Below are 110,561 nucleotides of genomic sequence, written 5' to 3'. Positions count from 1 at the left end.
TGCGGTGTCGGCGGGGAGTTCCTCGCCCCAGCGCTCGAGCGGCCACATCGCGACGCCCCAGCCCTCGGCCCGGAGCGCCCGCGCCAGCCCGAGCGCGACGAACAGGTCGCCCTTGCCCTCGGCCGGGTCGGCGGTGGACACCGCGAAGCGGATCGTGCCGCGGGGGCCCTCGACGTGTTCGTCGGCCGCGAGGGCCGCGTAGTCCTCGCGGAGGGGGGAGGACATGGGGGTGCTCGGGATCACAGCGGTCACGCACGCCATTCTGCACGAATCCGCAGCGGCGACAGGGAGTCCCTGGGCGCGCCTTGTAGGGTGTCATCGGCCCGCGGTACCCCGCGGGCCGAGCCATCGACCCGCGCTCGCGCGCGGCAGCTGCTGGAGGAATTCCCGTGACAGAGCGCAAGCCGGGAGTCGTGTCCGTCATCCTCGTGAACTACAAGGGCACGGACGACACCCTGACGAGCATCGCGGAACTCCGCAAGCAGGACTGGCCGCAGGACAAGCTCGAGGTGATCGTCGTCGAGAACGGTTCGGGCCCCGAGCACCTCGGGCGCCTGAAGGCCTCGACCCTCGACTTCACGCTGATCGACGCGGGTGCGAACCTCGGGTTCACCGGCGGGTGCAACCTCGGCGTCGAGAAGTCCTCCGGCGAGGTCGTGGCGTTCCTCAACAACGACGCCCGTCCGGACACCGGCTGGGTGCGCGAGGCGATGGCCACCTTCGCCTCCGGCGCGGACATCGGTGCCGTCGCCTCGAAGGTCCTCGACTGGGAAGGCGTCAACGTCGACTTCACCGAGGCTGCGATGACCTGGTACGGCATGGGCTACAAGCCCTTCGCCGGGTCGCCGGACACCGGCCGGTGGGAGAGCGAGACCGACGTCCTGTTCGGGACCGGCGCCGCGATGTTCATCCGCGCCGAGCTCTTCGAGCAGCTCGACGGCTTCGACGACCGCTACTTCATGTTCTACGAGGACGTCGACCTCGGCTGGCGGCTCAACCTGCTCGGCTGGCGCTTCCGGTACCAGCCGAAGTCCGTCGCGTTCCACAAGCACCACGCGTCGATGAACAAGTTCGGCGACTTCCGCGAGACCTACCTGCTCGAGCGGAACGCGCTGTTCACGCTCTACAAGAACCTCGGCGACGAGCAGCTCGCCGCGGCGCTGCCGGGTTCCCTGGCACTCGCCGTCCGTCGTGCCGTGGGCCGCGGGGAGCTCGACTCCACCGAGCTCGACCTGCGCAACCCCGGCGACGACAGCGTCCCCACCATCCCGGTGCCGAAGACCAGCATGGCGGGCATCTACGGTGTCGACCAGTTCGTCGAGCAGCTGCCGTCGATGACCGAGTCCCGCCGCCAGATCCAGGCGACCCGTGTCCGGTCGGACCGTGAACTCCTCCGCCTGTTCGGCAACCGCGACGAGCCGGCGTACCCGATCGAGAACTACCTGGCCGGCTACGACAAGATCGTGCACTCCCTCGGCGTGCTCGAGGTCGGCACCCGCCGCCGCGTCCTGATCATCACGGGCGACTCGATCGGCGCGAAGATGGCCGGTCCGGCGATCCGTGCCACCCAGATGGCGAAGCAGCTGGCGTCCGAGCACGACGTGCGCGTGGTCAGCCTGACCCGCTCGTCGCCGATCGACCCGTCGTACGAGGTCGTGACGGTCCCGCACCGCCACCCGCGCCAGATGGTCGAGCACGAGGGCTGGGCCGACGTCATCATCGTGCAGGGCCACGCGCTCCGGCTGTTCCCCGTGCTCGAGTCGACCAGCAAGATCCTGGTCGTCGACGTCTACGACCCGCTGCACCTCGAGCAGCTCGAACAGGGCCGCAGCGACGACGTCGACAAGTGGAACCGCCAGATCCTCGACGCCTCGGACACGCTGAACCACCAGCTCGAGCTCGGCGACTACTTCATCTGCGCCTCGGAGCGTCAGCGCATGTTCTGGCTCGGGCAGCTCGCCGGCTCCGGCCGTGTGAACGCCCGCACGTACTCGCGCGATGCCGACCTGCGCTCGCTCATCGGCGTCGTGCCGTTCGGGCTGTCCTCGACGCCGCCGGTGCACGACCAGCAGCGGGTCAAGGGCGTCGTGCCGGGCATCGGCAAGAACGACAAGCTCGTCGTCTGGGGCGGCGGGATCTACGACTGGTTCGACCCGATCACCCTGGTCCGTTCGATCGCCCAGCTCGCCGAGCGCCGTCCGTCGGTCAAGCTCTTCTTCATGGGCGTGCAGCACCCGAACCCCGACGTCCCCGAGATGGACATCGTCGCGAAGGTGCGTGCCGAGGCCGACGCGCTCGGACTCAGCGGCAAGCACGTGTTCTTCAACGACCAGTGGATCCCGTACGAGGAGCGCGGCGCGTACCTGCTCGAGGCCGACGCCGGCGTCTCGACGCACTACGAGCACCTCGAGACGACCTTCTCGTTCCGCACCCGCATCCTCGACTACCTGTGGGCACGTCTGCCGATCGTCACGACGGCCGGCGACTCGTTCGGTGACCTCGTCGCGGAGGAGAAGCTCGGCATCGCGGTGCACGAGCAGGACGTCGACGGCCTGGCCGCCGCGCTCGAGACGGCGCTCTTCGACAAGAAGGCCCGCACCGAGTTCATCGGCAACGTCGACCGCGTGCGCGAGCAGTTCACGTGGGAGAACGTCCTGGCCCCGCTCGTCGAGTTCTGCCGGAACCCGATCCGCGCGGCGGACAAGACGGTGCGCGACACCACGTCGTCGATCGAGCCGCACAAGATGCGCGTCCGCGTCCCGGAGCGCAAGAAGCTCTCCGGCGTCCGCTACGACCTCGGCCGTGCCGTGCACTACCTGCGCACCGAGGGTCCCCGCAGCGTCGCCGGCAAGGTGAAGCGGCGCCTGAACCGGTGACCCCGGGGGAGACCACCGCCCTCGTCATCGTCCCGACGTACGACGAGGCCGAAAACATCCGTGCGATCACCGCCGCCGTGCTGGCGGCGGTGCCCGGTGCCCACGTACTCGTCGTCGACGACGGCAGCCCGGACGGCACCGGGGACATCGTGCGGTCGCTGGCGGCGGCAGACGACCGTGTGCACCTGCTGCAGCGCCCCGGCAAGGCCGGACTCGGTACGGCGTACGTCGCCGGGTTCCGGTGGGGCCTGGAGCGGGGGTACCCGCTGCTGGTCGAGATGGACGCCGACGGCTCGCACCCGGCCGACCGGTTGCCGGCTCTGCTCGATGCCGTGGCCGCGTCCGACGACGTCCTGCTCGCCATCGGTTCCCGCTGGGTCCCGGGCGGGTCGGTCGTCGACTGGCCGCTCCGGCGCCAGGCGCTCAGCCGCGGGGCGAACACCTACGCCCGCCTGGTGCTCGGGCTCGACGTTCGGGACATCACCGCCGGCTACCGCGTGTACCGCTCGTCGGCGATCGCGCGGATGGACCTCGGCTCGGTGGACTCGAAGGGGTACTGCTTCCAGGTGGACATGACGTTGCGGGTGGACGCCCTCGGCGGCCGCATCGTCGAGGTGCCCATCCGCTTCCGTGACCGCGTGCACGGGGTCTCCAAGATGAGCCGGTCCATCGTCCTCGAGGCGATGCTCCGCGTCACCCAGTGGGGTGTGCAGCGCCGTCTCGGTCGCCGCACGAGCCCGTAGCGCGCGCTCCGTAGCGCGCCCGCTCGCTTCGTGAGCAGGAATGGTCGGGTCGCGTCCGCAGGCGCGACCATTCCTGCTCACGATGCGCGGGCCCGGAACGTCCGGCGTGACGGCCTGGAGGCGCGGTGCGGGGCCGCAATGGGCCTCCCGTCCGTCGGTGGGTCGCGCCGCACCGCCACTACGCGAGCAGCAACGGTCGGGTCGCCTCCGCGGAGGCGACCATTCCTGCTCACGAAGCGCACGCGGCGCCCAGCGCCCGCGGCTACACGCGCGGCAGGTGTCGGCGCCACGAGCGCCGCCGCGCGGCGATCACGAGGACCGTGACGAAGAACATCAGCCCCGCACCGTGCAGCAGGTAGCTCTCCGCCGTGCTGGTCACGGCCAGCAGCACGAGCACGGCGGCCGGCCACACGTACGCCACTCCGGGGAACGTCGTCGCCGTCACCCAGGCGCGCGCGAACGCGAGCAGCGCCGTGATGCCGAGGATGAGCGTGCCCGCGAAGCCGATCTGCAGCCAGGCGTCCACGAAGGCGTTGAGTCCCGAGGTGAACCGGACACCGGCGGGGTCGATGAGCGTCACGTAGGGCACGACGGGTTCGGTCGGCCACGTGCCCACCCAGCCCCAGCCCTGGATCGGGTAGCGCTCCACCAGGACCCGGATCTGGGACCACAGGTCCGTCCGGGTGGCCGTGCCGCCGGCCGCCCCGATCTCGGCGAGCAGCCGGTGCCGGGCGACCACCCCGACGGCCAGCGTCAGCAGGACGACCGCGCCGAGGACGCCGTTGACCACCGGTCTGGTCGCCGGTCGCGCGTGCCGGAGTGACCAGAGCGCCAGCGCGGTGACGGCGAGCGCGATCATCGCGAGCCCGGTGATGGGGGACTGCACGAGCATCAGCGCGATGACGGCGAGCGACGTCGACGCGATCGCACGCCAGAGGGTGACCGACCGTGTGAGGAACTCGACCACGAAGGTGACCAGGGCCATCGCGGCGATGAAGCCCATGAAGTTGCGGGTGCCGCCGATGCCCTGGATCGGGCCGCCGTACGCGATGTCACCACGGATGCCGAACGCCGGGAACGGGACGTCGAGGACCAGGCCGGACAGGACCTCGAGCCCGAGGGCGGTCACGAGCAGGATCCGGAAGGCGTCGCCCGAGGCCCGGATCACCTGCACCAGGTCACGGCCGAGCGCCAGGTACAGCCCGAGGCCGATGAAGCACACGGTCTGCACCAGTCCGCGGAGCGCAACCCACGAGTACTCGCTCCAGAGCACGCTCAACGCGCAGTAGCCGACGAACGCCAGCAGCGAGAGGGGGAGGACCCCGTGCCACTCGATCCGGTACCGCTGGCCGAGCAGGCTCAGCCCCGCGAGCACGAACAGCGTCACGAGCACCGCCCAGGTCCCGGCCCGGCCGACCAGGGCCTCGACGGTGGGCTGCCCGAACCCGAACAGCACGATGACCGTCGCGAGCGCCTGGCTGAACCGTCCACCGGCCGAGAAGCCGATCCAGGCGGAGAGGTACCGGCGCCCGAGCACCTGTCTGCTCACCCGGCCGTCCGTCACGCGTCCATCTTGGCGCACGACCTTGTGACGAGCCCACCGCATCGCGGTGTGGCTGTATCGACGATGCGCGATGACCGAACTATCCTCACCGGATGGACCTCGCGCGCAGGGTCGCCGGCGTCCCCCTCGTCGCGGTCGTCGTCGGCCTGCTCGCGACCGCCCTGGCCTGGTACCGCCTCGGTCCGGTGCCGCGGAACACCGTCTGGGCCGAGGACGGCGGCGTGTTCCTGCGCGAACGGATCGCGATGGGTCCCGTCGACACCCTGCTGCACCCCTACGCGGGGTACGTGCACCTGCTGCCCCGCCTCATCGTCGACCTCGGGTACGCGCTGCCGCCCGAGCGGTACGCGCAGGTGGTGGCGCTGTCCTCGTGCACGGTCGTCGGCGCGGTCTGCGCACTGGTGTTCGTGCTGTCCCGCGACGTCGTCCGCCCGTGGCCGTTCCGGCTGGTGCTCGCCGCCGTCCCCGTCGTCCTGCCACTCGCTCCCCACGAGATCAGCGGGAACGCGGCGAACCTGCACTGGTACCTGCTCGTCCTGGTGCCGTGGGTCTTCGCGTGGCGCGCACGCTCGTGGTGGGCGTCCGGGGTGCTCGCCGTGGTCGCCGGTGCCGCCGTGCTCACCGAACCGCTCACGGCACTGTTCGCGCCCCTGTTGCTCCTCGCCTGGACGCCGCGTGGCCGTGCGCCCGGGCCGGCCGGCCGGTGGACCGCGCTGCCCGTCACGGTCGCCGTGGTCGTCGCCCTGGTGGTGCAGGGCGTGACGACCCTGACGAGCCCGCGGGCCCTCGCCGCGGGGTCGCCGGTGGTGCGCGACGTGCTCGCGGGGTACCTGCTGCGCCCCGCGGCGGGTGCCTGGGAACCGGACCTCGGCGCGGTCCTGACGGCGGTTGTCGAGCACGGGTGGGCGGTGGTCGTGGTGCCCGCCGCCCTGCTGCTCGTCGTCCTGGTGGCGGCCGTCGTGGTCGGGCCGGCGCGCACCCGGTGGATGGTCGCAGCACTCACCGTCGGGTCGCTCGCGGTCTGGTGGGCAGCCCTGCTCGCCAACGGCGGTGACGGCATCCGCTGGTCGGCGCCGATCGCTGCGATGGCCGCCGTGCCGCCGCAGCGCTACGCCGCGGCCGCCGGACTGCTGCTGGTGAGCGCCGCGGTGGTCGCCGCCGCCACGCTCGTGGACGCCCGCAGCTGGTCGCGGACGGCAGGACGGACGGGAGGCCCGGGTCGCCTGGTCGGCGCGCTGGCCGGCTGGTGCGTGGTCACCGCCGTCGTCGCGTCGGCCGTACTGCACGTCGCGCCGACGGACACGCGACGGAGCGACGGGCCGGTGTGGGCGGGGCAGCTGCCGGCGGCGGTGGAGGCGTGCGACGCGGACCCGACGCTCCAGGTCGCCCGGGTGAAGTCGAACCCGTGGTCGTCCCCGGTGTCGTGCTCGTGGTTCTCGCGCTGAGGGAGCGTCCGGGTCAGCGCGCGCCGGCCCAGCGGAACTCGCGCTTGGTGGGCGGCGTGCGCGGCCCGTCCCCGGTGGAGACCGGCTCTTCACCGGTCAGCACGATGCGCGTCTTGATCGCGAGCAGGGCGAAGAGCACCCAGTTCCCCTGGTAGAGCAGGCGGGACTCGGCGACCGACTGCACCAGCAGGGCGACGACGACCAGGAGCGGCAGGAGCGACACCGGGTCGAACGACCGCGGACGCAGCGCGGCGTCGTACCCGATGCGGGTCGCGCAGGCCCACGAGCGGGACAGGGTCGTGACCACGTAGATCGCGAACAGCACCAGGCCGATGATGCCGGTCTGCATCCAGACGTCCAGGTACGCGTCGTGGGCCTGCAGGTAGGTGACGCCCTTGCGCTGCGCCAGGTCCGCGAGCGTCGGGATGCCCGGCCACCAGTACCCGATCCAGCCCCAGCCGCCCACCGGGTGCTGGTCGATCAGGCCGAGGACCCTGCCCCAGATCTCGCCGCGCCCCGTGGCATCCGAGCCCTTGCCGAGCAGTTCGGACACCGGGCCGCGCAGCACGAACGCGACCACGGCGACGACGACCGCACCCACCGCGAGCAGCAGGTAGCGCGGGGTGCGGCGCTCGGTCGGCACACGGCGCATCCGGACGGCGACCAGGGCCACCGCGGCGACCACGACGGCGGCGGCGATGACCGTCGACGAGCGGGTGAGGACGAAGCCGAGCACGGCGACGAGGAGCCAGCCGATCGCCTGGTTCCGGCGAATCCGGCCCTCGGCGAACTGCACGGCGACCACGATCGCGACCAGCAGGGCCACCATCGCGAGCAGGTTGGCGTTGCCGGGCAGACCCTGGATCCGGCCCCCGGTGAAGAGCTCGGCGCGCGAGAAGTAGAACGCGTCGGGGACGTCGCGGTCGCCGTAGTCGGTCCAGATCGGCGCGATCGGGTGCCGGACGAACACCGCGACGACGGCCTCGAACACGAGCGAGAGCATGAGGACCCAGCGGAGCGCGAGGCTCATCGCGTCCAGGATCCGACGCCACGTCAGGGTCGACGCGATCGTGAACGCCACGGCTGCGCAGATCACCTGCACGGTCAGGCTCGAGATCGTCGCGAACCGCCAGTGCGACCAGATCAGGGTCACCAGGCACCAGCCGAGGAAGGCCCAGAGCGCCCAGGGGGTGCGGACGAGCGGCGGCTTCGCCCGGACCAGGATCGTGATGCCCCACGCCGCGACGAGGGCCCAGAGGACACCGGCCCCGACCCAGGTGAGGGTGTTCGGCACGGCATCGCCCGCGAACAGCACGAACAGGGTCGTCGCCCCGAAGGCGAACGCCTCGCGCTCCGGAACGGTCCCACGCGCCAGCGGCCAGGTGTTCGTCACGACGCCAGGCTACCGGCCGGTCGCCGTCAGCAGGACTCCCTCGGCGGCGCCGGTAGGCTCTGGCCCATGTTCCTCGGCATCACGAACACCCCCCGCGACTACGCCTGGGGCTCGGTCACCGCGATCCCGGAGCTCCTCGGCCGCACCGTCACGGGTGCCCCGCAGGCGGAGCTCTGGCTCGGCGCCCACGCCGGCAGCCCCAGTGTCGTCGTCAACCCGGCCATGGTCGGCGGTGCAGACACGCTCCGCGACTGGATCGCCGACGAGCCGGAGACCGCTCTCGGTCCGGACCGCACCGGCCTGCCCTTCCTGCTCAAGGTGCTCGCGGCGGCGGCACCGCTCTCGCTGCAGGCGCACCCGACCCCGGAGCAGGCAGAGGAGGGCTTCGCCCGCGAGGAGCGCGAGGGGATCCCGCTCGACGACCCGGCCCGCAACTACAAGGACCCGTTCCCGAAGCCCGAGCTCGTCGTCGCGCTGAGCGAGCGGTTCGAGGCGCTGAGCGGCTTCCGCCCCGTCGAGGAGACCCTGGCCGAGGTGCGCGTGCTCGACGCCGGCACCGGACGGCTCGGTCCGCTCGAGGTGCACCTGCTGCACGGGCTCGAGGACACCGTCCGCTGGCTCGAGACGGCCGACGAGTCCGCGCTCGCCGTGGTGCAGGCCGCGAGCGACCTGGCCGTCTCGCTCGACGACGACCTGCTCACCCCGAACACCGCGACCGTCCGCGACCTGGCGACCAGCTGGCCCGGCGACCCCGGCATCGTCGTCTCCCTCCTCATGCACCGGGTGACGCTCGCCGCGGGGCAGGCCATGTACCTGCCCGCCGGCAACATCCACGCCTACCTCGACGGACTCGGCATCGAGCTGATGGCGCCGTCGGACAACGTGCTCCGCGGCGGGCTCACCCCGAAGCACGTCGACGTGCCGGAGCTCCTGCGGGTGCTCGACTTCACCGCGTACCCGGCCCCGGTCCTCGAGCCCGAGCACATCGCACCGGGGGTCGACCGCTTCGCGCCGGACGGCGTCGGGTTCGCGCTGCTGCGGGTGGACGGCGACGGCCGCCCGGTGGGACTGAGCACCGGCGGGGTCGCCCCGCTCGTCGGCCCGTCGATCGCCGTGTGCACCGAGGGCGTCGTCACGCTCGTCGGCGCGCAGTCGGCGACCCTGCTCCGCAAGGGCGAGTCGTGCTTCATCACGCCGGACGAGGGCGACGTGACGGTCGAGGCGGACTCCTCCGACGGCATCACGTCGACCGTGTTCATCGCCACCGGCGCCTAGGGGCGCGGACCCGCACCGGGACCTGCGCGGGGCCGCACGCCGTGGCGTGGACCCGCACACCGCCACCGGGGCGTCGCCGACGTCCGCTAGCGTGGCGAGCATGAGTTGGCTGGTCACCGGCGGTGCCGGGTACATCGGGTCCCACGTCGTCCGAGCGCTGCGCTCGGCCGGCATCGACACGGTCGCGTTCGATGATCTGTCGAGCGGTTTCCGCGCGTTCGTCCCGGACGACGTGCCGTTCGTCGAGGGCACGATCCTCGACGGCGAGCTCGTCGCACGCACCCTGCGCGAGCACGAGGTCACCGGCGTGGTCCACGTCGCTGGGTTCAAGTACGCCGGCGTCTCGGTCGAGCGGCCGCTGCACACCTACGAGCAGAACGTCACCGGCATGGCGACCCTGCTCCGCGCGATGGCCGAGACCGGCGTCACCAAGGCGGTCTTCTCGTCGAGCGCGGCGGTCTACGGCACGCCGGACGTCGAGACCGTGGTCGAGTCCACCCCGAAGAACCCCGAGTCGCCGTACGGCGAGTCGAAGCTCATCGGCGAGTGGCTGCTGCGCGACATGGAGGTCGCCGCGGGCTTCACCACCACGTCGCTCCGGTACTTCAACGTCGTCGGTTCGGGGGAGCCCGACCTGTACGACGCCAGCCCGCACAACCTGTTCCCGCTGGTCTTCGACGCGCTGCTCGCCGGCCGGACCCCGCGGATCAACGGCGACGACTACGCCACCCCGGACGGCACCTGCGTGCGCGACTACGTGCACGTCGCCGACCTGGCGCACTCGCACGCGGTGGCCGCGCGGAAGCTCGAGGCGGGGGAGCCGCTCGAGCGTGCCTACAACCTCGGCAGCGGCGACGGTGTGAGCGTCCGGCAGATCATGGACGCCATGGCGGTGGGCACCGGGATCGCCTTCGACCCCGAGATCGCACCGCGGCGCCCCGGCGACCCGGCCCGCATCGTCGCGACCGGCGAAGCCGCCGCCCGTGACCTCGAGTGGGCCATGCGGCACTCGCTGGACGAGATGGTGTCGAGCGCCTGGGAGGCCCGGCGCAGCGCCTCCTGAGCGCCTGAGGACGAGTCAGTTGTCCCCCGGAAGGCCCACGCGAGCGGAGCGACACGCCCAAACGGGGGACATGACACGCTGGAGCGGTCAGTGCCTTCTATGATCCGCGACTTGACTCAGGCGAATGACACCGCTGTAATTACAGGCAACGGCCGCAAGAGTTGGGGTTCGTTGTCGAGGCGGCAGGGGTGATCAGGGTGAACGGTTCCGAGTTCCACGCCGGAGTTCCGGAGGACTGGCACGTCGACCCCGTGGCGCTCGGCGTCCCGGGAGTGCGACGGCCGGAGACGGACGACGAGGAGAACCCGCTCGCCTGGCAGGTCGACTCGCTCTGCGCGCAGACCGACCCCGAGGCGTTCTTCCCCGAGAAGGGCGGCTCGACGCGCGAGGCGAAGAAGATCTGCACGTCGTGCGAGGTCCGGGCGCAGTGCCTCGAGTACGCACTCGAGAACGACGAGCGCTTCGGCATCTGGGGTGGCCTGTCCGAGCGCGAACGCCGCAAGCTGCGGAAGCGCGCCTGAGCGTTCAGGGCGCGCCAGCGCCCTGCGAGGGCGCGCCTGAGGAGCCTGCGACGAAGGCGCCGGAACCCGCCATCCAGCGCTCCTCCTGCACCGCGCGGTGAACGCGCCCACAGGTTCACGGCGCGCCGCCGTCCGCAGCCGACACCGCGCCTCCAGACCGTAGAGTGACGCCCGTCATGCAGCCCAGAGTCACCGCGATCCTCGTCGCCGCCAACGGGGCGGACCACCTCGACCGGACCCTGGACGCGCTCGCCGCCCAGACCCGCCATCCCGAGAACCTCGTGGTCGTCGACGTCGGCACGACCGACGGATCGACCGCCGAACTGTCCTTCGGTGGGTCCGCGCAGCTCGTCCGGCTCCCCGCGGGCAGGGCGTTCGGCGACGCCGTCCGACAGGGCGAGCGCAGCGCGCCGCCCGCAGTGACCGACGAGCCGGTCGACGAGTGGCTGTGGATCCTCGGCCACGACAACGCGCCGGCACCCACCGCGCTCGCCGACCTGCTGTCCGCGGTCGAGATCGCACCGTCGGTCGTCGTCGCCGGTCCGAAGCTCGTCGCCGACGACGACCCCTCGCTCATCCGTGCCTTCGGTGAGAGCATGACCCACTTCGGCCGGTCGATCGTGCTGGTGCAGGACGAGCTCGACCAGGGCCAGCACGACCGCAACACCGACGTGCTCGCCGTCGCCGCCGGCGGCATGCTGGTGCGCCGCTCGGTCTGGAACGAACTCGGCGGATTCGACCCGGCGCTGCCGGACGTCGACGCGGCCCTCGACTTCTCGGTGCGGGTCCGCCTCGCCGGACACCGCGTCGCCCTCGTGCCGGAGGCCAAGGTCACCAGCGCCGGACCGATCGAGGAGTTCGGTCGCAAGCGCGTGTCCGAGGCGCGGCGCGTCCGGATGCACCGGCAGGCGCAGCTGCACCGCCGGATGACCTACGCGCCGGCCGCGCTCGTCTGGCTGCACTGGCTCACGCTCGTGCCGTTCGCGATCGGCCGCGCGCTCGGACACCTCCTCGCGAAGCACCCCGCCGCCGTGGTCCCCGAGCTCTCCGCAGCGTTCGCCGTCGCCTTCGGCGGCGGCACGGGGCGCGCGCGCAAGAACCTGGCCCGCACGAAGAAGCTCGGCTGGGCGGCCGTCGAGCCACTCCGCGTGAGCTGGCGTCGGGTGCACGAGCACCGCACCACCTCACGCGACGTCGAACTCGCCCGCGTCGAGGACGCCCCGATCGCCCGGGCGTCGTTCCTGAGCGACGGCGGCATCTGGGTGGTCCTCGCCGCCGCGGTCCTCAGCGTCGTCACGCTCTACCCGCTGCTCGGTTCGCCGGCCCTGACCGGCGGGGGACTCCTGCCGCTCTCCGCGACCCCGGGGCAGCTCTGGCAGAACGTCGGCTACGGCTTCCACTCGCTCGGCACGGGCTTCACCGGGCCGTCGGACCCCTTCGCCGCGGTGCTCGCCGTGCTCGGCTCGATCGTGTTCTGGTCGCCGTCCACCGCGGTCGTGCTGGTGATGCTCGTCGCGTTCCCGGTGTCCGCCCTGGGGGCGTGGTTCGCGGTCCGCAAGGTCACGACCCGCACCTGGGTGCCGGTGATCGGAGCGTCGCTCTACGCCATCGCCCCGTCGCTCGTCGGCGCGGTGACGACCGGACACCTCGGCGCGGTGATCGCGCACCTGCTCCTGCCGTGGTTGTTCGTCGCCGTGCTCGAGGCCCACCGCTCGTGGGCATGGGCCTCCGGTGCGTCGCTCCTGTTCGCGGTCGTCGCCGCCTCGGCGCCGTCGCTGCTGCCGGTCCTGCTGATCGGCTGGCTCGTGGCGCTCCTGGTCGGCTGGCGCCGGGCCCACCGTCGTGTGTTCATCCCGGTGCCGACCGCGGTGCTGTTCCTGCCGCTGATCCTGGCGCAAGCGGCACGCGGCAACCTGCTCGCCGTGTTCGCCGACCCCGGTGTGCCGTCCGCGACCCGGGCGCCGTCCGCGCTCCAGCTGGCCATCGGACAGCCCCTGCCCGACTGGAGCGGCTGGCTCCCCGCGACGTCCGGACTCGCGCTGGTCGCCACGGTCCTGCCGATCGTGATGGCCGTCCTCGCGCTCCCCGTGGCCGCCGCTGCGATCGGGGCGATGCTCGGACACCGCTGGGCGGTCGCCGGCTCCGCGCTCGTCATCGCGCTCCTCGGCTTCGCCACGGCCTTCGCCGCCACCCACGTCACCGTCACCGGTGTCGGCTCCACCACCACCATCGTCTGGCCCGGCAGTGGTCTGTCCGTCTACTGGCTCGCCCTCGTGGTCGCGGCCTGCATCGGCATCGACGTCCTGCCGAAGGCCGCCCCGGTCACCGGACTCGTCGCGACCGTGCTCGCCGGGGTCGCCGTGGCGCCGGCGTTCGCGGCGTTCTACCTCGGCACCGCCACGATCGAACCGACCACCGGCCGGGTGCTCAGCGCCTACGTGAACGCCGAGGCCCAGGCGAACCCCGACGTCGGCACGCTCGTGGTGGTCCCGCAGGACGACGGTTCGCTCGCCGTCACGCTCGAGCGCGGGCAGGGCTCCACCCTCGACGACCAGTCGACGCTCGACGCGACCGCACTCCGGCTGAGCGAGTCCGGCGCACGGCTGACCACACTCGCCGGCAACCTGGCGAGCCGCAGCGGGTACGACCCCCGGCCGGCGCTCCGCGAGCTCGGCGTGAGCTTCGTGCTCATCGACGACGCCGGCGACGACCCCGAGGCGCAGACGGTGCACGACCGCGCCGCTGGCGCGATCGGCCAGAACGCGCTCTTCACCAGCATCGGCGAGACCACGAACGGCCAGCTGTTCCACTACGAGGGCGAAGTCGACCGCACGCGCTCCGGCTCCGCGGCGACCCAGGCCACCCACGTGCTGTACCTCGTCGTGCTCGGCGTGGTCTTCGGTGCCGCAGCCCTGCTCGCGGTCCCGACCGCCCCGCGCCGCCGCCGTGCCACCTCGAACGTCATCGAGGCCGAAGAACCTGCCACCACCTTCGACGAGGAGCGCGACGAATGAGCACCACCCCCTCCTCGGTCCGGCGCTGGATCGTCCGCGGCACGGCCACGGCCGTCGCCGTCGTCGTCGCCGCGGGTGCCGTCACGGCGGCCCACGCGATCGGCACCGAGTCCGAACCGGGTCGACCCGCCGGGCGCACCGTGACGCCGGTCCCCGCCGCCGCCGAACGCGTCTGCGCCGGCAGTGCGCTGCGGTTGTCCGACGACGACGGCAACGACGCGACGCAGGCGAGCACCGTCGGCACCGCGACCGTCGCGACGGCGACGACCGGTTCGACCGTCGAGCGGTCCTCGCTCGACCCCTCGACCACCGGTGGCAGCGACCCCCGGCTCTTGACGGCGCCCGCGGGGGAGACGACCCCGCAGGTCGCGGGCAGCAGTTTCCAGAGCGTGTCCAGCGGCGACCTGGTGGGGGCGGGCGCTGCCTCGTGCGACGACCCGACCCAGTCCACGTGGCTGGTGGGCGGTTCGACGGAGACCGGGCGCACGAGCCTCGTGACGCTCTCGAACCCGACCGACGTGAACGCCACGGTCGACCTGGCGATCTTCGACGGCACGGGGACGGTCAGCGCCCCCGGGACCACCGGCATCGTCGTCGCGCCGAACACGCAGAAGGTCGTCCCGCTGTCGGGCTTCGTGTCCGACGCCGCCTCGACCGTCGTGCACGTCACGTCGTCCGGCGGGCAGATCGTCGCGCACATGCAGGAGACCGTCGTCCGCACGCTCACCCCGGGCGGCTACGACATCGTGTCCGGCGGCGCTGCGCCGTCCCGGTCACAGGTCATCCCCGCCGTCGCCCTCGCCGACGCGCAAGCTGCCCAGCGCGGCGACGACACGGCCGACGCGGCGCCGATCGTCCGGTTGTTCGTCCCCGGCACGAAGTCGGCCCGCGTCACCCTCGGCATCAGCACGGCCGACGGTGGCGGCACGACCGTCAACGCCACCGCGGAGCCCGGGGTCGTGACCGACGTCGCGCTCGACGACTTCCCGGACGGCCGGTACTCGTTCACCGTCACCTCGACCGAGCCGGTCGTCACCGGTGCACGCACCACGACGCCCACCGACGGTGCCGGCACCGATCTCGGGTGGTTCGCCTCGGCCGAGCCGCTGGGCGACGAGACGATCACCGCCATCGCGCCGGGCGAGGGCGTGCGGCTGAACTTCGTGAACCCCACCCGCCAGGACCGCTCGGTCACGGTGCGGTCGGGTGACGAGCGTCGCACCCTGAAGATCCTGTCCGGGGCGACGGTGACGCTCCCGGTGCAGACCGCGAAGCAGCTCACGTTGACGGGCACCGAGGGCATCGTCGCCGGGGTCACCTACCGCGGGGCCGACGGCATCGCCGGGTTCCCGGTGCGACCGGCCACCGACGTCTCCACCCCGGTCCGCGTCTACCCCTGACGCCCGGCGCGGTCGGCCCGGCTCACCAGTGTCGGTAGCGGTCCGGTGCCAGGTCCCAGGGGTCCTTGCCGATCAGTTCGCCGACGGCGCGGAACACCGCGGTCTCGACGATGATGCGGCGGTCCGAGTCGTCCTTCTCGGGGCTCCGGTTCACCCGCTCGACGGGGATCCGGAAGACGGTCACACGGCGCGCGTCGCGATCGATGCGCCAGCGCGGCATCTCGTCGGGCAGGGTCGTGTCGCTCGGCATGTCCGCCACCTGGAAGACCACGCCGGCCAGTTCGTCGGGCCAGAGACCGAGCAGGTAGTGCGCGCTGTCGCCGACGATCCGGTCGAAGGCCTCGGCGCGGGTGATGATCGGGGCGAGCTCGGGCCCGGTGACGCTCGAACGCCCGCCTCGGCCGTGCCGTGAGCGCCCCCGACCGCGGTCGACCGGGGTGACGAGGCGAGGCTTCCGACGCATCCCCTCATCGTACGCGGGGACGAGTGCGCGCCGGACGCTCCGCTAGGCTCCCTGTCGACATGGACGTGCGGATCTGCAGCAAGGTGGCGTGTGCCGCCAGCGCTTCGTCGACCCTGACGTACGACTACGGCGACTCCATGGTGGTCGTCGGTCCGCTGTCGACCCGGGTCGAGCCGCACGGCTACGACCTCTGCGCCCGGCACGCTGCCGCCCTGCGCGTCCCGCGCGGCTGGCAGGTGGTGCGGCGCGAGCCGCTCCCGCGCGACGCCGACTGACGGCTCACGTCCGCGGCGTGAGCGCGGGGGTCGATCTGGAGGCTCGGGGAGCGTGACCCGGATCGGCTGGTGATCCGCGCCTCCCGGCATGGAAGACTGATGGACATGCCCACCGAAACCCGCACCGCTGCTGCGTTCCGCGTCGCCGACCTGTCCCTCGCCGAGGCGGGCCGGCACCAGATCCGTCTCGCCGAGAACGAGATGCCGGGTCTGATGTCCCTGCGCGAGGAGTTCGCCGCGTCGCAGCCGCTCGCCGGCGCGCGCATCGCCGGGTCCCTGCACATGACGGTGCAGACCGCGGTCCTCATCGAGACGCTCGTCGCCCTGGGCGCGCAGGTGCGCTGGGCCAGCTGCAACATCTTCTCCACGCAGGACGAGGCCGCGGCCGCCGTCGCCGTCGGGCCCACCGGCACCCCGGACGCCCCCGCCGGCGTCCCGGTCTTCGCGTGGAAGGGTGAGACGCTCGAGGAGTACTGGTGGTGCACCAGCCGCGTCTTCGACTGGAGCGACGAGGCAGCCGTCGCCGGTGTCGACTGGACCGGACCGAACCTGATCCTCGACGACGGCGGCGACGCCACCATGCTCGTGCACACCGGAGCCGACGCCGAGGCGGCCGGAGCCGCTCCGGTCGCCGAGCCGGACGCCAGTGCCGAGTGGAAGATCGTGCTCGACACCGTCGCGCGGTCGCTCGAGACCTCGTCGGACCGCTGGACCCGCATCGCGGCCGACATCCAGGGCGTCACCGAGGAGACCACCACGGGCGTGCACCGCCTGTACGAGCTGTTCCGGAACGGCGAGCTGAAGTTCCCGGCGATCAACGTCAACGACTCGGTGACGAAGTCGAAGTTCGACAACAAGTACGGCATCCGGCACTCGCTGCCCGACGGCCTGAACCGTGCCACCGACGTGCTCATCGGCGGCAAGGTCGCCTTCGTGGTCGGCTACGGCGACGTCGGCAAGGGGGCGGCCGAGGCCCTCCGCGGGCAGGGCGCCCGCGTCATCGTCAGCGAGGTCGACCCGATCTGCGCGCTGCAGGCGGCGATGGACGGCTACCAGGTCGCGCGCCTGGCGGATGTCGTGGACACCGTCGACATGGTCATCACGTGCACCGGCAACCTGGGTGTCGTGGGTGTCGACGAGATGCTCGGGCTCAAGCACCTGGCGATCGTCGCGAACGTGGGGCACTTCGACAACGAGATCGACATGGCGGGGCTCGAGGCCCTGCCCGGCGTCTCGAAGGTCGAGATCAAGCCGCAGGTGCACGAGTGGCGGCTGCCCACCGGGCGGTCGATCCTGGTGCTCTCCGAGGGCCGGCTCATGAACCTCGGCAACGCGACCGGGCACCCGTCGTTCGTGATGAGCAACTCGTTCACCAACCAGGTGCTCGCACAGATCGAGCTGCACACCCGGCGCGACGAGTACCCGACCGGTGTGTACGTGCTGCCGAAGCACCTGGACGAGAAGGTCGCACGCCTGCACCTCGACGCCCTCGGGGTGCAGCTGACGTCACTGCGTCCGGAGCAGGCGGCGTACATCGGCGTGCCCGTCGAGGGCCCCTTCAAGCCCGACCACTACCGCTACTGAGTCCGGCGGGGCGGCCGCAAGACACCGGTGCTCGCACGTTGAACCCCCGCACGCGGGTGTTCTGAGCGCGAACACCGGTGTTTTGCGAGCAGCGCGCCGCCCGCCGCGGGCGGCGCCGCGCGTCAGCGCGGGAAGCCGGGCGGGGGCGCTGCCGCCGCCGCACCGGCTGCGGTGAGCAGCTCGGCGCGAGCACCCAGCGCCCGGACGTCCCGTCGACGCCGCAGCACGACGACCCCGGCCAGGAAGACCTCGGGCGGGACGGGCGGCACGGGGTGCGCGAACGCGGACACCTCGGCCGCCAGGGTCTGCGCCGCCGCCTCGCGCAGTTCGGGGCGCATCAGTGCAGCCCCGCGGAAGAAGGCACCGAGGCGGTTCTCCAACCGCTGTGGCAGCGCCGAGACGTCCGCGACGCCGGCCCACGCCGTCAGCTCCGGAGGCAGCAGCACCTCGGGGTCCCGCTGCTTCGGCAGGCGCTCGTGCTGCACGATCGTGCCCGCGAGCAGGTCGCCGAGGCGCCGGGGCCGACTGCCGAACAGCGCGACGAGCAGGGCGACCGAGCCGAACGTCATCCAGAGCTCGAACAGGCCGACGAGTGCCCGGGTGAAGGCGTGCCGGAACCCGATCGCGCCGCCGTCGAGCCGGACGACCCGGGTGCCGGTGGCGAACCGTCCGACGCTCCGCCCCTTCGTCACGGTCTCGACCGCCGCGGGCACCAGCACGAGCACGACGACGAGCAGCACGATGCCGAGCGCTGCGCCCCAGGCCGGTTCGAGGCCCCTGGGCCAGAGCCGCGAGACGCCGAACAGCGCGAGCACGAACAGCACGAGGACGCACAGACCGTCCAGCAGCGCGGCCGCGAGCCGCAGCACGAGTCCGGCGGGCTGGACGTCGAGCGCGACGCCCTCGCCCACCACCAGCTCGTCGGCGGTCTCGTCGAGGTCGCGCGAGAACCGGGCGTCGGCGAGGTCACGCGGCGTGCGGGGCTTCGGCATGGGATCATTCTGTCGGAGATCACGCGACCTGAGGGGGAACACGTGGACCTGGATGCCTACGCCGAGGTGCATCGTGACCGGTGGCAGGAGCTCGACCGTCTGGCGCGTGCCCGGCACCGGTCCGGTGCGGACGTCGACCGGCTCGTCGCCGGCTACCAGGAGGCCGCGACCGACCTCGCCCGCATCCGGGGCGCCGCACCGCGCACGGTGACGGGCGACCGGCTCTCGCTGACGCTGTTCCGCGCCCGCCTGCGCTTCACCGGCAACCCCGTCGACCCGTTGACCGCCCTCGCCCTGTTCTTCACACGGCAGCTGCCCGCGGCGCTCTACCGGATCCGCTGGGTGACCATCTGGGTCGCGCTCGCGACGGTGGCGATCGCGGCGATCGTCGCCGTCTGGATCACCACCACCCCCGGCGCGACGGCGACGTTCGGCAGCGACGAGGCCCTGCGCCGGTACGCCACGCAGGACTTCGTCGACTACTACTCCGACCGTGGCCTCGGGGCCTTCACCGCGCAGGTCTGGACGAACAACGCCTACATCGCCGCGACGATGGTGGCGTTCGGCATCACCGGCGTCTTCGTGCCGTTCTCGATCATGCAGAACGCCGTCAGCCTCGGGGTCTCCGCCGCGATCATGCACTCCCAGGGGCGCCTGGCCGACTTCTTCCTCTACATCTCCCCGCACGGGCAGCTCGAGCTCTACTCGGTGTTCCTCGCGGGCGGTGCGGGGCTGATGATCTTCTGGTCGTGGGTGGCACCGGGGCCCGGACGCACGCGCGCCCAGGCCCTCGCCGAGGACGGCCGTGCACTCATCACCATCGCGATCGGCCTGACCCTGACCCTGCTGCTGTCCGGCATCGTCGAGGGCGTGGTGACGCGGCAGGACTGGCCGTGGCCGATCAAGATCGGCATCGGCACCCTCGCCCTGGTCGCGGTGCTCGCCTACCAGTGGGTGCTCGGCGGCCGCGCGTACCGAGCAGGGGAGCGCGGCGACCTCGAGGAGTTCGAGCGCGGCTCCACCGCCCTGGTGGCCGGCTAGCGTCCGTCCCGGTTCAGAGCCGGCCGCTGGCCTTCGCCCGGATGTACGCGTCGGCGACGAGCGGCGGGACGTCCGCCGGTGCGCCGCGCACGACCTCGGCACCGGAACGCCGTGCGACGTCGGCCGCACCGTCCGCGTCGAGCAGGGTGCGTTCGGCGGCGGCGCGTCGGTAGACGTCACGCTCCGCGCCGGTCGGGAGGCCCGGCACCCGTCCGCCCCGCGCGGTGCGGATCGCCGTGGTCGGGTCCACCCCGCCGCGCGCCGTCCGCTGGACGGCCGGGTCCTCGATGCTCGTCACGACGACCGCGTGCCGTCGGGACAGCCGGGGGAGCACGGCGAGCAGGTCGCCCGAGGCACCGACGGAGTCGAGGCTCGAGGCGAGCACGACCAGGGCGCGCGAGGTCGTGATCGAGTCGACGAGCGCGGGGACGGATGCCCAGTCGGTCGCGGCGAGCCCCGGTTCGGCCATCGCGAGTGCCTTGCCGAAGCGCTGCACGACGTCGGTGCGGGTGGCGCCGTGCACGCGGTCGTGTGCCGTGTCGTCGAGGACCACCAGGTCGACGCGGTCACCGGCGGCAGCCGCGAGCGCGCCGAGGAGCAGCGCCGACTCGATGAACGTGTCGAGTCGGGGTTCGTCGGCGACCCGGCCGGCACCCGCCCGGCCCGCGTCGACCACGACGACGACGCGCCGGTCGCGTTCCGGCCGCCAGGTGCGGACGACGAGGTCCTGCCGCCGCGCGGTGGCGCGCCAGTCGATGGACCGCACGTCGTCGCCGCGCACGTAGTCGCGCAGCGAGTCGAACTCGGTGCCGTGCCCGCGGAGCTGCAGCGTGGTCTCGCCGTCGAGCTCGCGGAGCCGTGCCAACCGTGACGGCAGGTGCCGCCGGGAGCGGAACGGCGGCGTCACGACGAGTTCGCCCGGTGCCGCGACGACCCGCTGCCGTGCGGCGAGGCCCAGTGGACCGAAGGACCGCACGGCGACCCCGGCGGTGCGGCGTCGACCACGACGGAACGGTGTGAAGCGCATCCGGGCCGTCCGTCGCTCCCCGGCGGGGACCGCCATCCGGATCCGACGGGGACGGTGGCCGGCCGACGGCTCCCACATGTCGCGGACCACACCGCGGACCGTCCGGGAGCCGTCGTTGGCGAGCACGAGGGTGCCGTCCGCGGTGCTGTCGCGTCGAGCGAGCCGGGGCATCCGCCGCTCCACGCGGACCCGTCGCAGGTCGGCGGCGAGCACGACGTCGAGCGCCGCGGCGAGCAGCACCACCCCGACCCACGCCAGACCGGCCCACCCGCTGCCGAGCAGCACGGTGGGCACGAGGGCGACGGCGAGGAGCGCGACGAACCGGCCGGAGACCGCCACTAGATCGGCACCCGCACCTGCTCGAGCACCTGCTGGAGCACGCCGTCGGCGCCGACGCCCTCGAGCTCGGCGTCGGCGGCGACCCGCAGGCGGTGCCGCCAGACCGGCAGGACCATGGCCTGCACGTGGTCCGGGGTGATCGCGTCGTAGCCGGTGAGCCAGGCCCACGCCTTGGCGGCGGCGAGCAGTGCCGTCGCACCGCGGGGACTGACACCGACGCGGACGGACGGTGCCTGCCGGGTGGCCCGGGCGAGGTCGACGATGTACGCGAGCACGTCGTCGCGGGCGCCGACGGCGCGGACGGCACGCTGCGCACGGACCACCTCGTCGACGCCGACCACCGGGGTGATGCCGGCCGACCGGACGTCACGCGGCACGAACCCGTCGGCGTGGCGACGGAGCACCTGCCACTCGACGTCGCGCGGCGGGATGTCGAGGGTCAGCTTCATCAGGAACCGGTCGAGCTGCGCCTCGGGCAACGTGTAGGTGCCCTCGAACTCGATCGGGTTCATCGTCGCGGCGACGAAGAAGGGGTCGGGCAGCGCCCGGGCGTCGCCGTCCACGCTCACCTGGCGTTCCTCCATCGCCTCGAGCAGGGCCGACTGGGTCTTCGGCGGCGTGCGGTTGACCTCGTCGGCGAGCAGCACGTTGGTGAAGACGGGGCCCTCGCGGAACGGGAACGTGCCGGTCGAGGCGTCGTAGACGAGCGACCCGGTGACGTCGCCGGGCATCAGGTCGGGTGTGAACTGGATGCGCTTCGTGTCGAGCGTCATCGCGGCGGCGAGGCTTCGGACGAGCAGGGTCTTCGCGACACCGGGGACGCCCTCGAGCAGCACGTGCCCCTGCGCGAGGAGTCCGACGATCATGCCGGAGACCGCGCCCTCCTGGCCGACGACGGCCTTCGCGACCTCGGTGCGGACCCGGCCGAACGCGTCGCGCAGGTCGGAGCCGGCCGCGGTCGTGGGGTCGTGCTCCGGCGCGGTGTGCTCGGTGGTGGCAGGGGGCAGGTCGGTCACGGTCGTGCTCCTGGTCGGTCGGGGTCAGAGGTCGGTCGGTCGCCGGAGGTCGCCCGGCGCACGGCACGTTCGAGGTCGTCGAGTGCCGCGGTGCCGTCGACGAGCGCGCGGTCGTCGGCGGTGGTCCCACCGACGAGCACGGCACCGACACGGGTGTGGGGAATACCGGTGGCCTGGGCCGCGGCCCGGACGACCTCGTCGACGTGCGCCGATCGGGGGAGTCCGAGCATCCGGCCGATGCGGCGGACGGCGGCGACGCGCAGGGTGTCGAGGGCGTGGGTGCGGTCCCGGGTGCGGGCGTACATCCGGGCACGCCCCTCGGTGGTCTCGGCAGCACGGACGACGACGGGCAACCGCTCGACGACGAGCGGGCCGAGCCGTCGGCCCCGCCAGACGCCGGACGCGACGGCGACGAGGGCGAGCAGTGCGAGGGCGCTCGGGACCCACGGCGGGGCGAGCTCGCCGAGGGTCGGGGCGGCGTCGGGGGTGCCGACGGCCGGGGTGTACCAGACAAGTCGCTCGTCGGCGCCGAGCAGCCCGAGGGCGAGCGCGGCGTTCCCGGCGGTGGCGATCGTGTCGTTCCGGAACGCCGAGGTCGTGCCGAGCAGGGTGACGTCGCCGCCCGGCGTCGCGGTGCGCACGAGACCCCAGACGCGCGAGCCGCCGTCGCCCGTCGGCGCGCACCGTTCGGCGTCGTCGTCGTCCACGGTGTACCCGGAGCCGGCGGTGGTGACGCGGGCAGCCGAGGCCGCCGCCGGGATCCCGCACGAGGCCGTCGAGACGGTGGCGTCACCGTCGACCTGGACGGCCGGGTCGACCGGGAACCCGAGCAGCGCCTCGAGTCCGGCGCCGCTCGTGCCGACGACCACGACGTGCCGCGCCGTGCGGGCGATGCGTTCCGCGACGGCGGGGTCGAGCGCCCCGTCGGCGTCGTCGATGAACACCGTGCCGCCGTCGATCCCGTCGACGCCGTCGACGGTGTCGGTGACGGAGACCGCGGTGCCCCGCTGCTCGAGCACCCGGACCAGGGCGGCCGAACCGCTGGCCGTGGTCGAGGTCGGGTCGAGGGCGCGCGGTGCGTCCGGGTCGGTGCCCTGCACGAGGGCGGTCAGGGCGGCGAGCAGGACGCCGACCAGGACGATCGCGATCCAGAACCCGAGGCGGAACCGGCGTCCCTCGGCCGGAGCCGGAGCCTGCCCGGCGCTCGTCCGCGCGGCGGTGTCGGTCGTCATGCCGGCACCTCCGGTCCCTCGGCCCGCGCTGGGCGGGCCTGCCGGACGCTGCGCTCGGTGTCGAGCACGCGGAGGGCTGCGGTCTCGTCGGCCTCGGCGCCGAGATACCGGACCGCGTCGAAGGCGGTCGCTGCCGCGTCGAGTGCGCCGGCCGACGCAGGGAACGGCACGGCGCCCCGTGCGGCGATCGTCCGCGCGGTTGCTCCGGGCACGTCAGGTACCAGGTCGCGCTCGCCGAGGCCCCTGGCGATCGCGCGGAATCCCTCGAGCACCGCTGCTGACCAGTCGGCGCGACGGACCGCGGCCTGGGCCGCCTCGAGGAGTTCCCGGGCGGAGCGCAGGTCGTCGGCGTCGAACACCCCGCCGGTGTCACCGTCTCCGGCACGGGCGCGCCGGCGGGGGAGTCCGCGGGCGACGACGACGAGCACGACGACCGCGACGAGCACCACGATCGCGATCACCAGCGCCGTGCGGGCCGCAGCGGGGGAGTCGATGCCGTCGGCGCGGAGCGACCCGAGCCAGTCGAGGAAGGAGCGCGAGGCACGGTCCCACCACGTCGGCCGCGCACCGTCGTAGGCGGACCGGTCGAGTTCGCGCTCGAGCAGGCGACGCGCCTCGTCCGGGTCGACCGCCGTCACGCGGAGCCGTTCGGCGGCGCCTGGCCCGGACCCTGCTGCCACGGCTGCTGCTGTTGCTGCTGACCGGGTTGCCACGGTTGCTGCTGCTGGCCGGGCTGCCACGGCTGCTGCTGGGCGGGCTGCCACTGCTGCTGCCCCGGCCACGGTTGCTGCTGCGCCTGCCACTGCCGACCGGCCCACTGCTGCTGCGGTGGCCAGGGCGGGCGTGCAACGGGCTCGGACGGCGCGAACGGGTCGGTCGGCTGCCCCGAGTCGAGGTGCGACGCGATCCGCTGGTCGAGCGCCTCGGTGCGGATCCGCCGGTCGATGGCGAGGAACGTGGTGATCGAGGCGCTCAGCACGTCGGTGATGCACTGCACCGCGATCGCGAGCAGGCTGCCGACGACGATGGCGATGACCGCACCGGTGCCGGCTCCCGACGTGCCGCCCGTCTGCCCGAGCGGGTCGAACGTGCCCCCGACGAGCACGGCGCCGATGGTGAGCGGGATCGACGCGATGGACGCCGCGAACCCGAACATGAGCTGCACGAGCAGCAGGATGCCGAAGGTCCGCCAGAAGGCCCCGCGGGTCAGGCGCCACGACTGTGCGGCTGCGGCGAAGACCGGCCGGCCCTCGAGCGCGATCGTCGGGACGGTGAGCACGAAGCGCGTGGCGAGCCAGACGACGACGACACCGATGCCGAGCACGAACAGCACGAGCGCCAGCACGAACCACCCGGTGCCGGAGTCGGCGGCACCCATGGCCGCGAACACCCCGAAGAACACGAGCCCGGCCAGGATCGCGAGGACCACGCCGGCCCCGATCTGCACGAGCATCCACGCGACGACGGACCACCGGCGGCCGGCGAGCAGCGCCCACAGTCCCCGGAACGTGGCGCGACGGCCGAGCACCCGTTGCCCGGTGTCCGCGGCGACCGGCGCCACCAGGAACCCGCGACCGAGGTAGGCGAGGAACGGCAGCACGACCGAGAGCAGTGCCGTGAGCGTCAGCGTGCCCGCGACCACCGAGTCGGCACCGCTGCCGCCGTCGAGGGCCGAGAACATTCGCGACTGCAGCGCCTGCTGCCCGAACGTGCTGGCCAGCGTCGAGAGCAGGCCGAGCACACCGCTCAACAGCACGCTCCAGAGCAGCAGCACGCGGGCGTTCCGGCGGAACACCGTGAACGCGCCGGCCAGGACGTCACCGAGGCCGAGCGGGCGCAGCGGGATCACCGGACGCGAGCCACCGGACGGACCGCCGGGTCGCCCCGGACCCGGCCCCGGGGCGGGCTGCGGCGGCACGGAGAAGCGGGGCGGGCCTCCAGGCCGGGGTCCGGGTCCCTGCGCCGGTCCGGACGCCGGCGGCGTCGTCGCACCCTGCTGCCCACCGCCCGGTGTGTGCCAATCGGACATGACTCCAGCCCCCTCGTCGTGTCGGACCGAGCCAGCGGTGCACGGTCCACCCCCATCCTGGCGGAAAACCCGGCGCGGCGGGGCCTCGGCTATCGTGTGGGGACACGTGCCGACCACGGCACCCGCACGCCACCCGGAGTCCAGATCACATGACACCGCGCATCCTCGTCGTCGACGACGACCAGGCCCTCGCCGAGATGATCGGCATCGTGCTCCGCTCCGAGGGGTACGAACCCGAGTTCAGCGCCGACGGCAACGACGCCGTCGACGCGTTCCACGCCACCAAGCCGGACCTCGTCCTGCTCGACGTCATGCTGCCCGGCATCGACGGCATCGAGGTGTGCAAGCGCATCCGTGCCGAGAGCGGCACGCCGATCATCATGCTCACGGCGAAGAGCGACACCGCCGACGTCGTCCTCGGGCTCGAGAACGGTGCCGACGACTACGTCGTGAAACCCTTCAACCCGAAGGAGCTCGTCGCCCGCATCCGGACCCGCCTGCGGCCGAGCGCGTCCGACGCCACCGTGCTGCACGTCGGCGACGTCACGGTCGACGTCGCCGGGCACGAGGTGCGCCGCGGTGACACCGTGATCGCGCTCACGCCGCTCGAGTTCGACCTGCTCCGGGCGCTCGCCGAGAAGCCGAACCAGGTGTTCACCCGCGAGATGCTGCTCGAGCAGGTCTGGGGCTACCACTACAAGGCGGACACCCGCCTGGTGAACGTGCACGTGCAGCGGCTCCGCGCGAAGATCGAGCACGACCCGGACAACCCGAAGACCGTCACCACGGTCCGCGGCGTCGGGTACCGCGCCGGAGGAGCCTGAGCACCGTGCCGCCCTCGACGCGCCCGTCGGGCTCGGCACGCGGCTCGGGCCGGGCCGGCGGCGCCGGTGGGGCCGGCGGCGCCACCGTCTCGATCGGCGTCGTCGACCGCAGCCGTCGCCGGATGCGGCGCTGGCTCCGACGCGCCTGGCGTCCGATCGCCTACCTGTGGCGGCGCTCGCTCATGTTCCGCTCGGTCGCCATCACCGTGATGACGACGGGGCTCGCGGTCGCCATCATCGGCACCGCTGTCATGGTGAGCATCTCGACGAACGTCTACTCGCAGCGCCGTGACCAGATCGAGTCGGAGTCGGCACGGGCCACCATCGTCGCCCAGGGGATCTTCGACGCGGCCACCGCGGGCGAGGACAACAACCAGTCCGAGCTCGAGACGCTGCAGAACGAGGCACGGCAGGCGATCCTGTCGAACACGACGAGTCCCGGTGGCACGAGCATCGCGATCGAGCGGAGCCCGGACCAGTCCACCCCGCAGACGCTGCAGACCATCGCCAGCCAGGGCTTCCCGGACGCCGTGATCACCGATGCCCTGCGCAAGGAGGTCGCGCAGAACACCGGTCGCCTCAGCCTGCAGCCCGTCGAACTCGACGACGACGGGCGCCGGGTGCCGGGGCTCGCTGTCGGGTCCACCCTGCAGATCCCGAGCGCCGGCCAGTACGAGCTCTACCTGGTCTACGACCTCTCCGACGCGCAGCAGACCCTGGACTTCGTCTCCCAGACCCTCTCGATCGGCGGTGTGGCGCTCATGGTGCTCATCGCCCTGGTCACCTCGCTGGTCGTCCGGCTCGTCGTCGTGCCGATCCGCGGTGCCGCCGAGACGAGCCGGAAGATCGCAGCGGGGCGCCTCGACGAACGCATCCCCGTGCGCGGCCAGGACGACCTGGCGACCCTGGCGCGGAGCTTCAACGGGATGGCCGAGGCGGTCAGCCGCCAGATCACCCAGCTCGCCGAGCTCTCCCGCGTGCAGCAGCGGTTCGTCTCCGACGTCTCGCACGAGCTCCGCACCCCGCTCACCACGATCCGGCTCGCCGGCGACATGCTCTACGACTCCCGGCACGCGTTCGAACCGTCGGTCAGCCGGTCCGCCGAGCTCCTGCACGCCCAGGTGGAGCGTTTCGAGATGCTCCTCGCCGACCTGCTCGAGATCTCCCGGTACGACGCCCAGGCGGTGCAGCTCGACACCGCCCCCGTCGTCCCGGCGTCCCTCGCCGCGGACATCGTCGACGAGTTCCGTCCGCTCGCCGAACGTGCCGGTGTCGAGCTGCAGCTCGCGACCCCCGGCGGCCACACCACGATGCGCCTCGACGCCAAGCGCGTCCGCCGCATCCTCCGCAACCTCGTCGGCAACGCCGTCGAGCACGGTGACGCGAAGCCCGTGCAGGTCGTCGTCGACAGCGATGCGCGCACCGTCGCCATCGCCGTCCGCGACCAGGGCGTCGGCATGCCGCCGGAGGACACCGCCCGCGTCTTCGACCGCTTCTGGCGTGCCGACCCGAGCCGGAAGCGCACCATCGGGGGCACCGGCCTCGGACTCGCGATCAGCCTCGGCGACGCGAAGCTCCACGGCGGTCGCATCGACGTGTGGTCCCGACCGGGCGAGGGATCGACGTTCGTGCTCACCCTGCCCCGCAACGAGCAGGGCACCACCGCCACCTCGGCCATCCCGCTGCCCGAACTCGACGAGTCGTACGACGGCCCCCGCGCCGTGCGAGAGGAGTCCTGATGCGCCACCCGATCCGCCACGTCCTCGCCGTCGCGCTCGCCGCGGTCAGCCTGCTCGCGGTCACCGCCTGCGCCGCCATCCCGACCGACGGTGCCGTGCGTACCGGGCAGACGATCAAGGACGAGTCGCTCTCGGGCGTCGACTTCCGGCCGGACAAGCCGATCACCGGGTCCGACCAGACCGCGATCCTCCGCGGGTTCATCGCCGCCGCCACCGGAGCCCAGGACAACTACGCGATCGCCCGGCAGTTCCTGGCCGCCGACTTCGCCCAGCAGTGGAACCCGCGGCAGGGCGTCACGATCCGCGACGGCAGCGGCACCGTCGAGCGCGCCGACGACCGCGAGCTGACCTACACGATGACGGCCAGCGCCACGGTCGACTCCGAGGGGGAGTACACCCAGGCCGTCCGCCCGACCTCGTCGACGCTGACGTTCCAGTTCGTCCGCGAGGACGGCGAGTGGCGCATCGCCTACGCCCCGGACGGCGTCATCCTGTCGCCGGTCAGCTTCGAGTCGGTGTTCCAGCCGCACGCGCTGTACTTCTACGACCCGACCTACCGCTTCCTCGTGCCCGACCAGCGCTGGTTCCTCGCACGCTCCTCCACGAGCACGCGCATCGCCAGCGCCCTGCTCGCAGGCCCCGCCGACTGGCTGAAGGGCGCCGTCGTCTCGTCGTTCCCGGAGGGCACCCAGCTGTCCCTCAACGCGGTGACGATCGACAGCGGCACCGCCCTGGTCGACCTGTCGAGCGACGCCCTGCGCGCGAGCACCGTCGACAAGGTCCGGATGCGCGAACAGCTCAGCAAGTCCCTCGCCTCGGTCGCCACCATCTCGTCGGTCTCGATGACGATCGAGGGCGCGACGCTGTCGGTGCCGGACTCCGGGGGAGCGGACGCCCAGCTGAACCCCGACGTCGACCCCCGACCCCTGGTCGACGAGGACGGCGTCGTCGGCTACGCCGCCTCGGGCACCGGCAAGGTCGCCGAGCTCGGCAGCGGCGTCGGGGCCGCCATCGCCGGCCTCGACCCGACCTCGATCGCCCTGTCGGCGTCCGGCACCACCGCGGCCGTCGGCAACCGGAACGGCGTCGTCGTCGTGCGCGGCGAGGACCGCCTGCGCGTCGATGCCCGCGACGACCTCATCGCCCCCGCCGTCGACGACCTCGGCTTCGTCTGGGTGGGGCAGCAGTCCGACACCCGGCGCATCACCGCGTACGGCCTGGGTGGTGACCCCCACCAGGTGCGCACGACCCTGCCGCGCGGCGACCTCGTGTCGTTCCAGGTGTCCCGCGACTCGACCAGGGCCCTCGCACTCATCGAGACCGCGGACGGCCCCGGCCTGTACGTGATGGCGATCATCCGCGGTTCCGACCGGTCACCGACCTCGTTCGGCGCCCCGGTCCGGGTGCAGGCCGCCAGCGGCACCGCGGTCGACGCCACTTGGGTGAACGACACCGACGTCGCCTCGGTCGGGCAGACCCCCACCGGTCCGAACATCGTCCGCACCACCATCGGCGGCAAGTCGAGCACCCTGCCGAAGCCCGACGGGCGCGCCACCGCGATCAGCGGCGGCAGCGGCGGTGCCCTGCTGCTCCGGATGTCGAGCGGCGACGTCCTGCAGTCCACCGGGGGTGGCTGGGACACGACCGACGTCACCGCCGACGTGCTCGGCGTGCAGCGCTGACATGACGGGCGTCACCGCCGACGTGCTCGGCGTCCAGCGCTGACACGACGGTCCTCCACACCCCACCCGGCCTGGAGGCCCGTCCACCGTCCGGCACCCCTGCCCACCGCCGTCGTCCGGTCACCACCACAGTCGTGGGCATGCCCCCTGATGGCACCCCCACCCCGTGGCGCGACGCCCTGCTCGCCGTGCTCGGGCTCTTCCTGCCCGTCACCTGCCTGGGCTGCGGCCGCCCGGACCGCGCGCTCTGCCCACCGTGCCGCGCGGCGCTCGCAGCACGGCCCCGGCGGGTCCGGCTGGTCGCCGGCGTCCGGCTCGACGCGGCCTTCGAGTACGAGGGGGTGGTCCGCACCCTGGTCCTCGAACTCAAGCTCCGGGGGCGGGTCGACGTCGCCGGTCCGCTCGGCGTCCGCTTCGGCGCGCTCGTCCGTGCGGCGCTCGCCGCGTCCCCGGACGGCACCGTGGTGCTCCGGGTGCCGCCGTCCCGGGCGGGTGCCCGACGGCGTGGGTTCGACCCGGTGGTGCTGCTGCTCGCCCGCGGTGGTGTCCGGCACACGGGGCGCCTCGTCCGTACCCCTGCCGGACGCCGGCGATCCGGACCGGGGCAGAAGGAGCGGTCGGCGGTGGAACGCGTCGCCGCGACCGTCGGGACCCTGCGTGCGTCCGGCGTCGACGGCCGCGACGTCGTGCTCGTCGACGACGTCGTCACCACGGGTGTGACGATGGCCGAGGGCGTCCGTGCCGTGCGCGCTGCGGGCGGGCGGGTGGTGCGCTGCGTCGCCGTGGCGAGCGTCGACGACTGATGCTCGGTGAACACCCGGTGGCCGCTGTGTGTCCAGTGAGTGTCTGCCGGACTCGCCGCCTCCCCGTGACGCCGAGGGTGCGCCGGGTCTAGCCTCGCGACAAGGCGTTCGGGTCGCCGGACGGAGGCGACGCGCCGACACTGGATGGGAGCCGCCACATGGACGTGACGATCACGGGCCGGAACGTCGGGGTCACCGACCGTTTCCGCACCTACGTCGAACAGAAGTCCGAGAAGATCGACGTGCTCGCCGACCGCGCCCTCGCCTTCGAGGTGCGCATCAGCCGCCACCACGAGAAGTCGAGCGGCAGCCAGGGCGAGGACCGCGTGGAGCTCACGCTGATCGGACCGGGGCCGCTCGTGCGGGCCGAGTCCGCGGCCTCGGACAAGTACGCCGCCTTCGACCTCGCCTTCGCGCGGATCATGGAACGCCTCCGCCGGGCGCGTGACCGCCGCAAGGTGCACCACGGCCGGCACCGCCCCACCTCGGTCGCCGAGGCCTCCGGCAGCGGCTTCGACGGCATGGGTGTCGTCCCGGCCGACGGCAAGCTCATCGAGGACGTCGCGACCGGTGCCGTCCCGGTCGTCGACCAGGAGACCGCCGAGGACGAGAACGAGGTCTACAGCCCGGTCGTCATCCGGCACAAGGTCTTCGAGGCCGCCCCGATGACGGTCGACGACGCCCTGTACTACATGGAGCTCGTCGGGCACGACTTCTACCTGTTCCTCGACGCCGAGACCCGCCGTCCGAGTGTCGTGTACCGACGCAAGGGCTGGGACTACGGCGTGATCGGCATCGACGAGGTGCCCGCCGGTCAGGCGCCGGCCTCGGTCGACGCGGACACCGACGCGGAGCGCGCAGCCGCGATCGCCTGATCCGACGCGGGACCTCCGGTCCCGCACCGTGTGCGCGGTCCGTTCGCGGGCCGCGCACACCCGTGTCCGCGAGAGCCGCGCCGCTCACAGCGCCGTGCGTTCGCGGGTTGCTAGCATGACTGGTCGATCGGGCGCGCAGGTCGCGCGCGACGACCTCGTAAGGAGTTCACGTGGCAAACGTGCTGGAGAAGGTCCTCCGCATCGGCGAAGGACGAACCCTCCGTCGGCTGAAGGCGTACGCCTCGGCCATCAACGACCTCGAGGACGACTTCTCGAGCCTCACCGACGAGGAACTCCACGACGAGACCAAGGAGCTGCGCGAGCGGTACGCCAACGGCGAGACCCTCGACGACCTCCTGCCCGAGGCGTTCGCCGCCGTGCGTGAAGCCGCGAAGCGAACCCTGGGCATGCGGCACTTCGACGTGCAGCTCATGGGTGGCGCGGCACTGCACCTCGGCAACATCGCCGAGATGAAGACCGGTGAGGGCAAGACCCTCGTCGCGACGACCGCCGCGTACCTCAACGCGATCCCGTCGCGCGGCGTGCACGTCATCACCGTCAACGACTACCTGGCGTCGTACCAGTCCGAGATCATGGGCCGCGTCTTCCGCGCGCTCGGCATGACCACCGGCTGCATCATCGCCAACCAGAGCCCGGCCGAGCGCCGCGAGCAGTACGCCGCCGACATCACGTACGGCACGAACAACGAGTTCGGCTTCGACTACCTGCGCGACAACATGGCGTGGCAGGCCTCGGACATGGTGCAGCGCGGCCACTTCTTCGCCGTCGTGGACGAGGTCGACTCGATCCTCATCGACGAGGCCCGCACGCCGCTCATCATCTCCGGTCCGTCCTCGGGCGAGGCCAACCGCTGGTTCACCGAGTTCGCCTCGATCGCCAAGCGCCTCACCCCGGGCGAGGACTACGAGGTCGACGAGAAGAAGCGCACCGTCGGCGTCCTCGAGCCCGGCATCGAGAAGGTCGAGGACTACCTCGGCATCGACAACCTGTACGAGTCCGCGAACACCCCGCTCATCTCGTTCCTGAACAACTCCATCAAGGCCGTCGCCCTGTTCAAGAAGGACAAGGACTACGTCGTGATGAACGGCGAGGTGCTCATCGTCGACGAGCACACCGGCCGCATCCTGATGGGCCGCCGCTACAACGAGGGCATCCACCAGGCGATCGAGGCGAAGGAAGGCGTCGAGGTCAAGGCCGAGAACCAGACCCTCGCCACCGTCACGCTGCAGAACTACTTCCGCCTCTACCAGAAGCTCTCCGGCATGACCGGTACCGCCGAGACCGAGGCGGCCGAGTTCATGTCGACCTACAAGCTCGGCGTCGTCCCCATCCCGACGAACAAGCCGATGCAGCGCATCGACCAGACCGACCTCGTGTACAAGAACGAGAAGGCGAAGTTCGAGCAGGTCGCCGAGGACATCGCGGAGCGCCACGAGAAGGGCCAGCCCGTCCTCGTCGGCACCACGAGCGTCGAGAAGTCCGAGTACCTGTCGAAGCTCCTCGCCAAGCAGGGCGTGAAGCACGAGGTCCTCAACGCGAAGAACCACGCCCGTGAAGCCGCGATCGTCGCCCAGGCCGGTCGCTTCGGCGCCGTCACCGTCGCGACGAACATGGCCGGTCGTGGTACCGACATCATGCTCGGCGGCAACGCGGAGTTCCTCGCCGTGCAGGAGATGCACGCCAAGGGCCTGTCCCCGACCGACACCCCGGACGAGTACGAGGCCGAGTGGGACGACGTGTTCGCCCGTGTCAAGGCCGAGGTCGAGGAAGAGGGCGACAAGGTCCGCGCGGTCGGCGGTCTGTACGTGCTCGGTACCGAGCGCCACGAGTCGCGCCGCATCGACAACCAGCTGCGTGGTCGGTCCGGTCGCCAGGGTGACCCGGGCGAGAGCCGCTTCTACCTGTCGCTCACCGACGACCTGATGCGTCTGTTCAACTCCGGTGCCGCCGAGAGCCTGATGGGCCGCTCGAACGTGCCGGACGACCTGGCGATCGAGAACAAGCTCGTCGGCCGTGCGATCCGGTCCGCCCAGGCGCAGGTCGAGGGCCGGAACGCCGAGATCCGCAAGAACGTCCTGAAGTACGACGACGTCCTCAACCGCCAGCGCGAGGCGATCTACAGCGACCGCCGCCACATCCTCGAGGGCGACGACCTGCACGACCGCGCGCAGTCGTTCCTCAAGGCGGTCATCGACGACGTGATCGACAGCCACACCGGAGAAGGGTCCCCGGACGACTGGGACCTCGATGCCATGTGGACCGAGCTCGGCACGCTCTACCCGATCTCGATCTCCATCGACGAGGTCATCACCGAGGCCGGCTCGAAGGGCAAGGCGTCGCGTGACTTCCTGGCCCGCGAGATCCTCTCCGACGCCAAGCTGGCCTACCAGCAGCGCGAGGAGCTCCTCGGCGACGAGGCGATGCGCGAGCTCGAGCGTCGCGTGGTGCTCTCGGTGATCGACCGCCGCTGGCGCGACCACCTGTACGAGATGGACTACCTGAAGGACGGCATCGGTCTCCGCGCGATGGCGCAGCGCGACCCGCTGGTCGAGTACCAGCGCGAGGGCTACGCCCTGTTCCAGACGATGATGGGGCAGATCCGCGAAGAGTCCGTCGGCTACCTCTTCAACCTCGAGGTGCAGGTGCAGTCCGATGGCGAGAACGCGGTGATCGAGGCCAAGGGCCTCGGCGAGGACGAGGTCTCCGGCCTCGAGTACTCGGCACCGTCGATCGACGGCGAGGTCGAGGTCCGTGACGAGAAGGGTCGCCTCGAGCAGGCCGCGACCGCTCGTGCGCAGCGCGCCCAGGCCGAGGCCGAGGCGGCCGCCGAGCCCGAGCAGGGTTCCGCGTTCGGCAACGCGGCCACGGCCTCCGGCCAGGCCGCCGCGGCGAGCAACCGTGCCGAGCGTCGCCAGGCCGCGAAGAAGAACTAGCGTCCACAGCACGAGCGCATCGTGAGCAGGAATGGTCGGGTCCCGAGTCGGGACCCGACCATTCCTGCTCACCGAGCGTGACCGCCGACGGACCGGAGGCCCGTGGCGGCGCCGCCACGGGCCTCCCGTCCGTCCGCAACCCGGCTACAGGACCCCGATCGCGGTCGCCTGCCACCGTCCGTGTCGCTCTTCGAGCCGCATGGCGACCGCTCGCGCGTGACTGCGCGTGTGCACGACCACCGTCGCCTCGGCGACGCCCGCCGCGGGGCGGCAGACGAGCACGCTGCCGACCCGGAGCACCGGGCGTCCGCGTGCCCGCCGACCGGAGCCCCGGCCGTGCGCGGCCACCGCGGCCCGCTGCTGCAGGTGCCGCTGCACCTCGTCGCTGATCCACCGGGCGATGCTGTCGACCTCCCGCGCGCCGGTGAGCACCTCGGCGACGCAGAGCCCGAGCGCCCGTGCGGTCGTCGCCGGGTCCGGGGGACCGGCCACCGTGGCGGGCTCCGGTGCCGGTTCGACGATCCGCAGCGGCGGCGGGTGCGCCGTCGTCGTCTCGTGATCGATGCGGCGTGCCTGCTCTGCCACCCCTGCCCCTTCCGTCGTTGGAGCGAGCGTATGGGGCGTACGACATACGAAATACAAAGCGATCTACCCTGTGGAGAGCGCGACCTTCTCCACAAGGCGGCGGACCTAGACTGGCTGGGTGTCGACCCTCAGTGACCTCGTCCTCGCGCAAGGCCGTTCCTCGGAAGCAGACGTGGAGTGGCTCCACCTGCTCGTGGGGGACTGGCAGCTCCTCGCCGACCTGTCCTTCGCCGACATGGTGCTCTGGGTCCCGACCGCCGAGGACGGCTCGTTCGTGGCCGTCGCGCACGCCCGGCCGAGCTCCGCGGCGACGCTGTTCTACCGCGACATCGTCGGGCAGGAGATCCGCGAGGAGTGGCGCGGCCAGGTGACCGAGAGCTTCGCGGGGTCGAAGGTCGTCGACTCCGCCGAGCCGGACTGGTACGAGGACACCCCGACGCGCGTCCGGGCGATCCCGGTGCTCCGCCGCCTGAGCGCGAAGAGCGCCGAGACGACCGAGCGACCGATTGCCGTCGTGACCCGGCACTCCAACCAGGACGAGATGCGGACCCCGAGCCGCCAGGAGCTCAACTTCACCGCGAGCGCGAACGACCTGTTCGGCATGATCGCCACCGGTGACTTCCCCGACCTCGGTGCACCGGCGGGTCCCCGTCGTGGTGCACCCCGTGCCAGCGACGGCCTGCTGCGCCTCGACACCGCCGGCATCGTCACGTTCGCCAGCCCGAACGGCCTGAGCGCGTTCAACCGGATGGGCTTCGAGGGCGAACTCGAGCGGAAGTCCCTCGCCGAGGTCACCACCGAGCTCATCGGCGCCCAGCTCGACGTCGACGAGTCCCTGCCGCTCGTCGTCACCGGCCGCGCCCCGTGGCGGGCGGACATCGAGTCGAAGGGCGTCACCGTGTCGCTCCGCTCGATCCCGCTCCGCGACCACGGTGAGCGCATCGGCGCCATCGTCCTCTGCCGCGACGTCTCCGAGCTGCGGCACCAGGAGCGCGAGCTCATCACCAAGGACGCCACGATCCGCGAGATCCACCACCGCGTGAAGAACAACCTGCAGACGGTGGCGTCCCTGCTGCGGATCCAGGCACGTCGCACGCACTCCGACGAAGCGCGGACGTCACTGCAGAACGCCATGCGCCGGGTCGCCGCCATCGCCGTCGTGCACGACACCCTGTCGAGCGGCCTCAGCCAGACGGTCGACTTCGACGAGGTGTTCGACTCGGTGCTCAAGCTCGTGACCGAGGTCGCCGCGTCGCACAACACGACCGTGCACCCGAAGAAGACCGGCGAGTTCGGGGTGCTGCCCTCCGAGGCCGCGACGCCGCTCGCCCTCGGCCTCACCGAGCTCGTGACGAACGCCGTCGAGCACGGGCTGGACGGCCGTGACGGCGAGGTCGAGATCGTCGCCCGCCGCTTCGACGACCACCTGGAGATCGAGGTCCGCGACAACGGCGTGGGGCTCCCCGAGGGCAAGGTCGGCTCGGGCCTCGGCACGCAGATCGTCCGCACGCTCATCCAGGGCGAACTCGGCGGCACCATCGACTGGCACACCCTGACGGGCAGCGGCACCGAGGTGACCATCTCGATCCCGTTCCGCTGGCTGACCGCCCCCGCCTGACGCCCGATCCGCGCTCGCAAGACACCGGTGTTCGCCGGTCGAACACCCGCGTTCCGGTGTTCGATGCGTGAACACCGGTGTCTTGCAGGACCGGCCCCGCGCACGACGACGCCCGCCGTCCCCGAGGGGACGACGGGCGTCGTGCTGTCGGACGACCGGGGTCAGGAGGCGCGGCGGGCGCGGGCGGCGCGACGCTTCAGCGCACGACGCTCGTCCTCGCTGAGACCACCCCAGACACCCGAGTCCTGGTTGTTCTCGAGGGCGTACTGCAGGCACATCTCGGTGACCGTGCAACGCGCACAGACCGACTTGGCCTTCTCGATCTGGTCGACGGCGGGCCCGGTGTTCCCGACGGGGAAGAAGAGCTCGGGGTCTGCGGTGAGGCAGGCAGCCTTGTCACGCCAGTCCATGTGTGGTGCTCCTTGATGTCGATGCTCGAACGGCAGGCCGGGGCCGTGGTTCGGGGGATCGGACCGCTGACCATGCATGCGGCATGGAGGGGACAACTGTGGGGAGGAGTCCGCAGGAAGCGTGTCTGACGCCCGCGAGACGCTCGGGGGAGGAGCGATGAACCACGGGAGACGCACACCACATCGTGCCGTCCAAACGACCTCCAATATCGTTCCATACTGGTAGGGCCAAATCAAGGGTTCCGATGCTGGAGGATCACTGTGCACGACGACACCCCGAACGACACCGAGCCCTCCGCACCCGTCGCGCGCCGGTCGCCGGCGATGCTGGGGCTGCTCGTCGTGGTCGGTCTCGAGTTCCTCGCGCTGGTGGTCGTGACCGTCGTCCTGGTCGTCGAACTGCTCGTCGCACCGGCCACGAGCATCGCCTCCGGCATCGCCCTCACGGTCCTCGTCGCCATCGCTGCGCTCTGGCTCGGTGTGCTGCTGAACGGTCTGTGGCAGGGCCGGGCGTGGGTGCGCTCCGGCATCATCGTCTGGCAGGTCCTGCAGGGCGCCATCGCGATCGGGGCGTTCCAGGGGGTCTTCCGGGTCGCCGCGGTCGGCTGGGTGCTGCTCGTCCCGGCCCTGCTCGGCATCACGCTGGTGCTGTCGCGGTCGGTGACGGCCGCGCTCGCGCGCCCCGTGGAGTAGACGCGAACGACGAGCGGACAGGAGGCGCGGTGCCAGCTGGCACCGCGCCTCCCGTCCGCTCATGGACCGGTTCTCAGACCAGGCCGAGCTTCTTCCGCAGGCTCGCCACGTGACCGGTCGCCTTGACGTTGTAGAGCGGCAGCTGCACGGTGCCGTTCTCGTCGACCACGATCGTGGACCGGATCGTGCCGGTGACGATCTTGCCGTAGTTGTTCTTCTCGCCCCAGGCTGCGTATGCCTTGTGCACGGCGAGGTCGGGGTCGCTCAGCAGCGGGAAGGTCAGCGCCTGCTCGTGCTGGAACGTCTTGAGCTTCGCCTGCTCGTCCTTCGAGACGCCGAGGACCTCGTAGCCGGCGGCCTGCAGTGAGGACATGTTGTCGCGGAAGTCACAGGCTTCGGTCGTGCAGCCCGGGGTGGACGCCGCCGGGTAGAAGTACACGATGACCTTCTTGCCGCGCAGGGCAGCCAGGGAGTGATCGACGCCGTCCTGGTCGGGCAGCGTGAAGTCGGGGGCGGTGTCGCCGGGGACGAGACGGTCGGTCATGGTGCTCCTGTTCGCGTCGTGTGCCCACGAGTGGTCGTGGGCGCGCGAAACCCATGCTATTGTTGATTCCCGTTGCGGCACGGAAGCCGGAACATGCACCTCTAGCTCAATTGGCAGAGCAACTGACTCTTAATCAGTGGGTTCTCGGTTCGAGTCCGAGGGGGTGCACGGGTAAGGCCCGATCAGTGTATCCCCGCTAGCATCCGCGGGGTCCTGATCGGGCCTTTCGTGCATCCACTGATCGCCGGCAGGCGAGGAACACGCCCGAACTTCAGTCGGACGCCAACTTCGCCAGGACGGTCAGGCAGCCCTCGTCAGCCAGGCGCGAGTCGAGTTCTCGCTGCGGGTGACCACCTCGAGGTGCGCCGGGTTCACGCATGACGTGTTCCGGCACAGGTGGTCGAGGGTCAGGTCTTCGGCTACTGGTCCGTGGCTGGCCTCGTACGAGAACCGGTGCGCCAGGTGCTGCTCACCGCGGTACATGAGCCGTCCGTACCCCTTCGGGTCACGTGCTCCGCCCCACTCCCAGCAGCCTGCCTCTGTGACGCGCGTACGGGCCGCGACAACCTCGGTGGGTGACAGGTTCCGTAGTTGCTGTCGCTGCCCGCTCAGCGCCTTCTGGCGGGCAGCGTCGCGCTTGTAGTGCGGCTTGCACCAGCCCCGTGCGTAGTGCTTCCGCGAGCACCCGTCGGCCGTGCAGGTTCGATCGCTCATCCTTGGTCTCCCTTGTGTTGCGGTTCCGCTACACAAAAGAGTACGCTGAAGGTAGCGAAACAGCCACACATAGGAGGCCCGTACGATGACAACCGTGAGTCCGAAGCTCAGCAGCCCACCCACGCCCACCATGCGCCGCCGGCTCGTCGATGCTGGGGAAACAGCACGCAAGGCCGATGCCGAACTTCGAGCGAGCGTGATCGACGCCATCGGCGCTGGCGTCAGCGTTCGTGAAGTCGCGGCCCTGACCGACATCAGCACCAACACGGTGCAGCGGTGGAAGCGCGAGGCCCAGCGATGACCACCCCCACCCCGGAGCAGATGCGCGCGCTGTCGGATCTGCCAACGTCGAACCTTCCTCTGTACGAGGCTGAGGTACGGAGCGCGCTCCGCGCTGCTGCCGATCAGCTAGAGCGCTCTGCCTCTACGACCCGGTACCGGGCGCTGACCGACCTATGCGACGACTGCGACAGCACGCTCGCCGTCTGCTCTAGTGCGCCGGTTGCCTGCTGCCCCGATTGTCAGCACTACAAGCCGCGCACGGTAGCTCTCCGTGCAGCCGCCGACCAACTCGAAGCGGTGCAAGCGCTGGCCGACCGGCTAAGCGAAGGCCCGTTCTCGGAGTTCATCAAACGAGAGCTGCGGGCCATCCTCACCGCCGACACCGCACCCCACCAGCAGGACTGTCGATACTGGGGTGGGTACCCAAAACGAACATGCACGTGCGACAGTGCAGCAGGAGGATCGTAATGAGCAACAGTGACAGCAACGCCGAGCGGACGACGAAGCAGGAGCTGTGGGCGGCGCTGGGAATGAACTACACCCCTCCAACCCATGTCACCCATGTTGGGGACGGAGTGACGCCGCTGTCCGACCTTCCTGCGTTCACCGCCGACACCGCACCCCAGGAGGACTGATGATTCCCGCGAACCTGAACAACACGCCGAAGTTCGTCAACCGCATCTTCGCCCGCCACGAGGTTGAAGCTGTCGTGACGCAGGACGGCCACCATGACTGACCCGGTGGACACGGACGCGCTGCGGACGCCGTACGACCATTTTCCGGATTTGCGCCAGGCCTACTCGGAAGGCTTCGAGCGGGCGTACGCCGAGGTTGAACGCCTGCGTGCCGAGAGCCACGCGAAGGACGTTGTGCTCCTGGCGCGCGACCTGAAAGAGCAGGAGTTGCGTGCCGTGATCGAGAACGCACCACATGGGGAACTGTGCCGCTGGGATAGGACAGATGCCCTCGCGTACCGAGGGCAGGGAGCCAACTGCACCTGCTGGAAGGCGTACGCGTTGTGAGGGGCATCTGCGCGACATGCGGCCACACGAACGAGATGCACTCCGTCATCAACATCGGCGAGTGCACGGTGTGCTCATGCAATCGGTACGAGGCGTTCGGCAACCCGGGCGAGCCGATCAGATCCCGTTGGTGGTACACGTGGCGCTCGGGTTGGCGCAACGGATGGAACGAAGCAGTACGCGCCAAGCAGCGCCGCGAGGAAGCACGTGCACGGCTCGAACGATGGAAGGCGGAACACCGTGGCTAGCGTCACTCCCCTCCGCAACCGTGACGGCTCCGTATGGCTCTAGACGGGACGTAGCCTTCCGGGGGACACTGGACGGCGTGGGGTTCAAGGAATGGCTGGCAGGAGCCGACGAGCGGGCAGCGAAAGCGTCCGCCCGGCTCGACGAGATCAACCGCCGCCAGCGTCAGACCGGGAAGTTCGCCGGCGTGTACCTGACCGACGGGATGCTCGGCTGGACCGACCAGGGCCATGCACGCCGCGAACCCGTCACCGGCGCTCGGGCGGAAGTCGCTGTCGGCGCCGATGCGCAACGCCGTATCACCGCGACCCGGATCGTCCTCATTGGAGTGTTCGCGCTCGCGTTCCGGAAGCAGAAGGGCACCGGGTTCCTGACGATCGAGAACGACGCGTACTACCTGGGGGTGCCGTTCCCGATCAAGGATGAGCGGGACGCTCGAGCGTTCGCGGCGAAGGTGAACGCTGCAGCACGGAACAGCTTAACTTCCGCGGAATGAAGCCCACAGCTTCATGTCGGCGGCTGCTACGACACTGTCCGCATGCCGCAGTACCAGTGGTCGCCACCGCAGCACCCCGACCCAGCCGAGGATCAACCCGAAGGCATCGACGGTGTCGAGTGGTCCGATGCTGTCGACCACGCACCCGTCTGGGTCGACGTCGTCTTCTCCCGCACCGGACCGCAGCACCTACCCGGCTTCGTTGATGCTGACGCCGGCGACCGCGTGTACGTGCAGTTCGTGCACATGGGGTTTGCTCACCGCCTCTGGGTGCCACGCTCGAGCGTCACCACTCGGCGGCTGAAACCACGCCGCTGAACAACGAAAGCGCCCCCCACCATCGAACGAGGGGGGGCGGGCAGTAGCCAAGCGACGAATGACAGTGACCGAAGGATAGCCTGAGACCATGACGAACTTCATGCCGGTACCGAACCCGGCTGCCGTGACATGCCAAACCTGCTGGGTCCTCGTGAACTGGGACGCCAAAGAGCGCCATGCTGCGTGGCACTCGGCGGGGCTCGTCGTCGAGTCTCCCGGGGACCAGGCCGTCGAAACCATCGCCGAGCTCGAGCGGCGCGGACTGTGAGCGCGCGCAAGGTCGCAATCATCGGTTCCTGCGTCACGCGTGAAGCATTCATCACCGAGAACAACCCGCGGTACAAGACCTTCTACGAGATCGGCCCCGTCGGCTGGCAGACGAGCCTCGTCAGCTTCATGTCCGCCCCTATCCCCGAAGCGGCCGCGTCGCTGATTGAACCGTCCGAGTCGATGAATGCACACAACACAAAGACGATGCGCCGTGACATCACGAAGGCCGACCGCGACGAGATTCGTGCCTACCAGCCGGAAGTGCTCATATTCGACCTGTACTCGGACCTGCGCTACGGGTACATCGAGTACGCTGGCGCCTACCTCACGAACAACTCGAACAATCTCCGGAAGACCGACTTCTTCAAGGCTGGCGCGGGCTTCACAAAGAGTCACATGGTGTCCGCGCAGGCGGACTACTTGCCTGTCTTCAAAGAGAAGTTCGATGCGTTCGTGCAGTGGGCGCGGACAGAACTTCCGAACACGACTCTCGTGCTCAATGCATTCCGGTTCTCGTCACACTTCCGAATCGGTGGTATCGACTTCAACTTCGTCCGCTACGTCGGCGACACGAAGAACGACAAGAAGTGGCGCGCGATCCTCCGTGAAAACGACATCCTCGACGAGCTCTACCGCTGGATTGCAGAGAACTACTCGATCGACGTTATCGACCTCCGTGACCGCGCGTACTTCGCGGACGGGAACCACAAGTACGGGGTGACCCCGTGGCACTTCGGCCGACCGTTCTTCGAGGATTTCATAGCTTCCCTCAACGAACTGATGATGACGAAGCGGTCGGATGCGCCGACCGTGGCAGAGGTCTTTTACCGCTCGGACGGCACCGTACTGTAGCTCACACAACAACGAACGCCCCCGGGCGCCCTCCCGATGAGGGCGCCCGGGGGCGTTCGTTCATGCTGCGACGATGTTCGGTACTGGTGTCGTCGTCCCCGTGCCGCCGTCTGTCACCGGAACGGTGGAGAGCAGCGTGTTGGCCTGCATCTTAGTGCGACTGCCAGTCGAGCCGATAAGGATTCCCGCAGTGCCGGCAGCGGTCGCGCGGCTACGGTTTCCCATCAGTACCGTGTCCGACGCGTTCGTGCCGTAACCGGCTGGACCGACCGAATACGCTGCTGTCGTCTGCGCGGTCCCGAGGTTGTTCTGCACGCTTGTGTTCGAACACCCCCGGATGAGCACGCCCGTCGCGCCCGCATACAGGACGTTCCCCTGCACGAGTACCGCGTTCCCCTGGTCAACCTGGATCCCGATTCCACCGGCCGACATGCGGATGGTGTTGTCTTTGATCTGCCCGAGCACGGACGACGTAGCTAGGATTGCGGGTTCCGTGCTCTGCGTCGTGACTCGGTTGAGCGCGATCGTGAGGCCGTCGTTCGTGTCACCGCCCGTGGCCGGTGCGTTCAAGATCGCCGTGGACGACAGGCCGTCGAAGATGTTGCCCACGACCTCCGAGTTGTTTGCTCCGACAATGTTGATCAGCGCGGACCCCGCAAGGACCGGCGCGTTTCGGAAGTTCTTGAACTTGTTGTACGAGACGTCGATGTTCTGCGGATTTAGTGGTGGACTCACCGCGGCGGTTGCGGGGCTCGTGCTCGCTGCATCCGCGAAGGTGTAGGCCGAAGTTGTCGACAAAATCGAGATAACGGTCGGGTATCCCGACAGGCTAGGAGGACCGGTGTACTCGAAGGTGTTGTTCTTGATCGTCGCGTTCCGCAGGCTGCGGAAGTGGAGCCAACCAAAGGCCGTACCCGACGTCGGCGTGTTGAAGCCGACGACGCGGTTGTTCACGAACCGGATGTCCTCGTAGTAGGCAGTGTCATCGCCACCGAACGAACCGTGCGATCCCATCGGGTTCGGCATTCCGTAGGTCGTGCCATTTTTGGTCAGGGTCGTGAACGTGCACCCGTCGACCAAAACGCCACGTGTGGGAAGTCCGTCATAGGAGTTGGTCGGCCAGGCCTTCCAAGAGGATCCGATGTACGAGCTCGAGTCGATCTGGATCGCCTCGACGTACTCGCGGCCAGCCACGGTCTTCAGCCCGGCGAAGGTGCAGCCGATGAACTTAACATTCCGACACCCGCCGAGGTCGACGGCGTGTGCGTTCTGCTGCAGTTCGACAAACTCGACGTTCAGGAAGTTGAGGTTATCGACATGGTTCCACCCAGTCGAACCGTCGAGAACGCCGGGGGCGTCATAGTTGCCCTTGATGCGGAGGTCGCGGAAGGTGATGTCCTGCGCTCCCGAACCGTACCCAACTGCGCCGGGCGCGACATGGTTCACGAATGACGTCGAAGTGCCGCCAAAGAGCTTCTGGATCGTGGCATTGTTACCATCCAGCAGCGTCCGGGAACCTAGGATCACGGTGCCGAGCAGGCCGTAGCTCTTCCCGCAGGAGAACGAAAGAACGCCTCCACCTCGCGCTCTGATGTAATCGGCACCGGCCTGGATCGCCGCGGTGTCGTCTGTCACACCGTCTGCCACGGCACCGAACTGCTCTGGGTACACGCGGCTCCCGAAGCGCTTGTCGAGGGCGCTGAGAACCTGGGGTGCGAACAGACCAGTCTCCGGGTCAAACGAAGCGATCGGCTGCCCAGACGAAGGCTGGTACGTGCGCGATGCGCTGTCGTAGGCGAGCGACGCGGCGGACGCCTCGGTCGTGACCTGCGCCAGCGCGTCGCCTTCAACGGTGCTCGCATCGCGCAGATTCGCCGCCTGCGCAGCCCGTATCGGCTCAGGGAACTGCCCGCCCTCGTCCACAGACGGGATGGCAGGACCGTACGTTGGCTTGTACGTCTCTGATTCGGTGTCGAATGGGATACCTGCTGAAGCGCCCGCCACTGCAGCGCCCTCTGGTGTCGCGACGTCGGCGAGGTTCGCAGCAATCCGCTGCCGCACCGCATCGGGCAGTTGCGAAGTACCGGCTTCGACCGACGGGATGCTGTCCGCGGTGCCGGCGGAGAACAAGCCGGTCCCCGGGTTGAACGTCAACCCGGACGACGACGCCGGGAGGTCCCTCCACATCGTGTACCCGTCGCCGATTTTTGCTACCCGGTTCGTCTCGTCGTACCCCCACTCACCGGAAGCGAGCGGACGCTGACTGTTCTCCCACGCGTCCGCGTTGCCGCGCCGCACCACGATCGTGGCGTAATCCGTTGCCATGCTGGCCTTCCTTCAAATGGTCACGGCCATGCGGCCTGGAACTGGTGTCACGCCTCGTTGCGGTGCGACTTGATGTCCGTCACCACAGACCGCGGGTACGTGAGCTCGAGGATTTCCTGCTGCGCCTGCAACAGCTCATCCCGCTTCTCGTCGATCTGCTTCTGCAGCTGCTCCTGCTCCTGCTGCAATCGGTCACGTTCCTGCGTGATCGCAGTGATGATGTCCTGCTGCGACTCCGCCGACCGCTGCAACGTGTCGATCGTGTCCGTCAACCGGCCCACCGTGGACTGCAGACTCACAACCTGCGCCTGCGAGATGTCGAGCAGCTTCTGCACCGTCTGCACCGCGGACTCCTTCGCGGACCGTTCCTCCGCAGCTGCTTCCTTGTACCGGGCGACGATGTCGTTGCTCTCGTCAGCAGTGTTCTTTCGCTCCTGGATGCGAGCGTTCCGCCGGTTGTTCAGCCACGCCACGAGGGCGGAGATCGCAGCAGCGAGGACAGTGGCGGAGATCAGCACGGATGCGATCTGCCCCACCGGAACCACCGACGCAGGATCCACTGCTGGTCCAGGGGTCGGGGACGGGCGTGTAGCAATCCAGTGCAGCACCACACCCCACCGCGCGGTCACTCGGCGCGCTCCGAAGGCAACGGTGTCTCCTTCGCCTCAGCGACACGGCGCGACAGCACCCGGTACCGCTTCCACAGCCAGAACGCCGGCCACAGCCCGAGCATCACCAGGTGAGACCGCTGCGTTGTCCCCGTCAGGGACAGATCCACGACGGTCTGCACAAGCTGGAAGACGGCGTACCCGACAGGCTGCACGACCATCAGAGACACCCCCAACCGTTCGAGGGTGAGGTGATCGTTCCGAAGCATCCCAGCGATCGCCAACGACGCCCCAGCAACACCGAGGCACGCGACGAGGATCACCGTACCCCGGTAGAACAGCGACGAGAGCGGGTCGGGGGTGAAGACAACGAACCAGGTGGTCCACGCCGCACCCCACGCGTACACGACGAGGTAGTCCCGGTTCTCCGGGACCATCTGTCTCAGGATCCGCAGCATGCGGCCCCCTTTCCTGAAGCCCGCCTGTCAGACGGTGGGGTCGCCCTGCTCGTCGCGGAGGTCCGTGGTCGATGGTTCGAACTGCGCCGGCTGCAGCTCCTGCGTCGCCGGGTTGATCGCGTTCTTCGGCAGGAACGCTGCCAGGAACCCGACCACGAACCCGGTCACCACAGCGCCAGCCGCGGCGCCGACCTTCGCCGTGTCGACCTTCCCGTCTGCCCAGAACCCCGTCACCGAGATCCCACCGATCGCGAGAGCCGCACCAGCGACACCCGCCGACCATGCCTTCTTCGCTCGAGCGCCGAGGTTCGCCAGGAACCCCGACAGCCAGGAACCGGAGGCCGCTTCGTGCTTGCCGTTGTCGCTCACGCTGCGTCCTCCTCAGCCAGAGCCGCCTTCACGGCCGACTCGAACTTCGCTGAGATCGCGACTCCCAGGGAGTCGCGACGGTCCCGGCAGTCCTGGATTAGACCGGACACCTGCGCTGAGGTGAGCGTCTGGAACAGGCTGGTCTCACCGGGGACGGCGTGGGAGTAGGTGATGGCGCGGGAGCTCGACACGGGGGTGAACGTCAGCTCACCGATCGCGTACTGCTTCTTCGTCTTCTCGGACGTGACGTAGAGCATGTCTGCCTCAACTTTCGGAGTGGGTGGCTTGACGGGTGCGGCGGGCTTCGCCGGCACAGTGGTGGATGCGGCTGGCTTCGCGGCCAGCCGAGCTCGAGCGTCCGGGTACGGGGGAACGGCTTCGGTGCGGGTCGCGTACTCGTGATGCCACGGCTCAGGGGCGGTCTTCGCCCAGTCCGGCCACGTCCCGCCGCGGCCCTCGACGATCTGATGCAGCCGAGCGAACTCGTCGTCGTACAGGGCCCGGTTCGACCCGTCCGGCATCGTGATGCCGAAGTCGATCGCGTTGCCGTGCAGCACCTCGTCGTGCCGGGACGTGAACGGGGGGGCGACGACGACACCGAGCGCGGCCCGGTTGTTCCACAGGTACGACTGCCGTGGCCTCGAGCGCATGCCCTCGTTGACCGAGAGAGTGCCCGACCGGCCCTTCGACCGCAGGTACGCGTTGAAGTCGATGATCGTGGACAGCACCTGCAGAGCGATCCGCTCCGACATGACGTACTGCTCCACGCCGCGGAGATCCCCAAACGAGGACTTCCGCACGCTGAACTTGGCGACCATGACGGCCCCCTTCCATGACGAAAGCCGCCCACACAGGGGCGGCTTAGGGTCTTTTTGCTGCTTTTGGGTGCTTTATCCCGCGTTCAGAACGACACGACGCCGATCTGCACACCGCTCGCCCGGATCGTGTCCGAGTCCTTATCAGCGTCGAGGAACACACGCAGCACGTTCGCGCCGCCCTTCGTGCGGGCGATGCCTGTCACCGAGAAGAAGATCCCCGCCCCACCCCGGATCCGGGACAGACGAGTCGACGACGGGTGGAGGACGTTCTCGTCGTTCAGGACCACTGACAGCAGTCCCGACGCGTTCTCCTGATGAGCGCCCACCGCAGTCCCCGTCACGGTGATGAGCACCGTCCGGTCACCGTCCGTGTAGAACGACTCACCAGCGATCCGCACCCGACCAGCGGCCGGCGTCACGTCCGTGTCGACGTTGTCGTCCGCGGACGGCAGCGCGTCGATCGACTGCGCCCGACGCCACTGCGGCGACGACGCCGTCCCCGACGACCGGTACGCGAAGTCCACGTCCACGCAGTACGCCTCCGTCCCACGAAGGAACAGCAGCGGACTCATCTCCATCAGCGCAGCCTTTGAGTCCACCTGGATCGACGGACGGATCGACGGCAGCGGCGAGAACAGCGTCGACGCCGCAAGCGTCTGACCGGCGCCACGGCTGAACTGGTGCAGCGTCAGGAACTCCTGCCCCGTGTCGAGAGGCACCTCGGAACCCTTCAGCACCACCAGCTTCACCGGCTGCGCAGCGTTCGACGGGGAGTACAGCAACCCCACGTAGTAACGGGTCGGCGACGACACCGCCGGCACCGGCAGGGTCACGTTCGCGTCGATCTGATGACCGAACCCGTTCACCACCGCCCGTGCATACCCAGACACCGACGAACGCTTGATCGTCACCGTGTCGTTCGTGTTCACCACGATCGCATACGGGGAACCCCAGTCGTCGAGGATGCCGTTCCCGACAGCCCCCACCGTCTGCGCCCACGCACCATCCGTCAACTTCTGATCGACGATCGGGAACGAGGTCTCCGTCATGTTGGTCTCCTTCTAGATCGCCTGCAGCAGCCGGACGCTCTTCAACGCCTTCGCCACACGAGTGTTCGTCTTCGTCGTCCACGCCGACGAGTCCCTGGACCCGACCACCGCGGACACGGTCTCCGTCGGAGACCCCTCCTGCGCCTGCACCGTTGTCGTCACCTCGCGGACCAGGTTCGTCAGGTCGAGACCGTCGATGAAGACACCGACCTTGTCTCCGACGAACCAGTCACGCCGGTACTGCACGTCCGGGGAGTCCGTGATCGTGAACGACACCGACACGGGGTTCGACCCGTCCGACAGGGCATCATCGCCAGCATCGGTGAGTTCAGAGACGACAGTCGTCTGTCGCTGGTCGATGAGCGCCTCGATGCGGGAACCCCAGATGGATTCGGCCGCTGCGGACACGCGTTCGACGAACAGCCGGTTCGCACCTTGCCCGCCACCAGCGACGATCGCCGCTGTCACGGTTGGGCGGGTCAGCGTGTAGGACCAGTCCTCGCCGATGATCCCGCCGGTGAAGTCCCGCACGGCTCCGAACCGGACGTTCGCGGTGCGGTCCGTGATCGGCCGGACGGTGAAGTCGAGGTACGGTGCGTCGTCTTCCCGCTGCAGGATGTCCATGTGGAGCTTCCCGGACTCTGCTACGTCCGCGGCTACTGCACCGAGGAGGTCCAGGCGCCCCTTGATGGACACCGACCGGCCGCGGCCCTGAGTTGCGGGGAGGCGGAGCCGAGGCACTTGCCTGTACGAGAGCGCCGCGTCACCGGCGTTGAACCTCACGTAGCTGAGAAGCACCGACTCGGCAGGGCCCGACCGAGTGTCGTATGCGGTGGGCTGATTTGTGATGTCCTTCGTCGGGTCGGGGAACAAGATGCGGTCGTCCAGCACGTCGAGGTCCGAGACGCCCGAGATGGTCGACACTGTGCCGCCGCGTTGGATGCTGGTGATCGGCCCCGACATGACGAGCTTGTCGCCGCGGGTGAGGAGCACCCCGTTCCCCGGCGTCAGCAGCCCCGTCAGACCCTCGTTCCGTGCGGTGACGGACCAGGTGCCCGGGTCGGTGCCGGTGACGTTGTGCCGCTCCACGACGGTCAGCGACGACCAGAACTTCACTGGGTCGTAGGAGCGGCGGAGGTTCTTGTCCCGCGGCTGGATCATCCACTGTGGCATACGATCTCCTGGTCCGGAAACGACGAGAGCCCAGTCAAATGACTGGGCTCTCATTTACCTTCTTAAGTTTTCAGTTAAGCGGTCCCCGGCGCTTTCGCATCGGCGCAGACATCACAGAAAGTGATCACACCAACTTCTCCGTCGACACCGAACTCGCTGAGCGATGCAACGCGTACGACCATCTTGGGGCGCGTGTGCCGCTCGCACCGCTCATCGGAAAGGTCGACCGTTCCCGGCCAGAGTAAGTCGCGCATAGTCACTGTTCTCGAACGTCTAATGCATCCCAGAACGCGTCACGCTGCCATTGATCAGCGAAGTAGAGCACCAACCGGGGGCCATCCGTCGCGAGAGCTTGAAGATCGGAGACATCCACAATTCGACGCGACGTACTCGACCCGGCCTGCAACAGCGCGAGTACGGCGTCCGTAGCGCGTTCGAGGTCAATGGGCTGGTCTGCCGGTGACTCGTAAAAGCGCGCGCCGTCGATTGCCTCCGCGATCTGCTCGCGCGTCAGCACGGAGGCGACTGGGACATTTGGCTCGATGGGGTTCATCGCTGGTTCTCCATGGCTGCAGCGGATATTGCTACGTGCTTGCCGTTACCGCGCTGCGCAGCTTCTGCGGCTGCGAGATCCCGCTTGCGGGCATCCGGATCGAGGTACACCCCAGTAACGACGGCAAACCATCGCCAGTAGGCTACGAACTCTTTAGCCTGGTACCCCAGGTGTGAATGGCGTGCCCCATGCGGCTTTGCCTCGGTATCGATCTTCGATGTTCCGGTAGACTGGTCCACAGCCCCTCCTTGGTTACTCAAGCGTTGGGTTAGGCCCCGCGGTTGAGTGCTTCCAACACTCCCCGGGGCCGTCTACATTCTACCCCGGGCAACCGACAAATGGGCTACGCATGCTCACCCAAACGCGCTCAGCCACTTCTCCAACCATCGGACGGTCATCGACGTGTCCGCCCCAGCCGAACCCAGCTGCACGTTCACGCTGTTCATCCCCGGCCTGAGCGGAGCGAACGTCGACGTGGGGGAGATGTACGGCCACGCCACCTGCCCGCCCAGACGAGCAGACCGGCGCCGAGGGTCAGTGACGAGGACCAGTTCCTGGCCATCAGCGACCGCCGACGTCATCACCATCTTCGTGCCCGGGAAGCTGAGCTCCGCGATCGTCGCGGGACCATCGACGAGGACTTCCACCCACGCCGGCACATCCCCCTGCACCGCCATCTGCATGCCGTTGCCGATCGTCACCGAAGCGGAAATCGACCGCGGCCACACGTTGTCGTCAGTGGACGACAGGAACACTTCCCCGTCGGCGATGCCGTACGTGAACGACGTGTACTCGCGGGCGTGGAAGAACGGATCCACCGCGAGGAGCGTCAGCCCGAAGTTCTCGAACCGGGCCCCACCAGCAGACCCGCCATGCTCACCCGTCCACCCGTCCTTGTAGGTGACGTCGAGGAGACGTTCCCCGTTCACCGACGACACACCGAGACGGAACGTACCCGTGTCCCCGATGTCGACGAGATCCCACATCGGTGCGATCAGCCCGCGGAGCTCCGTCAGCTTCCCCATGAACTCCACATGCGAGGTGTCCGACGCGAACTTCAACGGCAGGAACACTTCCCGCTCGCCGACGTTCACCTCCTGCAACGACGACCCCGGCATGCCCGGCGTCTTGATCGTCACCACGTCCAGCGGGGGCAACTGCAGACCAGTCGCCCCCGCCTTCAGGATCCGGTCCACGTCAACGTTCAACGGGACCACGAGGGAACCGTCCATCGACTCAAGCCAGATCCGGCGTGTGTCTTCCCGGACGATGACCGGAGGTGTCGTCGGGAAGTCGGGCCCGGTGGGGCCGTTCCCGTCGAGGGTGTCGACGAACTCGTCCGCCGGCCCACCACCATCGATCGTGTCGGTGATGGTGAGCGACGGTGAACCGCCCGCGATCAGTGTCGCCACAAGATGCCTCCGATCAACGGCCGCCGGCCATGACTTCCTTCTTGTGCACCCACGACTCGAACTCGCGGACAGCACCACGGTCCGGGTTGTGGAACACCGGTGCGTACGTGGTCGAGCCGCCACCTTCGGACGAGACGATCTCCCGCAGCGTCTGCATCGGCAGCGCCACCTCCGGGTCGCGGAGGTTGTTCTGCACCAGAGACAACCCCTGGGGGAGCACCCCGCCCTTGTCGTACAAGGTGGGCGTCAACCCGCCGACGATGCCGCCAGCAGCCATACCGCCGCCAGCCTTGCCGCCCTTGTACTCGAAGTGCCACGGCTCACGCTGCGCGAACGACAGGCCAGTCGGGTACCACCCGAACCGGGGCCCGTTCGCACGCATCCACGCCTGCGACCCGCCACCAACGTCAGCAGCGAGACCGTACCCGTGAACCGACGTGCCCGGAGTCGCCGCGAGGTTCCCACGGCCAGCCCGGTACGCGGAGTACCGCATCTGCTGGTTCGCGAGATCCCGGTAACCCTCCGTCAACGACAGGCCACCACCGAACGCCCGCTGCATCGCCTCCCACGCGACCGCAGCAGCCTTCCGGAGATACCCGCCGATCGGACCGACACCAGGACCACCGGTGAACCCGGACACCTTCGACAGCGCCGACTTCGGCAGCTGCCCGTTCGCGCCAGACCCACCAAAGTTCCCGACGTCGCCGGCACCGCCCATCGCCTTCAGCGCGGACACTGCCCCGTCGAGGAGCTTCGTGCCCATGCCACCAGCGACGTCGACCATGCGGCCGGCACCGGGGATGTTCCCGATCACGGACTTCACGAGCTTCCCGAGCGTCCCCATCGGATCGGAGACGACCTGCGAGGCGGTTTCCGCGGCGTTCTTCGTCCAGTCCCACGCGGTGCCAGCAGCACCCTTCGTCCACGCCCAGGCAGCCTTCGCGCCGGACAAGAGCCCGTTGCCGTTGCCGCCATCGGAGCCGGAGCTCTTCTTGACGACGCCGCCCTTCGCGTACCCGGTCATCTTCCGCACCGCCGAAGCGCCACCGGAGTTGCCGGCAGCGTTCAACGCGTGCACAGTGGACGGGCCGAGACCACGAACCACCTCGGGGACGAGGACACCCTCACCGCGACGCATCGGCGTCATCACGTCGTCACGCTTCGCGGCCTGGTAGCCAGGAATGACGCCACCTCGAGCGAACCCTGATGGCAAGTCAATCGGGTCAATTCGCTTCTTGACGCCGAACGCCTTCGCAACGTTGTTGAACGGCTTGATGAGCGAGTCATTCACAACCGTGTTGACGACGAACTTGATCGGCGCCTTGGCAGCCGTCTTGACGGCCTCCCAGGCCCGCTTGATGCCATCCTTCATCACGCTGAACGCTGCTGGGATGGTCGTCTTGGCGACCGTCGTCAGCTTGTCGAAGACGGGCTTCAGCCAGTCCCAGACGGTCTTGATCGCGGTCTTGATGCCATCCCAAGCAGGCTTGATCGCGTTGCGGTACAGCCACATGAACGCTGCACCGAGGGTGCCGCGGATGAATGAGACCGCCGTGTTGAAGATCAGGCTTGTCGTCGCCCACCAGAGCCGAATTGCGCCAGTGATCCAGCTGATGACCGGCCGCACCACAGACATCCAGAGCCAAGTGAAGGCGACACCGAGCACGTTCCGGATGAACCCGACCGCGACGTTGAACACCGCAGACGTGACCGCCCAGAACCAACGCGCCCCAGCCACGATGCCCGCCCACGCCACTCGTGCGACACCCACAAGGAACGTGAACACCGGAGCGAGAGCGAACTTCACCATCGCGATGACGAGTTCGAAGATCGCGGAGATCGTGTTCCCGAACCAACCAGCGACTGCAGCGATGCCGCGGAACACGGGCATGGTGACGTTCTGCCACCACCACGTGAACACGGCGCCGACAGCTCGGACCACCGTCCTGATGCCCGAGAAGACGGGCTTCAGGACCGTGTTCCACGTCCACATCGCTGCGGCGGCGATGCCGTGCCACGCAGGCACGAACACCGTCTGCCAGAGCCACACGGCCGCAGCGCCGACAGCCTTCGCTCCGACCTGGATCCCGGACCAGATGGCGTCGACACCTGTTTTGAACCAACCCAGGTTCTTGTACGCCCAGATCACACCGGCAATCAGCAGACCGATCGCGGTGATGATCAGCCCGATCGGGTTGGCCCGCAGAGCGAAGTTGAACGCCTTCTGCGCACCGACCGCGAGCCACGTCGCGAACGTCCACGCCTTCTGCGCCGCAGCGACGATCCGGATCTGCGAAGCCCACGCCGCGAAACCGCCAGCAGCGACGATCTTCTGCTGCAGGATCCATGCCTTGTACGCGAGGACCAGTCCGCCAATCGCACCCGCCAAGGCGATCACTGCAACCTTGTTGTTCCGCATGAAACTGGTGACAGCGACGAGTCCCGGACCGATGAACCGGAGGACCGCAGCTGCGGCACGGAACGCGAGGAGGAACGCACCCCCGATGATCGCGGCGACAGGACCGATCGCGACCAGAAGGTTCTTGAACGACGGCACGAGAGCCGTGGTCACGAACGTCCGGACGTCGTTCAACGCGTCAACGACGATCTGCCGCGCCGCGAGGATCGACTTCACCTCGGGGGAGTCCGGAACGAAGTTCGTCGTTGCCGTCAGCCCTAACGACACCTTCCCGGTGAACGCCAGCTTCCCAAGCCCGCCCATCAGGTCAAGGAAGTTGGTGACCTTGCTGCCAGCCCCGTCGAGGCCCTTGGCAGCACCGTTCGCGATGCCCTCGAGCGCAGGGGTGACGGTCTGGTAGATGCCGAGAGCGACGTCTTCAAGCTGCGACTGCAGCTTGTCCATCGCACCGCCGAGACCCTTCATCTTCGACTGCGCAACAGCAGCAGCGCCGCCCTGACGGGTCACAGCGCCAGCCATGCTGTCGAAGTTCGTGGCACCCGTCTTCGCGAGCGCAGCGACCGCAGCAAGCGGCTCACGTCCGAACGCGAGGACCGCCTGGGACGCGAAGTCCTCCTGCGTCATCACCTTCCGCGCTTCGGACAGCTGCTCGATGACCGTGCGGAGGCCGACGAATCGGCCTTCCTGGTCGAAGACCGACAGGTTCAGCGAGTCGACAGCCTTCTGAGCCTGCTTCGAGGGCCGGGCCAGGGACGCGAGCATCCCGCGGAGGGCAGTACCAGCCGTGTCACCCTTCAGGCCGTTGTTCGCGAGAATGCCGATCGCCGACGCCGTGTCCGAGATGCTGATGCCAAGCGTGTTCGCGACGGGGCCGACGTACTTCATCGACAGGGCGATGTCGTCGACACCACCAGCCGCAGCGTTCGCGGTGTTCGCGAGAACATCGGCGACCATCGCAGCGTCCTTCGCCGCGAGCCCGAACTGGTTGAGAGAGTTCGCCTGAATCTCCGCAGCACGCCCACCGGACACCTGAGCTGCAGCAGCGAGCTGAATGGTGCCCTTCGCGGCTTCCATCGCGTCGGCAGCCGACAGGCCACCCTTCGCCAGCTCGAGCATGATCGCCGCAGCGTCCTTGCCGGACGTCGCGGGAAGGGTGAGATCAGAGCCCAGCTGACGGGCAGTAGCCCCAACGAGCACCATCTGCTTGTTCGTCAGGTTCGCGACGGCCTGCAGCTCGTTCATCGTCGCCGTGTACTCGTTGCCGAGCTTGATGACCTGGCTCACGCCGATGATGGCGCCGAACCCGGCAGCCATCCCCGCGAGAGGCTTCAGCGTTGCCAGAGCGCCGGCCGCGACGTTCTTTGCACCCTGAGCGACCTTCCCCAACCCAGACGACAGGGGAGCGCCGGCGGCGGCGAGCTTCGAGAACCGTCCCGTCATCAACGCCGACTGCTTCGACGCCTGACCCTGCGCCGCAGACAACTGCCCAGTGACAGCCTTCTGCTCGTTGAACGCAGCCTTCAGCTGGTCCTCAACAGCGACGACCTTCATCCCCGCGAGCTGCTGCTTACCGCGCGCCGACGTGAGCTGCTGCTCCGCCTTCAACGCCTGCGACGACGCGCCGGAGTACTTCTTCCGCTGCTCAGCCAGGCGAGCCTCAGCCGCCTGCACACCAACAGCGGCAGCCTTCTCCTCCGACCGCGCCTTCGCGATCGCAACCTTCTCCGCCTGAACGACCTTCGCCGCACGCTTCGACGCGACCTCGAGCTCCTGCACGAGCGTCTTCGCCGCCGACGTGGAACCGCCAGCCGCGACACCAGCCGAGAACTGACGGCCAGCAGACAGGCCCGCAGCTTTCGCCGCGGTGCCTGCCTGCTTCGACATCGTCGACGCGAACTTCGCCATTGAGGGGAGGACGTCGAGCCATACAGCGGAACCGGCCAACGGTGCACTCCAATGTCTAGTTGTTCGCGAACCAGCCGTCAGCGACTTGCTGCATCTCGGCTTGCTGCTGCGCCAAGTACTCGGCGTCCGCTTCGTCCTCTTCGGACGGCGCGACGACCGGTGCCGGCAACAGGTCCGGCTTCGGCACCGGCGACTTCGACAGCGCCGACTGCACCGTGTAGAGCAGGACCCGAAGGATCGAGTTCGAATCCCGGTTGATCCAGTCGGAATCCCGCCAGTCCGTGTCCCGATGGGCACGGTGAAACGCTGAATCGGTGGGTAAACCTTCGACGAGGACCCGCAGCTGCCGGGTGCTGATGCGCCCCTGCAGGTACTCCGCCAGCGGATCCCGCGGCGCGTACGTGGACTGCAGTGCAGCATCCCCGGGGCCCTGGTGGTCTCCGAGGAGCTGCAGCATCGCCTCAGCGCGGACCTGCACGGCGACGGGGTGCGTCGCTGGCAGGTCCGCGAGCTCGAGGTCGAACTCGTCGAGGTCTACCCCCGTCAGTTTCCCTGCGAGTCCTTCAGGTCCTGACCGACAGCGATCATGACGAAGTTGATGCCCTCATCAGTGCCGCCAGCGGCGACGTACCGGTCGTACTGCTCGCCGAGAAGGATCCGGCTCTGCGCGGAATCGTCGTCCTCATCGCTCTTCTCGGACTCCTCGGCCGCCGCCTTCAGAGCCTTCTTCGTGGCCTTGTCGTAGAAGTAGGGGTGCGGGATGTAGAACGGGTCGCCGCCCTCTTCGACGAAGATCTCGATGCGGTCACCGCCGACGGACTCCTCGACCTTCTTGCGGGCCTGAGCGATCGTGTACGACGTGCGACGGTTCTTGTCAGCCTGGCTGGTCATGCTGGTCTCCTAGTGAGCTTGGTGAGCTCGTGAGCAGGGGTAACAGGTGGCGGCGGCGCAGCTCACCAAACGACGCCGCCACCTGGTCTTGGGGGAGGGTCAGCCGCCGGAGACGACGACGCCCGCCGCTGCGGTCTGCGCCTCCGTGTACGACTTCCCGATCACCGGGTCGCGGTAGATCGTGAACGTCCGGTTCACTTCCTCGACGTCGGACTTGTTGATGGCTCGGTCGTCCATGTCGGTGACCTTGATCCGGTACGCCGCCTCGATGCGGTACACGGCGCTGGGGCCGACACCGTCCTGCGCGAGCGTGAGGGCCCGGTAGTACGAGTCACCCGAGTCGGGGTCCTCGTCGTAGATCCACGCCGCGTTCTTGTCCGACGGCCACTCCGACACCGGCTTGCCGTACGCGAGGCCCTTCGTCCACCCGTTCGTCTCACCGAACGCCACCTGGAAGGTGTGACCGCGGCTGGTGACGTCGGACCGGACCGGCTCCTGGTCCTGCAGCATCTCGGTGTCGTCGTTGGACACGTCGTACGAGTGGCTGATGCCATCCGTAGTGATGTAGCCCATGTTCTTGTACCCGGCGGGCAGCGCGATCGGCAGCCCGTCCGTCCCGAAGAAGGCTTCCGGCACCTCGGTGCCGTAGTCGGCGAGGGCGAGGATGACCCTGCGCCACTTGTGGACGTTGCGGTTGTCGTTGACCATCTGGTCGACCACGTCAGGCATGCGTTCTCCTTGAACGACAAAGCCGCCCGACGTGCGGACGGCTGAATGGATGATGAGTGTTGGTGAGCGGCTACTGGGGGCGCGCGTCGAGCTCGTACGTGCCGACAGCTCGACGCAGCGCCGTGTTCGAGTACGCGACGTTCCCGAACGAGTCCGACTCGCGGACCTCGTCGAAGAGGTTGCAGCGGACCATCGCGACTTCGACCTTCTGGACGAGGTCCCACACGGCGCCGCGGGACTTCGCGAACACCGTCAGATCGACGTGGAACGTCTTCTCGTAGTCGCGGCCGAACCCACCAGGGATCCGCTCCACGACGATGCACGGGACGACGGTCTCGAGGTTCGAAGGGGTCTCCGTATACGTCGCAGCACCCGTCTCCTGCTTCAAGTAGGCGAGGAGCACCTTCTCGACGTTGGGCCATACCCCGTACACGTTCATGCGCCCATCGCTCTCCGCAGGATCGCCTGCTTCGACACACCCACGTCGCCGTGCTCAACCTGGGTCGCATCAGCAGACGTCGCGATCACCCGAGCGAACGGACGCTTGTACCCGCCGTTCGCTTTCGTGCCAGGACGGGTGCCCTCCTCCACGCGGAGCGAATCACCGAACTGCTTCGCACCAGCCGAGTACGCCAGCCGCTGAGCTCGGGGCAAGATCCGGTCCGCCTTGTCCCGCATCGCCTTCCGCACCGCAGGATTCCGGACCGCCTGATCGATGATCCCCCGGCCGATGACGACCTTCGGCATCAGCCGACCGGCGGTGCCGCGTACTCGAAGTCCGCGATGACCGCCAGCTTCTCCGGCTTCGTCTTCGCCCCCGACAGGTCGATGCCATGAGCGTCAGCCCACGCCTCGATCTCCGCGACCGTCCACGACTCCGAAGGAACCGTGTCCACCGCAGGAGTGTGCTTCGGCTCCACCAGCCCCAGACGCACCGCGTCCTCGAGCCGGTACTCGTTGCCGTTCACGCTGATCTTGTCCGACATCCGTCAGCCCTTCGTCTCGGTGATCACGAACTCCGTGTGCGGGAGCACGTTCCAGTACGTCTGCGGCCGGCCATCGACGTAGTACGTCGCGCCGCGCCAGATGACCGTGTCCGCGGCCTGGATCCAGTCCTGCGGTTCACGGGTCGACACCATCCACCGTGAGGTGACGATGTCGTTCTGCCCGAGGGATTCCTTCGTTCCGACCGGCTGCACGTTGCAGCCCCCGATGACCTCGTCGACGACAGCCTCCGTGGGGACACCGTCCTCGTCCGGTACACCCTCGGTGGTGCGCTGCACCGTCAACGTGTCCCGGTGCAGCATGTTCGAGAGGATCACCAGTGGTCACCGCCGATGCGGTACCGGGCGACCGCACGAGCCCACTGCGACGTCGTGCCGACCGTCGCAGCGGCAGCCATCGCGACCTGCTCCTGACCCGACGTGAACTGCGACAGCCACGGCGACGCCTCGGAGATCGACGCCGCCTGGTCCAAGACCACTTCCTGCACATCACCCGGGATCACATCGAAACCGTGCGTGTACACGACCTCGATCGACCGCCACACGTCGGGGAACCGGGACGGGAGGCGGAGCAGCCCAGCCTCAGACCACTCAGGGTCGAGGACTGTCTGCCCCGCCACCGTCAGACTCGTGACTGAACGGACAGGCCACACTGGGAGCCGAAGCACCCGGGCCCCAGCCCCGTCGAGGACGATCGTGTCGTCCTCGACGAGGCTGATGGGGTTGCGGGTCTGACCGCGGAACCGTTCCGACGCCATCTGCAGCGCCAGAGCGATCCCACGGTCACTCTCCGGTTTGCCGAGCCTTGCCCCGAGGTCGGCTGGATCGGCCAGCGGGGGCAGCGTCGTCTCCTGCAGAGTCACGTCCTGCCTCCTCCACACCGCGTGCCTTGTTGTGCACCAGACCGAGACGGTTCGCGTCCTCGATCCGGTACCTGATCCCGTTGATGACGACCATCCCGTCCGTCATCAGCCGGCCGCCACCGTGCCGAGCTCGACGAGGGCGAGGTGCGCCGGCTTGTAGATGACCTGCGCAGCACGCAGCTCCGCACGCACGTACACGAGGTTGCGTCGTGCGTAGTCGGCGTGCTGGTTGAACGCGACCACGGACAGCGCCTCACGCTCGAGGACGTTGATCGTCGACAGGTCACCGACGAGAGCGGTGCCCTCCGGGATCGCCTGCGCGGTCACGTACGGACGGCCCCACAGAGTGCGGGGACCAGCACCGAACGGACCGTTGCCGTAGAAGCGCTGGTTCCCGTCCTGCATGAGATCCAGCACCTCAGCGTCGGCCGGGTTGAGGACGATGCCGGTGACCTGTGCTCCGACCTCGTCGAGGGCGGTGAGCGCCTTGCGGATCGACACGGGGATCTTGACCGGGTCGGTGCCAGCAGCGGCGATCTGCTGGATGCCGGTGGTGTTCAGGATGCCCGTGGGCTGGCCTGCAGCGCCCGTCCCGTTGAGGAGGTAGTTCTCGATCACAGCCCGGATGTTGTACGCGAGCTGCCCGTTCAGGTACGACGCGAACGCTCCCGCGTCGGCGAGGAGCTCGTTCGTGACGGTGTAGCCGTCGGCGTAGGTGAACACCTTGCCGGTGGCGATCGCCGTCGACAGGTCGGACAGAGGCTTCAGAGCAGACGCGGGGTCCGTCGGCAGGATCTCATCCTTGACGATGCCCGCGTTGCGGAGCACCGACGTGATCTGCACGTAGTCGAAGCTGTTGCCGGTGATCGACCCAGTCGAGATCAGGTCGAGCAGCGTCAAGGGACGCTGGTACGTCAGGTCGACCTGCGGCAGACGAGTCGGCTGCAGGCGCCCCACGGAGACGGACAGCGGGTTCGGGTCGGCCTTCAGCCCGCGACCCTTCGCGCCGACGGTGACCTTGGGCAGCTGGATCAGTGACCCCTCGCCAAACCCGCCCGGGTTCGACTTGATGAGCTGCTGGTACGGCGCCGACTCCGTGTACGCCTCACCGAACGACTTGAAGCCATCGGGCTGCTCGTCGGCCGGCTCCGGCTCGTCGTCGGACTTCGCCGGCGACGTCGACGCGAGGAGCGTCTTCATGTTCGACTGCGCGTCGTCCGCGGCCTTCACCTGGACGGTGAGCTCGTCGGCCTGCGACTTCAGCTCACCGATCTTGGTGATCTCGTCCGCCGTGAACTCACGGTCCTCGGACTTCGCCAGGTCGGCGATGCTCTTCGCTTCGGCCAGGACGGCCGCGAGCTTCTCTCGGAGCGTCTTCATCGTTCCTCCATCAGGATCAGTTCTGCTGCGGTCGCCCAGGCCGCCACTTGGGCATGAGTAAGGCCCGCCGATTTCGACGGGCCTGACGGTTCCCCATCCTGGGGAGGTGAGCTTTCCGGCGGGGCGCCGGAAGATTCAGTCGGGTCGGGCGGAACCTCGACGTTCGGCGTCGGCTCCACCTCCCGAGGGTCGGCAGCGAGTTCCTCACGCACGATGCGGCGGATGTCCTCGTCGGACTTCGTGCCGAGCAGCTGCGTGTCCGGGTTCATGCCCTTCAGCGTGGGCCCGAACTCGATCAGGTTCAGCTTCCGGAGCTCGAAGAACTCGTCCTCATCCTGGGTGACGTAGCCACCATCGACGACGTCGTACCCGAAGGAGAACTCCTTCACCCGACGCTGCTTCAGCAGCTTGTACGTCTGCAGCGCCGTCGGGTTCTCGAGGTCCAGCTGCGCAGTCACGAGGAGCCCGTCCGCGGTCTCAGCGGCCGACAGGCTCCACCCGATGTGCGCGAACGGATCCGACCACTGATGCGACCAGATCGCGGGGATCGCGTCACCAGAAGCCGCCCAGTCGCGCAGCGACTCGGCGAACGCGCCAGGGACGATGACGTCGCCGCCGTGGTCCTTGTTGCCGAACACCGCGACGAGTGCCGTGAACTGACCGTCGCCGAGACCATCAGCCGTGCCGACGGCTTTCACGTTGGCGTTGAAGCTCTTCGTCTTCATGCGCTTGCCTCCAACTGCCCAGTCGCCCAGAGCACTTCCATCGCCTGCTTCGGGTCCAGCCCCTTACTGCGCAGCAGGTCGTACGCCTTCGCAACCTCCGGCGTCGCATCCCCAGGGGACGCCTGCGGGCCACCACCACGCACCACGTTCAGCGGCGTGATGATGTCGTCGCCACCGTCGATCGCGGGCCGGTTGTCCATCGCCCGTGCCTCGTTGATCGTCAGCCACGGACCACCAGTCGCGGTCGACATGATCGCCGCGGACTCCTCAAACGACCCACGCAGCTTCGCGCCCAGGTCGAACTCGACGTACAACGACTCGTCGCCGCCGTTGAGGAGAGGAGTGATGTGCGCGTTGAACGCCTGCTCGAACTGCACGAAGTGCGGGCCCAGAGCGTCGCGGTACAGCGACTGCCGGAACGCCTCCATGTTGGAGTAGTTCCCCTGCCGCGAACCGATCATCTCCGGAGGGATGTGGTACGCCGAAGCAACCTCGATGTCGGTGAGGGTGCGCCCCTCGACTTCCTGCATGTCCTTCGGCGAGAAGATGTCGACCTTCTTGACGTCCGCACCGATCGGCAGGACAGGCATCTTGCCCTCACTGCCGCCACCGTCGGACCAGTTCGACATCTCCGCCTCGAGGCGACGCATCGCCGAACCGTCGAGGGATTCGACACCGTCGACAGGCTGCTGGGTCACGACAGCCGGGAACCGCGCGCCCTTCTTCCAGATCGACCGCCGGTACTTCACCGACTCCGTGTACTCGTCGAGGATGTGCCGCAGCGTTTCGATCGGGGGAGTGCCGTTCCCGGACCCGTACCCGCGGTCGAAGAACAGACCGTCGAGGTTGATGTGCTTCGGCTTGCCCTCACCGACGTACAGGTCGACCCCGTCCACCAGCGACGTCCCCGTGAACGTGAACCGCCACGACTGCGCCGGCCAGTGCTGCAGCACAACCCCAGCCCGCGAATCCGCGGACGGCACCAGCTGCGCCATGAACCGGTCGTAGACCAGGAAGTCGCACAGCAGCGTGTGCCAGAACCGGTACTGCGTCAGGTGCTTCTGCGGCTCCCGGATCAGCTCCGCAAGCGGACCGTCCGTGACCCGCTTCCGGTCAGTGTCTCCATCACGGCGGTACACCTTCATCGGAGTCGATGCGATCTTCGTCGCGATGAAGTCGACGACCTTCCGCACTGATGGCTGCGACTGCCATATCGAGTACGCCGACTGCGCGTAATCCGTCAGCGGCAAACCGGGGTCAGCGACGATCGACCGGCCGTCGTACCGCCACGGCGTCGACAGTGACGGGAACTCCGCGAGGATCTGCCCGTTCGACTGGTCCGACGAGCTCTTGAAGAACAGGCTCACGTCATCCTCCAAGCGATCAGCAGCAGGGCCACACCGGCAACGACGAGCGCCGCCGGCCAGTACACGGCCGCGACACCGGCGGTGACGAGCAGAACCCCGAGGATCTCGAGGAGGATCACGACAGCTGCACGAGTCATCACGCCACCTCCGAGGTGCCGAACACGCTCGCGTCCGGATCGTTGTACGGGTTCTTCTTCTTCGGCTTCGTGACCAACGCCTCCGACAGGGCGTTCACCGTCGCAGCGACACCATCGATCTTGTCCATCGAGTGCGCCTTGTTCGGCTTCACGTTCCCGTTCGCGTCGATGTCCACCGACAGGTTGTCGACGTTCCACCGCAGCACCGGGTTCCCACCCGTCCGGAACAGCGGCTTCTCCTCGCTGCCAGTCAGCAGCAGACGCTGCAGCTCCTTCAACGGAGGCGACAGGCGCCGGAAGTCCTGATACACGCGCACCAAGTTCTTCACGCCGGAGTCCTGCAAGCTGTTGACCATCTGCGTCGAGTTCCACGGGTCGAACCCGATCGACACGACATCGAACCGGTCCAGGTCCGCTTGGATCTGCGCCTGCACGAACGCGTAGTCGGTGACATTCCCTGGGGTGGTCCGCAGATGACCCTCCCGAACCCACGCCGAAGCATTGCCTGCGGTGCGCTTGTTCAACGCATCCAGGGCCCCCTCGGGGATCCAGAACCGGGCGAGGACGTCGTACCCATTCCCATCCGGGAACAGCAGCACCCACGCGGTGAGGTCCGAAGCGGACGCGAGGTCCCAACCGCCGAACGCCTTCCGCCCAGCAAGCGTCGCCTCGTCCACCGTGCCGGCGTTCCGATCCCACGAGTCGAGGGTGAGGAAGCGGGCCTCCTGCTTGGTCCGGATCCCGAGGTGCAGCCGCAGGTAGTCGCCGAGCTCCGCGGGGGAGTTCTTCGCCTTCAGCGCCGCCGCATCGAGGTACTTCCGCGACGGGCTGATCCCGTACCCCGGGTTCGCCTTCCGCTGCGTCTCCGAAGCGAACGGATCATCCGCCTCGTCGGCACCCCAGATGGCGCCGTACCAGGAGTGATCCTTGATCGTCCCCGCAGCCAGCTTCTCGACGTACAGCCGCGTCTCGTCGTAGATCGTCCCCGACTTCGACGCGTCCGGCGTCGTGATCCGGATGCCCAACGGCTGCGTACGCGAACCACGACCAGTCTCGAGCGTCCGCACCAGGTCCGGCGTCTTGTGAACGTGGAGCTCATCGACGATGAAACAGTGCAGGTTCGCACCGTGCTGCGCATCAGCCGCAGACGAGATGACCTCGATGTACGACCCCGACTTCGGGTGCACGATCCGCTTCTGATGCGCCTTGAACCGACCAGCAAGCGCCGGCGTCTTCTCCACCAGCTGCTTGATCGGCCCGAACACAAACCCCGCCTGACGCTCCGTCGAAGCGGCCGTCACAACCTGCCCACCAGACTCACCGTCGGCGCCAGTCATGTACACGGCGATACCACCCGCAAGAGTCGACTTCCCGTTCTTGCGGGGAACATCGACCATCACGTCACGGATGATCCGAACCATCGCGAGAGCATCCTCATCCCACTGCACCCACCCGAACACCGGAGCGATCACGTACGCGATCTGCCACGGGTCAGGGTCCAGCGGCTTCCCCGCCCACTTCCCCTGCGTGTGCCGCAGCAAGTGGAACGTCTTCAGCACCCGATCAACCCGCTCCGGGTCGAACTGGGCACCCTCAACTTCACGCGGTTCCGGGGTCTTGAACTTCGGCGGGATCTCCGGCAGCGGGTAGCCACGATCCCGCAAGTACCAGGCGACCTCCGGAGACAGCTTCAACCGCTCAAGGTCTGCCTCGGCCAGGACGTCAGAACGGGTTGTCGTCTTCCCCATCGTCGGACTCCTTCGCCAAGCTCTGCTCCGAGCTCGGCGTCAGTCCAAACTCCCGTGCCAGCAGCTGCAGCCGATGCCCCGCGCTCCGCCGGATCGCAACCGCCGGATGCGGGATCTCACCCTGCTTCGCCTCGATCGTCAACGACCCGTGCTCCTGCAGAGCGAGCGTCGCCTCCTTGAACTCCGACCACGTCTCGCAGTACGTCGCCAGAACCGCCCGATCCTCCGCCTTCACGATGTCCAACCGCGTGAGCTCCGGAACCACACGGTTCCACTCAGCGACCGCCTCATCCGACAACCACTCAGGAGCCGACGGAGGCACACGCTTGAACGCCGGAGCATCCACCACCTTCCGGCCACCACTGTCACGACCGTTCCCGCGGCCCTCAACGAGCCTGAGAGCAGCCGGCTTCGCAGCACGAGGCATCAGGACCCCCTAGTAGCCGTAGTGAGACGCGAAACACGAGGCCACCGGCGGGCGCTCTTATCCGCGGATTCGCTGTGATGTTGACGCCCCTACCCCCGGGTAGACACCTCGCTCACCGTCTCTCGGTCACTCCGTCGTCTGGACTGCGCGTGTTGTAGCTCACTGTCAGGTGGCTGCGCCCGCTACGGCAGTTGGTTCCAGAGTTGGGAGGCGAGGGTTTCGGTGTTGCGGTTCTGGTGTCTCAGGGTGGTGAGGCGTTGGGCTCGTTTGAGGGCTGCTTGTCGTGTCTTGTGGTCGTGGTGTGGGTTGCAGAGGGGCTGCCAGTTGCTGTGGCCCCACATGGCTCCGCCGTCAGCAAGCTCGAGGATGTGGTCAACCACAGTGGCTGGTCCGTCGCACACTCGGCACCGTGGGTTGGTGCGGAGGTACTGGGTGGACTCTGTCCGCCATCGTGCGGTGTTGCGTCCGTCGCCTGGGATGACGCGGTGTGCGCCGCTCTTGCGCTTGCGTTGGTGTTCGGCACAGCGCCCACGGTTGGTGGCGAGTTCGTCGCAGTCGAGGGCTGAGCAGCGCATGGGTGCGCGGGTGGGCATCAGTCCCTGTCCTCTACGACGTCGTCCATCGCGTCATTGATCTCGGCGACTGTCTGCGGGTGCGGGGTGAGCGGCACGGGCCACCGGTTACTGCGCACCCGGTGGCTGCTGATGTCGTCAGGTGGCTGACTCGCGGATCGCATGGCGTGCTTCGTGTCGTTCGCGGCGGCGGGTCATCCGCTTGATGCTGGACCGTGCGCCTGCTCGTTGGAGGTAGCAGAGGTACTTGCGTCCCCAGCGGCTGTACGCGTCCCATTCGGCGCCGGTCTTGCGCTGTCGACGTCCCATACTCACGATGTACCCCATTTCGGAGCGTTGGTTTGGTGTCAGCGGCTGGATCCGAGTAGATCCGTACCCCGTCAGTCGACGGTGATGCCGAGGTCGCGGATGGTTTCCACAACTTCGTCGCCGTACATGCGGAGGCCGCGTGCTTCCCAGGCGTTGGCGACTTCCTCTTCGCTGAGGTGCACGTCCGCGTGGGCGGTGTTCTGGGCGATGAGGGTCAGCTGTTTCTCGATGCCGGCGAGGAGGTTGAGCTTCGCGGACCGGTACTCGCCGAGGCTGAGGTCGCCCGCGGTCACGCCTTCACCGGTTCCGGGTCGCCGTACGTGGTGGTCTTGACCACCGTGGCGAGGGTCACGTCGGGTTCAAGCATCGCGGCCCGCATGTTCGACTCGATGCGGTGGAGTTCGTTGACCGCTTCGGCCTGGTCGACGACGTACGAGCTGATCGCCTTCCCGCCGCGAGCGACGGTGAAGACGGTCTCCTTGATGGGCTCAGGCACGTTCGCCTCCTCGGTGGTGGTTGGCCGACCCGTCCGGGTTCCGCATGCCAGCGCGGGTTGCCTCGGGGGTCTCGGCCTAAGGGGTCCTCGTGACTCGACGCAGCGCGATGGCGATCATTGATCTGCGGGTGACGAGGAAGTGTTAGTGGCGAGTGCGGAAGGAGCCGGCTGACCGACCGGCAAAGGCGCGCGCCCACGAATGGGCACGATGTGTAGTCCGCTCAACGACGCTCGCCGCGCCGTCGGTCACAGCCCGGATCCGTAGGCGTCTTGTTGTCGCGGATGTGTCCCCGCGGGTGGACTACCACCATCGTCGGAGCCAACCCGAAGTGGCTCCGACAGCCCCATCCCAGGAGCGATCATGGGAGAAGCCCCGACCGGTGACCATCGGGGCTTCTCTGGACACACTGGTCCGACGTACTTGCAATTATGCCACAAAACATGTCCGTTCGGACGTGTTTCAGGGCATGGTTCTGCCCGCGTGTCGTCCAGTTTCTACGGGGTGAGCTGTTCGGCTTTCTCGATGATCTCGTCGCCGAGTTCCGCGACCGCTTCGAACCCGACCCACTCCGTCGCGGATCCGATGATCTCCGGGCAGGCCCTGCAGGTTGCCCTGGGCCTGATGGGTTGGTCGTCGACCTTGCGGTACTCGACGATGATCGGCCACCTGAAGGTCTCGCCCTGCTGGTCGGTCCAGAACTCGGACAGGCAGACGGGGCATCGGGTGCGGATCTCGAGCCGTTTCGGTGGTTCGAGTTGGCTGCGGATGCTCCGCACCCACCGGCGGAGTTCGTCGTGGTACCAGGTGATGACGTCGGGGTCGTTGTTGCGGCCGTTGAACGCCACGTACCACCTTCGGAGGGAACCGGACACGTCGTCCTTCACCCACGCCCCGCCGAGGACGTCACACCAGCCTCGGACCGCCGCAGAGATGCGTTGCCACTCGGCCAACGCTTCGGACTTCACCATGTTCCGTTCCCGTGCGGCGACGGACTTCGACCCGCCGTCGTTGCCTGCGGACGGGGTGATCGACGCGTACAGCTGATCCAGCAGGCTGGGGTGCTGCACGGAGTGGATGCCGACGTACGTGCCGTCATCCGCTGTCTGCGTGATGTGCTCGGTAGACGGCTTCGTGAGGACGTCCACCACATCGAGGAGATCAGTCACTTGGTGTCTCCGTAGTGCAAGCCGCGAGACATGATCTCGGGGATGGCCACGTCGACTACTGAGCCGTTGGTCACGCTGAAGTAGCGGGGGTCGGTCCTCAGGAACGCCATGACCTTCCTCGCGATGCGACGGCTCGGCTGCCCGAATCCGTCGTCTTCCATGTGCGCAACCTCGTCTGGGATGTCGACCTTGATCTCGATGGTCACCTGCATCAGAACGGCGTTTCGTCGTTGTAGCCGTCGGACGGGGCGGACCAGACGTCGTTCGACTGCTGCGAGCTCTGCTGCTGCCCCCCCTGCTGACCCGTCTTCGACCGGCGGTCGTCGATCCCGATGCTCGGGTTCCGGAGGACCACCGTCGCGCCGGCCCCGTTCTTGCCCTCGTACAGCTGCACCTCCGGGTCGCCGGTGATGGTCACGTACGTGCCCTTCTGCACCCGGCGGGCGTAGTACTCGGCGTCCTGGTCCCAGAACGTCGCTTCCGCCCACGTCACCTGGCCGACGTTCTCGTACCCGCCGGTCTCGAGCTTCTTCGACCAGGAGTGCGCCACCCGGATCGACAGGACCTTCTTCCCGGTCTGGGTCTGGTTCTGGCGGGGCTCAACAGCCCAACCCTCAACGGTCATCGTTGCCTTGCTCATGCTGCGAACTCCTCGGTGTTGATGTGCTTCGCGAGGAGGGCCGGCTGAAAGCCGCCCCACACCTCATCTCCGAAGCCGGACGGGCTGGTCGGGTCGGGGGTCTGCACGACGACGATCGGCGCCGCTGCGATGCCCAGCTCACGGGCTGCAGCGATCACCCCTTCGTCTTCCGCGGAGTCGTGGATGTACGGCACCTTGTGGTCCGTCAGCCACTTGTCGGTCAGCCGGCACTGCACGCAGGCGGGCTTCGAGTAGACACGGACGGTCTGCTGAGTGGTCATGGATGGTTCCTTTCGGGTGGGTTCTGGTTGTTGGTCATGAGGCCCACTCCACGGCTCGGGAGAAGGTGCCTTCCCACGACAGGCGGACGTCACCGGTCGTGCCGTGGCGGTTCTTCGCGACGTCGATGACGAGCTCTTCGCTGACACCGTCGCCGCCCTCGCGGCGGAGGAGCATGACGACGTCTGCGTCCTGCTCGATGGCGCCGGACTCGCGGAGGTCGGACAGCTTCGGGATGTTGTCGGCGCGGGATTCCGACTGTCGGTTCAGCTGCGACAAGGCGATGACTGGGACGTGCATGTCTTTCGCGAGGATCTTCAACTGGCGGGAGAACTCCGCTACCTGCAGGTGCCGGTCCTGCTTCGACCGAGACGTCATCAGCTGCAGGTAGTCGACGACGACCGCGGCGAGCTTCCCGTGCCGTGACACTGAACGGGCGTGCGCTCGGACGTCGGCTGCGGAGATGTTCGACCGGTCGTCGATCGCGATGTTCAGTTCGTCGAGGCGTGCCCGGTTCGCGGTGAGCTTCTCCCACTCGTCGGGACGCATCTTGTTGTTCTTGATGTGCCCCACGTGGATGGCGAGCCGTTCGCTGATGAGCCTGGCGACGAGTTCGTCTTCGGACATCTCGAGCGAGGAGAACGCGACCATGCCCTGCTCGGCGAGTTGAGCGGCGATCTGCGCGGCGATGACGGTCTTCCCCATGCCCGGCCGTGCGGCGACGACGTACACGGCGCCGGGACGGAACCCGCCGATCGCCTTGTCGAGTGTCGGCCAAGGCGACGGAACGAACGTGGTCGTCTCGTTCATCCGTGCGATGACGCCGGGAAGGATGTCCCGAACGAACCGCACCCGTGACCCTTCCGTGCCGGCGACCTCGTCGATGATCTGCCGCGCACGGTCCGCCATGTCCGACGCGCTCATGTCCACCAGACCGATGCCGCGGATGGCATCAGTGGCGGACAGCAGCCGACGCTGCATGCCGTGCACGGCGACGATCTCCGCGTACGACTGCACCGCTGCTGCGAACGGCGTGTGGTCCGACAGGGTCAGCAGGAACACGTCATCGTTGGGCAGCGCCTGCAGCAGGGTCACCGTGTCGATGTGCTGACCGTTCGCGTGCATCGTCCGCATCGTGTCGAAGACCCGCGCGTACTGGACCTGGCTGAAGTCGGTGCCCTGCAGGCCGATGTCGTCCAGCGCCCGGCCTCCCGTCGCGACCACAGCGCCGAGCACTGCGAGTTCCGCGAAGTCGACCGTCTCATTCGTCGTCGTCATTGAACGTCCTCCGGTTTTTCGTCTCAGATGGCTTCCATCCGCGCTCCTCGGCGCGCTGCTGGTCGGACAGCAGCCAGTTCTTCCACGCCTTGACCCAGTCGAGCTTTGTGGCGGTGCGCCCCGAAGCTGCCTGCCAGTGGTTCACGAACATGTCCGTCGCACGGCGTCCGTCGACTGCAGGTGCGTGCTCGAGAGCCCACGCGACCATGTCCTGGTTCACGGTGAAGTCATCAGGGATCCGGGTGCCGCGCTTGCGCGGACTCTCCTCGTTAGAGGAGTAGGTAGAGGTAGAGGTGTCGGAAGGGTTTCCGGAAGGGTTCGTTGAAGGGTTCGCTTTACCCTCAACCGAAGGGCTAACCGAAGGGTCATCTGATGGGATGGCCGATGGGTAATCGGATGCCTTCTTCACGTTGATCTGAGGGGTTCCGAGCAGTGTCCGCATCCCGGGCAGCTCCCACACGTTCACACCCGTGCCGACCTTGCTGAAACCGTCCGGGTTCTCCCGCTGCAGCCGGTTCAGCTCGTGGGAGATGACCCCACGAAGCCGCCCGGATGCGATACCGGCGAACTGCCGGATCGCCCCCTTCATCGGGTTCGGCTGCAGCAGGATTCCGTCGTGTCGGAAGAACGAGCGGATGAGCGCTTCTTCCGTTTCTCGGTCCACGACCATGAAGTGCGCGGACTCTAGCTCAACAGCCCATTCCTCCACGAGCGCCGGTGTGACGTCAGAACTCATCGCTGCGATGCGCACCGTCCGCCAGTCGGCCACACCACACGCGTTGAGCGTGGGGGTCGTCAGGATGTGCTGGTACAGCCATTGCGCCCCGTGGGTGAGTTCTCTCCATGACGAATCGCCCCAGAGGTCTGTTCGCAGGTTGGCGCGATCACGTGGCATGGTTACTCACCTCCTTCTCTGCCATCGCGACGCCGTCTGCGATGGCTTGCTTGATGTCCTCTTCGGGGAGTCGGTGCTCACGTGCGAGGACCACGAACCGGTGCACGTCCCGGCCGACCATGTGCAGGTGCGTGACCGCGGCCTGCTGCCTGCCGTTCATGCCCATCTCGCTTCCCAGTCGACGACTGCGAACCTGTCGGCTTGTGCTTGCCCGCCGAGCTCGTCGAGGTTCACCCAGCCGGCACGGTGGTGAAGGATCGGGACTGCTGCGGGGTCGGTTCCTTGCGGCATGAGCAGCCCGAGCCGGAACGCGTCCCGTCGGTGCGCTTCGGTCCAGCCGTGGCACCCGGCCGTCCCTGTGCCGCAGAGGGTGACAGCGTTCGCGGCGAGGTTCGCGGACACGGCGGACGTGCCACCCATGCCCCGCGGGCGGCGGTGGTGGATGCTGTACGCCCCGGTGAGGATCGATCGGCCGCACCGGAAGCACTGGTACCGGTCACGTTCGAGGACTGTCTCCCGCACGTTGCGGGTGAGACCTGCTGGCCGGCGGCTCACGAGTCGTCTCCCATCGGGATCCACGTGGCGCGGAGGTACTGCTTCGTCGTGTTGGTGGTCTTCCCGTCGCAGCGGACGGTGACGCCCCCGTCGTCGGTGACAGCGAGGACCTCGAGGTACGCGCCGGGGGTGGTCTTCGACTCCATCCACGTGCCCGGTTCGATGCTGCTCATGCGTCCGTCTCCTTCACGAGAGGCTGACCGCCGACAGCGCGTGCGGCGGGGATGCCCATGCGTGCGCGGCGCGCTCCGATGGCTCCACGTGACTGCCCGAGTTCGCGTGCGATCTCCCCGTCGGTTGCGCCTTCACTGTTGCGGCGGCGGATGAGTGCGTCGCGTTCCTCGCGGGTCACCTGGACGGTTGCAACAGCGGGCGCTTCCGGGATCACCTTGATGACGAGAGCCCGGATGAGGGTCGACACTTCGGCGCCCTGCTTGGTGGCTTCCCGGTTGAGGGTCTTGAAGCGTTGGCGGGGGATGTGGACGAGGACTGGGACGTCGAAGTCGCTCATCGGGCACCTCCCGCGGTGAAGACGTCGATCTCGGTGCGGGGGTTGTCGGCGTCGTGGTGCTTGCTGATGATGAGCGAGACGATCTGGGAGTCGTCAGCCCAGGCGAGGCCGTTGAGGGCGTCGAGACACAGCTTCCCGAGGTTGTCAGCGTCGACTCGTCGGTTGTCGTTGCGGAAGAACCGCAGACGGACGTTGAGCTTCCCGGCGACGGGGGTCTCGATGGTGTGGCGGACCCCGAAGGTGCGGTGGAACTCCGCAGCAATCGCGGATTCCGCGGACACGGTGCGCGAGTCGGTGAAGGTGCGGCCCCTGCCGAAGCGGGGCCTGCCCTTCGGGATGGGTTGGCCGGGGATCGTGAGCTTCAGGATCCGGTACGTGCCAGAGTTGTCGAACACGCTGGTCTCTCTTCCTGGGATGGAGGGGTTGCGAGGGTGGAGGGGCGGCGGATGTTGGCGCATCTGCCGCCCCGGTTCAGGTCAAGCGTCGCGGTACGCGGAGCGGATGACGGTGAGGACGTTGTCGGACGCGTGTGCGGCTTTCGCTGCAGCGCCGAGGGCTGCGATCGCGTCCTTGTTTCCCTGCGCGTCGTTGAGCTCGGCGAGCCAGTCGCGGCCGGACTCGTCGGGTTCCTGCGTCTCCTCCACGACGGGGGTGGCGTAGGCGGATCGGCCTGTCTCGACGTCGGCGAGGCCGAGGGCCCGCCAGAACGCGTCCATCGTGAAGTTCGGCCAGTCCTTCGGCTCGTTGAGCTGCAGACGGACTGAACGCACCTTCGAGAGGGTGTACTGGCCGCGGACGGGCATGTGCACGACGGCGTCAACGTCGTAGGGGAGGCCCTTCTCGGCCTTCACCTTCCACACCTTGTCGCCGGTGGGCTTGCCCTTGACGATCTCGGCGACTTCCTCGTACCGGGCGGTGATGATGACGGGTCCGTCGTGGAGGCGGAGGGTGTCGATGATGTCCCGCCAGTGGGTCTTGTGCTTGTTCCAGATGTCGACCCCGATCGTGGCGTCACCGCCCCGGTTGCCCTTGCGTGCTGCGCGCTGGTTCGCGTCGACCTGCGCGTTCTCGCTGATCGTTTCCCACACCTTCGTGCCGGAGTCGACAACGATCAGGGTCGGCTTGTCGCCCTTCGGTTCGGCTGCGGCTTCGTGGATGATCTTCCGCAGGCCGGTGATGGTTCCGTCGTACTCGACGATGTCGAAGTCGGCGCCGGGGATGAGCGCGTACTCGTCTGGATCTTGCTCACCGTGTCCGACCCAGAGGGTGCGTCCGACGAGCTCGGATGCGGATGCCTGGGCGGCTAGGAACGACTTCCCTGCGCCTTCCCCGCCGGCGGCGAGGAGCAACGGCCATGATGGCTTACCGGTGGGCTTCCTGGTTGCGAGCGTCATGCGTCCACCCGTCGGAGCGAGACCGACGCCCCATGCTCACGCAGGACACGGATTGCGTCACGAGCCCGGTTCTGGTCGATGCCGCGGAGAACGATGCTCGGGGCCGTGTCAGCAACTGCCTTAGCTTCCCCAAGCCCCATGCTGGTGACGCTCCGGATTGCCTTGATCGACTGGATCTTCTTTTCGTTCACGCTGTCGAGCCAGACCTCGTAGGTAGTTCCATCTGCCAGCACCGCAGCGATGTTGATGTACCCCTTGGCGATGAGCACATCCGTGGTCAGGTCGATGATTCGTCCTCGGGCTTCGATCACTTCAGCTGGGGTGTAGAGCTTCTTGGCGGTCATGCGATGGCTCCTTCTTGGAACATCAGCCACGTGGGCGGCTGCAGCGGGTCGGGGTTGATGGGGTAGCCGGGGAACTCGTCAGAGGCGACGCAGGCGGCGTACGTCTCGAGTGCGCGCCTGCCCTTCGCTGCGGCGATCTCCGCGAACTCGGGGGCGAGGGAGTACACGCCGACGAGGTACGGCGGTTCGACTTCCGCGACGACGAACTTCATCGGGAGGGTGAAGTCACCGGTGACGAGTCCGTACTGGTGCAGGTACCACCACTCCTGGACGTGGTAGCCGAAGTTCGCGACTGTGCGGGCGAAGTCCTCGGGGGATGCGCCCTTCGCGGATGACTTCAGGTCGACGGCGGTGGGGGACGGTGCGGTGAAGTCGGGAAGGAAGTCGAAACGGGCCCTCATGGCGACACCGGTCTCCGGGTCGGTGGCGAAGACGGACGCTTCCGCGTTGCCCGGCTGCTCGAACAGGGCTCGGGCGATCGGGTGTGCGAGGACCGATTCGGTCATGTCATCGACCTGCTGCGCGACCGCCGCCTTCACCGGGGTGCGGCCGGCGGTTCGTTGTTCCTCGATCCACTCCTTCGCAGCCTTGGTGGATGCGGCGCCGTTCGACGCGAGGAGGTCTTCGGGGATCGCGACGGTCGGAGCACCGGTGCCGAGGACCTTGGAGTGGACGGCGGTGCCGAGGTCGAACTCTTTCTTCGGCGGTTGCGGGTGGTCGCGGTCCCACTTGTAGCGGGCGGGAGAGTCGAGGAGCTTCCGTGCTTGGGTGGAGGACAGCTCGGGCCGGGAGTGGTAGGCGGACTCTTCGAGGTCCAGCAGGATCTGGTTCACCATGCGCGGAGCTCCTTCCGGAGGCGGCGGATGAGGAGCCACCGGGTGATGGGGCCGGGGAGGACAGCCCACTCGGCGGGGTCGCTGCCGTTCCAGCCGACGGGGATCATGCGGACACCTCACGTGTGATGGCGATGATGTGTTCGATCGCGACCCACTTCGGGACGCTGCCGGTCGCGCCTTCCACCTGGTAGCCAGTGAGCTCTCCAGTGGCACGAGACGTCGTCGTCGTGAACTCGGTGCAGGTGAACTCGAGGACCGGGCCGGTGTCGAGGAAGATCCGCATGGAGAGGCGTTCGGCGGCGCTCATCGCTGCACCCCGAGCTGTTCGGTGAGGTCGCCGGCGGTCTTCGCCCACCAGACGTCGTGTTCGTGCGTGCCGACGGGGTGGGGGTTCTTCAGCAGGTCGCCGTTGTACGCGGCGATCCGGTTCGCGGTGCGCTGTGCTTCCAGCTGCGCGAGGGCGATGTGCGCGGATGCGACTGCGGCGACGGCCTGCGGGTCACATGCGTAGTTGGCGCTGTACTCCTGCCAGGCTTCGCCTTCGAGAGCTTCGCGGCGAACGAGGCCGAGGAGGCGTCGTGCTTCGGCGGTGTGCTCTTCGGCCGTCTGGGGCCTTCTCGTGATGGTGGTCATGGTGTGTCTCCCTGGGATGGGTGCGACCTAGTCGCAGGTGGAAACGTGATCGTGTTCGGCCGCGCGGGATTCTGCTTTCGCGTCGGCTTCGGCGTCGTACTCGTATTGCGCGCGGTCGATGACGGCGAGAGCGGCGACCGTGTACTTGGCGTCGGCCAGGTACTCGTCGCGGCCCATGTCGCCGATCTCGTCCCATGTGGGGTGTTGGACACCGTTGATGACGGGGCCGTACTGTGCGGCGTCTCGCTTTTGCAGTGCACGGGCCAAGAGCTCGGTGCGGGACGGGCGGCTCATGCGCTCATCCGTTCGTCGGCGGCGATGATCGCGGCGGCGATGCGCTCGGCTCGGACTCGGAACGTGCCCGGCGTGTAGCGCTCTGCCGCTTCGAGCAACCCGTCGATCGCGTCGAGCAGTTCCGGGTTGCCCGCGGTACCGACGATCAGGCGGTCCTCGGAGTACCAGCCGTTGCGGTAGCCCTTTTCGACCTCTCCGGCGCGGAGCGCATCCGCCACCTCTTCATGGTTCATAAAAGGATAGGCATCGCGCCACTTCGCGAGCACGTCGCGGGCCTGCTGGATGTCGGTCATGCGTGCACCTCTTCCCCGAAGAGGGCGCCGAGGACATCGGCAGGATCGCCGGGGCACGTGCTGAGAACGAGCCGGCGTGCGGCCTGCTTCTCCGCATGGGTGAGAACGAACTCGGGTCGCGGGTCAACTGAGGACAGGTCCGTGGGGCCGGTGAAGCCGGTCATGGTGGGGCTCATCGGTTCACCCCCGGACGATTCACGACGGCGTGGACTCGGAGGATGGCGGCGACGAACAGGACCACGACAGCCCACACGAGGACCGGCCACAGCATCGACGTGGCGCTGACACCGGACGCGAACAGTGCGGCGGCGAACGACAGGTACAAGAGGACGGCAGCGGTCTTCACAGCGCACCCCCGCAAGCGAGGCCGACGGCTGCGATGGCGAGCACCAAGCCGACGAGGGTGAGGAAGGCGCCGATGATGCGGTTCTCGAACCGTTCCCGACGGTTCACGACTGCGGCTCCTCGTTCGGGAGCGTCAGCAGCCAACGGACCGCCTCGTCACGGAGGATGACTGCGTGCTTCGTCGGGTACGACGGGGTGAGGTCGCCACGGTTGATGGCGTTGTACAGCTCGGTCTTGCTGATGTCGGTGATCTCAGCGAGCCTTCGCACCGAGTACGACAGCTTCCCGTCGTCGATCAACGCGATGACCTTGTTGATTGCCGGCGTGATGTGCTGCGCGACGAGCTCGGCGATGTGCGCGCCGAACGCATCGGTTGGGTGGTCCTGGAGAGTCATGCTGCAGCTCCGATGAGAGTGTCGGGGGCGACATGCAGGAAGCCACCGACACGGACGAGTTCGAGAACCTTGAACGGCCTCCTGGCGTGGAGGGAGTCGTCGAGGTCCGCGTGGTCCATGTCGGTGGCTTCAGCGACAGTCGCGGGGGTGACACCGGCCTGAGTGATCGCAGAGCTAACGCGCTTCGCGGTCCTGGCGGTGATGGCTTGTGCGTCCATACGGACAGCCTATGTGTCCGTTCGGACGTGTGCAAGCCCCCGCGGACACAAAACCGCGCCAAGTGGACGTTTTTTGCCCTACGGTGGACGTATGTCGAAAGCTGTCGCCCACCTCCAGCGCGCCCTCGCGGACGAAGTCCGAGGCGCTTCACGGCGCGAGGGCTTCTCCCAAGCCCGCGTCGCCGAACTGACCGGTCTGTCGCTCACCACCATCCAGCGACTGTTCGCCGGCAAGCGAGAGATGGACACCACCCAGCTCACCCTGATCGCGCAAGCGATCGGTGAACAACCCGACGCTCTCCTCCGCGCCGCGATGAGCCGTGCTGAGCGAATGTCAGAGGCTGCCCCGGACAATGTGACCCAGCTGCAGCCCCGGAAGCGCGTCGAAGACATGACCGTCGAAGAGATCGAGCAGCTGGACCATGCGGCCACCGTCGACCCTGAGATGGATGAGCCGGAACAGTTCGACTAACCACCGACTGGGGGGACCTTGTACGACCCGTACCAACACGCAGCAGAGCTCGGCATCACCGTCCTGCACCGGCCGCTGCGAACAGCGCACGAGATGTGGCTACCCGACCACAACATCATCGTCGTGAAGGACCGCCTCCGCGCCGTCCACGACCGGTCAGCGCTCGCCCACGGAATCGCACACGCGGCGCTTGGTCATCCTGATGATCGTCCGAAGCATGAGGTGCAGGCGGACCGGTACGCAGCTGAGCGCCTGATCGATGAGGACCAGGCGCTCGAGCTGTGCAGGTGGACGCAGGACCCAGCTCGGATCGCTGCGGAGTTGGGCGTGTCAGGACGACTGTGGCGGGTCTGGTTCAACACCAGGCAGGGACGCGCCGCCTAGCGGTACTCGTCGTGGGTGTGGTCGTGACCGACGGGGCACCAGCAGGGAATCGTCTTACCCTGCAGAACGTGCGTCTCGTCTGCTTCGCCCGTGGGGTCAGTGCACGTGTGTTCGATCGGTCCGTCAGTCATGAGTGGTCCTTGATGTGGAGAAGCTTGCGCATCGCGCGGGTCAGCGCGTTCCAGGTCCGTTCGAAGATCGGTCCGACGATGGGGATGCGCGCCGGGTCCAGTCCAGCGTCGGCCAGGATCCACCCCGCCACTCCGATGTTGAGCGTCAGCACGGCCACCCAGGCCAACGCGTACAGGTCTGCCTCGCTCATGCTGCTTCTCCTTGCCGAACCTTCTGCAAGACGTGTTCCGCTGAGACCACGACCTCGATGTTCTCGAGCGGGTGTGAGAACTCAGGGTCGCGCCAGTCCACCTCTGCACCATCGATCCGGCGTGCTCGGATGGGGTTGTGGAGAGTCTCCATCACCGCGACTTCCACGTCCCATTCAGTGAGCTCAGGGACGAGCCGCTCTTGGACCAGACCGATGAGCAGGTCATGATGCTGCTCTGAGACGCGTTCGGCGTCGTCAGCGGGCAGGTTGTCCCACGCCCAGTCAATCATCAGGTCTCCGTCGGAGAACCCCCACTTGCTGAGCAGGCTTCCACCGTCCAAGCGGAGCGGTGCTGGCGTCGTCATGCTGCTTCTCCTTCGTCCTTGGCTTCGATCGTACGGTCCGGTCTCGTCAACGGCAGGTACGCCCGCTGCAGTGCGTCCCGGAGGACGTCACGGTTCTGCCGGGACCGGTAGTGGCGCGCCATCGCCACGGTCGAGTGGCCGACGATGTCGATGATCGTCATCTCATCCACCCCCGCCGCGTACAGCAGATCCACCGTCGTGTTCCGCGCAGTGCGGAGCTGCGCATCCTGCACGCCAGCACGGTTCAGGACGTCATGCCAGTACGCGTTGTCGGTGGACGGGTCGATCGGGGAACCGTCGAGCTCAACACCGCCCGGCGCGCGTTTCGGTTCCGACGTCCACAACAGTCCGTGAGGGTTCGGTTCCAACCGGGCTGCTTCCACCCGCCGTTCGATGATGGACCGCAGCGGGTCGACGAGGGGGATGATCCGCCACCCCGACTCCGACTTCGGCCGCGACAACCACAACCCACCAGTCAGGTGCCGGTACTCCCGATCCTCGGGGGCGTTCAGGTGCCGTTCCGGGCATTCCGCACCACGCTTCGCCCCACAGTGCGGTTCCCACGGCTTCGACGGGTTACAGCCATGCGACCACGAGAACCGCTTCAACTGCCACGACAGGTCCAGCTCATCGGTGACACGGTCCAGTTCGATGCCGAGCACCTCCCCCTGCCGGGCCCCAGCGAGGAGCGCGGTCGCAACACGTGAGCCGAGACGTTCGTGGGCGACGGCCTCGAGGACCCGGATGCCGCCGTTCACGTCGAGGCGGGGGAGCTCCACCTTCTTCTTCTTCGGCTGGTCCACGAGCGTGGCGACGTTCCGGGAGACACGTCCTTCCCGGACGGCGTCGCGGAGGGCGAGGCGGAGGACCGCGTGCGCCTGCTGCGCCGTCGACCCGCCCAGCCCCTTGTCGCGGATCGCTTCCTCTACCTTCCGCACGTGCTGCGGGGTGAGCTTGTCGAGTCGGGTCTTCCCGACCGCCGGCACGATGTACTGCTCAATGCTGGTCCGGTACGACGCAATCGTCTTCGGGGCGATCTTCTTCGAGTGGATGTGCGCGAACCAGAACCGGATCCACGACTCCAACGTCTGCGACGCGGTCGGCATGTCACCGATGTCCGCGAGGTCTTTCTGCAGCCGCTTCAACTCCGCGACCACGGTCGCCTTGTTCTTGTTGCGGACGAACTTCCGGCGCCGCTTCCCCGACGATGACGGCAGTTCGATGACGGCCTGCCAGTACTTCAACGGCAGCGACGTGTCCTTCGGCACACGGAATAAGGCACCCTCACCAGCACCACGCTGAATCGCACCCATCAGGTCTCCTTGGGTGGCTGCACGTCGCGGATCGTGGACTGGTCGACTTCCGCGTACACGTAGTTGAAGTCCTCTACGATCACGTACGGTCCGTGGTCTCGCGTGAACCGGAGCGGCCGACCGGGATACCTCGTCAACTCCGCAGTGAACGTCGTACCCGGCACCATGTCGGCAACGCTCGGCGGGGCGACCATGTCACAGTTGCACGCACCGTCGCCCGGCTGGTTCGACAGGCAGTGCGGGCGGTGCCCGTTGACAGGCCGATGCAACTCCGCGAGGCGCGCGGTCAGGCCGGGCTCGGCGGTCGGGGTCGGCTGCGAGAACAGAGCAATGTCGCGGTCGTACTCCGTGAACAGGTTCTGCCATCGCTGCCACACCTCGTTGACGGGCCACTCGCCGCTGTTCCGCAGTCGCTCGATGAGCCTGTTCGCAATCTGCTCACGGGTTGGCACCTGCACGGACGGCTCAGCCACGGTCGGCTCCGTTCTGGATCAGGGCGAGGACGGCGTCGGTGACCTTGTTGCGGAGAGGGCCGATGTCGGCACCGAGGATGTGCGGCACGGCAGGGCGCGGGTAGTTCGACGCGTTGAACAGCACCGAACCCACCGCTGAGTTGATCTGCTCGCGCGTCGGCGGGTGCAGGGAGGACTGGACGGCACGAGCACGCTGCGCCTCGGCCTGGAACACGTCCATCGGCTCGTCGGTGGTCGGCACCGGGCGCTCGATTCGGACCGGAACAATCCGTCGGTTGTTTTCGCCGTACGTGACCCGGTCGCCTGCGCGGGTGTCTAACGCGCTTACCTCGTCGCCCTTGTCTCGGTCCGCGATGACGCGGTACTGCTGCTCGGTCACTGGTACTCCTCGGCGTAGTAGTCGTCGGTCTGGTACTCGGTGTTGATCTGCCGAGCCTGATCGCGGGCAGCCTGTTCGGTCGTCCAGTACGAGTGCACGTACCCGTTCTTCTTGACGAGCCACGCTGTCGGTGCGCTCACGTCGTCCTCCTTCTCGGGCCGTGGCCCACTGCTGTCCTCCTGTCGTGTGCTACCCAGATGCGGCAGGTGGGTCTCCTACGTCGGTGGTTGGGGGTACTGTCCACTTCTGTTCCCTTCGGTGCTTACTTCACTGGTGGGGGCGGGGCTGATCCGTGAGCGCGGGTCAGCCCCGTTCTGCAATTCGCATTCCGCGTTCCTGCCCACCGAGCTGGATGCCGTCGAGGATGGCTTCCAGCGGGTAGCCGAGAGCGAAAGCGAGGTGTGCGGCTTCGTAGACCGTCACGGACCGCTTGCCGTTCTCGACGGCCGAGACGACATTGAGGGTGCAAGGCATCCCGTTGTCGATTACGCGTTGAGCCAGTTCGGTCTGAGACCAGCCGAGCTTGGTGCGGCGGTCGAGGACCATACGTCCGAGACGCCAGTCGTCCTTGCGTTGGCCTTGGTGGCGCGGAACACGGACGTTCCCGTTGTTCGGGACCTCTCGGGCATCAACAGCTGCTCGGCTGCGCACTGGCATGTGGTCCTCCTGTGGTGGTGCAAGTCGTTCTCTTTCTGGTGGTTCGACGCGTCAGCTTCGGGTGAAGACGCGGCGTGTGCGCTGGGGTGCTGGCGGCAGTTTCGTGCCGCTGCGGTCTCCTGCGGGCGTATTTGGGGTGCATCCGCCTCGTGTATCCATCGGTGCGTGTCCGTACGGGTTCGAGCGGTCACATTGGACACGGTACACGTCCGAATGGACGTGCGCAACGTCCGAATGGACATCTTCCAACTGACTCTTAATCAGTGGGTTCTCGGTTCAAGTCCGAGGGGGTGCACCGCAGGACGAACGCCCCGGCTCATCGAGTCGGGGCGTTCGTGCGTTCCGGCGACGTTCCCGCGCCGACGCGGAGACACGCCCGAGGTGCCTCGCAGCGTGGAAATCAGTCCGCGGGGACGTCGACGATCCGCTCGTCACCGATGACGGGTTCGAGCGAGCCGGCCGATGCGGCGGCGAGGTCGGCGGTCAGCGCCCCGAGCGCCTCGTGGGGGACCCATACCTCGAAGGTGGCCGCCTGCCCGTACTCGGTCGGGCCGAGCGTCGCGTGGTGGTGCCGGACCCAGTCGCGCAGCACGTTGTCGAGCCGTCCGGCGTCGGCGTGGTCGACGTCGAAGCGCACTTGCGTCAGGGCCTCGCGACGGACGAGGACCGCCGTGTCGAGCGCCTCGGACACCGAGGTCGAGTAGGCACGGACCAGTCCGCCGGCCCCGAGCTTCACCCCACCGAAGTACCGCGTGACGACCGCGACGACGTCGGTCAGGTCGCGGCGTCGCAGGACCTCGAGCATCGGGACGCCCGCGGTGCCGGAGGGCTCGCCGTCGTCCGAGGAACGGGCCTGGTCCCCGAGCACCCCGGTGACCATGGCCGTGCAGTTGTGCCGGGCGTCCCAGTACCGCCGCCGGACCTCGGCGGTCACGCGGTCCGCGTCCTCGACACCCGAGACGGGCGCCACGGTCGTGATGAACCGCGACTTCGTGATGACGATCTCGTGCTCGACCGGTGCCGCGACGGTGGCGGGGAAGCGGCGGGGCATGCCCACGAGGGTAGCGGCGCGGGTGTCGGGCGCCCGCGCTACCATGGCGTCCACGCGCCGGACCCACAGGTCGCGCGGACACGGCTGGGGAGGAGTCCGAGATGGACACGGGTGATCTGAAGGGCGGGGCGCTCGACGCCGCCGAGCTCGCGCGCCGCCTCAACCTGCTCCTCGACTTCGAGGAATCGCAGCGTGGCGCCCCGGTGCCGTTCTCCTCGATCGAGGAGTACGTCGCGGCCCACGGCGGGTCGCTGTCGCGGGCGAAGTGGACGTACATGCTCTCCGGCGACGGCCGCCGCAACCGCGACAGCGAGCTCCTGCGCCTGCTGGCCGGGTACTTCGAGGTCGACGAACGCTTCCTGCTCGAGGACAGCGAGGTACCGGAACGGATCGGTGCCCAGCTCGCCCTCGTCCGCTCCCTGCGCTCCGCCCGCGTGAGCGGCTTCGCGGCCCGGACGTTCCCCGGTGAACTCTCACCCGATGCGCTGCGGCGCATCGCCGAGGTGCTCGAGGAGGAATCGCAGCGGGGGAGCGTCGCATGACCGACGCCCTCGTCGAGTCGTTCTGGGCTCGTGGCGCCGTCGAGGAGTGGTCGGACGTCGACCAGGCCGTCGCCGCCGCCGCTGACGTCGTCGGCAAGCCGATCGTCGTGCGCGAGGAGTCGTTCCTGGCCGCCGAGCCCGTGTGCGGTTTCGTGGCCACGCTCGAGCACGCGCACCTCGTGATGATCTCGCCGACGGCCTCGCCGACGTTCCGGTCGTTCGTCATCGGGCACGAGCTCGGGCACGTCCTGCACCGGCACCAGGAGCACGCCGCGCAGAGCGCCTACATCCGCGACGTCATCCCGGACCTGCCCGAGTACAAGGTCGAGCGAGCGCTGGCCCGGGGGATGTTCTCGAACGGGTACGAGCACGAGGCCGAGGTCTTCGCCGACCGCCTGGCCGCCGTGATCCGCCAGCACCGCGGCCGCCCGAGCGCCTTCCGCGGGGTCTTCGGGTGATCATCGCCGTCGTCCAGGCGATGCTGCTCATCGTCGGGACGATCGTGCTGTTCGTCCTGCAACGCGGACAGGACCGCACCCTGGCGTTCACGTTCCTGCTGTTCGCCGCCACCATCGTCACGAACGTCGATCCGCTGTACCGGTGGCTCGACCCACTGCTCGGCGGGTACAACGTCGTGACCGTCATCAGCGACTGCCTCATGGTGGCCGGCACGAGCACGCTGCTGTGGGGCGTGGCCAAGGCGGTCGGCGCGGCGCGGCCCTGGCTCCGGAACGCGGTCGTGTTGTCCTTCGTGGTGGTGGTCGTGGTGGTCGTCGTCGCGTTCGCCGTGCTCGACAAGCCCGCGACCACGACGACCTTCATGCTGGACGCCGGCTCGCACCCGGCGGCCACCGTCTACTCGACCGCGCAGACCGTCTACCTCGGTGTGGCCCTCGGCGCGACGGGGTTCATCTGCGTGCTCCGACTGCGCGAGGCCCGGACGACCACGGACCTGGTGGGGCTGTGGGTGCTGGTCCTCGGTGGGGCGCTCGGGGTCGTCCGCATGGTCGTGGTCGTCGTGATGGACGTCGCCCACGTCACCGGCGACCTGGACGTCACGCACGCGCTCTCGCTGCCCTACGACGTCGCCACGCCCGGCGCGGTGCTCTGTGTGGCGTCCGGCATGCTCCTGCTCGTCGTCGGGCACCGGATCTCCCGTCGACGCCGGGTCCGCCGGGTGGAGGACGCGCTGCGTCGTCTGGCACCGCTGCACGACCGGATCGGGGTGGACAACGCCTACCCGCCGACCGACGACCCCGCGACCCGGCTCAGCCGCCGCATCGTCGAGATCAACGACGGGGTCCGAGGCACACGGTCGTCGCTGACCGACACGGAGCGTGCCGCCCTCGCCGACGCCGAGGCCGCGCTCGAGACCGCCGAGTCCCTCGACGCTGTCGAACACGCCGTGTACAGTCTGTAGCAGGTGCTACAGATCCTGTGGCCTGCCGGGTCGGGACTCGGCCGCGTTGGGGGCGGCCGAGCACCACCCGCCCGGCAATGCCGTACCAGCATCGTCGAGCCCGGCGTTCACTAGGATCGTCCCGTGCTCGTCTTCGCCGCAGTCGTCCTGTTCCTCGGTGCCGTCTTCAACGTCGTCACCTGGCCGCGCTTCTTCCAGCGTGTGGCGAAGGACACCCGTGCCCGCGACGCCGCCGGCAAGCCGACGACGTTCTACACGGTGCACCTCGTGCTCCTGCTGATCGCGCTCGCGATCGCCGTCGCCTCCGTGATCGCAGGGATCCTGCTGCTGGTCTGAGCTGTCCCGCCCAGGCGCGGCTCTGGTCCGGACCACCGCCGGACCGGAGGCCCGTGGCGGCGCCGCCACGGGCCTCCCGTCCGCCCCCCGGTCACCATCGCGAGCCGCGATCGCCGGCCGCTTCAGCCCTGCTTCAGCGGGGCACGGCAGGATCGACCCCATGCGTGTGCTGGTGGTCGACGACGAGGTCCGGCTCGCCGACGGCGTGCGCCGCGGCCTCGAGGCCGAGGGGTGGGCGGTCGACGTCGCGAACGACGGCGTGGACGGGCTGTGGCACGCGCGCGAGTTCCGCTACGACGCGATCGTGCTCGACCTGATGATGCCCGGCCTGAGCGGCTGGGCCGTGTGCGCGCAGCTCCGCGCCGACGGCGACTGGACACCCGTGCTCATGCTGACCGCCAAGGACGGCGAGTGGGACCAGGTCGAGGCACTCGACGCGGGTGCCGATGACTACGTCACGAAGCCGTTCTCGCACCCGGTGCTCGTCGCACGGCTCCGGGCGCTCGTCCGCCGCGGTGCCCGTGAGCGCCCCACGGTGCTGACGCTCGGCGACCTGGTGGTCGATCCTGCGGCGCGCACCGTGGCCCGCGGGGAGACCCCGGTCGAGCTGACCAGCCGCGAGTTCGCCGTGCTCGAGTACCTCGCACGGCACCCGGGACAGGTCCGGTCGAAGCGCGACGTCATCGAGAACGTCTGGGACGTCGACTTCGAGGGCGACCCGAACATCGTCGAGGTGTACGTCGGACACCTCCGCCGGAAGCTCGACCGGCCGTTCGGGCGTGCCGCGATCGAGACGGTCCGTGGCGCCGGGTACCGCTTGGCGGCGGACGGTGGCTGAGCGACCGAGCCCCCGCTCGGGGACCACCGCGCCGACCCGCTCACGGCGTCCCCGGTCGGTCCGGGCCCGCACCACCCTCGGCGCCGGGGCCGTGGTCCTCGCGGCCCTGGTCGTCGGTGCCGTCGCCTTCGTCGTCGTGCTGCGGCTCGTGCTGCTCGACGGCGTGCGCACCTCGGCCGAGGCCGGCCTCGAGCAGGTGTCCTCCCGGGTGGAGGCGGACGGCGTGGCCGCGGTGACCGGCTACGAGGACGTCCTGGTCCAGGTCGTCGGCGACGGCGGGGCGGTCCTGGCGCACGGCGAGGACGCCGACGGCGCTGCCCTGCCCGCCGCAGACGAGTCCCGGTGGACCCACGACGGCGAACGCTGGCTGCTCGTCGCGGACGACGTCGACCTGCCCGGCGGCGGCGAGGCGGCGCTCGTCTACGGCGCCACGCTCGACCAGGCCGACACCGCGGTCCGCACCGCCGTCGTGCTCCTCGCCGTCGGCGTGCCCGTGCTGGTGCTGCTGCTGGTCGCGGTCACGTGGGCCGTCACCGGGCGGTCGCTGCGACCCGTCGAGCGCATGCGCACCGAGGTCGAGACGATCCGTGCGGCCCGTCCGGACGCCCGTGTCGAGGTACCGGACACCGGCGACGAGGTCGCCCGGCTCGCCAGCACCATGAACGCCATGCTCGACCGCCTCGAACGGTCCGCCGAGAGCCAGCGGCGCTTCGTGTCCGACGCCTCCCACGAACTCCGGTCGCCGATCGCGTCGATCCGGCAGCACGCCGAGGTCGCCGTCGCGCACCCGGAGCGGACCGAGGTGGCCGACCTCGCCGACGTCGTCCGGTCCGAGGCGGTGCGCCTGCAGGACCTGGTCACCGGGCTGCTCGAGCTCTCCCGCCTCGACGAGGGCGGGATCCGGACCCGTCGCCCCGTCGATCTCGACGACCTGGCACTCGATGCCGTGGCCCGCGCACGGGCACGTGCTGCCGCCACGCCGCCGTCGGACGTCGACCTGCCAGCGGTCCGGGTGGACGGCTCGGCGATCTCTGCGGCGCGGGTCCTCGGCGACGAGCGGGTGCTGACCGGGGTGGTCCGGAACCTCGTCGACAACGCCGTCCGGCACGCGAGCGCACGCGTCGCCGTCTCGCTCACCGAGCACGACGGGTCCGCGGTGCTCACGGTGGACGACGACGGCGCCGGCGTCCCCGAGGACGAGCGGGCCCGCGTCTTCGAGCGGTTCGTCCGCCTCGACGAGGCCCGCAGCCGGGACGCCGGCGGCGCGGGGCTCGGCCTCGCCATCGTCCGCGACGCCGTGCGGGCTCACGGCGGCGACACGACCGTGGTCACGTCCCCGCTCGGCGGCGCGCGCTTCGTCGTCCGCATCGCACTCGGCGGCTGAACAGGCGGCTTCAGGGCTGCTTCAGCACCCCGACGCGATGCTCGTCCACATGAACCTCCGTACCCAGCACCAGAAGCCCTCCGCCCGCCGCATCGCCGCGTTCGCCGCCCTGCCGATCGTCGCGGCGCTCGCACTCACCGGTTGCGCCAGCGACGACTCGGACGACGACACCGGCTCGGCCGGCTCCGGCTCGGTCGGCTCGTCGGCGACGGACTCGTCGGGCTCCGCTTCGTCCTCGTCCGGGACCGGCGCGGCGTCCGCGGGCTCGAACAAGGCCCTGCTCGCAGCGGTCGCCACCGCACGCGGCGAGGTCGGCTCGGGCACCGTCATCTCGGTCGAGCAGGAGCAGGGCGCATCCGCGTACGAGGTCCTGGTCGTCACGAAGGACGGCACCGAGCACGAGGTGCACACGAACGACGACGGCACCGCCGTCGCCGGCACCCCGCAGACCGAGGCCGCCGACGCGGATGACAAGGCCGAGCACGAGCGCTTCGTCGCCGCTGCCGACCTGAGCGTCAAGCAGGCCCTCGACGCGTTCCAGGACCTGCACGCGGGGACCGTGACCGAACTCGGTCTCGACGACCACGTCGGCACGGTCGTCTGGGAGGGCGACGTGCTCGACTCGTCCGGCACGAAGCACAGCGTGCGCATCGATGCCGGCTCCGGTGACGTCGTCACCGACCGCGTCGACACCGACGACTGACCCGCGTCCTCAGGACTGCAGTGGCGGCCCGAGGACCTTCCGGATCGCCAGCGACGCGAGCTGCTCGTCCGGGGTGTCGAGCAGCACCCGGTAGGTCTCCCGCTCGGCGACGAACTCGACGCAGACCGCGTCCTCGTCGCACGGGCCGAGGCGCCACCCCTGCACGGCGTCCATCGGCACCAGGGTGCGGTTCTCACGCTGGTAGTCGGTCTCGGCTTCGAGCCGATCCGCGAACACCCGGAGGCGTCCGTAGGCACCGCGCCAGCTGAGCTGCAGGTCGAGGGTGGGAGAAGCAGAACGGTCCGGCACCCGCTGATGGTAGCGACGGTTGCCGGACCGTTCGTGCTCCCGCTGTGGGGGCTTGCGTTCCGGGGACAGCCGGAGGGCTACGCGCCGTCGCCGTTCTGGTCGCCGTCGCGGCGGACCTGGGCTGCCGGGTCGCGGACACCGATCGGGTACGGACCCGTGACGCCTTCGCGCAGGGCGGCGATGCGCAGGATGCGGTCACGCTGCAGGAACCACCCGACGATGAGCAGCGGGATCACGATGACGAGCGACGCGATCGTGTACGTGCCGACGGGGTAGTCGATCGCCATCAGCACGATGACCGAGGCGAGGAACGCCAGGGTGAGCCAGGCAGTGACGGGCGCACCCGGTAGCCGGAAGGTGGGCTCCTTCGCGAGTCCCTGCTTCGCCCACTGCCGCAGCCGCATCTGGCAGAGGATGATCGTGCCCCACGCGGTGATGATGCCCAGGCTCGCGATGTTCAGTGCGATCTCGAACGCCTGGCTCGGCACGAAGTAGTTCAGCACCACACCGGCGACGGTGAAGGCCGCGGTGAGCAGGATGCCCGCGTACGGCACGCCGCCCTTCGACATCTTCGTGGTCCACTTCGGCGCCGAACCGTTCATGCCCATCGAGTGCAGGGCGCGGCCGGTGGAGTACAGGCCGGCGTTCAGCGAGGACAGCGCCGCGGTGAGCACGACGAAGTTCATGATCCCGCCGACGATCGAGCCGACCTGCGGGTTGCCGAGCGACGAGAAGAAGGTCACGAAGGGGCTCTCGCCCTCCTTGTAGGCCGTGTACGGCAGCAGCAGGGAGAGCAGGATGATCGAGCCGACGTAGAACACCGCGATCCGGAACACGACGGAGTTGATCGCGCGTGGGATGACCTTCTCGGTGTTCTGCGTCTCGCCCGACGCGGTGCCGACGAGCTCGATCGCCGCGTACGCGAACACGACGCCCTGGATGACGATGACCGCGGGGAGCAGCCCGTTCGGGAACAGCCCACCGTTGTCGCCCCAGATCGAGAACCCGGTGCGCACGGCCTCGCCGCCGGCCTCGACCGGGAACGCGAAGACGAGCCAGATGATCGCCACGACCAGGAACGACACGAGCGCGGCGACCTTGATGAGCGCGAACCAGAACTCGAGCTCACCGAACACCTTGACCGCGACCATGTTCGCGGCGAGCACGACGACGAGGGCGATCAGTGCGAGCAGCCACTGCGGGGCCGCGGTGAAGGCCGACCAGTACTGCAGGTAGATCGCGACGGCCGTGGTGTCGACGATGGACGTCATCGCCCAGTTCAGGAAGTACATCCAGCCGGCGGCGTACGCGAACTTCTCACCGTAGAACTCGCGGGCGTACGAGATGAACGACCCCGAAGACGGGCGGTGCAGTACGAGCTCGCCCAGGGCGCGCAGGATGAAGAACGCGAAGACCCCGGCGACCAGGTAGGTCAGCGCGAGCGCGGGGCCCGCCGTGTGGAGTCGTCCACCGGCACCGAGGAAGAGGCCGGTGCCGATCGCGCCGCCGATCGCGATCATCTGCAACTGCCGGGGCTTCAGTCCGTGCTGGTAGCCCTCCTGCTCGTGCGAGAAGTCGTTCGCCGGCGCTCGGCTGCCACCCGTGTCGTTCTGCGCTGTCATGCGCGACAACCTACATGCGCACCGGACCGGGCCGTCACGCAAACCCCGGTTCGATCGAACCGCAGCTGCTGAACGTCCGCACAGCCGACGGCGGCCCGATCCTGAACGACGACCGTCGTCCGTTGCTTGCATGGAGGGATGGACATCCTCCTCCGACTCCTCGTCGCGATCGGGTCCGCCCTGCTCGTCACCGCCGTCGTTGCCCTCGTCCTGCACCTGGTCCTCCGGGCGATCGCACGGCGGGAACGCTGGGCCGGCGTGCTCTCGCGCCGGACGAGGCACCCCTTCCGCACCGTGCTGCTGGTGGTGCTGCTCTGGATCGCGTTCACGTCGAGCATCCCGCGGAACGCCGACGCCTACCCGTGGCGCGACGAGGTGGTGCACGCCTTCCTCATCGTCACGATCGCGACCGGTTGCTGGCTCGCGTGCCAGGTCGCCATCTTCCTCGAGGACCTCGGGCTGCACCGCTTCCGCATCGACGTGCCCGACAACCGGCAGGCGCGCCGCATCCGGACCCAGGTGCTCATCATCCGGCGCCTCACCGTCGCGGTGCTCGTCATCATCGCCGTCGGGGCGATCCTGCTGACCTTCGACGGGGTCGAGGCGGCGGGTGCGAGCGTGCTCGCCAGCGCCGGCCTCATCTCCGTGGTCGCGGGCCTCGCGGCCCAGTCCACGCTCGGCAACGTGTTCGCGGGCATGCAGCTGGCGTTCTCCGGGTCGATCCGGGTCGACGACGTCGTCGTGGTCGAGCAGCAGTGGGGACGGATCGAGGAGATCACCCTGACCTACGTCGTGGTGCACCTGTGGGACGACCGCCGGTTCGTGTTGCCGTCGACGTACTTCACGAGCACGCCGTTCGAGAACTGGACGCGGACCGGCAGCGAACTGCTCGGCGCCGTCGAGTTCGACCTCGACTGGCGGGTGAGCCCGACCGACATGCGGGCGGAGCTCGACCGGATCCTGGACACCTCGACGATTTGGGACCGCCGCGTCAAGGTGCTGCAGGTCACCGATGCCGTCGGGGGACTGGTCCGGGTCCGCATCCTCGTGACCGCGCCCGACGCCGGCGGCCTGTTCGACCTCCGCTGCTACGTGCGTGAGGAGATGGTCGAGTGGATCCAGCGCACCCACCCGGACGCCCTGCCGGTCCAGCGCGTGCAGCTCTCCGAGCCGACCGCGCCGGCGCCGCGCCGCCGCGGACGAACCGCAGAGGGGGACTCACAGCTGTTCGGCGACGACGAGCGCGGCGCGCTCTTCACCGGACCGATCCAGACCTCCGGCATCCCGGAGTCCGAACGCTGACCCGGTGACGGGAGCGGCGTGCCCTGCACCGCCAGGACGACGAACGGGAGGCACGGTGCCAGCTGGCACCGTGCCTCCCGTACGTCAGGCCGGTCGCGTCGACGACCGCCTGCCGCGTCTCGACCTACTGACGCGCCTTGACGGCGCGGTCGTCCTCGACGACCGTGCCGATGGCCACGATCGTCGTGGCGATCCACGCGACCCAGGTCAGCGCGAGCCGCCAGTCACGCGGTCCTTGGCGGGTGGTCTGCAGCACGCTGTAGCCGCTGATGAGCGAACTCCACACCGCACCGTTGAACATGAACTTGCGCACAGAGGCCTCCTGTCGTCGTGCTGACAACGCTACCGGCCCGTACATTGGAGCGCCGCCGGTCACCCTGCCGCGGCACCGGGTAGAGGAGCGTTCGTGCGTCAGGCGGTCATCGGAGCGGCTCTGCTCGTGGTCGGCGCGGTCTGCGTCGTGTTCGGGCTGCTGCCCCTCCACGACCTCGCCGTGCTCGCCGACCGGGTCCTGCCGGTCCTCGGGTTCGTGCTCGGGCTGACGGTCGTCGCCGAGCTGGCCGCGGACGCCGGGGTGTTCGACCGCCTCGCCGACGTCGCCGCCCGGGTCGGCGGCGGACGCACGATCGGCCTGTGGGGCGCGGTCGTCGTGCTCGCCGTGCTCTGCACCGTCTTCCTGTCGATCGACACCACCGCGGTGCTCCTCACGCCCATCGTGATCTCGCTCGCACGGCGCGTGGGTCTGCCCCCGATGCCGTTCGCCCTGACGACGGTCTGGCTCGCGAACACCGCCTCGCTGCTGCTGCCGGTGTCGAACCTGACGAACCTGCTCGCCGTCGACCGGATGGGGCTCGGCGGCCCGCTGCCGTTCGCCGGGCTGATGGCCTGGCCCGCGGTCGCCGGGGTGGTCGTGCCGTGCGTCGTCCTGCTCGTGGTGTTCCGCGGCAAGCTGTTCGGCCGCTACTCGCCGGTGTCCGTCCGCACGCCGAAGGACCCGGTGTTCTTCTGGGCGGCCTCCGCGGTGCTCGTCGCGCTCGTCGTCGCCCTGACGGCCGGGGTGACCGTGTGGATCGCTGCGGTCCTGGCCGCCGTCGTGCTCGTCGTGGTCGCGGCGTTCCGGTCACCGTCCGAACTCCGGGTGTCCCGCGTGCCGTGGTCCACGCTGCTGTTCGCCGCCGGCCTCTTCGTGGTGGTCGAAGCGCTGCACACGACCGGCATCACCGACCCGATCGTGCACGCGCTGCAGGGCGGCACCGGGACGGGGTCGTTGCTGCTGCTCGGCGGTGCGGGCGCGGTGGCGGCGAACGGCATCGACAACCTGCCGGCGTACCTGGTGCTCGAACCGACCGCCGGGCACGAGGCCCTGCGGTACGCGGCGCTGCTCATCGGCGTGAACGCCGGTTGCCTCATCACCCCGTGGGCCTCGCTCGCGACGCTCCTCTGGCACGCGCGGCTGTCGGCCGAGGGGGTGCACCTGTCGTGGGGGCGGTACATGGCGCTCGGGTGCATCGTCGCGCCGCTCACCGTGGTCGCCGGGGTCCTCGCGCTCGCGCTCTGACGTCGGCGGGGCCTCGGACCGTTCGGGTGCCGGAACCCTGCGCGGTCAGAGCCAGTCGCGGGTCTTGAAGACGTGGTAGAGCACGAGCGACGACGCGGTGATGATCGCGAGCGACGCCCAGAGACCGCTCCAGGCGCCCTCGCCCGGGAACTCGACGTTCTGCCCGAAGAAGCTCGTCACACCGGTCGGGATCGCGATGATCGCCGCCCAGCTCGTGACCTTCTTCATGACCGTGTTCTGTCGGTTCGACGCGAGGTTCAAGGTCGTGTCCAGCACGCTCGACACGGCGTCGCGGAGCTGTTCGACCGAGTCGGCGATCGAGACGAGGTGGTCCTCGACGTCGCGGAAGTACGGCCGGATCCCGTTCGAGATCGTCTCCGCGTCGCCGTGCAGCAACGAGGCGACGCTGTCCCGCGTCGGCACGACCAGGCGTCGGAGCACCCCGAGGGTCTTGCGGAGCCGGAACGACCGCCGCTGGATCTGCTGCTCACGGGGGTCGCCCGGCTCGAACAGGTCGTCCTCCAGGGAATCGATCTGCCGCTCCAGGCCCTCGACGGTGTCGGTGGCCCGATCGACGACGGCGTCGAGCAGTGCCCACACCAGCCACGGCACACCGTGTTCGGCCATGTCGGAGTTCGCGGTGAGGCGGTGTTCCATCGGGGTGGTGTCGACGTCGGAGCCGTGGATCGTGACGAGGGCCCGTCCGGTGACGAAGGCCTTGACCTCGTGCGTGATCAGGTCACCCTCGTCATCCGTGCCGCCCACGTCGTAGACGACCAGGAACAGACTGTCCCGGTACCGGTCGAGCTTCGGGCGCTGGCCGTGCTCGACGGCGTCCTCGACCGCGAGCGCGTGGATGCCGAGCTCCTCCTCGATCTGCTCGAGGTCGGCCGACGTGGGGTCGGTGTAGTCGATCCAGACGAAGGTGTCCGGGTCGGCGACGAGGTCGGAGATCCGGTCGACGGGGAAGTCCCGCTCGACCGTGTCGCCCTTGCACCACGCCCGTGTCCTGACCATGCTCGTCAGCCTACTGAGACGGCCGACCCGGAAGATGCCGGGTCGGCCGTCGTGGAGCTGTGGAGCCGCTCAGTAGGCGGAGACGAGCTTGCCGTCCTCCACCTTCAGGTACTGGTTCACACTGAACGAGTCCTCGCCGCGCTTCTCGTCACCGAGGTACGAGGTGTAGTCGTACGAGACGCTCCCGTCCTTCGTGCTCGTCACCATCACGGTGCCGGCGCGGGACGCCTCGACCTGCAGCTCGGGCATCGACGTGACGTCGTACTGCACGCCGCCGTCGGCGTCGTAGGGCCCGTACCAGGGGCAGCCGCTCAGAGCCCGGAGCTCCGTCTTCTCGGCGCAGTCGTCGATCAGGTCGGACACGTACTGCTCGGCGTCCTGTTCGAGTGCCTTGGTGCCCTTCGGTGCGAAGTCGACGTACCCGGACGAGACCGCACCCACGGTGACCTTCTCGGTGCCGCCGGTGAAGTACTTCGTCCCGCCGACCGAGACCTGGTAGCTGCCCGGGTAGGCGAGGGACGTGAACCTGCCGTCGCTGATCTTCCCGATCTCCTTGCCACCGACGGTCACCGGTGCGCCCTCGAGCACGTCGGATGCCGTCAGGGTCACCTGCTGGGCCAGCGGCTGCGTGACACGCCACTCGTCCTTCACCAGGAACGAGGTGCCGGTGCGGCGCAACGACACCTGGCCGGAGCGGTTCTTGCCGTCCTGGGTGTAGCTCAGGGTGGCGATGGCGGTGTCCCCGGTCCGGGCGACACGGCCGACGCGGATGTCCGACGGGCGGTCCGTCGCGCTCCCGAGCACCTTGGAGTCGAGCATCGCGGCGTCGTCGGGGACCTCGCTCAGGTCGGCGGCGGTGTTGGCGTCACCGCTCGCGATGGCCTGCACGTAGGACTTCACGGTCGGGGCCGGACCCCAGACGTTGGCGCGGAGGACGCTCGTCGTGACCGCACCGGCGATGACGACGACGATCACGGCGCCACCGGCGATGAGCGAACGCACCAGGATCTTCTTGGCCCGTGGGGACATCGGTGCCGGAGCGGGGGCACCACCGCCGATGAACGGCTGCGACCCGTATGCCGGTTGTGCGCCGTACGTCGGCTGTGCGCCGTAGGGCGGCTGCGACCCGGACACCGGCTGCGCGCCGGAGATCGACTGCACGCCGTACGCGGGCTCCTGGGCAGGCCCGGCCGGCGGGTACGGCGCGTGCTGGTCAGCGGCCGGGGGAGTGTTCCACGCGGCGGCAGCCGGCGCGTCGGCGGTGACCGGCGCGCCGGGCGCAACGGGAGCGCCGGGCGCACCGGGCGCGGGCGGGTCGACGGTCGCGGTGGGCGCGACGGGAGCACCCGGGCCGGCAGCGGGCCCGGCCGGGAACGCCGGCGGCGCGACGGGGCGGGGGTCCGCACCGACCAGACGCGACGTCCGCAGCACGACGGCACGACCGAGGCGGGGCAGGAGCACCGGAGCGAGGTACCGGGCGACGACCTCGATCGCGCCACCCCACAGGGCGAAGACGATCGGCGTCCACGGCGCGATGCCGATCGACCCCGACCCGTCCACGGAGCTCGTGCTGCTCACCTGGTACGAGGCGACACCGGTGCCGAGGACGAAGAACAGCAGACCGAGTGCGAACCAGACCAGCGGCGTGACGACCCAATCGAGCGTGGTGCGGACCCGGTCGTTGCGGCGGACGGCGAGTGCGAGGCCGGCCGCGACCGAGGTGACGACGACGAACAGCACGACGAGCCAGGTCCAGCCGCCGGCGCCGCCGAACACCGAGGCGGTGTCGCTGGCAGATCCGAAGCCGGACGTGCCGACGCCACCGAAGAACCCGAGCGCGGTCAGCCCGACCGCGACGTTGCCGAGCAGCAGCGGCAACGCGGAGCCGTAGGACGGCTGGGCGATGACGGCGACGACGAGGACGACGAGGGCGACCAGCACGACGAGGACCGTGAGCTGCGACGCGGCGACGCGCAGTGTGCCGAGCAGCCGGGCGGCGAAGACGTTGCCACCAGCGAGGACGGAGGGCCGGGCGAGGAGCGCCGCCAGCGCGCCGATGACGAACGCGCCGAGGATGCTGCCGACACCGACGGCGTGCACCGGCTCGATGACCGCGCCGGACACCGACGGGAACCGGATCGCGAACAGGGCGGCCGCGACGTTCGTGAGCACGGTGGTGACGAGGCCGGAGACCGCCGCGGTAACGAGCACCTGCGTGCGACCGAGGCCACGCGTGCGGATCCGGCGGGTGAGCACGACGGCCAGGACGACCTGCGCGGCGAGCACCAGTGCTGGCACCACGGCGAGCGAGCCCGAACCGGAACCGAGGAACCCGATGGACCCCGACAGGTGCAGTCGGCCGAGGTCGGCGAGGGCGACGAGCTGCGCCGGCGCTCCGAGCAGGACGCTCACGCCGGAGAGCAGGGACTCCACGTCGGGGGCCGAGCCCGTGCGGAGGTCGGTGCCGGAACCGGTGGACGGAGCGGCCGAACCGCTGCCGCCGGATGCGAGCAGGCCCACGGTGATGAGCAGCGAGAGTCCCGCGACGACGTACGCCGCGACCCAGCCGCCGACGGCGGCGAGCACGGCTGCGAGCCAGTCGCGACCCGAGACGGAGCGCACGAAGCGACCGAACGCATCGGACGGCTGCGCGGCGGGGGCGGGCTGACCCGACCACTGCTGCGGGCCTCCAGGCTGCTGCTGCTGCCAGGCGGGCTGGCCGGGACCGGGCTGGCCGGAACCGGGCTGGCCACCGGGCTGGGGCGGGACGGGCTGGTTGGGCGGGTTCTCGCTCACGGCTGGGGTCCTCTCCGACCGGGAGGCCGGCGCCGCACTCCAGCACCCGTGTCCCCCCGACACGTGCCTGCAGCGTAGCGGAACCGTCGATCCGCCGTGAATGCGCTGTCCCCACGCTGGTAGTTTCGGCACGCACCCGGCCCTCGCCGGGCGGAACGGAGATCACACCACCCCATGCCTGCAGACCGCACCGAACAGACCCGCTACTCGTTCGTCGTCGCCTCCAACCGTCTCCCGGTGGACCGCGTCGTCGACCAGGACGGGAACGAGGGCTGGCGGCACTCGCCCGGTGGCCTCGTCACCGCCCTCGAACCCGTGATGCGTGCGAACGACGGAGCCTGGGTCGGTTGGGTGGGGCAGCCCGAGGTCGAGGTGGCACCGTTCGACAACGAGGGCATCCACATCGTCCCCGTCCCGCTCTCCGACGACGACGTCGAGGAGTACTACGAGGGCTTCAGCAACGACACGCTCTGGCCGCTGTACCACGACGTCATCGAGCACCCGAGCTACCACCGCGACTGGTGGAACGCGTACAAGCGGGTCAACGAGCGCTTCGCCGCGCAGATCGCCGAGATCGTCGAGCAGGACGGCATCGTCTGGGTGCAGGACTACCAGCTGCAGCTCGTGCCGGCGCTGCTGCGGGCCAAGCGTCCCGACCTGACGATCGGGTTCTTCAACCACATCCCGTTCCCGCCGGTCGGCATCTACGCGCAGCTGCCGTGGCGTGCGCAGATCCTCGACGGGCTGCTCGGCGCCGACGTCATCGGCTTCCAGCGCCACGACGACGCCAGCGACTTCCTGCGCGCGGTGCGGCACATCAAGGGCTACACGACCAAGGGCACCACCATCGACGTCCCGGTGGACGACCCGGCCGCCCCGCGCAGCCGCAAGGGCATCACGGTCCGCCACGTCGAGGCGCGGCACTTCCCGATCTCCATCGACGCCGAGAGCTTCGAGGCGATCGCGCGGAAGCCCGAGGTGCAGGAGCGGGCACGCGAGATCCGCGAGAGCCTCGGCAACCCGAAGACGGTGCTGCTCGGCGTCGACCGACTCGACTACACCAAGGGCATCCGGCACCGCATCAAGGCCTTCGGCGAGCTGGTGGAGGACGGCCGCATCGCGGTCGAGGACGCCACGCTCATCCAGGTCGCCAGCCCGAGTCGCGAGCGTGTCGACTCGTACGCGGCGCTCCGCGACGAGATCGAGCTGAGCGTGGGCCGCATCAACGGCGACCTGGGAGTCATCGGCCACCAGCCGATCTCGTACCTGCACCACGGCTACCCGCGCGAGGAGATGGTCGCGCTCTACCTGGCCGCCGACATCATGCTCGTGACGGCACTGCGCGACGGCATGAACCTCGTGGCCAAGGAGTACGTCGCCGCCCGGTTCGACAACGACGGGGTGCTCATCCTGTCCGAGTTCGCCGGAGCCGCCGACGAGCTCAAGCAGGCCGTGATCGTGAACCCGCACGACATCGGGGCGCTCAAGGACTCGATCGAGCGCGCGATCCAGATGCCGCGTCGTGAGCGTTCGACCCGCATGCGCGCGCTCCGCAAGCGCGTGCGCGACAACGACGTGGCGCGCTGGTCGCGCGCGTTCCTCGAGGCACTCGACCGTCACGCGCCGCGGAACGCCCAGATCGACCCGTCCACCGTGGACCCGCGCGAGACGCACCGTGAGGCGCAGACCGACAACATGTCGATCTTCGATCAGGACGCCCAGTCCGCGCGTGCTGCCGAGGACACCCGGGAGGCCCGTGATGCGTGACGAGACGACGACCGGTGACCTCGACGCGGCCCTCGAGACGCTCGCGGCTGCGCCGCGACTGATCGTCGCCCTCGACTTCGACGGCACGCTGGCCCCCTTCGCCGACGATCCCTCGCAGGTCGGCGCGCTCCCCGGGTCGTGGGCCGCGGTGCTGACCCTGCACCGCGCCAGGGACACCGAGGTGGTGCTCGTTTCGGGGCGTCCCCTCGGCAGCCTCGCCGCGGTCACCCATGCGCCCGAGGACATGGCGCTCGTCGGGTCGCACGGCGTCGAGTGGCGCGTGGACGGCCACGACGAGGCCGCGCTGACGGACGACGAGGTCGCCCGGGTGGCACGGATCGGCGCTGCGCTCGACGAGGTCGGCGCACGGTTCCCGGGCGTCGTCATCGAGCACAAGCCCGCCGGGCACGGGGTGCACACGCGACGCGTCTCCGCCGAGACCGCGGCCGAGGCGAACGCGGCTGCGAGCCGCGCGGCGCACGAGGCCGACCCCGGGGTGCTGGAGCGCGGCGGCAAGGACATCGTCGAGTTCGCGGTGCGCCACGTGACGAAGGGCGACGCCATCGCCCGGCTCCGCGACCTGCACGGTGCCGACGCGGTCTTCTTCGCAGGCGACGACGTCACCGACGAGGACGGCTTCCGCGTCCTCGGCGACGGCGACGTCGGGGTGAAGGTCGGACCGGGCCAGACCCGGGCCGGGTACCGCATCGCCGACCCCGCGGCCCTGACCGGGGTCCTGAAGCAGCTGGCGAGGCTCCGCGCCACGCGCTGACCAGGGTGAGCCGGGCCTCCCGACCGCCCTTCATCATGCGTACGCATGTTGTTGCGCGACTGGTATCCCAAAGCGTCCTAGACTCCATCCATGCCTGATATCGACGTCAAGCCGCGCAGCCGGGTCGTCACCGACGGGATCGAAGCAACCACCTCGCGTGGCATGCTGCGGGCCGTCGGTATGGGAGACGAGGACTGGAGCAAGCCGCAGATCGGCATCGCGTCCTCGTGGAACGAGATCACGCCGTGCAACCTGTCGCTCGACCGCCTCGCGCAGGGTGCGAAGGAGGGCGTGCACTCCGGTGGCGGCTACCCGCTGCAGTTCGGCACCATCTCCGTCTCGGACGGCATCTCGATGGGTCACGAGGGCATGCACTTCTCCCTCGTCTCGCGTGAGGTCATCGCGGACAGCGTCGAGACCGTCGTCAACGCCGAGCGCCTCGACGGCACCGTCCTGCTCGCCGGCTGCGACAAGTCGCTCCCCGGCATGCTGATGGCCGCCGCGCGCCTCGACCTGGCGAGCGTGTTCCTCTACGCGGGCTCGGTCATGCCGGGCTACGTGAAGCAGGCCGACGGCTCGAAGAAGCAGGTCACGATCATCGACTCCTTCGAGGGGGTCGGTGCGTGCAAGGCCGGCACGATGAGCGAGGCCGAGCTCAAGGAGATCGAGTGCAACATCGTCCCGGGCGAGGGCGCCTGCGGCGGGATGTACACGGCGAACACGATGGCGAGCATCGCCGAGGCGCTCGGCATGTCGCTGCCGGGTTCCGCCGCGCCGCCGAGCGCCGACCGGCGTCGCGACTACTACGCGCACCGGTCGGGCGAGGCCGTCGTGAACATGCTCCGCCTCGGCCTCACCGCCCGTCAGATCCTGACCCGCGAGGCGTTCGAGAACGCCATCACCGTCCTGATGGCACTCGGCGGCTCGACGAACGCCGTCCTGCACCTCCTCGCCATCGCCTACGAGGCCGAGGTCGATCTCAGCCTCGACGACTTCAACCGCATCGGCGCGAAGGTCCCGCACCTGGCCGACATGAAGCCGTTCGGCAAGTACGTCATGCTCGACGTCGACCAGAACGGCGGCATCCCCGTGATCATGAAGGCGCTGCTCGACGCGGGCCTGATGCACGGCGACTGCATGACCGTGACCGGCAAGACCGTCGCCGAGAACCTCGCCGAGATCGACCCGCCGGCGCTCGACGGCGAGGTCTTCCGCACGCTCGACAACCCGATCCACGAGACCGGTGGCCTCACCGTCCTCCAGGGCTCCTTCGCCCCCGAGGGTGCCGTGGTGAAGACCGCCGGCTTCGACGCCGAGGTCTTCGAGGGCCCTGCCCGGGTGTTCGACCGTGAGCGCGCGGCGATGGATGCCCTGACCGAGGGCAAGATCGAGAAGGGCGACGTCGTCGTCATCCGCTACGAGGGACCCAAGGGCGGTCCCGGCATGCGCGAGATGCTCGCCATCACCGCGGCCATCAAGGGCGCGGGCCTCGGCAAGGATGTACTACTCTTGACCGACGGTCGATTCTCAGGCGGCACAACCGGCCTGTGCATCGGCCACATCGCACCGGAAGCAGTGGACGCAGGTCCAGTCGCTTTCGTTCGTGATGGCGACCGCATCCGTGTCGACATCGCGGCTCGCTCGCTCGACCTACTGGTCGACCCTGCCGAGCTGGAGGCCCGCCGTGACGGCTGGGCCCCGCTGCCCCCGCGCTACACCCGCGGAGTCCTCGCGAAGTACGCCAAGCTCGTCAAGTCCGCCGCCCAGGGCGCGGTCACGGGCTAGCGTCCGACACCCGCACCACCGCCACCACTCAGGCAAGGACCACTCATGCCCACGGAAGCAACTCCGTTGTCCGCGGCCGCCGGTGCACGCCGGTCGCCGGAGATCCTGACCGGCTCGGGAGCCGTCCTCCGGACGCTCGAGCACCTCGGGATCACCGACGTCTTCGGCCTGCCGGGCGGCGCGATCATCCCGTTCTACGACGAGCTGATGGCGTCGACCACGATCCGCCACATCCTCGTCCGTCACGAGCAGGGCGCGGGCCACGCCGCCGAGGGCTACGCCTCGTCGTCCGGCAAGGTCGGCGTCGCCATCGCGACGTCCGGCCCCGGCGCGACGAACCTCGTCACGGCCATCGCCGACGCCTACATGGACTCGGTGCCGTTCATCGCGATCACCGGCCAGGTGTTCTCGACGCTGATGGGCACGGACGCGTTCCAGGAAGCCGACATCGTCGGCATCACCATGCCGATCACGAAGCACTCGTTCCTGGTGACCGACCCGGCCGACGTGCCGGCGACCCTGGCCGCGGCGCACCTCATCGCGACGACCGGTCGGCCCGGCCCCGTGCTGGTGGACATCACGAAGGACGCCCAGCAGAAGTCGGCGCCGTACGTCTGGCCGCCCAAGATCGACCTGCCCGGGTACCGCCCGGTGACCAAGGCGCACGGCAAGCAGATCACCGCGGCCGCGCAGCTGCTGTCCGAGTCGAAGCGTCCGGTGCTCTACGTCGGCGGCGGCGTCATCCGCTCCCGTGCGACGGCCGAGCTCCTCCGCTTCGCCGAGGCGACCGGTGCGCCGGTCGTCACGACCCTGATGGCACGGGGCGCGTTCCCGGACTCGCACCCGCAGCACCTCGGCATGCCGGGCATGCACGGCACGGTGCCGGCGGTGCTCGGTCTGCAGGACAGCGACCTGATCGTCGCCCTCGGTGCCCGCTTCGACGACCGCGTGACGGGCAAGGCCGACGAGTTCGCGCCGGACGCCAAGGTCGTGCACGTCGACATCGACCCGGCCGAGATCTCGAAGATCCGCTTCGCCGACGTCCCGATCGTCGGCGACGCCCGCGAGGTCCTGGTCGACCTGCTCGACGCCTGGGGCGGCATCCCTGTGGAGGACCGCGCGTCGACCGACGAGTGGTGGGCGAAGCTCCACCAGCTCAAGACCGACTTCCCGCTCGGGTACGCCGAGCCGACCGACGGACTCCTCGCGCCGCAGGGCATCATCAAGCGCATCGGTCAGCTCTCCGGTCCCGAGGCCGTGTACGCCTCCGGTGTCGGCCAGCACCAGATGTGGTCGGCGCAGTTCATCAAGTACGAGCGGCCCAACGCCTGGCTCAACTCCGGTGGCGCCGGCACGATGGGCTACTCGGTCCCCGCGGCGATGGGTGCGAAGGTCGCCCAGCCGGACCGTGTGGTCTGGGCGATCGACGGCGACGGCTGCTTCCAGATGACGAACCAGGAACTCGCGACCTGCGTCATCAACGACATCCCGATCAAGGTCGCGATCATCAACAACTCGTCGCTCGGCATGGTCCGGCAGTGGCAGACGCTGTTCTACGACGGCCGGCACTCCTTCACCGACCTCGAGACGGGGCACGCCTCGCGCCGCGTGCCGGACTTCGTGAAGCTGGCCGACGCGTACGGTGCCCTCGGCATCCGCGTCGAGAAGGCCGACGAGGTCGACGCCGCGATCGAGCTCGCCCTCGCGACCAACGACCGTCCGGTGGTGATCGACTTCGTCGTGAGCCGTGACTCCATGGTCTGGCCGATGGTCCCGCAGGGCGTCAGCAACTCGTCCATCGAGTACGCCCAGGCACTCGCGCCCACCTGGGACGACGAGGACGCCGACATGACGGGAGAAACCGCATGAGCCACGTCCTCTCCCTCCTCGTGGAGGACAAGCCCGGTCTGCTGACACGTGTCGCCGGACTCTTCGCCCGCCGCGGGTTCAACATCGAGTCGCTCGCCGTCGGCAACACCGAGGTGGACGGCCTCAGCCGGATCACCGTCGTCGTCGACGTCGAGGACCTCCCGCTGGAACAGGTGACGAAGCAGCTCAACAAGCTGGTGAACGTCATCAAGATCGTCGAACTGGACTTCTCGCAGTCGGTCCAGCGCGAGCACATGCTCGTGAAGGTGCGTGTCGACAACCAGACGCGTTCGGCGGTGCTCGAAGCAGTGAACCTGTTCCGTGCCCAGGTCGTCGACGTGGCGACCGACTCCCTGATCGTCGAGGTGACCGGCGACCCCGGCAAGATCCAGGCGATCCTCCGCGTGCTCGAGCCCTACGGCGTCAAGGAGCTCGCCCGTGCGGGCCTCCTCGGCATGGGCCGCGGACCGAAGAGCATCACCGACCGGGTTCGCTGAGCGCCCGTCACACCCTTCCCGGGCGCCGATGGTGCCCGGCACCGACCCCAGAACCAAGGAGACACACCCTCGTGACTGACATCGTGTACGACGCCGACGCCGACCTGACGCTCATCCAGGGCAAGAAGGTCGCCGTCATCGGCTACGGCTCGCAGGGCCACGCCCACGCCCTCAACCTCCGTGACTCGGGCGTCGAGGTGAAGATCGGCCTGCAGGAGGGCTCGAAGAGCCGGCAGAAGGCCGAAGAGGCGGGCTTCGAGGTCCACACCCCGGCCGACGCCACGGCCTGGGCCGACGTCGTCGTCATCCTCGCGCCGGACCAGGTCCAGCGCATCGTCTACGCCGAGGACATCCGCCCGAACCTCAAGCCGGGCGCGACGCTCGTCTTCGGCCACGGCTTCAACATCCGCTTCGGCTACATCGAGGCGCCCGAGGGCGTCGACGTGTCGCTCGTCGCGCCGAAGGGTCCGGGGCACACCGTCCGACGCGAGTACGAGGCCGGCCGTGGCGTCCCCGTGATCGTCGCCGTCGAGGTCGACGCGTCCGGTTCCGCCTGGGAGCTCGCGTGGTCGTACTCGAAGGCCATCGGTGGCCTCCGCTCCGGCGGCATCAAGACGACCTTCACCGAGGAGACCGAGACCGACCTGTTCGGCGAGCAGGCCGTCCTCTGCGGTGGCACCTCGCAGCTCATCCAGTACGGCTTCGAGACCCTGGTCGAGGCGGGCTACCAGCCGCAGATCGCCTACTTCGAGGTCCTGCACGAGCTCAAGCTCATCGTCGACCTCATCTGGGAGGGCGGACTCACGAAGCAGCGCTGGTCCATCTCCGACACGGCCGAGTTCGGTGACTACGTCTCCGGCCCGCGCGTGATCTCGCCGGACGTCAAGGAGAACATGAAGGCGGTGCTCACGGACATCCAGAACGGTGCCTTCGCGAAGCGCTTCATCGACGACCAGGACGCCGGCGCACCCGAGTTCAAGGCGCTCCGTGCCAAGGGCGAGGGCCACCCGATCGAGGCCACCGGCCGTGAGCTCCGCGCGCTCTTCGCGTGGAAGCAGAACGACGGCGACTACGTGGACGGCTCGGCCGCGCGGTAGTCTTCCGAGAACCACTCGACGACGAGGCGGCGGTGCACCTGCACCGCCGCCTCGCGATGTGACCCGAACGTTATGCAGCAGCTCTTCTCCAGCCCCGACGCCGCGGACCGGCGTCCCTCCGCCGTGCGCCCGGACGATTCCCGACACCCGTCGGCCGTGCTGCGCACCCGCGGTCAGGACCGCCCCGACCAGCATGGGATGATCGTTCGATGGCGGTGACGAAGCGAGCGGTCCACATCGGCGCCGGCAAGATCGGGCGCGGGTTCGTGGGCCAGTTCCTCGTGGCGAGCGGCTACGAGCTCACCTTCGTCGACGTCGACGAACGCGTGGTCTCGGCGCTGAACGAAGCCGGCCGCTTCGTCGTGCACGAGGTCGGCGAGATGCCGGTCGAGCACCTCGTCTACGGGTTCCGTGCGCTGAACAGCAAGGCCGACCGTGAGCGCGTGGTCCAGGCCATCGCCGAGGCCGACGTCGTGACCACGGCCGTGGGTGCCCGCACCCTCCCGCTCGTCGCGCCGCTCATCGCCGAGGGACTCGCGGCACGCCCGCTCGAGCAGGGTGACGTCACGATCGTCGCGTGCGAGAACGCGTTCAACGCGACGGACTCCCTGCACGCCAGCATCCGCCGCGCCCCGATCCTCGAGGACCGCGACATCGCCGCCGTCTTCGCGAACTGCGCGATCGACCGCATCGTGCCGGACCAGTCCGGCGTGCTCGGTCAGTCCGGTGGCCTCGACGTCGTGCTCGAACCGTTCTACGAGTGGGTCATCGAGCGCACCCCGTTCCTGGCATCCGACGCCGAACCACCGACGATCGAGGGCGTCACCTGGGTCGACGACCTGCAGCCGTTCGTCGAGCGCAAGCTCTACACGGTGAACACGGCGCACGCCACCGCCGCCTACCACGGGTACGTGCGGGGCATCCGGCTCATCCGCGAAGCGCTCGAGGACGACGCCGTCCGTGCCGAGGTCGACGGGGTGCTCGCGGAGACCACAGCACTCCTGATCGCGAAGCACGGCTTCGACCCCGAGGACCACGCGCGCTACGTCGCCGCGAACCTCTCCCGCATCGCCAACCCGCACCTGCCGGACTCCACGGCGCGCGTCGGCCGCAACCCGCTCCGCAAGCTCGGCCGTCGTGAACGCTTCGTCGGCCCGGCGTCGCAGCTCGCCGAGCGCGGCCTGCCCGTCGAGCACCTGCTCGGTGCCGTCCGCGCGGCGCTCGCCTTCGACGACGAGAACGACCCGGAGTCGATCGAGCTGCACGCACTCCTGCGCTCCGGTGCGACCGCGCACGCGCTCACCGAGATCCTCACGGGCCTGATGGAGAGCCACCCGCTCTTCCCGGCCGTCCGGGACGTCGTCGCAGAGGTCCTCGCGACGCAGCCGGCCGACGTCTGACCGACGTCGACGCCGACACTCGGTGAACACCCGTACCGACGGTCGCTGGTCCTCCCGGTGTCCTGTCCCTCGTAGAATCGGGGCATGACCACGGCAGCATCCCCACCAGACGGGTCGATCGACCCGGACGTGCCGAACGCCGTCGACACCGACGACGCCGCCCTGCGCTGGGGTGACGCCGACGACGCCACCCACGTCGACGCGGCGCACAACCCGGTGGCGGTGCGTGACCGCGGAGAGCGCGACCCCGAGGCACCCGAGACCTCCGGCGCGCTCGTCGGGTTCGGTGTCTTCGGCGGCCTCTACCTGCTCTACACGGTGGCGTGGCTCCTCACCGCATCGACCGCGTACGTCTCGGGCGTCGACACGGTCCTCACGATCTTCGTCGAGGTGCTCCGCTTCCTCGCGATCCTCGCGCCGGCGCTCTGGTTCACGGTGGTGCTCTGGGCAGCGCGCAGCAGCCGCACCCGCACCCGTCTGCTCTGGATGCTCCTCGGAGCCGTCGTGCTCTTCCCGTGGCCGTTCCTCCTGACCCGGAGCTTCGGGTGACCGGCGCCGCGCCGGCGACGACCCGCCGGGACACCGCCCCCGTCGTCGCGAAGATCGTGGTCTGGGTCGTGTTCGCGGTGCTGTTCGCGTACATGACGGTGCAGGCCGTCGGCAACCTGACGCAGATCACCCAGCGGGTGGACGCCTTCAACGCGTTCCTCCAGACGACCTCGGGTGGTGCCTCGCTGCAGACCAGCACGCCGTGGCTGTGGCTCGTGCTCGACATCCTCATCGCGCCCGTCGCGTTCGTCGCGGCGATCGCCATCACCCGGCGTTCGAGCCTGCCCGTCACGATCGCGGTGTTCGTGGTCGCTTTCGCGGGCGCCGGTGCCCTCTGGCTCGACCTCCAGCTGTTCGTCCCGACGCTGCTGGACTTCTGACGCGACCCGACGACCGCCAGGAGGCGCGGTGCGGCCCCGCCCCGCGCCACCCTGCCGTCGTGTGGTTCTCCACAGGACCGCTCCTGCGGTCGTAACCACCGGCCCGCGTCGATAGCATGGTGGGATACCAACCGTCTCGAGTGAGGAAACAGCTGCTGTGTCGAAGCCGGTCGTCCTGATCGCCGAAGAACTCTCGCCCGCAACGGTCGACGCCCTCGGGCCCGACTTCGAGATCCGGAGCGTTGACGGAACCGACCGTCCGGCGCTCCTGGCGGCGCTGTCCGACGCGCACGCCGTCCTCGTGCGGTCCGCCACCAAGATCGACGCCGAGGCGATCGCCGCGGCTCCGAGCCTCAAGGTCGTCGCACGTGCCGGAGTCGGCCTCGACAACGTCGACATCAAGGCGGCGACGACCGCCGGCGTGATGGTGGTGAACGCGCCGACCTCGAACATCATCTCGGCAGCGGAGCTCACGGTCGGGCACATCCTGTCGCTCGCCCGGCACATCCCAGCGGCCCACGCGTCGCTGGCCGGCGGTGCGTGGAAGCGTTCGTCCTACACCGGTGTGGAGCTCTACGAGAAGACCGTCGGCATCATCGGCCTCGGCCGCATCGGCGCGCTCATCACCCAGCGCCTGCAGGCGTTCGGGGTGTCGGTCATCGCGTACGACCCGTACGTCACCACCGCGCGGGCGCAGCAGCTCGGGGTCGAGCTGGTCTCCCTCGACGACCTGCTCCGCCGCTCCGACTTCGTCACGATCCACATGCCGCGCACGCCGGAAACGCTCGGCATGATCTCGGACGCCCAGTTCGCGCTCATGAAGCCGACGGCGTTCGTCGTCAACGTGGCCCGCGGCGGCCTGATCGACGAGGACGCGCTGCACCGTGCCCTCACCGCGAACACCATCGCGGGGGCCGGTCTCGACGTCTTCGTGTCCGAGCCCCCGAAGGACTCGCGGCTCCTGTCCCTGCCGAACGTCGTCGTGACGCCGCACCTCGGCGCCTCCACCGACGAAGCGCAGGAGAAGGCGGGCGTGTCGGTCGCCAAGTCCGTCCGCCTCGCCCTCGGCGGCGAACTCGTACCGGATGCCGTGAACGTCGCGGGCGGCGTCATCGACCCGTACGTGCGCCCGGGTATCCCGCTCGTCGAGAAGCTCGGCCAGGTCTTCACCGCCCTCGCGACCTCGCCGGTCACGAGCATCGACGTCGAGGTGCACGGCGAGCTCGCCGAGTACGACGTCAGCGTGCTGAAGCTCGCGGCGCTCAAGGGCGTCTTCACCGACGTCGTGAGCGACCAGGTCTCCTACGTCAACGCTCCGCTCATCGCCGAGCAGCGCGGGGTCACCGTCCGCCTCATCACCGAGACCGACAGCCCCGAGTACCGCAACGTGCTGACGATCCGCGGTGCCCAGTCGGACGGCCCGGCGATCAGCGTGTCCGGCACGCTCACCGGCCCAAAGCAGGTCGAGAAGCTCGTCGAGATCAACGGGCACGACGTCGAGGTGCCGCTCGACCGGCACCACGTCGTGATGGAGTACACCGACCGACCGGGCATCGTCGCGGTGTACGGCAAGGAGTTCGGTCAGGCCGGCATCAACATCGCCGCGATGCAGATCTCGCGCGAAGCCGCCGGTGGCCAGGCGCTGAGCGTCCTGACCGTCGACTCGCCGGTGCCGGCCCAGATCCTCGAGCACGTCCGCTCGGCGATCGACGCGTCCTCGCTCCGCGAGATCGACATCACGCTCTAGGGGAGTGGCGGACATGAGCAGCGCGCAGACGATCAGACTCGCGGTCATCCGTGGTGACGGCATCGGTCCCGAGGTCGTCGACGAGGCCCTGAAGGTCCTCCACGCGGTCCTGCCGGACGACCTCGTGGTCCAGGAGACCCCGTTCTCCCTCGGGGCCGCACGGTACCTGGAGACCGGCGACGTCCTCACCGACGACGACATGGCGGCGATCGCGCAGCACGACGCGATCCTGCTCGGCGCGGTCGGCGGCGACCCGCGTGATCCACGTCTCGCCGGCGGCATCATCGAGCGTGGGCTGCTCCTCAAGCTCCGCTTCGCGTTCGACCACTACGTGAACCTCCGGCCGACGACGGTGCACCCGGCCGTCCCGACGCCGCTCGCCGACCCCGGCGAGGTCGACTTCGTGGTCGTGCGCGAAGGCACCGAGGGGCCGTACGTGGGCAACGGCGGTGCGATCCGGACCGGTACCCCGCACGAGATCGCGACCGAGGTCTCGTTGAACACCGCCTTCGGTGTCGAGCGGGTCGTGCGGTACGCCTTCGCGCTGGCGGACCGACGCCCGCGCCGGCACCTGACCCTCGTGCACAAGAGCAACGTCCTGGTGCACGCCGGCGCCCTCTGGCAGCGCACCGTCGCGGCCGTCGGCGCCGAGTACCCGGACGTCACCGTCGACTACCAGCACGTCGACGCGGTCACCATCCACATGGTCCGCGAGCCCGCACGGTTCGACGTCATCGTCACCGACAACCTGTTCGGCGACATCATCACCGACCTGGCCGGCGCGATCAGCGGCGGCATCGGTCTGGCGGCCTCGGGCAACATCAACCCGGACGGCACCTTCCCCAGCATGTTCGAGCCGGTCCACGGTTCCGCGCCGGACATCGCAGGTCAGCAGCTGGCCGACCCCACCGCCGCGATCCGTTCCGTCGCCCTGTTGCTCGACCACCTCGGTCGCGGTGACCTGGCGGCCGCGGTGACGGCTGCGGTGGAGTCCGACCTCGCCGACCGGGGCACCACGCCGCGTCGCACGGCCGAGATCGGCGACGCGATCGCCGCCGCGGCCACGGCACGCACCACCACCGCCTGAGAAGGAGTCCTCCCCATGAGCACCGACACCGCCTTCGGACTCGAGTTCGCCAGCACCCCGTCCGCCGACCGCCGCGCGGCCGCCGAGCGTGAGCAGATCCTCGCCGACCCGGGCTTCGGCAAGCACTTCACCGACCACATGGCGACGGTCGAGTGGACGCTCGACGACGGCTGGCACAGTGCGTCGATCCACCCGTACGGGCCGCTCTCCCTCGACCCGAGCGCGAGTGTCCTGCACTACGCCCAGGAGATCTTCGAGGGGCTCAAGGCCTACCGGCACGCGGACGGTTCGGTGTGGTCGTTCCGACCCGACGCCAACGCCCGGCGGTTCCAGCGATCCGCCCGGAGGCTCGCGCTCCCGGAGCTCCCGGTCGAGGCGTTCGTCGAGTCGATCCGGCAGCTCGTGCAGACCGACGTCGACTGGGTGCCGTCGGCGCCGGAGACGAGCCTGTACCTGCGGCCGTTCATGATCGCGACGGAGTCGTTCCTCGGGGTCCGCGCGGCACAGGCCGTCGCGTACCACTGCATCGCGAGCCCGGCCGGTGCGTACTTCACCTCGGGCCCGAAGCCCGTGTCGATCTGGCTGTCGACGCAGTACGCCCGTGCCGGCAAGGGCGGGACCGGTGCGGCGAAGACCGGCGGCAACTACGCCTCGTCGCTGCTGCCCCAGCAAGAGGCGTACGAGCACGGCTGCCAGCAGGTCATGTTCCTCGACTCGGTGGAGGGCAAGTACCTCGAAGAGCTCGGCGGCATGAACGTCGTCCTGGTCAAGTCCGACGGCACCCTCGTCACGCCCGACTCCGACTCGATCCTCGAAGGGATCACACGTGACTCGATCCTGCAGCTTGCCGAAGACCGGGGCCTGACCGTCGAGAAGCGCCGGGTGACCCTCGACGAGTGGCGTGACGGCGTCGCCGACGGCTCGATCACCGAGGCCTTCGCGTGCGGCACCGCCGCCGTGGTGACCCCGATCGCCGAACTCCGGGGTGACGGCTTCACGATCGGCTCGCCGACCGTCGGGGCGGGGGAACTCACGATGTCCCTGCGCGACGAGCTCACCGACATCCAGTACGGCCGTCGTCCCGACCCGCACGGGTGGATGACCAAGCTGACCGACGCGTCCTGATCGACCGGCGGGCGTGGGTAGGGTCGAACGGTGAAGATCGCACGGTTCAGCAGCAAGGGTGAAGACCCCCGGTACGGCATCCTCGACGAGCGCGCTCTGGTGGTGCTCGCGGGAGACCCGATGTACCAGGGGTTCGAGACCACCGGGGAGCGCGTCGCACTTGCCGACGCGAAGCTCCTCGCCCCCGTCATCCCGCGGTCGAAGGTCATCGGCGTCGGGCTCAACTACTCCGAGCACGCCTCGGAGATGGACGAGCGCGCCGGCGACGACCCGGTGGTGTTCCTCAAGCCGAACACCTCGGTGATCGGCCCGGACGAACCCATCCGCCTCCCCGCCGACATCGGACGCGTCGACCACGAGGGCGAACTCGCCATCGTGATCGGTTCGCTCGCGAAGAACGTCCGGCGTGAGGACTTCGCGAGCGTCATCCTCGGCTACACGATCGCCAACGACGTGACCGCCCGTGACCTCCAGGCACGTGACGGTCAGTGGACCCGGGCGAAGGGGTTCGACACGTTCTGCCCGCTCGGTCCCGTGATCGAGACCGAGATCGACCCGTCGGACATCCGCATCGAGACCCGCGTCGACGGTGACCTCCGGCAGGCGGCGTCGACGAACGAGATGGTGCACGACATCCCGTCGCTCGTCGAGTTCGTGTCCTCGATCTGGACCCTGCTGCCGGGTGACGTCATCCTGACCGGGACTCCGGCCGGTGTCGGACAGATCCGCGACGGCGAGATCGTCGAGGTCACCATCTCCGGCATCGGTTCGCTGAAGAACCCGGTCATCGCTCGGCACTGACAGCGCTGCCGAACGGCCCGTTCCCCCAGGTGGGGAGCGGGCCGTTCATTGTTGCCGGGGGAGTACCCAACCGCGGCGCAGAGGGCGACACGCCCGGGATCTGGCCCGGCTTGGCGCTGCCGTTCACCTCTGCGTAAAGTAATCACTCGTTGCCGCTGAGGCGGAGAACGGAACGGCCGAGACGATCACCGGGTTGAACACCTGGAGATGCAGTCCGGACGGGGTCCCGCTCAGGCAACCAACTCCTCGGAACCACGACCTCTGGTTGTGCGCCCAGGATGTTGTACAAGACGAATGCCTCTCTGGCGGAACCTTTCGTGGGTCGAGCGGGGAGTGCGTCTGGTCCTTGAGAACTCAACAGCGTGCACATTGTCAATGCCAATTTATTGATTGACCTCGTGCCTGGTCG

The 110,561-nt window shown here is 69.0% G+C and carries 124 protein-coding genes and 1 tRNA gene (1 of these 125 running past the window's edge); 50 read left to right on the top strand and 75 right to left on the bottom strand.

Translation table 11 applies throughout. The features are described 5' to 3' along the window. A protein-coding gene (locus tag DEJ17_RS06730) for a glycosyltransferase (protein WP_181421088.1) crosses the window boundary here: on the bottom strand, positions 1-252 show its 5' portion. 1,035 nt of this gene lie to the left of the window's left edge; only the first 252 of its 1,287 coding nucleotides appear in the window; the start codon lies at positions 250-252; its stop codon lies off the left edge, out of view. Between the two features lie 137 nt (positions 253-389). On the opposite strand from DEJ17_RS06730, the gene DEJ17_RS06725 reads away from it, so the two are divergent. Next, a complete protein-coding gene (locus DEJ17_RS06725) occupies positions 390-2,876 on the top strand; it encodes a glycosyltransferase (protein ID WP_110892665.1) in 2,487 nt (828 codons plus the stop codon). After that, positions 2,873-3,619: a polyprenol monophosphomannose synthase gene (locus tag DEJ17_RS06720; RefSeq protein WP_110892664.1), complete on the top strand. Its 747-nt coding sequence runs from the start codon at positions 2,873-2,875 to the stop codon at positions 3,617-3,619. The genes DEJ17_RS06725 and DEJ17_RS06720 overlap by 4 nt, the downstream gene beginning before the upstream one ends. Positions 3,620-3,881: 262 nt before the next feature. Here the strand turns inward: DEJ17_RS06720 and DEJ17_RS06715 are convergent, their stop codons facing one another. Next, a complete protein-coding gene (locus DEJ17_RS06715) occupies positions 3,882-5,183 on the bottom strand; it encodes an O-antigen ligase (protein ID WP_181421087.1) in 1,302 nt (433 codons plus the stop codon). A gap of 92 nt (positions 5,184-5,275) precedes the next feature. On the opposite strand from DEJ17_RS06715, the gene DEJ17_RS06710 reads away from it, so the two are divergent. Next, positions 5,276-6,628 (top strand): hypothetical protein, encoded by a 1,353-nt coding sequence (locus tag DEJ17_RS06710; protein WP_110892662.1) that lies wholly within the window; start codon positions 5,276-5,278, stop codon positions 6,626-6,628. Between the two features lie 13 nt (positions 6,629-6,641). Here DEJ17_RS06710 and DEJ17_RS06705 read toward each other — a convergent pair whose 3' ends face one another. Next, positions 6,642-8,021 (bottom strand): O-antigen ligase, encoded by a 1,380-nt coding sequence (locus DEJ17_RS06705; protein ID WP_110892661.1) that lies wholly within the window; start codon positions 8,019-8,021, stop codon positions 6,642-6,644. A 66-nt stretch (positions 8,022-8,087) separates the two neighbouring features. Here DEJ17_RS06705 and manA point away from each other — a divergent pair, with 66 nt between their 5' ends. From manA to DEJ17_RS06680, 5 genes are all read left to right on the top strand, one after another. Beyond that, positions 8,088-9,296 (top strand): mannose-6-phosphate isomerase, class I, encoded by a 1,209-nt coding sequence (gene manA, locus DEJ17_RS06700; protein ID WP_110892660.1) that lies wholly within the window; start codon positions 8,088-8,090, stop codon positions 9,294-9,296. A gap of 100 nt (positions 9,297-9,396) precedes the next feature. Next, the gene (gene galE / locus DEJ17_RS06695; protein ID WP_110892717.1) at positions 9,397-10,359 is read left to right on the top strand and encodes a UDP-glucose 4-epimerase GalE; all 963 of its coding nucleotides are present in this window, start codon (positions 9,397-9,399) and stop codon (positions 10,357-10,359) included. A gap of 188 nt (positions 10,360-10,547) precedes the next feature. Then, positions 10,548-10,880, top strand: coding sequence for a WhiB family transcriptional regulator (locus DEJ17_RS06690; RefSeq protein ID WP_081827389.1), 333 nt, complete (start codon positions 10,548-10,550; stop codon positions 10,878-10,880). A gap of 176 nt (positions 10,881-11,056) precedes the next feature. Next, positions 11,057-13,894, top strand: a complete 2,838-nt coding sequence (locus tag DEJ17_RS06685) for a glycosyltransferase family 2 protein (RefSeq protein ID WP_146239655.1) — start codon at positions 11,057-11,059, stop codon at positions 13,892-13,894. Beyond that, complete coding sequence (locus tag DEJ17_RS06680; protein WP_110892658.1) at positions 13,891-15,294, top strand: DUF5719 family protein; 1,404 nt, start codon at positions 13,891-13,893, stop codon at positions 15,292-15,294. Before DEJ17_RS06685 ends, DEJ17_RS06680 begins: the two co-directional genes overlap by 4 nt. Before the next feature lie 22 nt (positions 15,295-15,316). Here DEJ17_RS06680 and DEJ17_RS06675 read toward each other — a convergent pair whose 3' ends face one another. Continuing rightward, a complete protein-coding gene (locus tag DEJ17_RS06675) occupies positions 15,317-15,757 on the bottom strand; it encodes a metallopeptidase family protein (protein ID WP_110892657.1) in 441 nt (146 codons plus the stop codon). A 59-nt stretch (positions 15,758-15,816) separates the two neighbouring features. Here DEJ17_RS06675 and DEJ17_RS06670 point away from each other — a divergent pair, with 59 nt between their 5' ends. Further along, positions 15,817-16,032 carry a DUF3499 family protein gene (locus tag DEJ17_RS06670; RefSeq protein WP_110892656.1) on the top strand — a complete coding sequence of 72 codons (216 nt, stop codon included), beginning with the start codon at positions 15,817-15,819 and terminating at the stop codon, positions 16,030-16,032. 105 nt (positions 16,033-16,137) lie between these two features. Then, the gene (ahcY, locus tag DEJ17_RS06665; protein ID WP_110892716.1) at positions 16,138-17,616 is read left to right on the top strand and encodes an adenosylhomocysteinase; all 1,479 of its coding nucleotides are present in this window, start codon (positions 16,138-16,140) and stop codon (positions 17,614-17,616) included. 122 nt (positions 17,617-17,738) lie between these two features. On the opposite strand, the gene DEJ17_RS06660 is transcribed toward ahcY, so the two are convergent. Then, complete coding sequence (locus tag DEJ17_RS06660; protein WP_110892655.1) at positions 17,739-18,608, bottom strand: RDD family protein; 870 nt, start codon at positions 18,606-18,608, stop codon at positions 17,739-17,741. 42 nt (positions 18,609-18,650) lie between these two features. On the opposite strand from DEJ17_RS06660, the gene DEJ17_RS06655 reads away from it, so the two are divergent. Further along, positions 18,651-19,649 carry a stage II sporulation protein M gene (locus tag DEJ17_RS06655; protein ID WP_110892654.1) on the top strand — a complete coding sequence of 333 codons (999 nt, stop codon included), beginning with the start codon at positions 18,651-18,653 and terminating at the stop codon, positions 19,647-19,649. Positions 19,650-19,662: 13 nt separating this feature from the next. Here the strand turns inward: DEJ17_RS06655 and DEJ17_RS06650 are convergent, their stop codons facing one another. From DEJ17_RS06650 to DEJ17_RS06630, 5 genes are read right to left on the bottom strand one after another with little or no spacing between them, the layout of a single operon-like run. Then, the gene (locus DEJ17_RS06650) at positions 19,663-21,015 is read right to left on the bottom strand and encodes a DUF58 domain-containing protein (RefSeq protein WP_110892653.1); all 1,353 of its coding nucleotides are present in this window, start codon (positions 21,013-21,015) and stop codon (positions 19,663-19,665) included. Further along, positions 21,015-22,022 carry an AAA family ATPase gene (locus tag DEJ17_RS06645; protein WP_375342560.1) on the bottom strand — a complete coding sequence of 336 codons (1,008 nt, stop codon included), beginning with the start codon at positions 22,020-22,022 and terminating at the stop codon, positions 21,015-21,017. The genes DEJ17_RS06650 and DEJ17_RS06645 overlap by 1 nt, the downstream gene beginning before the upstream one ends. A 5-nt stretch (positions 22,023-22,027) precedes the next feature. After that, the gene (locus DEJ17_RS06640; protein ID WP_110892652.1) at positions 22,028-23,263 is read right to left on the bottom strand and encodes a DUF4350 domain-containing protein; all 1,236 of its coding nucleotides are present in this window, start codon (positions 23,261-23,263) and stop codon (positions 22,028-22,030) included. Beyond that, complete coding sequence (locus DEJ17_RS06635) at positions 23,260-23,943, bottom strand: DUF4129 domain-containing protein (RefSeq protein ID WP_110892651.1); 684 nt, start codon at positions 23,941-23,943, stop codon at positions 23,260-23,262. Before DEJ17_RS06635 ends, DEJ17_RS06640 begins: the two co-directional genes overlap by 4 nt. Further along, a complete protein-coding gene (locus DEJ17_RS06630) occupies positions 23,898-25,112 on the bottom strand; it encodes a glycerophosphoryl diester phosphodiesterase membrane domain-containing protein (RefSeq protein WP_181421086.1) in 1,215 nt (404 codons plus the stop codon). The genes DEJ17_RS06635 and DEJ17_RS06630 overlap by 46 nt, the downstream gene beginning before the upstream one ends. A gap of 329 nt (positions 25,113-25,441) precedes the next feature. On the opposite strand from DEJ17_RS06630, the gene mtrA reads away from it, so the two are divergent. The 6 genes from mtrA to secA all read left to right on the top strand — a co-directional run bounded on the left by mtrA (position 25,442) and on the right by secA (position 34,169). Continuing rightward, positions 25,442-26,116 (top strand): MtrAB system response regulator MtrA, encoded by a 675-nt coding sequence (gene mtrA, locus DEJ17_RS06625; RefSeq protein ID WP_110892649.1) that lies wholly within the window; start codon positions 25,442-25,444, stop codon positions 26,114-26,116. Positions 26,117-26,121: 5 nt separating this feature from the next. Further along, on the top strand, positions 26,122-27,855 hold the full coding sequence (gene mtrB / locus DEJ17_RS06620) for an MtrAB system histidine kinase MtrB (protein WP_110892648.1): 1,734 nt from the start codon (positions 26,122-26,124) through the stop codon (positions 27,853-27,855). Further along, on the top strand, positions 27,855-29,537 hold the full coding sequence (locus DEJ17_RS06615) for a GerMN domain-containing protein (RefSeq protein ID WP_110892647.1): 1,683 nt from the start codon (positions 27,855-27,857) through the stop codon (positions 29,535-29,537). The genes mtrB and DEJ17_RS06615 overlap by 1 nt, the downstream gene beginning before the upstream one ends. A 140-nt stretch (positions 29,538-29,677) precedes the next feature. Continuing rightward, entirely contained in the window at positions 29,678-30,340 is a 663-nt protein-coding gene (locus DEJ17_RS06610; protein WP_146239654.1) for a ComF family protein, read from the top strand. A 158-nt stretch (positions 30,341-30,498) separates the two neighbouring features. Then, entirely contained in the window at positions 30,499-31,215 is a 717-nt protein-coding gene (hpf, locus tag DEJ17_RS06605) for a ribosome hibernation-promoting factor, HPF/YfiA family (protein WP_110861168.1), read from the top strand. A 170-nt stretch (positions 31,216-31,385) separates the two neighbouring features. Then, complete coding sequence (gene secA / locus DEJ17_RS06600; protein ID WP_110892645.1) at positions 31,386-34,169, top strand: preprotein translocase subunit SecA; 2,784 nt, start codon at positions 31,386-31,388, stop codon at positions 34,167-34,169. Positions 34,170-34,313: 144 nt separating this feature from the next. Here the strand turns inward: secA and DEJ17_RS06595 are convergent, their stop codons facing one another. After that, complete coding sequence (locus tag DEJ17_RS06595; RefSeq protein ID WP_110892644.1) at positions 34,314-34,754, bottom strand: Rv3235 family protein; 441 nt, start codon at positions 34,752-34,754, stop codon at positions 34,314-34,316. A gap of 118 nt (positions 34,755-34,872) precedes the next feature. Here DEJ17_RS06595 and DEJ17_RS06590 point away from each other — a divergent pair, with 118 nt between their 5' ends. Further along, positions 34,873-36,372 carry a sensor histidine kinase gene (locus DEJ17_RS06590; protein WP_110892643.1) on the top strand — a complete coding sequence of 500 codons (1,500 nt, stop codon included), beginning with the start codon at positions 34,873-34,875 and terminating at the stop codon, positions 36,370-36,372. Between the two features lie 161 nt (positions 36,373-36,533). Here the strand turns inward: DEJ17_RS06590 and DEJ17_RS06585 are convergent, their stop codons facing one another. Beyond that, positions 36,534-36,782 carry a WhiB family transcriptional regulator gene (locus DEJ17_RS06585; RefSeq protein WP_017888820.1) on the bottom strand — a complete coding sequence of 83 codons (249 nt, stop codon included), beginning with the start codon at positions 36,780-36,782 and terminating at the stop codon, positions 36,534-36,536. Positions 36,783-37,043: 261 nt separating this feature from the next. Here DEJ17_RS06585 and DEJ17_RS06580 point away from each other — a divergent pair, with 261 nt between their 5' ends. Next, entirely contained in the window at positions 37,044-37,475 is a 432-nt protein-coding gene (locus DEJ17_RS06580) for a hypothetical protein (protein ID WP_110892642.1), read from the top strand. Positions 37,476-37,548: 73 nt separating this feature from the next. Here DEJ17_RS06580 and bcp read toward each other — a convergent pair whose 3' ends face one another. Then, positions 37,549-38,019, bottom strand: a complete 471-nt coding sequence (bcp, locus tag DEJ17_RS06575; RefSeq protein ID WP_110892641.1) for a thioredoxin-dependent thiol peroxidase — start codon at positions 38,017-38,019, stop codon at positions 37,549-37,551. 95 nt (positions 38,020-38,114) lie between these two features. On the opposite strand from bcp, the gene DEJ17_RS06570 reads away from it, so the two are divergent. Next, positions 38,115-38,187 (top strand) — tRNA-Lys (locus DEJ17_RS06570). Between the two features lie 132 nt (positions 38,188-38,319). On the opposite strand, the gene DEJ17_RS17745 is transcribed toward DEJ17_RS06570, so the two are convergent. Beyond that, a complete protein-coding gene (locus DEJ17_RS17745; RefSeq protein WP_181421085.1) occupies positions 38,320-38,733 on the bottom strand; it encodes an HNH endonuclease signature motif containing protein in 414 nt (137 codons plus the stop codon). A 94-nt stretch (positions 38,734-38,827) separates the two neighbouring features. Here DEJ17_RS17745 and DEJ17_RS06565 point away from each other — a divergent pair, with 94 nt between their 5' ends. The 6 genes from DEJ17_RS06565 (at position 38,828) to DEJ17_RS06535 (ending at position 42,219) form a co-directional block, all read left to right on the top strand. Further along, the gene (locus DEJ17_RS06565; RefSeq protein ID WP_220033620.1) at positions 38,828-39,034 is read left to right on the top strand and encodes a helix-turn-helix domain-containing protein; all 207 of its coding nucleotides are present in this window, start codon (positions 38,828-38,830) and stop codon (positions 39,032-39,034) included. Between the two features lie 448 nt (positions 39,035-39,482). Next, positions 39,483-39,650, top strand: coding sequence for a hypothetical protein (locus DEJ17_RS17740; protein ID WP_181421084.1), 168 nt, complete (start codon positions 39,483-39,485; stop codon positions 39,648-39,650). A 93-nt stretch (positions 39,651-39,743) separates the two neighbouring features. Further along, positions 39,744-40,037 carry a hypothetical protein gene (locus DEJ17_RS06555; protein WP_110892638.1) on the top strand — a complete coding sequence of 98 codons (294 nt, stop codon included), beginning with the start codon at positions 39,744-39,746 and terminating at the stop codon, positions 40,035-40,037. A gap of 325 nt (positions 40,038-40,362) precedes the next feature. Next, positions 40,363-40,779, top strand: a complete 417-nt coding sequence (locus tag DEJ17_RS06550) for a hypothetical protein (RefSeq protein WP_110892637.1) — start codon at positions 40,363-40,365, stop codon at positions 40,777-40,779. A gap of 406 nt (positions 40,780-41,185) precedes the next feature. Continuing rightward, on the top strand, positions 41,186-41,365 hold the full coding sequence (locus tag DEJ17_RS06540) for a hypothetical protein (RefSeq protein WP_110892635.1): 180 nt from the start codon (positions 41,186-41,188) through the stop codon (positions 41,363-41,365). Further along, positions 41,362-42,219, top strand: coding sequence for a DUF6270 domain-containing protein (locus DEJ17_RS06535; RefSeq protein WP_110892634.1), 858 nt, complete (start codon positions 41,362-41,364; stop codon positions 42,217-42,219). The genes DEJ17_RS06540 and DEJ17_RS06535 overlap by 4 nt, the downstream gene beginning before the upstream one ends. 60 nt (positions 42,220-42,279) lie before the next feature. Here the strand turns inward: DEJ17_RS06535 and DEJ17_RS06530 are convergent, their stop codons facing one another. From DEJ17_RS06530 to DEJ17_RS17710, 48 genes are all read right to left on the bottom strand, one after another. Next, positions 42,280-44,544, bottom strand: a complete 2,265-nt coding sequence (locus DEJ17_RS06530; protein ID WP_110892633.1) for a right-handed parallel beta-helix repeat-containing protein — start codon at positions 44,542-44,544, stop codon at positions 42,280-42,282. A 47-nt stretch (positions 44,545-44,591) separates the two neighbouring features. Continuing rightward, positions 44,592-45,080: a hypothetical protein gene (locus DEJ17_RS06525; protein WP_110892632.1), complete on the bottom strand. Its 489-nt coding sequence runs from the start codon at positions 45,078-45,080 to the stop codon at positions 44,592-44,594. 89 nt (positions 45,081-45,169) lie between these two features. Next, the gene (locus DEJ17_RS06520; RefSeq protein ID WP_110892631.1) at positions 45,170-45,610 is read right to left on the bottom strand and encodes a hypothetical protein; all 441 of its coding nucleotides are present in this window, start codon (positions 45,608-45,610) and stop codon (positions 45,170-45,172) included. A 27-nt stretch (positions 45,611-45,637) separates the two neighbouring features. Beyond that, complete coding sequence (locus tag DEJ17_RS06515) at positions 45,638-45,979, bottom strand: hypothetical protein (protein ID WP_110892630.1); 342 nt, start codon at positions 45,977-45,979, stop codon at positions 45,638-45,640. Continuing rightward, on the bottom strand, positions 45,976-46,797 hold the full coding sequence (locus DEJ17_RS06510; protein ID WP_110892629.1) for a hypothetical protein: 822 nt from the start codon (positions 46,795-46,797) through the stop codon (positions 45,976-45,978). Before DEJ17_RS06510 ends, DEJ17_RS06515 begins: the two co-directional genes overlap by 4 nt. Positions 46,798-46,880: 83 nt before the next feature. Then, the gene (locus tag DEJ17_RS06505) at positions 46,881-47,846 is read right to left on the bottom strand and encodes a hypothetical protein (RefSeq protein ID WP_110892628.1); all 966 of its coding nucleotides are present in this window, start codon (positions 47,844-47,846) and stop codon (positions 46,881-46,883) included. 12 nt (positions 47,847-47,858) lie between these two features. Further along, a complete protein-coding gene (locus tag DEJ17_RS06500) occupies positions 47,859-49,019 on the bottom strand; it encodes a siphovirus ReqiPepy6 Gp37-like family protein (protein WP_181421083.1) in 1,161 nt (386 codons plus the stop codon). A 256-nt stretch (positions 49,020-49,275) separates the two neighbouring features. Further along, the gene (locus DEJ17_RS06495; protein WP_110892626.1) at positions 49,276-49,572 is read right to left on the bottom strand and encodes a hypothetical protein; all 297 of its coding nucleotides are present in this window, start codon (positions 49,570-49,572) and stop codon (positions 49,276-49,278) included. Next, complete coding sequence (locus DEJ17_RS17535) at positions 49,569-49,811, bottom strand: hypothetical protein (RefSeq protein WP_146239653.1); 243 nt, start codon at positions 49,809-49,811, stop codon at positions 49,569-49,571. The genes DEJ17_RS06495 and DEJ17_RS17535 overlap by 4 nt, the downstream gene beginning before the upstream one ends. Positions 49,812-49,925: 114 nt before the next feature. Continuing rightward, positions 49,926-50,984, bottom strand: a complete 1,059-nt coding sequence (locus DEJ17_RS06490; protein ID WP_110892625.1) for a hypothetical protein — start codon at positions 50,982-50,984, stop codon at positions 49,926-49,928. Between the two features lie 13 nt (positions 50,985-50,997). Beyond that, on the bottom strand, positions 50,998-55,308 hold the full coding sequence (locus DEJ17_RS06485; RefSeq protein ID WP_110892624.1) for a phage tail tape measure protein: 4,311 nt from the start codon (positions 55,306-55,308) through the stop codon (positions 50,998-51,000). A 55-nt stretch (positions 55,309-55,363) separates the two neighbouring features. Beyond that, positions 55,364-55,765 carry a hypothetical protein gene (locus DEJ17_RS06480; RefSeq protein WP_146239651.1) on the bottom strand — a complete coding sequence of 134 codons (402 nt, stop codon included), beginning with the start codon at positions 55,763-55,765 and terminating at the stop codon, positions 55,364-55,366. 86 nt (positions 55,766-55,851) lie between these two features. Beyond that, positions 55,852-56,199 (bottom strand): hypothetical protein, encoded by a 348-nt coding sequence (locus DEJ17_RS06475; protein WP_110892622.1) that lies wholly within the window; start codon positions 56,197-56,199, stop codon positions 55,852-55,854. A gap of 99 nt (positions 56,200-56,298) precedes the next feature. After that, the gene (locus DEJ17_RS06470; protein ID WP_110892621.1) at positions 56,299-56,928 is read right to left on the bottom strand and encodes a hypothetical protein; all 630 of its coding nucleotides are present in this window, start codon (positions 56,926-56,928) and stop codon (positions 56,299-56,301) included. Positions 56,929-56,998: 70 nt separating this feature from the next. Beyond that, on the bottom strand, positions 56,999-57,367 hold the full coding sequence (locus DEJ17_RS06465; protein WP_110892620.1) for a hypothetical protein: 369 nt from the start codon (positions 57,365-57,367) through the stop codon (positions 56,999-57,001). Further along, positions 57,364-57,675 (bottom strand): hypothetical protein, encoded by a 312-nt coding sequence (locus DEJ17_RS06460; protein ID WP_110892619.1) that lies wholly within the window; start codon positions 57,673-57,675, stop codon positions 57,364-57,366. Before DEJ17_RS06460 ends, DEJ17_RS06465 begins: the two co-directional genes overlap by 4 nt. Beyond that, positions 57,675-57,914 (bottom strand): hypothetical protein, encoded by a 240-nt coding sequence (locus DEJ17_RS06455; RefSeq protein ID WP_110892618.1) that lies wholly within the window; start codon positions 57,912-57,914, stop codon positions 57,675-57,677. Before DEJ17_RS06455 ends, DEJ17_RS06460 begins: the two co-directional genes overlap by 1 nt. A 3-nt stretch (positions 57,915-57,917) precedes the next feature. Further along, entirely contained in the window at positions 57,918-58,235 is a 318-nt protein-coding gene (locus DEJ17_RS06450) for a hypothetical protein (protein ID WP_146239650.1), read from the bottom strand. A gap of 11 nt (positions 58,236-58,246) precedes the next feature. After that, positions 58,247-58,795, bottom strand: coding sequence for a mobile element protein (locus DEJ17_RS06445; protein WP_146239649.1), 549 nt, complete (start codon positions 58,793-58,795; stop codon positions 58,247-58,249). Positions 58,796-58,900: 105 nt separating this feature from the next. Continuing rightward, positions 58,901-60,175 carry a phage major capsid protein gene (locus tag DEJ17_RS06440; protein ID WP_110892615.1) on the bottom strand — a complete coding sequence of 425 codons (1,275 nt, stop codon included), beginning with the start codon at positions 60,173-60,175 and terminating at the stop codon, positions 58,901-58,903. After that, complete coding sequence (locus tag DEJ17_RS06435) at positions 60,172-60,900, bottom strand: HK97 family phage prohead protease (protein ID WP_110892614.1); 729 nt, start codon at positions 60,898-60,900, stop codon at positions 60,172-60,174. The genes DEJ17_RS06440 and DEJ17_RS06435 overlap by 4 nt, the downstream gene beginning before the upstream one ends. Further along, complete coding sequence (locus tag DEJ17_RS06430) at positions 60,897-62,267, bottom strand: phage portal protein (RefSeq protein ID WP_181421082.1); 1,371 nt, start codon at positions 62,265-62,267, stop codon at positions 60,897-60,899. Before DEJ17_RS06430 ends, DEJ17_RS06435 begins: the two co-directional genes overlap by 4 nt. After that, positions 62,264-62,404, bottom strand: a complete 141-nt coding sequence (locus DEJ17_RS17735; RefSeq protein ID WP_181421081.1) for a hypothetical protein — start codon at positions 62,402-62,404, stop codon at positions 62,264-62,266. Before DEJ17_RS17735 ends, DEJ17_RS06430 begins: the two co-directional genes overlap by 4 nt. Continuing rightward, positions 62,404-64,152: a terminase large subunit gene (locus tag DEJ17_RS06425; protein WP_110892612.1), complete on the bottom strand. Its 1,749-nt coding sequence runs from the start codon at positions 64,150-64,152 to the stop codon at positions 62,404-62,406. The genes DEJ17_RS17735 and DEJ17_RS06425 overlap by 1 nt, the downstream gene beginning before the upstream one ends. Beyond that, positions 64,127-64,579 (bottom strand): phage terminase small subunit P27 family, encoded by a 453-nt coding sequence (locus DEJ17_RS06420; protein ID WP_110892611.1) that lies wholly within the window; start codon positions 64,577-64,579, stop codon positions 64,127-64,129. The genes DEJ17_RS06425 and DEJ17_RS06420 overlap by 26 nt, the downstream gene beginning before the upstream one ends. Positions 64,580-65,531: 952 nt before the next feature. Further along, on the bottom strand, positions 65,532-65,753 hold the full coding sequence (locus tag DEJ17_RS06415) for a hypothetical protein (RefSeq protein WP_110892610.1): 222 nt from the start codon (positions 65,751-65,753) through the stop codon (positions 65,532-65,534). Further along, positions 65,750-65,956: a hypothetical protein gene (locus DEJ17_RS06410; RefSeq protein WP_110892609.1), complete on the bottom strand. Its 207-nt coding sequence runs from the start codon at positions 65,954-65,956 to the stop codon at positions 65,750-65,752. The genes DEJ17_RS06415 and DEJ17_RS06410 overlap by 4 nt, the downstream gene beginning before the upstream one ends. 495 nt (positions 65,957-66,451) lie before the next feature. After that, positions 66,452-67,123, bottom strand: a complete 672-nt coding sequence (locus tag DEJ17_RS06405) for a hypothetical protein (RefSeq protein WP_146239648.1) — start codon at positions 67,121-67,123, stop codon at positions 66,452-66,454. Further along, positions 67,120-67,329 (bottom strand): hypothetical protein, encoded by a 210-nt coding sequence (locus tag DEJ17_RS06400; protein ID WP_146239647.1) that lies wholly within the window; start codon positions 67,327-67,329, stop codon positions 67,120-67,122. Before DEJ17_RS06400 ends, DEJ17_RS06405 begins: the two co-directional genes overlap by 4 nt. A 5-nt stretch (positions 67,330-67,334) precedes the next feature. After that, positions 67,335-67,763 carry a single-stranded DNA-binding protein gene (locus DEJ17_RS06395; RefSeq protein WP_110892606.1) on the bottom strand — a complete coding sequence of 143 codons (429 nt, stop codon included), beginning with the start codon at positions 67,761-67,763 and terminating at the stop codon, positions 67,335-67,337. Continuing rightward, positions 67,760-68,044 carry a glutaredoxin domain-containing protein gene (locus DEJ17_RS06390; protein ID WP_110892605.1) on the bottom strand — a complete coding sequence of 95 codons (285 nt, stop codon included), beginning with the start codon at positions 68,042-68,044 and terminating at the stop codon, positions 67,760-67,762. Before DEJ17_RS06390 ends, DEJ17_RS06395 begins: the two co-directional genes overlap by 4 nt. Positions 68,045-68,078: 34 nt before the next feature. Next, positions 68,079-69,320: a DnaB-like helicase C-terminal domain-containing protein gene (locus DEJ17_RS06385; RefSeq protein ID WP_110892604.1), complete on the bottom strand. Its 1,242-nt coding sequence runs from the start codon at positions 69,318-69,320 to the stop codon at positions 68,079-68,081. Further along, positions 69,304-70,215 (bottom strand): hypothetical protein, encoded by a 912-nt coding sequence (locus DEJ17_RS06380; protein WP_146239646.1) that lies wholly within the window; start codon positions 70,213-70,215, stop codon positions 69,304-69,306. Before DEJ17_RS06380 ends, DEJ17_RS06385 begins: the two co-directional genes overlap by 17 nt. Then, positions 70,205-70,375: a hypothetical protein gene (locus DEJ17_RS17730; RefSeq protein WP_181421080.1), complete on the bottom strand. Its 171-nt coding sequence runs from the start codon at positions 70,373-70,375 to the stop codon at positions 70,205-70,207. Before DEJ17_RS17730 ends, DEJ17_RS06380 begins: the two co-directional genes overlap by 11 nt. Before the next feature lie 391 nt (positions 70,376-70,766). Next, a complete protein-coding gene (locus DEJ17_RS17725; RefSeq protein WP_181421079.1) occupies positions 70,767-70,943 on the bottom strand; it encodes a hypothetical protein in 177 nt (58 codons plus the stop codon). Then, positions 70,940-71,281, bottom strand: a complete 342-nt coding sequence (locus DEJ17_RS06370) for a hypothetical protein (RefSeq protein WP_110892601.1) — start codon at positions 71,279-71,281, stop codon at positions 70,940-70,942. Before DEJ17_RS06370 ends, DEJ17_RS17725 begins: the two co-directional genes overlap by 4 nt. Then, positions 71,278-71,676 carry a RusA family crossover junction endodeoxyribonuclease gene (locus tag DEJ17_RS06365; RefSeq protein WP_181421078.1) on the bottom strand — a complete coding sequence of 133 codons (399 nt, stop codon included), beginning with the start codon at positions 71,674-71,676 and terminating at the stop codon, positions 71,278-71,280. Before DEJ17_RS06365 ends, DEJ17_RS06370 begins: the two co-directional genes overlap by 4 nt. 81 nt (positions 71,677-71,757) lie before the next feature. Then, entirely contained in the window at positions 71,758-72,675 is a 918-nt protein-coding gene (locus DEJ17_RS06360; protein WP_110892599.1) for an AAA family ATPase, read from the bottom strand. Further along, on the bottom strand, positions 72,672-73,019 hold the full coding sequence (locus DEJ17_RS06355) for a ribosomal protein L7/L12 (protein ID WP_110892598.1): 348 nt from the start codon (positions 73,017-73,019) through the stop codon (positions 72,672-72,674). Before DEJ17_RS06355 ends, DEJ17_RS06360 begins: the two co-directional genes overlap by 4 nt. Further along, the gene (locus DEJ17_RS06350) at positions 73,016-73,855 is read right to left on the bottom strand and encodes a PD-(D/E)XK nuclease-like domain-containing protein (RefSeq protein WP_110892597.1); all 840 of its coding nucleotides are present in this window, start codon (positions 73,853-73,855) and stop codon (positions 73,016-73,018) included. Before DEJ17_RS06350 ends, DEJ17_RS06355 begins: the two co-directional genes overlap by 4 nt. A 103-nt stretch (positions 73,856-73,958) precedes the next feature. Beyond that, positions 73,959-74,162, bottom strand: coding sequence for a hypothetical protein (locus DEJ17_RS06345; protein WP_110892596.1), 204 nt, complete (start codon positions 74,160-74,162; stop codon positions 73,959-73,961). After that, positions 74,159-74,488: a hypothetical protein gene (locus tag DEJ17_RS06340; RefSeq protein ID WP_110892595.1), complete on the bottom strand. Its 330-nt coding sequence runs from the start codon at positions 74,486-74,488 to the stop codon at positions 74,159-74,161. Before DEJ17_RS06340 ends, DEJ17_RS06345 begins: the two co-directional genes overlap by 4 nt. Before the next feature lie 27 nt (positions 74,489-74,515). Further along, positions 74,516-74,782 (bottom strand): hypothetical protein, encoded by a 267-nt coding sequence (locus tag DEJ17_RS06335; protein WP_110892594.1) that lies wholly within the window; start codon positions 74,780-74,782, stop codon positions 74,516-74,518. Beyond that, positions 74,779-75,075: a hypothetical protein gene (locus tag DEJ17_RS06330; protein ID WP_146239645.1), complete on the bottom strand. Its 297-nt coding sequence runs from the start codon at positions 75,073-75,075 to the stop codon at positions 74,779-74,781. The genes DEJ17_RS06335 and DEJ17_RS06330 overlap by 4 nt, the downstream gene beginning before the upstream one ends. Continuing rightward, positions 75,072-75,239, bottom strand: coding sequence for a hypothetical protein (locus DEJ17_RS17720; protein ID WP_181421077.1), 168 nt, complete (start codon positions 75,237-75,239; stop codon positions 75,072-75,074). Before DEJ17_RS17720 ends, DEJ17_RS06330 begins: the two co-directional genes overlap by 4 nt. An 8-nt stretch (positions 75,240-75,247) precedes the next feature. Beyond that, positions 75,248-75,421: a hypothetical protein gene (locus DEJ17_RS17715; protein WP_181421076.1), complete on the bottom strand. Its 174-nt coding sequence runs from the start codon at positions 75,419-75,421 to the stop codon at positions 75,248-75,250. 103 nt (positions 75,422-75,524) lie between these two features. Then, entirely contained in the window at positions 75,525-75,815 is a 291-nt protein-coding gene (locus DEJ17_RS06325; RefSeq protein ID WP_110892592.1) for a helix-turn-helix domain-containing protein, read from the bottom strand. Then, positions 75,812-76,033 carry a hypothetical protein gene (locus DEJ17_RS17710; RefSeq protein WP_181421075.1) on the bottom strand — a complete coding sequence of 74 codons (222 nt, stop codon included), beginning with the start codon at positions 76,031-76,033 and terminating at the stop codon, positions 75,812-75,814. Before DEJ17_RS17710 ends, DEJ17_RS06325 begins: the two co-directional genes overlap by 4 nt. A 91-nt stretch (positions 76,034-76,124) precedes the next feature. Between DEJ17_RS17710 and DEJ17_RS06320 the strand changes: the two genes are divergently transcribed. Both DEJ17_RS06320 and DEJ17_RS06315 read left to right on the top strand, forming a co-directional pair. Further along, positions 76,125-76,505: a helix-turn-helix domain-containing protein gene (locus DEJ17_RS06320; RefSeq protein ID WP_181421074.1), complete on the top strand. Its 381-nt coding sequence runs from the start codon at positions 76,125-76,127 to the stop codon at positions 76,503-76,505. 18 nt (positions 76,506-76,523) lie between these two features. Then, a complete protein-coding gene (locus DEJ17_RS06315; protein ID WP_110892590.1) occupies positions 76,524-76,889 on the top strand; it encodes an ImmA/IrrE family metallo-endopeptidase in 366 nt (121 codons plus the stop codon). 127 nt (positions 76,890-77,016) lie between these two features. Here DEJ17_RS06315 and DEJ17_RS06310 read toward each other — a convergent pair whose 3' ends face one another. The 8 genes from DEJ17_RS06310 to DEJ17_RS06280 all read right to left on the bottom strand — a co-directional run bounded on the left by DEJ17_RS06310 (position 77,017) and on the right by DEJ17_RS06280 (position 81,449). Then, complete coding sequence (locus tag DEJ17_RS06310; RefSeq protein ID WP_110892589.1) at positions 77,017-77,211, bottom strand: hypothetical protein; 195 nt, start codon at positions 77,209-77,211, stop codon at positions 77,017-77,019. Continuing rightward, a complete protein-coding gene (locus tag DEJ17_RS06305; RefSeq protein ID WP_110892588.1) occupies positions 77,208-77,576 on the bottom strand; it encodes a hypothetical protein in 369 nt (122 codons plus the stop codon). The genes DEJ17_RS06310 and DEJ17_RS06305 overlap by 4 nt, the downstream gene beginning before the upstream one ends. After that, positions 77,573-78,844: a tyrosine-type recombinase/integrase gene (locus DEJ17_RS06300; protein ID WP_181421073.1), complete on the bottom strand. Its 1,272-nt coding sequence runs from the start codon at positions 78,842-78,844 to the stop codon at positions 77,573-77,575. Before DEJ17_RS06300 ends, DEJ17_RS06305 begins: the two co-directional genes overlap by 4 nt. Positions 78,845-78,888: 44 nt before the next feature. Next, entirely contained in the window at positions 78,889-79,362 is a 474-nt protein-coding gene (locus tag DEJ17_RS06295; RefSeq protein WP_110892586.1) for a hypothetical protein, read from the bottom strand. Next, the gene (locus tag DEJ17_RS17530) at positions 79,355-79,741 is read right to left on the bottom strand and encodes a hypothetical protein (RefSeq protein WP_146239644.1); all 387 of its coding nucleotides are present in this window, start codon (positions 79,739-79,741) and stop codon (positions 79,355-79,357) included. The genes DEJ17_RS06295 and DEJ17_RS17530 overlap by 8 nt, the downstream gene beginning before the upstream one ends. Further along, positions 79,738-79,881, bottom strand: a complete 144-nt coding sequence (locus DEJ17_RS17705) for a hypothetical protein (RefSeq protein WP_181421072.1) — start codon at positions 79,879-79,881, stop codon at positions 79,738-79,740. Before DEJ17_RS17705 ends, DEJ17_RS17530 begins: the two co-directional genes overlap by 4 nt. 163 nt (positions 79,882-80,044) lie before the next feature. Further along, positions 80,045-80,398: a helix-turn-helix transcriptional regulator gene (locus DEJ17_RS06285; RefSeq protein WP_146239643.1), complete on the bottom strand. Its 354-nt coding sequence runs from the start codon at positions 80,396-80,398 to the stop codon at positions 80,045-80,047. A 400-nt stretch (positions 80,399-80,798) separates the two neighbouring features. Continuing rightward, positions 80,799-81,449 (bottom strand): YigZ family protein, encoded by a 651-nt coding sequence (locus DEJ17_RS06280; protein ID WP_375342559.1) that lies wholly within the window; start codon positions 81,447-81,449, stop codon positions 80,799-80,801. Between the two features lie 101 nt (positions 81,450-81,550). Between DEJ17_RS06280 and DEJ17_RS06275 the strand changes: the two genes are divergently transcribed. The 7 genes from DEJ17_RS06275 (at position 81,551) to DEJ17_RS06245 (ending at position 86,672) form a co-directional block, all read left to right on the top strand. Next, positions 81,551-81,991, top strand: coding sequence for a hypothetical protein (locus DEJ17_RS06275; RefSeq protein ID WP_110892582.1), 441 nt, complete (start codon positions 81,551-81,553; stop codon positions 81,989-81,991). Beyond that, positions 81,988-82,449 (top strand): ImmA/IrrE family metallo-endopeptidase, encoded by a 462-nt coding sequence (locus tag DEJ17_RS06270; protein ID WP_110892581.1) that lies wholly within the window; start codon positions 81,988-81,990, stop codon positions 82,447-82,449. Before DEJ17_RS06275 ends, DEJ17_RS06270 begins: the two co-directional genes overlap by 4 nt. Then, positions 82,446-83,411 carry a hypothetical protein gene (locus DEJ17_RS06265; RefSeq protein WP_110892580.1) on the top strand — a complete coding sequence of 322 codons (966 nt, stop codon included), beginning with the start codon at positions 82,446-82,448 and terminating at the stop codon, positions 83,409-83,411. Before DEJ17_RS06270 ends, DEJ17_RS06265 begins: the two co-directional genes overlap by 4 nt. Positions 83,412-83,534: 123 nt before the next feature. Continuing rightward, the gene (locus DEJ17_RS06260; protein ID WP_110892579.1) at positions 83,535-83,747 is read left to right on the top strand and encodes an SCO4848 family membrane protein; all 213 of its coding nucleotides are present in this window, start codon (positions 83,535-83,537) and stop codon (positions 83,745-83,747) included. Positions 83,748-83,907: 160 nt separating this feature from the next. Next, positions 83,908-84,585 carry a response regulator transcription factor gene (locus tag DEJ17_RS06255; RefSeq protein ID WP_110865386.1) on the top strand — a complete coding sequence of 226 codons (678 nt, stop codon included), beginning with the start codon at positions 83,908-83,910 and terminating at the stop codon, positions 84,583-84,585. Next, positions 84,578-85,969: a cell wall metabolism sensor histidine kinase WalK gene (locus DEJ17_RS06250; protein ID WP_110892578.1), complete on the top strand. Its 1,392-nt coding sequence runs from the start codon at positions 84,578-84,580 to the stop codon at positions 85,967-85,969. The genes DEJ17_RS06255 and DEJ17_RS06250 overlap by 8 nt, the downstream gene beginning before the upstream one ends. Positions 85,970-86,018: 49 nt before the next feature. Beyond that, a complete protein-coding gene (locus DEJ17_RS06245) occupies positions 86,019-86,672 on the top strand; it encodes a PepSY domain-containing protein (protein WP_146239642.1) in 654 nt (217 codons plus the stop codon). 9 nt (positions 86,673-86,681) lie between these two features. Here the strand turns inward: DEJ17_RS06245 and DEJ17_RS06240 are convergent, their stop codons facing one another. Then, positions 86,682-86,981, bottom strand: a complete 300-nt coding sequence (locus DEJ17_RS06240) for a hypothetical protein (protein WP_110892576.1) — start codon at positions 86,979-86,981, stop codon at positions 86,682-86,684. Positions 86,982-87,058: 77 nt separating this feature from the next. Continuing rightward, complete coding sequence (locus DEJ17_RS06235) at positions 87,059-88,603, bottom strand: amino acid permease (RefSeq protein ID WP_110892575.1); 1,545 nt, start codon at positions 88,601-88,603, stop codon at positions 87,059-87,061. A 138-nt stretch (positions 88,604-88,741) separates the two neighbouring features. On the opposite strand from DEJ17_RS06235, the gene DEJ17_RS06230 reads away from it, so the two are divergent. Further along, complete coding sequence (locus tag DEJ17_RS06230; RefSeq protein WP_110892574.1) at positions 88,742-89,905, top strand: mechanosensitive ion channel family protein; 1,164 nt, start codon at positions 88,742-88,744, stop codon at positions 89,903-89,905. Positions 89,906-90,029: 124 nt separating this feature from the next. Here DEJ17_RS06230 and DEJ17_RS06225 read toward each other — a convergent pair whose 3' ends face one another. Continuing rightward, the gene (locus tag DEJ17_RS06225) at positions 90,030-90,218 is read right to left on the bottom strand and encodes a hypothetical protein (protein ID WP_042538771.1); all 189 of its coding nucleotides are present in this window, start codon (positions 90,216-90,218) and stop codon (positions 90,030-90,032) included. 93 nt (positions 90,219-90,311) lie between these two features. Here DEJ17_RS06225 and DEJ17_RS06220 point away from each other — a divergent pair, with 93 nt between their 5' ends. Further along, a complete protein-coding gene (locus tag DEJ17_RS06220; RefSeq protein WP_110892573.1) occupies positions 90,312-91,463 on the top strand; it encodes an SLC13 family permease in 1,152 nt (383 codons plus the stop codon). A 45-nt stretch (positions 91,464-91,508) separates the two neighbouring features. Here the strand turns inward: DEJ17_RS06220 and DEJ17_RS06215 are convergent, their stop codons facing one another. Beyond that, positions 91,509-92,480 carry a magnesium transporter CorA family protein gene (locus DEJ17_RS06215; protein ID WP_110892572.1) on the bottom strand — a complete coding sequence of 324 codons (972 nt, stop codon included), beginning with the start codon at positions 92,478-92,480 and terminating at the stop codon, positions 91,509-91,511. Between the two features lie 69 nt (positions 92,481-92,549). Next, a complete protein-coding gene (locus tag DEJ17_RS06210) occupies positions 92,550-95,276 on the bottom strand; it encodes a hypothetical protein (protein WP_110892571.1) in 2,727 nt (908 codons plus the stop codon). A 174-nt stretch (positions 95,277-95,450) separates the two neighbouring features. On the opposite strand from DEJ17_RS06210, the gene otsA reads away from it, so the two are divergent. The 13 genes from otsA to DEJ17_RS06140 all read left to right on the top strand — a co-directional run bounded on the left by otsA (position 95,451) and on the right by DEJ17_RS06140 (position 110,152). Beyond that, positions 95,451-97,043 (top strand): alpha,alpha-trehalose-phosphate synthase (UDP-forming), encoded by a 1,593-nt coding sequence (gene otsA / locus DEJ17_RS06205; RefSeq protein WP_110892570.1) that lies wholly within the window; start codon positions 95,451-95,453, stop codon positions 97,041-97,043. After that, entirely contained in the window at positions 97,036-97,815 is a 780-nt protein-coding gene (gene otsB, locus DEJ17_RS06200) for a trehalose-phosphatase (RefSeq protein WP_110892569.1), read from the top strand. Before otsA ends, otsB begins: the two co-directional genes overlap by 8 nt. A gap of 90 nt (positions 97,816-97,905) precedes the next feature. After that, complete coding sequence (gene ilvD, locus DEJ17_RS06195; protein WP_110892568.1) at positions 97,906-99,600, top strand: dihydroxy-acid dehydratase; 1,695 nt, start codon at positions 97,906-97,908, stop codon at positions 99,598-99,600. A 45-nt stretch (positions 99,601-99,645) separates the two neighbouring features. After that, complete coding sequence (locus tag DEJ17_RS06190; protein ID WP_110892567.1) at positions 99,646-101,469, top strand: acetolactate synthase large subunit; 1,824 nt, start codon at positions 99,646-99,648, stop codon at positions 101,467-101,469. After that, the gene (ilvN, locus tag DEJ17_RS06185; protein ID WP_017888842.1) at positions 101,466-101,966 is read left to right on the top strand and encodes an acetolactate synthase small subunit; all 501 of its coding nucleotides are present in this window, start codon (positions 101,466-101,468) and stop codon (positions 101,964-101,966) included. Before DEJ17_RS06190 ends, ilvN begins: the two co-directional genes overlap by 4 nt. 71 nt (positions 101,967-102,037) lie before the next feature. After that, complete coding sequence (ilvC, locus tag DEJ17_RS06180; protein WP_110892566.1) at positions 102,038-103,063, top strand: ketol-acid reductoisomerase; 1,026 nt, start codon at positions 102,038-102,040, stop codon at positions 103,061-103,063. Between the two features lie 209 nt (positions 103,064-103,272). Further along, on the top strand, positions 103,273-104,463 hold the full coding sequence (locus tag DEJ17_RS06170) for a mannitol-1-phosphate 5-dehydrogenase (protein WP_110892564.1): 1,191 nt from the start codon (positions 103,273-103,275) through the stop codon (positions 104,461-104,463). Between the two features lie 84 nt (positions 104,464-104,547). Beyond that, entirely contained in the window at positions 104,548-105,012 is a 465-nt protein-coding gene (locus DEJ17_RS06165; RefSeq protein WP_110892563.1) for a hypothetical protein, read from the top strand. Further along, a complete protein-coding gene (locus DEJ17_RS06160) occupies positions 105,009-105,392 on the top strand; it encodes a hypothetical protein (protein WP_110892562.1) in 384 nt (127 codons plus the stop codon). Before DEJ17_RS06165 ends, DEJ17_RS06160 begins: the two co-directional genes overlap by 4 nt. 157 nt (positions 105,393-105,549) lie before the next feature. Then, positions 105,550-107,139 (top strand): phosphoglycerate dehydrogenase, encoded by a 1,590-nt coding sequence (gene serA, locus DEJ17_RS06155; RefSeq protein WP_110892561.1) that lies wholly within the window; start codon positions 105,550-105,552, stop codon positions 107,137-107,139. 13 nt (positions 107,140-107,152) lie between these two features. After that, a complete protein-coding gene (locus DEJ17_RS06150; RefSeq protein WP_110892714.1) occupies positions 107,153-108,226 on the top strand; it encodes a 3-isopropylmalate dehydrogenase in 1,074 nt (357 codons plus the stop codon). A 15-nt stretch (positions 108,227-108,241) separates the two neighbouring features. Then, the gene (locus DEJ17_RS06145) at positions 108,242-109,351 is read left to right on the top strand and encodes a branched-chain amino acid aminotransferase (protein WP_027466537.1); all 1,110 of its coding nucleotides are present in this window, start codon (positions 108,242-108,244) and stop codon (positions 109,349-109,351) included. Between the two features lie 30 nt (positions 109,352-109,381). Further along, positions 109,382-110,152, top strand: a complete 771-nt coding sequence (locus tag DEJ17_RS06140) for a fumarylacetoacetate hydrolase family protein (RefSeq protein ID WP_027466538.1) — start codon at positions 109,382-109,384, stop codon at positions 110,150-110,152. Positions 110,153-110,561: the final 409 nt, after the last annotated feature.

This window comes from Curtobacterium sp. MCSS17_011 (genome assembly GCF_003224275.1).
Taxonomy (GTDB): Bacteria; Actinomycetota; Actinomycetes; order Actinomycetales; family Microbacteriaceae; genus Curtobacterium.
The sequence above is the reverse complement of the archived record's forward strand: the minus strand, read 5'-3'. Positions and strand labels throughout refer to the sequence as shown.

What these genes read in the sequence shown, in the direction of transcription:
- otsB (WP_110892569.1), top strand. Translation starts at nt 97,036, where the DNA reads ATGCGTGACGAGACGACGACCGGTGACCTCGACGCGGCCCTCGAGACG.
- DEJ17_RS06305 (WP_110892588.1), bottom strand. Translation starts at nt 77,576, where the DNA reads ATGACGACGCCAGCACCGCTCCGCTTGGACGGTGGAAGCCTGCTCAGC.
- DEJ17_RS06660 (WP_110892655.1), bottom strand. Translation starts at nt 18,608, where the DNA reads ATGCCGAAGCCCCGCACGCCGCGTGACCTCGCCGACGCCCGGTTCTCG.
- DEJ17_RS17740 (WP_181421084.1), top strand. Translation starts at nt 39,483, where the DNA reads ATGAGCAACAGTGACAGCAACGCCGAGCGGACGACGAAGCAGGAGCTG.
- DEJ17_RS06640 (WP_110892652.1), bottom strand. Translation starts at nt 23,263, where the DNA reads ATGACGACCGACACCGCCGCGCGGACGAGCGCCGGGCAGGCTCCGGCT.
- DEJ17_RS06165 (WP_110892563.1), top strand. Translation starts at nt 104,548, where the DNA reads ATGACCACGGCAGCATCCCCACCAGACGGGTCGATCGACCCGGACGTG.
- DEJ17_RS06680 (WP_110892658.1), top strand. Translation starts at nt 13,891, where the DNA reads ATGAGCACCACCCCCTCCTCGGTCCGGCGCTGGATCGTCCGCGGCACG.
- DEJ17_RS06505 (WP_110892628.1), bottom strand. Translation starts at nt 47,846, where the DNA reads ATGACGGAGACCTCGTTCCCGATCGTCGATCAGAAGTTGACGGATGGT.
- DEJ17_RS06425 (WP_110892612.1), bottom strand. Translation starts at nt 64,152, where the DNA reads ATGGGGAAGACGACAACCCGTTCTGACGTCCTGGCCGAGGCAGACCTT.
- DEJ17_RS06325 (WP_110892592.1), bottom strand. Translation starts at nt 75,815, where the DNA reads ATGACTCTCCAGGACCACCCAACCGATGCGTTCGGCGCGCACATCGCC.
- DEJ17_RS06460 (WP_110892619.1), bottom strand. Translation starts at nt 57,675, where the DNA reads ATGCCGAAGGTCGTCATCGGCCGGGGGATCATCGATCAGGCGGTCCGG.
- DEJ17_RS06275 (WP_110892582.1), top strand. Translation starts at nt 81,551, where the DNA reads ATGGACACGGGTGATCTGAAGGGCGGGGCGCTCGACGCCGCCGAGCTC.
- DEJ17_RS06230 (WP_110892574.1), top strand. Translation starts at nt 88,742, where the DNA reads ATGGACATCCTCCTCCGACTCCTCGTCGCGATCGGGTCCGCCCTGCTC.
- DEJ17_RS17745 (WP_181421085.1), bottom strand. Translation starts at nt 38,733, where the DNA reads ATGAGCGATCGAACCTGCACGGCCGACGGGTGCTCGCGGAAGCACTAC.
- DEJ17_RS06500 (WP_181421083.1), bottom strand. Translation starts at nt 49,019, where the DNA reads ATGCCACAGTGGATGATCCAGCCGCGGGACAAGAACCTCCGCCGCTCC.
- DEJ17_RS06435 (WP_110892614.1), bottom strand. Translation starts at nt 60,900, where the DNA reads ATGAAGACGAAGAGCTTCAACGCCAACGTGAAAGCCGTCGGCACGGCT.
- DEJ17_RS06350 (WP_110892597.1), bottom strand. Translation starts at nt 73,855, where the DNA reads ATGGTGAACCAGATCCTGCTGGACCTCGAAGAGTCCGCCTACCACTCC.
- DEJ17_RS06420 (WP_110892611.1), bottom strand. Translation starts at nt 64,579, where the DNA reads ATGCCTCGTGCTGCGAAGCCGGCTGCTCTCAGGCTCGTTGAGGGCCGC.
- DEJ17_RS06190 (WP_110892567.1), top strand. Translation starts at nt 99,646, where the DNA reads ATGCCCACGGAAGCAACTCCGTTGTCCGCGGCCGCCGGTGCACGCCGG.
- DEJ17_RS06465 (WP_110892620.1), bottom strand. Translation starts at nt 57,367, where the DNA reads ATGAACGTGTACGGGGTATGGCCCAACGTCGAGAAGGTGCTCCTCGCC.
- DEJ17_RS06395 (WP_110892606.1), bottom strand. Translation starts at nt 67,763, where the DNA reads ATGAGCAAGGCAACGATGACCGTTGAGGGTTGGGCTGTTGAGCCCCGC.
- DEJ17_RS06495 (WP_110892626.1), bottom strand. Translation starts at nt 49,572, where the DNA reads ATGAACCCCATCGAGCCAAATGTCCCAGTCGCCTCCGTGCTGACGCGC.
- DEJ17_RS06255 (WP_110865386.1), top strand. Translation starts at nt 83,908, where the DNA reads ATGCGTGTGCTGGTGGTCGACGACGAGGTCCGGCTCGCCGACGGCGTG.
- DEJ17_RS06270 (WP_110892581.1), top strand. Translation starts at nt 81,988, where the DNA reads ATGACCGACGCCCTCGTCGAGTCGTTCTGGGCTCGTGGCGCCGTCGAG.
- ilvN (WP_017888842.1), top strand. Translation starts at nt 101,466, where the DNA reads ATGAGCCACGTCCTCTCCCTCCTCGTGGAGGACAAGCCCGGTCTGCTG.
- DEJ17_RS06285 (WP_146239643.1), bottom strand. Translation starts at nt 80,398, where the DNA reads ATGCCAGTGCGCAGCCGAGCAGCTGTTGATGCCCGAGAGGTCCCGAAC.
- DEJ17_RS06675 (WP_110892657.1), bottom strand. Translation starts at nt 15,757, where the DNA reads ATGCGTCGGAAGCCTCGCCTCGTCACCCCGGTCGACCGCGGTCGGGGG.
- DEJ17_RS06610 (WP_146239654.1), top strand. Translation starts at nt 29,678, where the DNA reads ATGCCCCCTGATGGCACCCCCACCCCGTGGCGCGACGCCCTGCTCGCC.
- DEJ17_RS06330 (WP_146239645.1), bottom strand. Translation starts at nt 75,075, where the DNA reads ATGACCGACATCCAGCAGGCCCGCGACGTGCTCGCGAAGTGGCGCGAT.
- DEJ17_RS17725 (WP_181421079.1), bottom strand. Translation starts at nt 70,943, where the DNA reads ATGAGCAGCATCGAACCGGGCACGTGGATGGAGTCGAAGACCACCCCC.
- DEJ17_RS06390 (WP_110892605.1), bottom strand. Translation starts at nt 68,044, where the DNA reads ATGACCACTCAGCAGACCGTCCGTGTCTACTCGAAGCCCGCCTGCGTG.
- DEJ17_RS17730 (WP_181421080.1), bottom strand. Translation starts at nt 70,375, where the DNA reads ATGAACGGCAGGCAGCAGGCCGCGGTCACGCACCTGCACATGGTCGGC.
- DEJ17_RS06710 (WP_110892662.1), top strand. Translation starts at nt 5,276, where the DNA reads ATGGACCTCGCGCGCAGGGTCGCCGGCGTCCCCCTCGTCGCGGTCGTC.
- DEJ17_RS06485 (WP_110892624.1), bottom strand. Translation starts at nt 55,308, where the DNA reads ATGGCGAAGTTCGCGTCGACGATGTCGAAGCAGGCAGGCACCGCGGCG.
- galE (WP_110892717.1), top strand. Translation starts at nt 9,397, where the DNA reads ATGAGTTGGCTGGTCACCGGCGGTGCCGGGTACATCGGGTCCCACGTC.
- DEJ17_RS06215 (WP_110892572.1), bottom strand. Translation starts at nt 92,480, where the DNA reads ATGGTCAGGACACGGGCGTGGTGCAAGGGCGACACGGTCGAGCGGGAC.
- DEJ17_RS06145 (WP_027466537.1), top strand. Translation starts at nt 108,242, where the DNA reads ATGAGCACCGACACCGCCTTCGGACTCGAGTTCGCCAGCACCCCGTCC.
- DEJ17_RS17720 (WP_181421077.1), bottom strand. Translation starts at nt 75,239, where the DNA reads ATGACCGGCTTCACCGGCCCCACGGACCTGTCCTCAGTTGACCCGCGA.
- DEJ17_RS06355 (WP_110892598.1), bottom strand. Translation starts at nt 73,019, where the DNA reads ATGACCGCCAAGAAGCTCTACACCCCAGCTGAAGTGATCGAAGCCCGA.
- DEJ17_RS06235 (WP_110892575.1), bottom strand. Translation starts at nt 88,603, where the DNA reads ATGACAGCGCAGAACGACACGGGTGGCAGCCGAGCGCCGGCGAACGAC.
- DEJ17_RS06370 (WP_110892601.1), bottom strand. Translation starts at nt 71,281, where the DNA reads ATGAGCGACTTCGACGTCCCAGTCCTCGTCCACATCCCCCGCCAACGC.
- DEJ17_RS06360 (WP_110892599.1), bottom strand. Translation starts at nt 72,675, where the DNA reads ATGACGCTCGCAACCAGGAAGCCCACCGGTAAGCCATCATGGCCGTTG.
- hpf (WP_110861168.1), top strand. Translation starts at nt 30,499, where the DNA reads ATGGACGTGACGATCACGGGCCGGAACGTCGGGGTCACCGACCGTTTC.
- DEJ17_RS06335 (WP_110892594.1), bottom strand. Translation starts at nt 74,782, where the DNA reads ATGAGCCGCCCGTCCCGCACCGAGCTCTTGGCCCGTGCACTGCAAAAG.
- DEJ17_RS06585 (WP_017888820.1), bottom strand. Translation starts at nt 36,782, where the DNA reads ATGGACTGGCGTGACAAGGCTGCCTGCCTCACCGCAGACCCCGAGCTC.
- DEJ17_RS06520 (WP_110892631.1), bottom strand. Translation starts at nt 45,610, where the DNA reads ATGCTGCGGATCCTGAGACAGATGGTCCCGGAGAACCGGGACTACCTC.
- DEJ17_RS06530 (WP_110892633.1), bottom strand. Translation starts at nt 44,544, where the DNA reads ATGGCAACGGATTACGCCACGATCGTGGTGCGGCGCGGCAACGCGGAC.
- DEJ17_RS06685 (WP_146239655.1), top strand. Translation starts at nt 11,057, where the DNA reads ATGCAGCCCAGAGTCACCGCGATCCTCGTCGCCGCCAACGGGGCGGAC.
- DEJ17_RS06480 (WP_146239651.1), bottom strand. Translation starts at nt 55,765, where the DNA reads ATGCTGCAGCTCCTCGGAGACCACCAGGGCCCCGGGGATGCTGCACTG.
- DEJ17_RS06450 (WP_146239650.1), bottom strand. Translation starts at nt 58,235, where the DNA reads ATGCTGCACCGGGACACGTTGACGGTGCAGCGCACCACCGAGGGTGTA.
- DEJ17_RS06455 (WP_110892618.1), bottom strand. Translation starts at nt 57,914, where the DNA reads ATGTCGGACAAGATCAGCGTGAACGGCAACGAGTACCGGCTCGAGGAC.
- DEJ17_RS06385 (WP_110892604.1), bottom strand. Translation starts at nt 69,320, where the DNA reads ATGACGACGACGAATGAGACGGTCGACTTCGCGGAACTCGCAGTGCTC.
- DEJ17_RS06280 (WP_375342559.1), bottom strand. Translation starts at nt 81,449, where the DNA reads ATGCCCCGCCGCTTCCCCGCCACCGTCGCGGCACCGGTCGAGCACGAG.
- ahcY (WP_110892716.1), top strand. Translation starts at nt 16,138, where the DNA reads ATGCCCACCGAAACCCGCACCGCTGCTGCGTTCCGCGTCGCCGACCTG.
- DEJ17_RS06540 (WP_110892635.1), top strand. Translation starts at nt 41,186, where the DNA reads ATGACGAACTTCATGCCGGTACCGAACCCGGCTGCCGTGACATGCCAA.
- DEJ17_RS06170 (WP_110892564.1), top strand. Translation starts at nt 103,273, where the DNA reads ATGGCGGTGACGAAGCGAGCGGTCCACATCGGCGCCGGCAAGATCGGG.
- DEJ17_RS06345 (WP_110892596.1), bottom strand. Translation starts at nt 74,162, where the DNA reads ATGAGCGCCGCCGAACGCCTCTCCATGCGGATCTTCCTCGACACCGGC.
- DEJ17_RS06475 (WP_110892622.1), bottom strand. Translation starts at nt 56,199, where the DNA reads ATGACCAGCCAGGCTGACAAGAACCGTCGCACGTCGTACACGATCGCT.
- DEJ17_RS06340 (WP_110892595.1), bottom strand. Translation starts at nt 74,488, where the DNA reads ATGACCACCATCACGAGAAGGCCCCAGACGGCCGAAGAGCACACCGCC.
- DEJ17_RS06615 (WP_110892647.1), top strand. Translation starts at nt 27,855, where the DNA reads ATGCGCCACCCGATCCGCCACGTCCTCGCCGTCGCGCTCGCCGCGGTC.
- DEJ17_RS06150 (WP_110892714.1), top strand. Translation starts at nt 107,153, where the DNA reads ATGAGCAGCGCGCAGACGATCAGACTCGCGGTCATCCGTGGTGACGGC.
- mtrA (WP_110892649.1), top strand. Translation starts at nt 25,442, where the DNA reads ATGACACCGCGCATCCTCGTCGTCGACGACGACCAGGCCCTCGCCGAG.
- DEJ17_RS17710 (WP_181421075.1), bottom strand. Translation starts at nt 76,033, where the DNA reads ATGGACGCACAAGCCATCACCGCCAGGACCGCGAAGCGCGTTAGCTCT.
- otsA (WP_110892570.1), top strand. Translation starts at nt 95,451, where the DNA reads ATGCCTGCAGACCGCACCGAACAGACCCGCTACTCGTTCGTCGTCGCC.
- DEJ17_RS06440 (WP_110892615.1), bottom strand. Translation starts at nt 60,175, where the DNA reads ATGAAGACGCTCCGAGAGAAGCTCGCGGCCGTCCTGGCCGAAGCGAAG.
- DEJ17_RS06470 (WP_110892621.1), bottom strand. Translation starts at nt 56,928, where the DNA reads ATGCCTGACGTGGTCGACCAGATGGTCAACGACAACCGCAACGTCCAC.
- DEJ17_RS06380 (WP_146239646.1), bottom strand. Translation starts at nt 70,215, where the DNA reads ATGCCACGTGATCGCGCCAACCTGCGAACAGACCTCTGGGGCGATTCG.
- DEJ17_RS17735 (WP_181421081.1), bottom strand. Translation starts at nt 62,404, where the DNA reads ATGACTCGTGCAGCTGTCGTGATCCTCCTCGAGATCCTCGGGGTTCTG.
- DEJ17_RS06670 (WP_110892656.1), top strand. Translation starts at nt 15,817, where the DNA reads ATGGACGTGCGGATCTGCAGCAAGGTGGCGTGTGCCGCCAGCGCTTCG.
- DEJ17_RS06310 (WP_110892589.1), bottom strand. Translation starts at nt 77,211, where the DNA reads ATGAGCGAGGCAGACCTGTACGCGTTGGCCTGGGTGGCCGTGCTGACG.
- bcp (WP_110892641.1), bottom strand. Translation starts at nt 38,019, where the DNA reads ATGACCGACCGTCTCGTCCCCGGCGACACCGCCCCCGACTTCACGCTG.
- ilvD (WP_110892568.1), top strand. Translation starts at nt 97,906, where the DNA reads ATGCCTGATATCGACGTCAAGCCGCGCAGCCGGGTCGTCACCGACGGG.
- DEJ17_RS06245 (WP_146239642.1), top strand. Translation starts at nt 86,019, where the DNA reads ATGAACCTCCGTACCCAGCACCAGAAGCCCTCCGCCCGCCGCATCGCC.
- DEJ17_RS06555 (WP_110892638.1), top strand. Translation starts at nt 39,744, where the DNA reads ATGACTGACCCGGTGGACACGGACGCGCTGCGGACGCCGTACGACCAT.
- DEJ17_RS06320 (WP_181421074.1), top strand. Translation starts at nt 76,125, where the DNA reads ATGTCGAAAGCTGTCGCCCACCTCCAGCGCGCCCTCGCGGACGAAGTC.
- DEJ17_RS06510 (WP_110892629.1), bottom strand. Translation starts at nt 46,797, where the DNA reads ATGGTCGCCAAGTTCAGCGTGCGGAAGTCCTCGTTTGGGGATCTCCGC.
- manA (WP_110892660.1), top strand. Translation starts at nt 8,088, where the DNA reads ATGTTCCTCGGCATCACGAACACCCCCCGCGACTACGCCTGGGGCTCG.